The sequence below is a fragment of the Blastococcus sp. KM273128 genome (assembly GCF_021698975.1).
Classification (GTDB): Bacteria; Actinomycetota; Actinomycetes; order Mycobacteriales; family Geodermatophilaceae; genus Blastococcus.
In genome coordinates this window covers 1-104,945 of the sequence record NZ_SSXA01000026.1, presented here as the reverse complement: position 1 = coordinate 104,945, position 104,945 = coordinate 1, and the positions used below count along the sequence as shown (strand labels likewise).

92 protein-coding genes and 2 pseudogenes are annotated in these 104,945 nt (G+C 75.0%); 59 read left to right on the top strand and 35 right to left on the bottom strand.

Going from position 1 to position 104,945, the window contains the following annotated elements; genetic code table 11:
- From E9529_RS10160 to E9529_RS10150, 3 genes and pseudogenes are all read left to right on the top strand, one after another.
- Nucleotides 1-190, top strand: a pseudogene (locus E9529_RS10160) (endonuclease); the annotation flags it as partial.
- A gap of 124 nt (nt 191-314) precedes the next feature.
- Nucleotides 315-938, top strand: coding sequence for a uracil phosphoribosyltransferase (upp, locus tag E9529_RS10155; protein WP_236831035.1), 624 nt, complete (start codon nt 315-317; stop codon nt 936-938).
- A gap of 2 nt (nt 939-940) precedes the next feature.
- Nucleotides 941-1,831 (top strand): Gfo/Idh/MocA family protein, encoded by an 891-nt coding sequence (locus E9529_RS10150; protein ID WP_236831034.1) that lies wholly within the window; start codon nt 941-943, stop codon nt 1,829-1,831.
- A gap of 46 nt (nt 1,832-1,877) precedes the next feature.
- Here the strand turns inward: E9529_RS10150 and E9529_RS10145 are convergent, their stop codons facing one another.
- The 6 genes from E9529_RS10145 to E9529_RS10120 form a co-directional block, all read right to left on the bottom strand.
- A complete protein-coding gene (locus E9529_RS10145) occupies nt 1,878-3,950 on the bottom strand; it encodes an acyltransferase family protein (RefSeq protein WP_236831033.1) in 2,073 nt (690 codons plus the stop codon).
- A 152-nt stretch (nt 3,951-4,102) separates the two neighbouring features.
- Nucleotides 4,103-4,675: a dihydrofolate reductase family protein gene (locus E9529_RS10140; RefSeq protein ID WP_236831032.1), complete on the bottom strand. Its 573-nt coding sequence runs from the start codon at nt 4,673-4,675 to the stop codon at nt 4,103-4,105.
- Nucleotides 4,676-4,779: 104 nt separating this feature from the next.
- A complete protein-coding gene (gene tatC, locus E9529_RS10135; RefSeq protein WP_236831031.1) occupies nt 4,780-5,562 on the bottom strand; it encodes a twin-arginine translocase subunit TatC in 783 nt (260 codons plus the stop codon).
- Nucleotides 5,563-5,841: 279 nt separating this feature from the next.
- Nucleotides 5,842-7,473, bottom strand: coding sequence for a phospho-sugar mutase (locus tag E9529_RS10130; protein ID WP_236831030.1), 1,632 nt, complete (start codon nt 7,471-7,473; stop codon nt 5,842-5,844).
- Entirely contained in the window at nt 7,470-8,288 is an 819-nt protein-coding gene (locus E9529_RS10125) for an NAD(P)-dependent oxidoreductase (RefSeq protein WP_236831029.1), read from the bottom strand. Before E9529_RS10125 ends, E9529_RS10130 begins: the two co-directional genes overlap by 4 nt.
- Complete coding sequence (locus E9529_RS10120) at nt 8,285-9,094, bottom strand: purine-nucleoside phosphorylase (protein WP_236831028.1); 810 nt, start codon at nt 9,092-9,094, stop codon at nt 8,285-8,287. Before E9529_RS10120 ends, E9529_RS10125 begins: the two co-directional genes overlap by 4 nt.
- A 73-nt stretch (nt 9,095-9,167) precedes the next feature.
- Here E9529_RS10120 and E9529_RS10115 point away from each other — a divergent pair, with 73 nt between their 5' ends.
- From E9529_RS10115 to E9529_RS10085, 7 genes are all read left to right on the top strand, one after another.
- Nucleotides 9,168-9,725 (top strand): GNAT family N-acetyltransferase, encoded by a 558-nt coding sequence (locus E9529_RS10115; RefSeq protein WP_236831027.1) that lies wholly within the window; start codon nt 9,168-9,170, stop codon nt 9,723-9,725.
- Nucleotides 9,726-9,775: 50 nt separating this feature from the next.
- The gene (locus tag E9529_RS10110; RefSeq protein WP_236831026.1) at nt 9,776-10,981 is read left to right on the top strand and encodes a glutamate--cysteine ligase; all 1,206 of its coding nucleotides are present in this window, start codon (nt 9,776-9,778) and stop codon (nt 10,979-10,981) included.
- Nucleotides 10,978-12,315 carry an amidohydrolase gene (locus E9529_RS10105; RefSeq protein WP_236831025.1) on the top strand — a complete coding sequence of 446 codons (1,338 nt, stop codon included), beginning with the start codon at nt 10,978-10,980 and terminating at the stop codon, nt 12,313-12,315. Before E9529_RS10110 ends, E9529_RS10105 begins: the two co-directional genes overlap by 4 nt.
- Complete coding sequence (locus tag E9529_RS10100) at nt 12,269-14,212, top strand: methylmalonyl-CoA mutase subunit beta (protein ID WP_236831024.1); 1,944 nt, start codon at nt 12,269-12,271, stop codon at nt 14,210-14,212. The genes E9529_RS10105 and E9529_RS10100 overlap by 47 nt, the downstream gene beginning before the upstream one ends.
- Nucleotides 14,209-16,392 carry a methylmalonyl-CoA mutase gene (gene scpA, locus E9529_RS10095; RefSeq protein ID WP_236831023.1) on the top strand — a complete coding sequence of 728 codons (2,184 nt, stop codon included), beginning with the start codon at nt 14,209-14,211 and terminating at the stop codon, nt 16,390-16,392. The genes E9529_RS10100 and scpA overlap by 4 nt, the downstream gene beginning before the upstream one ends.
- Nucleotides 16,392-17,396: a methylmalonyl Co-A mutase-associated GTPase MeaB gene (gene meaB / locus E9529_RS10090; RefSeq protein ID WP_236831022.1), complete on the top strand. Its 1,005-nt coding sequence runs from the start codon at nt 16,392-16,394 to the stop codon at nt 17,394-17,396. The genes scpA and meaB overlap by 1 nt, the downstream gene beginning before the upstream one ends.
- A gap of 124 nt (nt 17,397-17,520) precedes the next feature.
- Nucleotides 17,521-18,765, top strand: coding sequence for an acyltransferase (locus E9529_RS10085; protein WP_236831021.1), 1,245 nt, complete (start codon nt 17,521-17,523; stop codon nt 18,763-18,765).
- A 16-nt stretch (nt 18,766-18,781) separates the two neighbouring features.
- Here E9529_RS10085 and E9529_RS10080 read toward each other — a convergent pair whose 3' ends face one another.
- From E9529_RS10080 to E9529_RS10070, 3 genes are all read right to left on the bottom strand, one after another.
- Complete coding sequence (locus E9529_RS10080; RefSeq protein ID WP_236831020.1) at nt 18,782-19,489, bottom strand: SDR family NAD(P)-dependent oxidoreductase; 708 nt, start codon at nt 19,487-19,489, stop codon at nt 18,782-18,784.
- The gene (locus tag E9529_RS10075) at nt 19,482-20,165 is read right to left on the bottom strand and encodes a 2-C-methyl-D-erythritol 4-phosphate cytidylyltransferase (RefSeq protein WP_236831019.1); all 684 of its coding nucleotides are present in this window, start codon (nt 20,163-20,165) and stop codon (nt 19,482-19,484) included. Before E9529_RS10075 ends, E9529_RS10080 begins: the two co-directional genes overlap by 8 nt.
- A 114-nt stretch (nt 20,166-20,279) precedes the next feature.
- Nucleotides 20,280-20,735, bottom strand: a complete 456-nt coding sequence (locus tag E9529_RS10070) for a gamma-glutamylcyclotransferase family protein (RefSeq protein ID WP_236831018.1) — start codon at nt 20,733-20,735, stop codon at nt 20,280-20,282.
- Nucleotides 20,736-20,848: 113 nt separating this feature from the next.
- Here E9529_RS10070 and E9529_RS10065 point away from each other — a divergent pair, with 113 nt between their 5' ends.
- The 4 genes from E9529_RS10065 to E9529_RS10045 all read left to right on the top strand — a co-directional run bounded on the left by E9529_RS10065 (nt 20,849) and on the right by E9529_RS10045 (nt 26,177).
- Nucleotides 20,849-22,252: an NAD(P)H-quinone dehydrogenase gene (locus tag E9529_RS10065; RefSeq protein ID WP_236831017.1), complete on the top strand. Its 1,404-nt coding sequence runs from the start codon at nt 20,849-20,851 to the stop codon at nt 22,250-22,252.
- Between the two features lie 105 nt (nt 22,253-22,357).
- The gene (locus E9529_RS10060; protein ID WP_236831016.1) at nt 22,358-24,079 is read left to right on the top strand and encodes a reprolysin-like metallopeptidase; all 1,722 of its coding nucleotides are present in this window, start codon (nt 22,358-22,360) and stop codon (nt 24,077-24,079) included.
- 77 nt (nt 24,080-24,156) lie between these two features.
- Nucleotides 24,157-25,641, top strand: a complete 1,485-nt coding sequence (locus E9529_RS10055) for a reprolysin-like metallopeptidase (protein WP_236831015.1) — start codon at nt 24,157-24,159, stop codon at nt 25,639-25,641.
- The gene (locus tag E9529_RS10045; protein ID WP_308195273.1) at nt 25,626-26,177 is read left to right on the top strand and encodes a hypothetical protein; all 552 of its coding nucleotides are present in this window, start codon (nt 25,626-25,628) and stop codon (nt 26,175-26,177) included. The genes E9529_RS10055 and E9529_RS10045 overlap by 16 nt, the downstream gene beginning before the upstream one ends.
- A 67-nt stretch (nt 26,178-26,244) precedes the next feature.
- Here E9529_RS10045 and E9529_RS10040 read toward each other — a convergent pair whose 3' ends face one another.
- The 4 genes from E9529_RS10040 to E9529_RS10025 form a co-directional block, all read right to left on the bottom strand.
- Nucleotides 26,245-28,008 (bottom strand): acetyl/propionyl/methylcrotonyl-CoA carboxylase subunit alpha, encoded by a 1,764-nt coding sequence (locus E9529_RS10040; protein WP_236831014.1) that lies wholly within the window; start codon nt 28,006-28,008, stop codon nt 26,245-26,247.
- An 80-nt stretch (nt 28,009-28,088) separates the two neighbouring features.
- The gene (locus tag E9529_RS10035; protein ID WP_236831013.1) at nt 28,089-28,697 is read right to left on the bottom strand and encodes a nucleoside triphosphate pyrophosphatase; all 609 of its coding nucleotides are present in this window, start codon (nt 28,695-28,697) and stop codon (nt 28,089-28,091) included.
- Entirely contained in the window at nt 28,694-28,879 is a 186-nt protein-coding gene (locus E9529_RS10030) for an acyl-CoA carboxylase subunit epsilon (protein WP_236831012.1), read from the bottom strand. The genes E9529_RS10035 and E9529_RS10030 overlap by 4 nt, the downstream gene beginning before the upstream one ends.
- A gap of 137 nt (nt 28,880-29,016) precedes the next feature.
- Complete coding sequence (locus E9529_RS10025; RefSeq protein ID WP_236831011.1) at nt 29,017-30,645, bottom strand: acyl-CoA carboxylase subunit beta; 1,629 nt, start codon at nt 30,643-30,645, stop codon at nt 29,017-29,019.
- A 98-nt stretch (nt 30,646-30,743) separates the two neighbouring features.
- On the opposite strand from E9529_RS10025, the gene E9529_RS10020 reads away from it, so the two are divergent.
- The 6 genes from E9529_RS10020 to E9529_RS09995 all read left to right on the top strand — a co-directional run bounded on the left by E9529_RS10020 (nt 30,744) and on the right by E9529_RS09995 (nt 39,301).
- Nucleotides 30,744-31,586 carry a biotin--[acetyl-CoA-carboxylase] ligase gene (locus E9529_RS10020; RefSeq protein ID WP_236831010.1) on the top strand — a complete coding sequence of 281 codons (843 nt, stop codon included), beginning with the start codon at nt 30,744-30,746 and terminating at the stop codon, nt 31,584-31,586.
- A 124-nt stretch (nt 31,587-31,710) separates the two neighbouring features.
- Nucleotides 31,711-32,958, top strand: coding sequence for an acyltransferase (locus tag E9529_RS10015; RefSeq protein WP_236831009.1), 1,248 nt, complete (start codon nt 31,711-31,713; stop codon nt 32,956-32,958).
- A 55-nt stretch (nt 32,959-33,013) separates the two neighbouring features.
- Entirely contained in the window at nt 33,014-33,589 is a 576-nt protein-coding gene (locus tag E9529_RS10010) for a PH domain-containing protein (protein ID WP_236831008.1), read from the top strand.
- A 79-nt stretch (nt 33,590-33,668) separates the two neighbouring features.
- A complete protein-coding gene (locus tag E9529_RS10005; protein WP_236831007.1) occupies nt 33,669-34,817 on the top strand; it encodes an exonuclease SbcCD subunit D in 1,149 nt (382 codons plus the stop codon).
- The gene (locus E9529_RS10000) at nt 34,814-37,774 is read left to right on the top strand and encodes an AAA family ATPase (RefSeq protein ID WP_236831006.1); all 2,961 of its coding nucleotides are present in this window, start codon (nt 34,814-34,816) and stop codon (nt 37,772-37,774) included. The genes E9529_RS10005 and E9529_RS10000 overlap by 4 nt, the downstream gene beginning before the upstream one ends.
- Before the next feature lie 198 nt (nt 37,775-37,972).
- Entirely contained in the window at nt 37,973-39,301 is a 1,329-nt protein-coding gene (locus tag E9529_RS09995) for a polysaccharide pyruvyl transferase family protein (protein WP_236831005.1), read from the top strand.
- Between the two features lie 64 nt (nt 39,302-39,365).
- Here the strand turns inward: E9529_RS09995 and E9529_RS09990 are convergent, their stop codons facing one another.
- Nucleotides 39,366-39,857: a GtrA family protein gene (locus E9529_RS09990; RefSeq protein ID WP_236831004.1), complete on the bottom strand. Its 492-nt coding sequence runs from the start codon at nt 39,855-39,857 to the stop codon at nt 39,366-39,368.
- Between the two features lie 76 nt (nt 39,858-39,933).
- Here E9529_RS09990 and E9529_RS09985 point away from each other — a divergent pair, with 76 nt between their 5' ends.
- The 5 genes from E9529_RS09985 to E9529_RS09965 are packed head-to-tail and all read left to right on the top strand — an operon-like array spanning nt 39,934 to nt 44,889.
- Nucleotides 39,934-41,148: a 5-(carboxyamino)imidazole ribonucleotide synthase gene (locus E9529_RS09985; protein ID WP_236831003.1), complete on the top strand. Its 1,215-nt coding sequence runs from the start codon at nt 39,934-39,936 to the stop codon at nt 41,146-41,148.
- Nucleotides 41,149-41,158: 10 nt separating this feature from the next.
- Nucleotides 41,159-41,665 carry a 5-(carboxyamino)imidazole ribonucleotide mutase gene (gene purE, locus E9529_RS09980; RefSeq protein ID WP_236831002.1) on the top strand — a complete coding sequence of 169 codons (507 nt, stop codon included), beginning with the start codon at nt 41,159-41,161 and terminating at the stop codon, nt 41,663-41,665.
- Nucleotides 41,666-41,688: 23 nt separating this feature from the next.
- Nucleotides 41,689-42,843: an acyl-CoA dehydrogenase family protein gene (locus tag E9529_RS09975; RefSeq protein WP_236831001.1), complete on the top strand. Its 1,155-nt coding sequence runs from the start codon at nt 41,689-41,691 to the stop codon at nt 42,841-42,843.
- 43 nt (nt 42,844-42,886) lie between these two features.
- Nucleotides 42,887-44,479, top strand: a complete 1,593-nt coding sequence (locus E9529_RS09970; protein WP_236831000.1) for a bifunctional 2-polyprenyl-6-hydroxyphenol methylase/3-demethylubiquinol 3-O-methyltransferase UbiG — start codon at nt 42,887-42,889, stop codon at nt 44,477-44,479.
- The gene (locus E9529_RS09965; protein WP_236830999.1) at nt 44,476-44,889 is read left to right on the top strand and encodes a DUF6752 domain-containing protein; all 414 of its coding nucleotides are present in this window, start codon (nt 44,476-44,478) and stop codon (nt 44,887-44,889) included. The genes E9529_RS09970 and E9529_RS09965 overlap by 4 nt, the downstream gene beginning before the upstream one ends.
- Before the next feature lie 33 nt (nt 44,890-44,922).
- On the opposite strand, the gene E9529_RS09960 is transcribed toward E9529_RS09965, so the two are convergent.
- A complete protein-coding gene (locus E9529_RS09960) occupies nt 44,923-45,720 on the bottom strand; it encodes a TIGR03089 family protein (protein ID WP_236830998.1) in 798 nt (265 codons plus the stop codon).
- A complete protein-coding gene (locus tag E9529_RS09955) occupies nt 45,720-47,258 on the bottom strand; it encodes an LCP family protein (protein WP_236830997.1) in 1,539 nt (512 codons plus the stop codon). Before E9529_RS09955 ends, E9529_RS09960 begins: the two co-directional genes overlap by 1 nt.
- A 957-nt stretch (nt 47,259-48,215) precedes the next feature.
- Here E9529_RS09955 and E9529_RS09950 point away from each other — a divergent pair.
- The 7 genes and pseudogenes from E9529_RS09950 to E9529_RS09920 form a co-directional block, all read left to right on the top strand.
- Nucleotides 48,216-49,118 (top strand): annotated as a pseudogene (locus E9529_RS09950) (N-acetylmuramoyl-L-alanine amidase); the annotation flags it as partial.
- Nucleotides 49,119-49,200: 82 nt separating this feature from the next.
- Nucleotides 49,201-49,596 carry an LGFP repeat-containing protein gene (locus E9529_RS09945; RefSeq protein ID WP_236831037.1) on the top strand — a complete coding sequence of 132 codons (396 nt, stop codon included), beginning with the start codon at nt 49,201-49,203 and terminating at the stop codon, nt 49,594-49,596.
- 268 nt (nt 49,597-49,864) lie between these two features.
- Nucleotides 49,865-50,092: a hypothetical protein gene (locus E9529_RS09940; RefSeq protein WP_236830996.1), complete on the top strand. Its 228-nt coding sequence runs from the start codon at nt 49,865-49,867 to the stop codon at nt 50,090-50,092.
- Nucleotides 50,089-52,512, top strand: coding sequence for an LGFP repeat-containing protein (locus tag E9529_RS09935; protein WP_236830995.1), 2,424 nt, complete (start codon nt 50,089-50,091; stop codon nt 52,510-52,512). Before E9529_RS09940 ends, E9529_RS09935 begins: the two co-directional genes overlap by 4 nt.
- 71 nt (nt 52,513-52,583) lie before the next feature.
- On the top strand, nt 52,584-53,420 hold the full coding sequence (locus tag E9529_RS09930; protein WP_236830994.1) for an ABC transporter permease: 837 nt from the start codon (nt 52,584-52,586) through the stop codon (nt 53,418-53,420).
- A gap of 34 nt (nt 53,421-53,454) precedes the next feature.
- The gene (locus E9529_RS09925) at nt 53,455-54,225 is read left to right on the top strand and encodes an ABC transporter ATP-binding protein (RefSeq protein WP_236830993.1); all 771 of its coding nucleotides are present in this window, start codon (nt 53,455-53,457) and stop codon (nt 54,223-54,225) included.
- Nucleotides 54,222-55,139, top strand: a complete 918-nt coding sequence (locus E9529_RS09920; protein ID WP_308195272.1) for a glycosyltransferase family 2 protein — start codon at nt 54,222-54,224, stop codon at nt 55,137-55,139. The genes E9529_RS09925 and E9529_RS09920 overlap by 4 nt, the downstream gene beginning before the upstream one ends.
- Nucleotides 55,140-55,241: 102 nt before the next feature.
- Here the strand turns inward: E9529_RS09920 and E9529_RS09915 are convergent, their stop codons facing one another.
- Genes E9529_RS09915 through glf form a run of 3 tightly spaced genes read right to left on the bottom strand, consistent with a single transcriptional unit; the run spans nt 55,242 to nt 59,007 of the window.
- Nucleotides 55,242-56,147, bottom strand: coding sequence for a glycosyltransferase family 2 protein (locus E9529_RS09915; protein WP_236830992.1), 906 nt, complete (start codon nt 56,145-56,147; stop codon nt 55,242-55,244).
- Nucleotides 56,144-57,763 (bottom strand): glycosyltransferase, encoded by a 1,620-nt coding sequence (locus tag E9529_RS22695; protein ID WP_236830991.1) that lies wholly within the window; start codon nt 57,761-57,763, stop codon nt 56,144-56,146. The genes E9529_RS09915 and E9529_RS22695 overlap by 4 nt, the downstream gene beginning before the upstream one ends.
- A gap of 56 nt (nt 57,764-57,819) precedes the next feature.
- Nucleotides 57,820-59,007 carry a UDP-galactopyranose mutase gene (glf, locus tag E9529_RS09905; RefSeq protein WP_236830990.1) on the bottom strand — a complete coding sequence of 396 codons (1,188 nt, stop codon included), beginning with the start codon at nt 59,005-59,007 and terminating at the stop codon, nt 57,820-57,822.
- A 164-nt stretch (nt 59,008-59,171) separates the two neighbouring features.
- Here glf and E9529_RS09900 point away from each other — a divergent pair, with 164 nt between their 5' ends.
- The 4 genes from E9529_RS09900 to E9529_RS09885 all read left to right on the top strand — a co-directional run bounded on the left by E9529_RS09900 (nt 59,172) and on the right by E9529_RS09885 (nt 63,099).
- Nucleotides 59,172-60,116 carry a glycosyltransferase family 2 protein gene (locus E9529_RS09900; RefSeq protein ID WP_236830989.1) on the top strand — a complete coding sequence of 315 codons (945 nt, stop codon included), beginning with the start codon at nt 59,172-59,174 and terminating at the stop codon, nt 60,114-60,116.
- A gap of 19 nt (nt 60,117-60,135) precedes the next feature.
- On the top strand, nt 60,136-61,218 hold the full coding sequence (locus E9529_RS09895) for a mannose-1-phosphate guanylyltransferase (RefSeq protein WP_236830988.1): 1,083 nt from the start codon (nt 60,136-60,138) through the stop codon (nt 61,216-61,218).
- A 143-nt stretch (nt 61,219-61,361) separates the two neighbouring features.
- Nucleotides 61,362-62,132, top strand: a complete 771-nt coding sequence (locus tag E9529_RS09890; protein ID WP_236830987.1) for an SDR family NAD(P)-dependent oxidoreductase — start codon at nt 61,362-61,364, stop codon at nt 62,130-62,132.
- A 73-nt stretch (nt 62,133-62,205) separates the two neighbouring features.
- Nucleotides 62,206-63,099, top strand: coding sequence for a DNA-3-methyladenine glycosylase (locus E9529_RS09885; RefSeq protein ID WP_236830986.1), 894 nt, complete (start codon nt 62,206-62,208; stop codon nt 63,097-63,099).
- Here E9529_RS09885 and rfbA read toward each other — a convergent pair.
- From rfbA to cofD, 3 genes are all read right to left on the bottom strand, one after another.
- Entirely contained in the window at nt 63,084-63,968 is an 885-nt protein-coding gene (gene rfbA / locus E9529_RS09880; RefSeq protein ID WP_236830985.1) for a glucose-1-phosphate thymidylyltransferase RfbA, read from the bottom strand. The genes E9529_RS09885 and rfbA overlap by 16 nt on opposite strands.
- A gap of 27 nt (nt 63,969-63,995) precedes the next feature.
- Entirely contained in the window at nt 63,996-65,030 is a 1,035-nt protein-coding gene (locus tag E9529_RS09875) for a coenzyme F420-0:L-glutamate ligase (protein WP_236830984.1), read from the bottom strand.
- Between the two features lie 77 nt (nt 65,031-65,107).
- The gene (gene cofD / locus E9529_RS09870; protein ID WP_236830983.1) at nt 65,108-66,058 is read right to left on the bottom strand and encodes a 2-phospho-L-lactate transferase; all 951 of its coding nucleotides are present in this window, start codon (nt 66,056-66,058) and stop codon (nt 65,108-65,110) included.
- A gap of 382 nt (nt 66,059-66,440) precedes the next feature.
- Here cofD and E9529_RS09865 point away from each other — a divergent pair, with 382 nt between their 5' ends.
- Both E9529_RS09865 and E9529_RS09860 read left to right on the top strand, forming a co-directional pair.
- The gene (locus E9529_RS09865; protein WP_170852167.1) at nt 66,441-66,671 is read left to right on the top strand and encodes a WhiB family transcriptional regulator; all 231 of its coding nucleotides are present in this window, start codon (nt 66,441-66,443) and stop codon (nt 66,669-66,671) included.
- Between the two features lie 117 nt (nt 66,672-66,788).
- Nucleotides 66,789-67,604: a hypothetical protein gene (locus E9529_RS09860; RefSeq protein WP_236830982.1), complete on the top strand. Its 816-nt coding sequence runs from the start codon at nt 66,789-66,791 to the stop codon at nt 67,602-67,604.
- Nucleotides 67,605-67,607: 3 nt separating this feature from the next.
- Here E9529_RS09860 and E9529_RS09855 read toward each other — a convergent pair whose 3' ends face one another.
- Nucleotides 67,608-68,459, bottom strand: coding sequence for a hypothetical protein (locus E9529_RS09855; RefSeq protein WP_236830981.1), 852 nt, complete (start codon nt 68,457-68,459; stop codon nt 67,608-67,610).
- Nucleotides 68,460-68,567: 108 nt separating this feature from the next.
- A complete protein-coding gene (locus E9529_RS09850) occupies nt 68,568-69,032 on the bottom strand; it encodes a metallopeptidase family protein (RefSeq protein WP_236830980.1) in 465 nt (154 codons plus the stop codon).
- A gap of 220 nt (nt 69,033-69,252) precedes the next feature.
- On the opposite strand from E9529_RS09850, the gene E9529_RS09845 reads away from it, so the two are divergent.
- The 18 genes from E9529_RS09845 to hpf all read left to right on the top strand — a co-directional run bounded on the left by E9529_RS09845 (nt 69,253) and on the right by hpf (nt 90,557).
- Entirely contained in the window at nt 69,253-69,603 is a 351-nt protein-coding gene (locus tag E9529_RS09845; protein WP_236830979.1) for a DUF3499 domain-containing protein, read from the top strand.
- 97 nt (nt 69,604-69,700) lie between these two features.
- Nucleotides 69,701-71,080: a phosphomannomutase/phosphoglucomutase gene (locus tag E9529_RS09840; protein WP_236830978.1), complete on the top strand. Its 1,380-nt coding sequence runs from the start codon at nt 69,701-69,703 to the stop codon at nt 71,078-71,080.
- Nucleotides 71,077-71,286, top strand: coding sequence for a Trm112 family protein (locus E9529_RS09835; RefSeq protein ID WP_236830977.1), 210 nt, complete (start codon nt 71,077-71,079; stop codon nt 71,284-71,286). The genes E9529_RS09840 and E9529_RS09835 overlap by 4 nt, the downstream gene beginning before the upstream one ends.
- 13 nt (nt 71,287-71,299) lie before the next feature.
- Entirely contained in the window at nt 71,300-72,445 is a 1,146-nt protein-coding gene (locus E9529_RS09830; RefSeq protein WP_236830976.1) for an SIS domain-containing protein, read from the top strand.
- 76 nt (nt 72,446-72,521) lie between these two features.
- Complete coding sequence (locus tag E9529_RS09825; protein ID WP_236830975.1) at nt 72,522-73,466, top strand: DUF808 domain-containing protein; 945 nt, start codon at nt 72,522-72,524, stop codon at nt 73,464-73,466.
- 170 nt (nt 73,467-73,636) lie between these two features.
- Nucleotides 73,637-74,812 carry a mannose-6-phosphate isomerase, class I gene (gene manA / locus E9529_RS09820; RefSeq protein WP_236830974.1) on the top strand — a complete coding sequence of 392 codons (1,176 nt, stop codon included), beginning with the start codon at nt 73,637-73,639 and terminating at the stop codon, nt 74,810-74,812.
- Between the two features lie 143 nt (nt 74,813-74,955).
- Nucleotides 74,956-76,023: a glycosyltransferase family 2 protein gene (locus E9529_RS09815; protein WP_236830973.1), complete on the top strand. Its 1,068-nt coding sequence runs from the start codon at nt 74,956-74,958 to the stop codon at nt 76,021-76,023.
- Nucleotides 76,020-76,469, top strand: coding sequence for a GtrA family protein (locus tag E9529_RS09810; protein WP_236830972.1), 450 nt, complete (start codon nt 76,020-76,022; stop codon nt 76,467-76,469). The genes E9529_RS09815 and E9529_RS09810 overlap by 4 nt, the downstream gene beginning before the upstream one ends.
- The gene (locus E9529_RS09805) at nt 76,466-78,757 is read left to right on the top strand and encodes a hypothetical protein (RefSeq protein WP_236830971.1); all 2,292 of its coding nucleotides are present in this window, start codon (nt 76,466-76,468) and stop codon (nt 78,755-78,757) included. The genes E9529_RS09810 and E9529_RS09805 overlap by 4 nt, the downstream gene beginning before the upstream one ends.
- A 58-nt stretch (nt 78,758-78,815) precedes the next feature.
- Nucleotides 78,816-79,613 carry a class I SAM-dependent methyltransferase gene (locus tag E9529_RS09800; RefSeq protein ID WP_236830970.1) on the top strand — a complete coding sequence of 266 codons (798 nt, stop codon included), beginning with the start codon at nt 78,816-78,818 and terminating at the stop codon, nt 79,611-79,613.
- Nucleotides 79,614-79,758: 145 nt separating this feature from the next.
- Entirely contained in the window at nt 79,759-81,675 is a 1,917-nt protein-coding gene (locus tag E9529_RS09795) for a glycosyltransferase (protein WP_236830969.1), read from the top strand.
- 100 nt (nt 81,676-81,775) lie between these two features.
- Nucleotides 81,776-82,669 (top strand): DUF1524 domain-containing protein, encoded by an 894-nt coding sequence (locus tag E9529_RS09790; protein ID WP_236830968.1) that lies wholly within the window; start codon nt 81,776-81,778, stop codon nt 82,667-82,669.
- Between the two features lie 171 nt (nt 82,670-82,840).
- On the top strand, nt 82,841-84,325 hold the full coding sequence (gene ahcY, locus E9529_RS09785) for an adenosylhomocysteinase (RefSeq protein WP_236830967.1): 1,485 nt from the start codon (nt 82,841-82,843) through the stop codon (nt 84,323-84,325).
- A 238-nt stretch (nt 84,326-84,563) separates the two neighbouring features.
- Nucleotides 84,564-85,280: an MtrAB system response regulator MtrA gene (gene mtrA, locus E9529_RS09780; protein WP_236825851.1), complete on the top strand. Its 717-nt coding sequence runs from the start codon at nt 84,564-84,566 to the stop codon at nt 85,278-85,280.
- 64 nt (nt 85,281-85,344) lie between these two features.
- On the top strand, nt 85,345-87,072 hold the full coding sequence (mtrB, locus tag E9529_RS09775; protein ID WP_236830966.1) for an MtrAB system histidine kinase MtrB: 1,728 nt from the start codon (nt 85,345-85,347) through the stop codon (nt 87,070-87,072).
- Nucleotides 87,069-88,796, top strand: coding sequence for an LpqB family beta-propeller domain-containing protein (locus E9529_RS09770; RefSeq protein ID WP_236830965.1), 1,728 nt, complete (start codon nt 87,069-87,071; stop codon nt 88,794-88,796). Before mtrB ends, E9529_RS09770 begins: the two co-directional genes overlap by 4 nt.
- A gap of 266 nt (nt 88,797-89,062) precedes the next feature.
- Nucleotides 89,063-89,824 carry a ComF family protein gene (locus E9529_RS09765; protein WP_236830964.1) on the top strand — a complete coding sequence of 254 codons (762 nt, stop codon included), beginning with the start codon at nt 89,063-89,065 and terminating at the stop codon, nt 89,822-89,824.
- Between the two features lie 40 nt (nt 89,825-89,864).
- Nucleotides 89,865-90,557, top strand: coding sequence for a ribosome hibernation-promoting factor, HPF/YfiA family (hpf, locus tag E9529_RS09760; RefSeq protein WP_236830963.1), 693 nt, complete (start codon nt 89,865-89,867; stop codon nt 90,555-90,557).
- An 18-nt stretch (nt 90,558-90,575) separates the two neighbouring features.
- Here the strand turns inward: hpf and E9529_RS09755 are convergent, their stop codons facing one another.
- Entirely contained in the window at nt 90,576-90,968 is a 393-nt protein-coding gene (locus E9529_RS09755) for a TIGR03618 family F420-dependent PPOX class oxidoreductase (RefSeq protein ID WP_236830962.1), read from the bottom strand.
- A gap of 83 nt (nt 90,969-91,051) precedes the next feature.
- Here E9529_RS09755 and secA point away from each other — a divergent pair, with 83 nt between their 5' ends.
- Complete coding sequence (gene secA / locus E9529_RS09750) at nt 91,052-94,057, top strand: preprotein translocase subunit SecA (RefSeq protein WP_236830961.1); 3,006 nt, start codon at nt 91,052-91,054, stop codon at nt 94,055-94,057.
- A gap of 66 nt (nt 94,058-94,123) precedes the next feature.
- Here secA and ribA read toward each other — a convergent pair whose 3' ends face one another.
- The 9 genes from ribA to E9529_RS09700 all read right to left on the bottom strand — a co-directional run bounded on the left by ribA (nt 94,124) and on the right by E9529_RS09700 (nt 102,919).
- Nucleotides 94,124-94,639: a GTP cyclohydrolase II RibA gene (ribA, locus tag E9529_RS09745; RefSeq protein ID WP_308195270.1), complete on the bottom strand. Its 516-nt coding sequence runs from the start codon at nt 94,637-94,639 to the stop codon at nt 94,124-94,126.
- Nucleotides 94,636-95,355, bottom strand: coding sequence for a RibD family protein (locus E9529_RS09740; RefSeq protein ID WP_236830960.1), 720 nt, complete (start codon nt 95,353-95,355; stop codon nt 94,636-94,638). Before E9529_RS09740 ends, ribA begins: the two co-directional genes overlap by 4 nt.
- Nucleotides 95,348-96,346, bottom strand: coding sequence for a lysylphosphatidylglycerol synthase transmembrane domain-containing protein (locus E9529_RS09735; protein ID WP_236830959.1), 999 nt, complete (start codon nt 96,344-96,346; stop codon nt 95,348-95,350). The genes E9529_RS09740 and E9529_RS09735 overlap by 8 nt, the downstream gene beginning before the upstream one ends.
- Before the next feature lie 18 nt (nt 96,347-96,364).
- A complete protein-coding gene (locus E9529_RS09730; protein ID WP_236830958.1) occupies nt 96,365-97,444 on the bottom strand; it encodes a glycosyltransferase family 4 protein in 1,080 nt (359 codons plus the stop codon).
- The gene (locus E9529_RS09725; RefSeq protein WP_236830957.1) at nt 97,441-97,839 is read right to left on the bottom strand and encodes a 6-carboxytetrahydropterin synthase; all 399 of its coding nucleotides are present in this window, start codon (nt 97,837-97,839) and stop codon (nt 97,441-97,443) included. Before E9529_RS09725 ends, E9529_RS09730 begins: the two co-directional genes overlap by 4 nt.
- Before the next feature lie 4 nt (nt 97,840-97,843).
- The gene (locus tag E9529_RS09720; protein ID WP_236830956.1) at nt 97,844-98,827 is read right to left on the bottom strand and encodes a zinc-binding alcohol dehydrogenase; all 984 of its coding nucleotides are present in this window, start codon (nt 98,825-98,827) and stop codon (nt 97,844-97,846) included.
- Nucleotides 98,824-101,163, bottom strand: a complete 2,340-nt coding sequence (locus E9529_RS22425; protein WP_304505610.1) for a CDP-alcohol phosphatidyltransferase family protein — start codon at nt 101,161-101,163, stop codon at nt 98,824-98,826. The genes E9529_RS09720 and E9529_RS22425 overlap by 4 nt, the downstream gene beginning before the upstream one ends.
- 62 nt (nt 101,164-101,225) lie before the next feature.
- Complete coding sequence (locus E9529_RS09705) at nt 101,226-102,125, bottom strand: class I SAM-dependent methyltransferase (protein ID WP_236830955.1); 900 nt, start codon at nt 102,123-102,125, stop codon at nt 101,226-101,228.
- A complete protein-coding gene (locus E9529_RS09700) occupies nt 102,122-102,919 on the bottom strand; it encodes a class I SAM-dependent methyltransferase (RefSeq protein WP_236830954.1) in 798 nt (265 codons plus the stop codon). Before E9529_RS09700 ends, E9529_RS09705 begins: the two co-directional genes overlap by 4 nt.
- Before the next feature lie 278 nt (nt 102,920-103,197).
- Here E9529_RS09700 and E9529_RS09695 point away from each other — a divergent pair, with 278 nt between their 5' ends.
- Together E9529_RS09695 and E9529_RS09690 are read left to right on the top strand one after the other, a co-directional pair.
- Nucleotides 103,198-103,728 carry a sigma-70 family RNA polymerase sigma factor gene (locus tag E9529_RS09695; protein WP_236830953.1) on the top strand — a complete coding sequence of 177 codons (531 nt, stop codon included), beginning with the start codon at nt 103,198-103,200 and terminating at the stop codon, nt 103,726-103,728.
- A complete protein-coding gene (locus tag E9529_RS09690; RefSeq protein WP_236830952.1) occupies nt 103,725-104,360 on the top strand; it encodes a zf-HC2 domain-containing protein in 636 nt (211 codons plus the stop codon). Before E9529_RS09695 ends, E9529_RS09690 begins: the two co-directional genes overlap by 4 nt.
- 22 nt (nt 104,361-104,382) lie before the next feature.
- On the opposite strand, the gene E9529_RS09685 is transcribed toward E9529_RS09690, so the two are convergent.
- Entirely contained in the window at nt 104,383-104,922 is a 540-nt protein-coding gene (locus tag E9529_RS09685; RefSeq protein ID WP_236830951.1) for an Rv3235 family protein, read from the bottom strand.
- Between the last annotated feature and the right edge of the window lie 23 nt (nt 104,923-104,945).

The window sequence follows — 104,945 nt, the reverse complement described above, 5'->3', positions numbered from 1 at the left end:
GGCCGACGGCGGGGAGACCTCGCTGGAGAACTCAGGGCTGCTGTGCGAGCGGCACCACACGAAGGTGCACCACGGGTTCACCATCGTCCGCGACGCCGACGGCCGATGGCACACCTACCGGCCCGACGGCACCGAGATCCTCATCCTCCCCCGCCTCACCGCAGACCCGGCCAACTCCCGAGCCGGCTGACCGGTCACGTTCGCTCGACCTGCACCTGACCGCTCTCCGACCGGGGCCGAGGCACGCCGTCAGGATGCGCCGGCTGCGAGGACGCCACCCAGCCCCGGCCGCCCCGGCCGATACGGTGTCCGGCGTGCAGCTCACCGTCGTCGACCACCCGCTGGCCCGTGCCCGTCTGTCCCGGATGCGCGACGAGCGCACGGACAACGCCATGTTCCGCGCCGCCCTGCGCGAGCTGACGCAGATGCTGGTCTACGAGGCCACCCGTGACCTCGCCATCGCCGAGGAGCCGATCACCACCCCGGTCACCACGACCACCGGGTACCGGCTGGCCGCCCCGCCGCTGATCGTCCCCGTGCTTCGGGCGGGCCTGGGCATGGCCGACACCGCGCACGGGATGCTGCCGGAGTCGCAGATGGGCTTCGTCGGGCTCGCCCGCAACGAGGAGACCTTCCAGCCCGAGGCCTACATGGCCTCGCTGCCCGAGACCCTCGTCGGCCGCGACGTCTTCGTGCTCGACCCGATGCTCGCCACCGGCGGCTCGCTGGTGCACTGCTGCGAGCTGCTCACCGCCCGCGGCACGACGTCGATCACCGTGCTCTGCGCCCTCGCCGCGCCCGACGGCCTCCGCCGGCTCGAGGAGAGCGGCCTGCCGCTGCGGGTCTTCACCGCCAGCGTCGACGAGGGGCTCAACGACAAGGCGTACATCGTCCCGGGCCTCGGCGACGCCGGCGACCGCCAGTTCGGCTCGGTCTGACCGTGCGCTTCGGGGTCCTCGGCACCGGTCACTGGGCCAGGGCGGTGCACGCCACGGCTCTGGCCGCCCACCCGACGGCGGAGCTGGTCGGGGTGTGGGGGCGTGACGCCGGGCGCGCCGACGCGCTGGCGGCCGAGTTCGAGGTCCCCGGGTACGGCGACGTCGACGCGCTGCTGGCCGACGTCGACGCCGTCGCCGTCGCGCTGCCGCCGCACGTGCAGGCGCCGCTCGCGGTCCGCGCCGCGGAGGCGGGCAGGCACCTGCTCCTCGAGAAGCCGATCGCGCTCGACGTCGCCGCGGCCGACCGGGTGGTCGACGCGGTGCGGGCGGCCGGCGTCGCCTCCGTCGTCTTCTTCACCTTCCGCTTCCAGACGGCGACCTCCACCTGGCTCACCCAGGCCGCGCGCACCCGTCTCGCCGGGGGAGCGGGCTCCTGGCTCTCCTCGCTCGCCGGCACCCCGTTCGCCGCCTCGCCCTGGCGCCAGGAGCACGGGGCGCTGTGGGACATCGGCCCGCACGCCCTGTCGGTGCTGGTGCCCGCGCTCGGCCCGGTCGTCGCCGTGCAGGCCGGCGCCGGGCTGCTCGACACCGTCCACCTGGTGCTCACCCACGAGTCGGGGACGGCCTCGACGGTGACGCTGTCGCACACGGTGGCGCCGATGTCGGCCGGGATCGAGTTCTACGTGCACGGCGACGCCGGCCGGCTGGTCCTGCTGCCCGACGTCGAGGCCCCGGTGGAGGCGTTCACCGTCGCCGTCGACGAGCTGACCGCCGCCGCCGTCGCCGGGGGCACCCACCCCTGCGACGTGGGCTTCGGCCGCGACGTCGTCGCCGTGCTGGCGACAGCCGCCCGTGCGCTGGACTCCGGTCGCCGGGAGCCCGTCGCGGCCTGACCGCAGCCCGGCGGGCCGGCCGCCACGGGACGACCCGGCCCGCCGGTCACCAGCCGACGTGCGCCAGGAGGTCGGCCTCGAACAGGGGTCTGACGGTGCGCATGTAGGTCGCCGTGACGTGGCCTGCGTCCATGTACACCCGCACGTTGCCGATGAGGGCAGGGCACACGTCGTCGACGCAGAAGTAGCGGCTGGTGTCGAGCAGGCTGACGCCCTCGGGTAGCTCGACCGGCGGCGACTCGAGCAGGTCGTCCTGGTAGACGGATGACCTCGGCGCCTGGCAGCGGGCCGATGTGTCGCCCCACTCGGCCATGCAGTCGGGGACGTCCACGGTGTGCCGCGGGTTGTCGCGCAGACCGACCACCCGGATCCCCTCGTCCGTCAGCCGCTGCCACGCGGCCACGTGGCCCGGGGGCAGCCACTCCTCGTCCTCGCCCGCGACCGTGCGGGTGCCGAGGGCGAGGACCAGGTCCGGCTCCAGCGCGAGGATCTGGTCGGTGAGCCGGGATCGCCACGCGGCGCACGCCTCGAACTCCGGCCAGCCCTCCTGGATGAACTCCGACTCGGTCGACAGGTTGCAGCCGCCACGGAAGATCGAGACGACCTGCCACCCCCGGTCCTCGGCGATGTCGCTCAGCGGGGGGAGCCAGTGCAGGACGTGCGAGTCACCCACGGCGACCACCCGGCGCGCCGCGTCGTCGTCCCCGATCACGCACATGCCCACCTCGGTGGCACCGGGATCGCTCTCGAAGACGTCCTCGGTGCAGGAGGCGTGGGCCGGTGCGCTGGGCCAGTCGTCGCGGATGAGGGTCATCGGCGGCAGCGGGTCGGCGCCCCCGGCCGGCCCGGTCTCCCAGAACCTGCTGCCCAGCGCCGCGGCCCCCGGGTACGCCGGGTCGTCCACCAGGGCTGCGACGCGGGCGGCCTCCCGGTCCACCCAGGCGATGGTGCCCGCGCCGACGAGCAGGAGGGGGGCGGTCAGCGCCGCGACCGCGACCACCGCCGTCGTGGGCCGCCAGGTCCGGAGCCGCGCCCCCGCCGGTCGCTCTACCAGGCGGTACGTCGCCTCGGTGAGGAGGAGCGACAGCGCGATCACCGCTGCGGCGCCCTTGGCGGACGGGGTCTCGCGCCCGCTCTCCACGAGGTGGAGCACCAGGATCGGCCAGTGCCACAGGTACAGCGCATAGGACCGGGAGCCCAGCCAGCGCGCCACGGACGAGGACAGGACCCGGTGGGCGCCCGCCCTCCCGGCGGCATCGGCGGCGACGATGACCGCGACGGCGGACACCACGGGCCACGCGGCCTGCCACCCGGGGAACTCGTGCGCCCCGTCGAGGACCGCGCCGCACGCCACGAGTGCCGCGACGCCACCCCAGCCGAGCGCGGTCGCGACGTGCCGGTGCGGGCGCCACCGGGCGAGCAGCAGTGCCACCAGCGCCCCCACCCCGAGCTCCCACAGGCGCGGCAGGGTGGAGAAGTACGCGGCCTGCTGGTTCGCCGCCGTCGCGATCACCGAGTACGCGAGAGACGCGCCGGTGGCCACGACGACGGCGGCGACGGCGATGCCGCGGCCGTACCGCGACCACGGCGTCCTCCGCAGGACCAGCACCGCTCCCGCCACGAGGAACGGGACCGCGACCAGCACCTGGACCTGGATGGAGAGGGACCAGAACTGCTGCATCGGGCTGGCCAGCACGTTGCTGGCCGAGTAGTCGACGGCCTCGGCGACCAGGCGGCGGTTCTCGGTGAACGTCGCGGCCGCGAGGAGGTGGTCGGCGACCTCCCGCCACCGGTCACTGGGGATGACCACGGCGCTGGCCAGGACCGTCCCGGCGAGCACGAGCGCCGCCGGGGGGACCAGCCGCCCGAGGGTGCGGCTCACCGCCCGCAACGGGCGCACGGTCCCGGACCGCCCGAGCTGGCTGGTCAGGGTGTGCACGAGGAAGAACCCGGTGAGGACGAGGAAGACGTCGACGCCGCCGGACACCCGACCGCTGAAGACGTGGTAGCCGACCACGAGCGAGACCGCCAGGGCGCGGAGGCCGTCGATCTCGGTCCGGTACCGGCGTGGCTCCGCGGACGTCCCGACCCGGGCGGGCGCGATGCTCGGTGCGGACATGCGGTGCGTCAGATCCCCGGGGTGGACGGCATCGGTGGGTGCAACAGGGCCGGCTCGATCCTGCCGGTGGCCGGTCAGGACCGGCGTCGCCGCGATCCCGGACGACCGGCCTCATGGTACGGACCGGTACGGCGACAGCCGTGACAGCCGTGTCAGGAGTGCGGCCGGAGCACCCCGTGGCGGAGCATGACGGTCCCGTTTCCGAACCGGTGGGTCTCCAGCAGCTCCAGCCGGGTCAGGTCGTCCGCGTCGCCGAAGAGCCGTCGGCCGCGGCCGAGCAGGACGGGCGCCACGTAGAGCCGGTACTCGTCGACGAGGTCCAGCCGGCGGAAGGTCGCGGTCAGGTCCGGGCCGCCGAGCACCATGTCACCGCCGGGGAGCTGCTTCAGCGCCCGGATCCCGTCCGGGTCGACCTCGTGCCGCACCTCGGTGGCCCACGGCACCTCGTCGCGGGTGCGGGAGAACACGATCTTCGGCATGGCCCGCCAGATGCCGGCGAACTCCTTCTCCGGGGCGGAGGCGGCCGGGTCCTCGTCGGCCGTCGGCCAGTACGCGGCCATCAGCTCCTGGGTGACCCGGCCCTCGAGGAAGGCGCTCGCCGCCGCCAGCTGGGTGTTCATGTAGCTGTGCAGCTCCTCGTCGACGAGGTGCCAGCTGATGTCGTGGTCGGGGCCCTCGAAGAACCCGTCGAGGGACACCGACAGGTGGACGACGATCTTCCGCATGCTTCCTCCGCTCGGAGATGTTCCTGGCACGAGGGGAGACCGCGCTCGGAGCGGGAACTGAGCGGTGCCCGGGGCCGAGGGCGTCCACGTCCCCGGCGTCCGGCTCAGGGCCGGGCCGGCTCCGACGGTTCGTCGAGGGGGGCCGCTGCCGCGCGTCTGGCGCGCCGCCGGTCCACGATCCGCGCGAACTGGATCGCCCCCTCGAACAGCACGCACATGGGCAGGGCGAGCACCACCATCGTCATCGGGTCCGGCGGCGTGGCCAGCGCCGCGAACACGAGGGAGAGGAAGAAGATCCAGTGCCGTGCGCCCGCCATCGCCCGGTGGGACAGCGCGCCCACCAGGTTCAGGCACACCGCGAGCAGGGGGAGCTGCAGGGCCATCGAGAAGGCCAGCAGCAGGGTGGTGACGTAACGCAGGTAGTCCTGCGCGGTCAGGGCGACGACGACGTCGGCGCCGGCCAGGGTCAGCAGGAACCGCAACCCCGTCTCGAGCACCAGGTAGGCGAGCGTGGTGCCGGCCGCCAGGAGCGTGGACGCCGCCAGCACGAAGCCCGCCGTCCAGCGCCGCTCGTGACGGCGCAGGCCGGGGGCGAGGAAGCCCCACAGCTGGCCCAGCCACACCGGTCCGGAGAGGACCACCCCGGCGACGAGGCTGACCTTGAGGCGGACGAGCGCACCGCCGAAGACGTCGGTCACCAGCAGACCGCACCCTCCCGACGCATCCGTGTACCGCAGGTCCGGCGGCAGGGAGCAGTACGGGGCGCGGATCAGCTCGCCCAGCCCGTGCTCATACCACCAGAACGCCGCCGCCGACGCGACGGCCACGGCCACCAGTGACCACGCCACCCGACGGCGCAGCTCCCGCAGGTGCGCAGTGAGAGGCATGGTCGCGGACGCGTTCGGACGCCCGGCGGTCGTGCTCCTCACCGGGCGCCGCCCGTGCGGGGGAACGTCCGCAATCCGACCTGTGCGAGATCCACCGACCGGTCGGATCCGACGGGCAGGACAACCATCGGTCCGGCGATAGGCGGCCGGCCGCCCGTGATCCGCAGGAGGTCCCGCCGGGGTCGGGCGCAGGCCGCTCCACGAGGAGGCAGCCGGCCGCCTCCTTCCGCCGTCGGCGACCACCGGCACCGCCACGAGGGCGAGGACGACGAGGAGACGCTAGAGCCCCAGGGCCGCCGACATCTCCGCGCGCAGCTGGTCCAGCTCGTCGGCGCCGCGGCCGCGGGCGGCGATCAGCCCGGCGTCGTCGTGCACCGGGACCACCGTCTCCAGGTAGGCCTTGAGCTTGGGCTCGGTGCCGCTGGGCCGGACGATCACGCGCACGCCGTCGCCGAGGAGCCGCACGGCGTCCACCGGCGGCGTCCCGAGCGCGAGGTCGGCGGACTCCACCGGCCGGCCGAGCAGGGTGGCCGGCGGCGCCGCGCGCAGCCGGGCCATCGCGTCCGAGATGAGCGAGAGGTCCTCGACCCGCACCGAGAGCTGGCCGGTGGCGAACAGCCCGTGCTCCCGGGCCAGCTCGTCGAGCCGGTCCAGCAGCGTCCGGCCGTCGGCCCGGAGCTCCGCGGCGAGCAGCGCGACGGCGAGCGCCGCGGAGATGCCGTCCTTGTCCCGCACCACCGAGGGCGCCACGGAGTAGCCCAGCGCCTCCTCGTAGCCGTACACCAGGGGCGCGGCGTCCGACCCGGCCCGCATGATCCACTTGAAGCCGGTCGGCGTCTCCTCCGACGGCACCCCGTGCGCCTCGGCGACGACGTGCATCAGCGAGCCGCTGACCAGCGACGACGCGAACGTCCCGCGCACGCCGCGGCGCAGCAGCCAATCGGCGAGCAGCGCCCCCACCTCGTCACCGGTGAGCTGGCGCCCGCCCACCACCACCGAGCAGCGGTCGGCGTCGGGGTCCTGCGCGATCGCGACGTCGGCGCCCGAACGCCCGGCCAGCGCGGTGAGCAGGTCCACCGCCCCCGGCTCCTCCGGGTTCGGGAAGGTGACCGTCGGGAACGCGGGGTCGGGGCTGTCCTGCTCGGCCACGCCGGCCGGCTCCGCGAACCCCGCCGCGGCGAACACCAGCCGGGTCGTCGACGCCCCCACCCCGTGCATCGCGGTGTAGGCCACCCGCAGCGCCGCCCGGTCGGCGGCCGGGACGCGCTCGGGGTCCAGCGCCCGCACGACCGCGGCCACGTACCCGGTGACGACGTCGTCGCCCAGCACCTCGTGCCCGCCGGCCAGCGGGATCTCCCGCGCCGGGCCGACGGCAGCGATCGCGGCCTCGATCTCCCGGTCGGCCGGTGGCACGAGCTGGGCACCGCCCTCGAGGTAGAGCTTGTAGCCGTTGTCCTCGGGCGGGTTGTGGCTGGCGGTGACCATCACGCCGGCCACCGCGCCCAGGTGCCGGACGGCGAAGGCCAGCACCGGGGTGGGCAGCGGGCGCGGCATCAGCCGCACCCGGAAGCCCAGCGCCGAGAAGACCCGGGCGGAGAGGTCGGCGAACTCGTCCGACCGGCGCCGGGCGTCGAACCCGATCACGACCGTCCCGCCGCCGGGCCCGGTGTCCAGCAGGTACCGGCCCACCCCGGCCGCGGCGCGCAGCACCACGGCCGCGTTCATGCCGGCCGGCCCGGCCCGCAGGGGCCCGCGCAGCCCCGCCGTCCCGAAGGTCAGCGGGCCGGCGAACCGGCGGGCGAGCTCCGCGGTGTCCCCGGCCTCCACCAGCGCCAGGACCTCCGCGCGGTCGCCGTCGTGGGGGTCCGCGGCGGCCCAGGCGCGGGCGGTGTCGAGCAGGTCCTGCGTCATGCCGTGAAGTTCTCCGCGTCGAAGTCGGCGGTCGTGTACTCGCCCCCGACGCGGCGGTGCACCGGGTCGGCGAGGTCGGGCTCCCCGTGGGCGGCGACCAGCGCGGCGGCGTGGCCCTCGGCGTCGTCGGTGGAGCGGTAGCCCAGCGCCTCGGCGGCGGAGAGGTCCCACCAGCGGCGGGTGTTGTCCGACACCCCCCACACCACGCGGAAGCCCGGCGACGGCGCCCGCAGCGCGGCGTCGACCAGCGCGACGGTGTCGGCGGGGGAGAGCCAGGTGGAGAGCTGGCGGGTGGTGGTCGGCTCCGCGAAGGCGCTGCCGATGCGCAGGCAGACGACGTCCAGGCCGTAGCGGTCGGCGTACAGCGAGCCCAGCGCCTCCATCGCGACCTTGGAGACCCCGTAGTAGGTGTCCGGACGCGGCGGCGCGTCGGCCTCGCGGAGCAGGCCGTCGGCCGGACGCTCGGTGTACCCCGAGGCGTGGTTGCTGCTGGCCAGCACCACGCGCCCGACGCCGGCCCGCCGGGCGGCCTCCAGCGCGCAGTAGGTGCCCTCGATGTTGGCGTGCGAGATGGCCGCCCACGTCGACTCCCCGGAGATGCCGGCGAGGTGGACGACGGCGGACGCGCCGCGGGCGGCGTCGGTCATCGCGGCCAGGTCGGTGACGTCGGCGACGAGGTGCTCCTCGCCGGTCCGGGGCTCGGGCACCGCGACGACGTCCAGGCTGCGCACCGCCCAGCCGCGCTCCGGCAGCCCGCCGCGCAGGACCGTGCCGATCCGCCCGGCCGCGCCGGTGACCAGGACCGGCCCGGTCACGGGAGCCGCTCGATCAGCTGCACCAGGAGGGTGCCCAGCCGCCCGGCGGCCTCCTTGCCCGCCGCCAGCACCTCCTGGTGGTCCAGTGCCTCCCCGGTGATCCCGGCCGCGGCGTTGGTGACCATCGAGAGGCCGAACACCTCGGCGCCGGCGGCGCGGGCGGCGATCGCCTCGAGCGCGGTGGACATGCCGACCAGGTCCGCGCCGAGCGTGCGCAGCATGCGGATCTCCGCCGGCGTCTCGAAGTGCGGGCCGGGGAGCTGCGCGTAGACGCCCTCGGCCAGCGACGGGTCGAGCTCCCGCGCGATCGCGCGCAGCCGCGAGGAGTAGAGGTCGGTGAGGTCGACGAAGTTCGCGCCCACCAACGGGGAGCGCGCGGTCAGGTTCAGGTGGTCGGAGATGACCACGGCCTGGCCCACCCGGTGGTCGGGGGCCAGCCCGCCGGCGGCGTTGGTCAGCACGACGGTGCGCACGCCCGCGGCGACCGCCGTCCGGATGCCGTGGACGACGGGCTCCACGCCGCGGCCCTCGTAGTAGTGGGTGCGGCCGAGGAAGAGCAGCACCTTGCGCCCGCCGACCAGCACCGAGCGGATCTCACCGCCGTGCCCGACGACGGTGGGCGCGGCGAAGCCGGGCAGGTCGCCGATCGCCACCGACCCCACGGCCTCGCCGAACGCGTCGGCCGCGGGCGCCCAGCCGGAACCCATGACGACGGCGACGTCGTGGGGGCCGCCGAGCGCGGTGGTCAGGGCGTCGGCCGCCTGCGCGGCCAGGGCGGTGGGGTCGGTCCCGGGGAGCTCGCTCACGCAGGGACGCTAACGCAGCCGCCGGGAAGGGGTGCACCGCCGCCGCAGCCCGCCGTCGGCCAGGATCGGTGCCGTGGCGACGACGAGGCCGGCCGAGCAGCCCGTGCTGGACGGCCGGCGGGTCCGGTTGCGCCCCTGGCGGACGCAGGACGCCCCGGCGGTGCTGGCGGCCTGCCAGGACCCGGAGATCCAGCGGTGGACGCAGGTGCCGGTGCCCTACGGTCCGGCGGACGCCGAGGAGTTCGTCACCGGCATCGCACCGCGGACCTGGGCCGAGGGCGGCGCGCTGTTCGCCGTCGTCCGCCCCGGCGACGACGCCCTGGTCGGCAGCACGGGGCTCTTCCCGCCGGTGGACGGCGTCGGCGAGCTCGGCTACTGGACCGTCCCCGGGCAGCGCGGGCAGGGGCTCACCGCCGAGGCGCTGCGGCTGCTGGCGGACTGGTCGCTCGACGTGGTCGGCCTGCACCGGGTGGAGCTGCTCGTCGACCCCGCCAACACGGCGTCCCGCCGCGTCGCCGAGCGGGCCGGGTTCGTCGCGGAGGGCACCGTCCGGCAGCGGTTCCTGCACCGCGGGCGGCCGTCCGACGTGGTGCTGCACGCCCGGCTGGCCGGGGATGCGCCGGACGGGTGAGCGCACGCCGTCACCGGGTGGGGGCGCGTGGTCGTCCCTAGACTGCCGGAGTGGAGATCCCTTTCCGTAGTTCCGGCCGCGCCAGCCTCGGCGTGGAGTGGGAGCTGCAGCTCGTCGACCGGGAGACCCGCGAGCTCGCCCCGGGCGCGGTCGAGATCCTCGAGGCGATCCGCCCCGAGGGGGCCGAGGAGCACCCGAAGGCCAAGCACGAGCTGCTGCAGTCGACGGTGGAGATCATCACCGGTGTCTGCACCACGGTGCGCGAGGCGAAGGCCGACCTCGCGGGCACCCTCGCCGAGGTCGTCGCCCAGGCCGACCGGCGGGGCCTCGGCCTGCTGTGCGCGGGCACGCACCCGTTCACCGACTGGCAGACGCAGGAGATCTCGCCCAAGGAGCGCTACCAGGAGCTGGTCGAGCGCATGCAGTGGCTGGCCCGCCGCCTGCAGATCTTCGGGGTGCACGTGCACGTGGGCGTCCGCGCGCCGGAGAAGGTCATCCCGATCGTCAACGCGCTGTGCCAGTACGTGCCGCACCTGCTGGCGCTCTCCTCGTCGTCCCCGTTCTGGGTCGGCTGCGACACCGGGCTGGCCTCGGCCCGCACCAAGATCTTCGAGGGGATGCCGACCGCGGGGCTGCCCTTCCGGCTCGACGACTGGCACGAGTTCGAGGAGTACATGGAGACGCTGATCTCCACCGGGAGCATCGAGAGCGTCCGCGAGGTGTGGTGGGACATCCGCCCGCATCCCGACTTCGGCACCGTCGAGCTGCGCATCTGCGACGGGCTGCCGACCCTCGACGAGGTGGGCGCCGTCGCGGCGCTGGCCCAGTGCCTGGTCGAGCAGTTCGACACCCAGCTCGACCGCGGTTACACGCTGCCCCGCCCCGAGGAGTGGGTCGTGCGGGAGAACAAGTGGCGGGCGTCCCGCTACGGCCTGGACGCCGAGATCATCGTCGACGAGCACTACGCCGTCCGGCCGGTGCGGGAGGCGATCACCGAGCTGGTCGAGGAGCTGATGCCGACGGCCAAGCGGCTGGACTGCCAGGCCGAGCTCTCCGACGTGCTGCGCATCCTCGAGGTCGGCGCCTCCTACGAGCGGCAGCGGGCGGTGGCCCTGGCGCACGACGGCGGCCTGGCGCCGGTCGTGGACGGCCTGCTGGCCGAGCTGCGCGACGGCCTGCCCACCTCCGGCCCGGCGGGCCGGCCCGACGGCCCGGTCCCCGGCCCGGCCGAGTGCGCGGGCGGTCACGCGGCATGACCCCGGTCGTCGAGAAGCTGGCATCGGCGGTCGACGAGTGGGTCACCGCGAACGGGCCCGCGCTGTCGGCCACCCGCCGGCACCTGCACGCCCACCCCGAGCTCGGCTACGCGGAGTTCGAGACGACCTCCTTCCTCGAGGAGCGGCTGCGCCACCACGGGCTGGCCCCGCGCCGGCTGCCCACCGGCACCGGCCTGACCGTCGACGTCGGGACCGGCGGAGGGCCGGTGGTCGTGCTGCGCGCGGACATCGACGCGCTGCCCCTGAAGGACCTCAAGGACGTGCCGTACGCCTCCACCCGCGAGGGCCTGGCCCACGCCTGCGGCCACGACGTGCACACGACGGTGGTGCTCGGCGTCGCCGTCGCGCTCGCCTCCCTCGACGGGTTGCCCGGGACGGTGCGCTGCGTCTTCCAGCCCGCGGAGGAGACGGTGCCGGGCGGGGCCACCGAGGTGGTCGCCTCCGGCGTGCTCGACGGGGCGTCGCGGGCGTTCGCGCTGCACTGCGACCCGTCGATCCCGGCGGGGAGCGTCGGGCTGCGGACCGGCGCCATCACCGCGGCCTGCGACCGGATGGACGTGACGCTCACCGGGCCCGGCGGGCACACCGCCCGGCCGCAGCTCACGGTCGACCTCGTCGACGCCCTCGGCCGGCTGATCACCGAGGTGCCGGGGCTGCTCTCCCGCCAGATCGACCCGCGGTCGGGCATGTCGGTCGTCTGGGGGGCCGTCAACGCCGGCGTCGCGGCCAACGCCATCCCGCAGCGGGGGACGCTGCGGGGCACCGTCCGGGTGCTGGACCGGGAGGCGTGGAAGGGCGCCGAGGAGCTGCTGCGCTCGCTGGTGACGCGGGTCGCCGCGTCCACCGGGGCCGAGGTCGACGTCGACTACATCCGCGGGGTGCCGCCGGTGGTCAACGACCCGCGCGCCGTGGCGCTGCTGCGCACGGCCGCGCTGGGCACCGTCGGGCCGGAGAACCTGGTGCTGTCCCCGCAGAGCATGGGCGGGGAGGACTTCGGCTGGTTCGCCGACGTCATGCCGATCGCGCTGGCCCGCCTGGGCACCCACGGCGGCGGCGCGCCGCTGGACCTGCACCGCGGCACGTTCGACGTCGACGAGCGTGCCATCGGCGTCGGCGTGCGGCTGCTCGCCCGCGCCGCGTTGCTCGCGCTCGAGGCCGACGCCGAGCCGTCCCCGGGCAGCGCAGGTGCACCCCCTCGCACGCGGAGACCGGCCCCCGGAGACACTTCTGCCCGACGAGCCCTCGACGAGAGGCGGGAACCGCAGGATGAGCACGACCGACGAGACGACCGGCCAGGGGCCGGCGGCAGCTGACGCCGAGGTGCCGGCCGAGCACGCGGTCCCCGAGGACCTCGTGCTCGCGGGCGAGTTCGACGCGGTGACCCGCGACCAGTGGCGCGAGCTGGTCGCGGGGGTGCTGCGCAAGGCCGGGCGCGAGGAGCTCCCCGACCCGGTCGAGGACGCGCTGCGCCGGCCGGTCGCGCCGGGCGTGACGGTGGCGCCCCTCTACACCGCCGAGGACGCCGGGGACCTCCCCGCGGGCGCGGGCGTGCCCGGCCTCCCGCCGTTCGTGCGCGGCGCCCGCCCCGCAGGTGGGCCGGCCGGCTCGGCCGAGGTGACCGCCTCCGGTGGCGCCGAGGGCGGCGCGTCCGGCGGGTGGGACATCCGCCAGCGGCACGCCCACCCCGACGTCGCCACCACCAAGGAGGCGATCGCGGCCGACCTGGAGAACGGTGTCACCTCGCTGTGGCTGGTCCTCGGCGAGGGGGCGGTCCCCGTCGATGCGCTGGGCGAGGTGCTCACCGACGTCTACCTCGACCTCGCGCCGGTGGCGGTGCAGGGCGGGCAGGCGGCCGCGGAGGCGTTCCTCGACCTGGTCGAGGGGCGCACCGACCTGGCCTCCGGCGGCTCGCTCGGGCTCGACCCGCTGGGCGTCGAGGCGGCCTCGGGGGAGCGTCAGGACCTCTCCGGGCTCGCCGGCCTCGCCCGCCGCGCCGCCGCGCACGCCGGTCTGCGCTCCGTCGTCGTCGACGGCACCGTCTTCCACGACGCCGGCGCCTCGGTGGTCGAGGAGCTGGGCTGCTCGCTGGCCGCGGGCGTGGCCTACCTGCGGGCCCTGACCGACGGCGGGCTCACCCTCGACGAGGCGGCCGCCCAGCTGGAGTTCCGCTACGCCGCCTCGGCCGACCAGTTCACGACCATCGCCGCGCTGCGCGCCGCCCGCCGGCTGTGGGACCGCGTCGGCGAGGTCAGCGGGGCCTCGCCCGAGGCCCGGGCCCAGCGGCAGCACGCCGTCACCTCGTCGGTGATGACGACGAAGCGGGACCCGTGGGTCAACATGCTGCGCACCACGGTGGCCTGCTTCGCCGCCGGTGTGGGCGGTGCCGACGCGGTGACCGTGCAGCCGTTCGACGCCGCGCTGGGCCTGCCCGACGCGTTCTCCCGCCGCATCGCGCGCAACACCCAGAACCTCCTCGTGGAGGAGGGGCACCTGGGCCGCGTGCTCGACCCCGCGGGCGGCTCCTGGTACGTCGAGTCGCTGACCGACGAGCTCGCCCGCGCCGCGTGGGAGTGGTTCACCGAGATCGAGCGGGCCGGCGGGCTCTCCGCGGCGCTGGCCTCGGGCCTCGTGCGCGACCGGATCGCGCAGGCGTGGGACGCGCGGGCGCAGCGCCTGGCCACCCGCGCCGACGCGATCACCGGCGTCAGCGAGTTCCCGCACCTCACCGAGAAGCTGCCCGCCCGGCAGCCGGCCGCCGAGGTGCTCCCGGCCACCGGCGGGCTGCCGCGGGTGCGCGCCGCGCAGGAGTTCGAGGCGCTGCGCGACGCCGCCGACGCCGCCGAGCAGTCGACGGGGACCCGCCCGGCGGTGTACCTCGCCACGCTCGGCCCGATCGCCCGGCACACCGCGCGGGCGACCTTCGCGGCCAACCTGTTCCAGGCCGGTGGCCTGGCCACCCCGTCCGGGGACGGCCCCGGCGGGCTGGCCGGCGCGGGCACGACCGTGGCCTGCATCTGCGGCACCGACAAGGACTACGCCGAGCACGCCGCCGCGCTGGCGGCGGAGCTGGAGGCGGCCGGCGCCACGCAGGTGTGGCTGGCCGGCAAGCCCGACCTCGCCGTCGACGGGGTCGACGGGTACGTATTCGCCGGGTGCGACGCCCTCGCGGCGCTGCGCACGGTGCACGAGCAGCTGGGAGTGAGGGCATGAGCGGCATCCCCGACTTCGGCGACGTCGAGCTGGGCACCCCCTCGACGGCGGCCTCGGCCGCTGAGTGGGCCAAGGCCTTCGAGGAGGCGGCCTGGGAGACCCCGGAGGGCATCTCCGTCCCGCCGCTGTACACGCACGAGCACCTCGAGGGCCTGGACTTCCTGGAGACCCTGCCGGGGCTGCCGCCGTTCCTGCGCGGCCCCTACCCGACGATGTACACGACGCAGCCGTGGACGGTCCGCCAGTACGCGGGCTTCTCCACCGCCGCGGAGTCCAACGCCTTCTACCGGCGGAACCTCGCCGCCGGGCAGAAGGGCCTGTCGATCGCCTTCGACCTGCCCACCCACCGCGGCTACGACTCCGACCACCCCCGCGTGCCCGGCGACGTCGGCATGGCGGGGGTGGCGATCGACTCGATCCTGGACATGCGGCAGCTGTTCGACGGCATCCCGCTGGACCGGATGAGCGTGTCGATGACGATGAACGGCGCCGTGCTCCCGGTGCTGGCGCTCTACATCGTGGCCGCCGAGGAGCAGGGGGTGGAGCCGGGTCAGCTGACCGGCACCATCCAGAACGACATCCTCAAAGAGTTCATGGTGCGGAACACCTACATCTACCCGCCCAAGCCCTCGATGCAGATCATCAGCGACATCTTCGCGTTCACCTCGCAGCGGATGCCGAAGTTCAACTCGATCTCGATCTCGGGCTACCACATCCAGGAGGCCGGGGCGACGGCCGACCTGGAGCTGGCCTACACGCTGGCCGACGGCGTGGAGTACCTGAAGGCCGGCAAGGCCGCCGGGATGGACGTCGACGCGTTCGCGCCCCGGCTGTCCTTCTTCTGGGCGATCGGCATGAACTTCTTCATGGAGGTCGCCAAGCTGCGGGCCGGGCGGCTGCTGTGGGCGAAGCTGGTGAAGGAGGCCGGGGCGCAGAACCCGAAGTCGCTGTCGCTGCGCACCCACTCGCAGACCTCGGGCTGGTCGCTCACCGCGCAGGACGTCTACAACAACGTCGTCCGCACCTGCCTGGAGGCCATGGCCGCCACCCAGGGGCACACCCAGTCGCTGCACACCAACGCCCTCGACGAGGCGCTCGCGCTGCCGACCGACTTCTCCGCCCGCATCGCCCGCAACACCCAGCTGCTGCTGCAGCAGGAGTCGGGCACCACGCGGGTGGTCGACCCGTGGGGTGGCTCGGCGTACGTCGAGAAGCTCACCTACGACCTCGCCCGCCGCGCCTGGGCGCACATCGAGGAGGTCGCCGAGCACGGCGGCATGGCGCAGGCCATCGACGACGGCATCCCCAAGCTGCGCATCGAGGAGGCGGCGGCCCGCACCCAGGCGCGCATCGACTCCGGGCGCCAGCCGGTGATCGGCGTGAACAAGTACCGGGTCGACGCCGACGAGGCGATCGAGGTGCTCAAGGTCGACAACGCCGACGTGCTGGCCCAGCAGAAGGCCAAGCTGGAGAAGCTGCGCGCCGACCGCGACGGCCGGGCCGTGACCGAGGCGCTCGGCCGGCTGACCGACGCCGCCCGCGCCGCCGCCGAGGGCCGCCGCGGCAACGACCTCGACGCCAACCTGCTCAAGCTCGCCGTCGACGCCGCGCGGGCCAAGGCCACCGTCGGGGAGATCTCCGACGCGCTCGAGGAGGTCTACGGCCGGCACGCCGGGCAGGTGCGCACCATCTCCGGCGTCTACCGCGACGAGGCAGGAGCATCCGGGCCGATGGAGGAGACCCGCCGGATGGCCGAGGAGTTCGCCGAGGCCGAGGGCCGCCGGCCGCGCATCCTCGTGGCCAAGATGGGCCAGGACGGGCACGACCGCGGCCAGAAGGTCATCGCCACCGCCTTCGCCGACCTCGGCTTCGACGTCGACGTGGGCCCGCTCTTCCAGACCCCCGACGAGGTCGCGCGGCAGGCGGTCGAGGCGGACGTGCACGTCGTCGGCGTCTCCTCGCTCGCCGCCGGCCACCTCACGCTGGTGCCGGCGCTGCGCGACGCGCTGGCCGAGCTGGGGGCCGACGACGTGCTCATCGTCGTCGGCGGCGTCATCCCGCCCGACGACGTGCCGACGCTCAAGGAGATGGGCGCCGCCGCGGTCTTCCCGCCCGGCACCGTCATCGCCGAGGCGGCGCAGGAGCTGCTGCGGACGCTGTCCTCGCGTCTCGGCCACTGATGCCGCGGGAGATCGACGTCCCGGCGCTCGCCGAGGGGGTGCTCGCGGGGGACCGCCGGGTGGTGGCGCGCGCCATCACGCTGGTGGAGTCCCGGCGGGCCGACCACCGCGAGAAGGCGCAGGAGCTGCTGGTCGAGCTGCTGCCGCACGCCGGGGGAGCACGCCGCGTCGGGATCAGCGGCGTGCCCGGCGTGGGCAAGTCGACCTTCATCGACCAGCTCGGCGTGGACCTCACGGCGGCGGGCTCGAAGGTCGCGGTGCTGGCCGTCGACCCGTCGTCGGCCCGCTCGGGCGGCTCGATCCTCGGGGACAAGACGCGGATGGCGCGGCTGGCGGTCGACCCGCAGGCGTTCATCCGGCCCTCGCCGACCTCGGGCACCCTCGGCGGGGTGGCGCAGGCGACGCGCGAGTCGATGGTCGTCGTCGAGGCGGCGGGCTACGACGTCGTGCTGGTGGAGACCGTCGGCGTCGGGCAGTCGGAGATCACCGTCGCGGAGATGGTGGACTCGTTCCTGTTCCTGACCATCGCCCGCACCGGGGACCAGCTGCAGGGCATCAAGCGCGGCATCCTCGAGATCGCCGACGTCATCGCCGTCAACAAGGCCGACGGCCCCGCGGCCGCCGACGCCCGCAAGGCGGCGAGGGAGCTCTCCCAGGCGATCCGGCTGCTGCGCGGGCGCGGCACCGGCTGGGACGTCCCGGTGCTCACCTGCGCCGGGCTCACCGGTGACGGGCTCGACGAGGTCTGGGCCAAGCTGGTCGAGCACCAGGAGCGGGCCAAGGTCTCGGGGGAGTTCGACGAGCGGCGGCGGGCCCAGCAGGTGCGCTGGACCTGGCAGCTGGTGCGCGACGGGCTGGAGCACCAGCTGCGGTCGCACCCGGGCGTGCGGGCCGCCGTCCCCGGCCTGGAGCAGGCGGTGCTGACCGGGGAGCTCACCCCGGCGCTGGCCGCGCGGCAGGTGCTGGAGCTCTTCCAGGGGGGCGCCGGCGCCGGGCGGGCCTGACCACACCCGCCCCGTGCGCCCGTCGTCCCGCACCCACCCCCACGGTCCCGTGTCGGACGGCTCCGTCACCCGGCGTCAGCTCCGGCTCCTCTAGCGTCACCTCGTCACCGAGCGAGGGAGAGGCGTGTCCGAATACCGCGAGCAGGGGCCGGCGACGGGCGAGCGCCTGCGGGCCGTCGACGGCCTGCGCTTCCTCGCCGCGCTGGCCGTCGTCATGTTCCACTTCACCGGCCGCGACAGCGTGGCGTGGGCCGAGAGCGTCCGCGACGTGTTCCCGTTCCTCAGCCGCTTCACCATCTACGGCGGTTTCGGCCCCTACCTGTTCTTCATGATCAGCGGGTTCGTCATCCTGATGAGCACCTGGGACCGCTCGGTGCCCTCGTTCATCGGCTCCCGTGTCGGCCGGCTCTACCCCGCCTACTGGTTCGCCGTCGTGTTCACCGGCATCGTGCTGGTGACCAACCGCTCGATCCTCCCCGACTGGGACGCCGTGGGCCTCCCGGGCGCGGCGCTGAACCTGACGATGTTCCAGTCGGCAGTCGGGGTCCCGAACCTCGACGGGGTCTACTGGACGCTGTGGGTGGAGATGAAGTTCTACGTCCTCCTCCTCGGCATGTCGCTCATCGGCATCACCCGGGAGCGGGTGCTCGCGCTGTGCCTCCTCTGGCCGGTGCTGGGAGCGCTGGCGGCCCGCGCGGAGTCGGCGGTCCTCACCGAGATCCTGATGCCGGACTACGCGCCGTTCTTCTGCCTCGGCATCCTGGTCCACCTCGTGCACCGCGAGGGGTGGAGCGCCGGCGCGGGGCTGCTGCTGGCACTGAACCACCTCTTCGCGCTGTGGGTCTGCGCGGCGTACTACATCCCCTGGTCGGCCCAGGTGGCCGGCGCGCCGGTGTCCTTCCGCGCGCTCGCCGTGCTGCTCACCCTGTGCGTCCTCGCCCTCGCCGTCGCGACCCTGACCCGGGTGAGCCGGGTGGACTGGCGGTGGCTGACCTTCCTGGGCGCCCTGACCTACCCGCTGTACCTCACCCACCAGGTGGCCGGCTGGGTGCTGCTGCACCGGCTCGGCCCGGTGCTGCCGGCCTACGTCGCCCTGGCCGTGGTGGTGGCGCTCGTGCTGGTGCTCGCCTACCTGGTGCACCGGTACGTCGAGCGGCCCTTCGGGGGGCGGCTGCGGCGCGCGGTGGAGCGCGACCTGGACCGGGCGGCGACCCGGCGGGAGCCGGCCGCCGGTGGTCACGACGGCACGCTGGACCCCAGCGGTGGTGGCCGGTCGCGCCCGCTGCCCCCGCTGCCGTCGTCGCGGGTGCCGGCGGAGCGGGGCGCTAGCCTGCTGGAGACCGTCACCCCGGGGGCCGGGCGGCGCTGACGCGGCCCGGCACCGGTCACTGGCGGACGACCAGGTTGGTGCTGTCGACGAACCGGCCGACGTCGGTGCTCAGCATCTCGATGACCTGGGCCACGTGCTCCGGCTGCATGATCGTCGACGGGTCCTCGTCGGGCGCCAGCGTCCGGCGGAGGTCCGTCGCGGTCCGGCCGGGGGAGATGCACACCACCCGGGTGCCGTAGATGGCGAGCTCCTCGCGCATGACCTCGCTCATGTTGATGACAGCGGCCTTCGACGCCGAGTACGTCAGCCACCCCGAGCGGCCCTGGATGCCCGCGGTCGAGGCGACGTTGACGACCACCTCGAACCTGTTCCCCAGGCGCAGCAGCTCCTGGACGATCGTGAACGGGGCGTAGAGGTTGACCGCCATGGTCCGCTCGAACTCCTCGAAGCGGATCTGGTGGATGGGCTGCGGGTTGGTGTAACCGGCGTTGTTGACGAGCACGTCGACGTTGCCGTGGGCCGCGTGCACGTCGCGCACCAGGCCGCGGATGCCGGGCCGGTCGGCCAGGTCGAAGGGGCGCGCGGAGACCGCGACGGCCGGGTTCAGCGCGGAGACCCTCGCGACGGCGTCCTCGAACGCCCGGGAGCTGCGGGCCACCAGCACCAGCTGCGTCACGTCGTCCCGCGCTGCGAAGCGCTCGGCGGTTCGGAGCCCGATCCCCTTCGACGCCCCGGTGACCAGGACGGTGCGGCCCTCAGTCACCCTCGGTCTCCCCGTGCAGCAGGGACACCGCGAGGTGGATGTCGGTGGGCGTGGTCACCTTGATGTTCGTGTCCTGGCCGTCGATGTAGTGCACCGGGATGCCGGCGGCGGCGAGCATGGAGGCGTCCTCGGTGAAGCCGTGCCCCTGGGTCGCGGCGAACGCGTGCGCCGCGGCGAGGTCGGCGAGGGCGAACTTCTGCGGCAGCTGCACGTTGCGCAGCCGGGCCCGGTCCAGGTAGCCGGTGACCGCGCGCGTCGCCGGGTCCACCGGGGCCACGGTGAACGGGATCGGGACCATGTAGCTCACGTTCCGCTCCGGCGAGCGGATGAGCCGGCTGAAGTCGGCGGAACGCACCAGCGGCCGGGCCGCCTCGTGCAGGACGACGTCGTCGTTCCGGCACAGCTCCAGGGCGGCGGCGACCGAGTCCTGGCGGGTGGCACCGGCCGCGACGTAGTCCACAGGGGTGCGGATGGCGTAGTCGCGGACGATGCCCTCGACCTCCTCGCGCCAGCCCTCCGGGTAGTTGAGGACGATCTGGTCCAGCTCCGGGACCGCGTCCGCGGCGACGAGCGAGTACACGAGGATCGGGAGGCCGTTGACCGTCAGGAACTGCTTCGGCCGGTCCGCGCGCATCCGGGTGCCGCTGCCGCCGTTGAGCAGAACGAGTGAGTACACGTGCGATCCGTCCTCGTCCGGGTGGGGCCGGGAGGTCCGGGGACCACCCGGGCCGTCCGGCGGAGCCGGGCCATCCTCGCAGACCTGCTGGGCGGCCGATCGCGTGCAGGCCGGTCAGAAGGCGCTGCGGCAGTCCCGGGAGCGCAGCTCGCGCACGTAGTCGTCCGGGGCCCCGGCAGCCTCCGCGGCGTCGGCCACGGCGCCCAGGTGCCGGGCCGAGGGCAGCCCGCCCTCGAAGGCGTCCAGCACGTAGACGTAGGCGACGACGTCCCCGCCCAGCGCGTGCACCCGCAGGTGCACCCGGCGGTAGAGGCCGGAGTCGGCGCCCTCCCAGGCGTCGAGGGCCCGCTCGTCGGCCTCGGTGAGGTCGTAGAGCGCGACGAACACGCCCGGCGGCGCCTCCTCCTCCGGGACGAGGGTCGCCAGCGCACCCTCCCAGCCGAGCTCCTCGCCCCCGAACGTCAGCCGCCAGCCGCGGATCCACCCGGTCCCGGTGTGCGGGGACGACGGGCACCGGCGCAGCATCTGAGCCGGGTCCATGTTCGACCCGTACGCGGCGTAGAGGCCCATCCCCGCGAGCCTAACCAGGGACACCGGGCGGCCGGGAGCGGGCGGTGGCGCCGATCCCGGCCGCGGCGGGGACAATGGCGGGGACGGACCGATCGGCAACGGAAGATGGAGCCATGACCCGCATCGTCATCATCGGTGGTGGCCCGGCCGGCTACGAGGCCGCGCTGGTCGCCGCGCAGCTCGGTGCGCAGGTCACCGTCATCGAGCGCGACGGCATCGGCGGCGCCAGCGTGCTCACCGACTGCGTCCCCTCCAAGGCCCTGATCGCCGCGGCCGGGGCCATGACCTCGGTGCGCGACTCCGCCGTCCTCGGCGTGCACGGCGCCGAGCTCGCGACCGTGAGCCTCGACCTGCCGGCGGCCAACCAGCGGGTGAAGAACCTGTCGATGGCGCAGTCGGCCGACATCCACGCCCGCCTGGTCGCCGAGGGGGTGCGGATCGTCCGCGGTCAGGCCCGGCTCGCGGACGAGGAGCCGGGCCTGGCCGCGCACGCGGTGGAGGTCCTCGACGACGACGGCACGGTCACCGAGGAGATCGCGGGCGACGTCGTCCTCATCGCCACCGGCGCCGACCCGCGGGTGCTGCCGGGCGCCGAGCCCGACGGCGAGCGGATCCTCGACTGGCGTGACGTCTACGACCTCCAGGAGCCGCCGGAGCACCTGGTGGTCGTGGGCTCGGGCGTCACGGGTGCGGAGTTCGCCTCCGGCTACCTCGAGGCCGGCGTCCCGGTCACCCTCGTCTCCTCCCGCGACCGGGTGCTGCCCGGGGAGGACTCCGACGCCGCCGAGGTCCTCGAGCAGGTCTTCCAGTCCCGCGGTGGCCGGCTGGAGCGCGGCCGGGCCGCCGGCGTGACGCGCACCGAGAAGGGCATCGCCGTCGAGCTCACCGACGGGCGCTGCGTCGAGGGCTCGCACGCCCTCATGACCGTCGGCACGGTGCCCAACACCTCCGAGCTGGGCCTGGAGCGGGCCGGCGTGCAGCTGACGGAGTCCGGCCACGTCGTCGTCGACCGCGTCTCCCGCACCTCGGTGCCGGGCGTCTACGCCGCCGGTGACGTCACCGGCGTCTTCCAGCTGGCGTCCGTGGCCGCGATGCAGGGCCGGATCGCCATGTGGCACGCCCTCGGCGAGGCGGTCGCGCCGATCAAGCTCAAGACGGTGGCCGCGAACGTCTTCACCCATCCCGAGATCGCCACCGTCGGCGTGCAGGAGAAGTCGCTCGCCGAGAACGCCGACGTCGAGGCGGTGCGGCTGCCGCTGGCGACCAACGCCCGCGCCAAGATGAGCGACCTGCACGACGGGTTCGTGAAGCTGTTCGCGCGGCGCTCGACCGGCGTCATCGTGGGCGGCGTCGTCGTCTCACCAGGGGCCTCCGAGCTGGTGCTGCCGATCGCGCTCGCCGTCACCAAGGGGCTCACGGTGGACGACCTCGCGCAGACCTTCGCGATCTACCCGTCGCTGTCGGGGTCGATCACCGAGGCCGGGCGCCGCCTCATGGGGGCCGACGACCTGGCCTGACGACAGCCGGGGGAGCCGGGGCGCCTGCGGCGGGTGTGACGGGAGTTCGGCTCAACATCGCCGGCCCGGTGCCGATGCGGCCCCGGCCTGCCGAGTCAGGAGTCGATGTCTCCTGACCACGACCTCCGTCGTCCCCGCGGCCGCCGTCGTCCCGCCCGCCCGCTCGGGCTGGCCGGTGCCGTGCTGGCCGCCGCGCTCGGCGTCGTCGCGACGCCCGCGGTGGCCGTCGCGGACAGCGGGACGACGGCGACGGTGCGGGGCGAGCTCGTGCACGTCTGGGCGGAGGGCGCCGAGGGGCACCACGCCGAGGGGGCCGACGACGCCACCCGGCTGAGCTGGGTCGCCACGGCCGCGGGTGCGGTGCGGGTCCCGGCCGAGCAGGTGGCCGACGTCCCCTCCGGTGCCACCGTCGAGCTGACCGTCGGGCGCCCGGTCGAGGACGAGGCCAGCGCCGACGGCATCGACCCGGCCCGCACGGTGCTGGAGAGCGACGTCCTGGCCCCGCCGCCGGCCCCGGACGTGGAGCCGCAGCCCGCGCCGCGCGGCGGCCTCACCAACGAGGTCACCGTCGTCCTGGTGGCGCCGGCGGGGACCGACCCGGACGGCACGCAGCTGCGCGACGTCGTCGCGACGGTCGACGGCCCGGTCGCCCGGTACTGGTCCGAGCAGAGCGGCGGGGCGATCACCCTCGGCGTGACCGCCCGGCACGGCTGGGTGCGCACCACCGCCGGCTGCGCGGACCCGCAGGCCCTCTGGGACGAGGTCGCCGCCTCGGTCGGGTTCACCGCCGGCCCCGGCAGGCACCTGGTGCTCCGGCTGAGCGGCGAGGCCGCCGGCCTGCCGGCGTGCTCGTACGCCCTGGCCCAGGTCGGCACCTCGCCGGCGTCGGGCGGGCGGGTCTACGTCCGCGACGGCGGCGCCTCGGTGCTCGCCCACGAGCTCGGCCACAACTTCGGTCTCGGCCACTCGTCGGGGGAGCAGTGCGACGGCGCCGTGGAGGGCGGCACCTGCCGCACCGCCGGCTACCGCGACTACTACGACGTGATGGGCGCCTCCTGGGCCCAGCTCGGCTCGCTGAACGCCGTCCAGGCCGCCGCGCTCGGGGTCCTGCCCGGCGAGGCGCAGCGCACCGTCTCGGTGGGGGAGGGCGCCACGGGCGTCACCCTGGCGCCGCTCGCCGGTGGCACCGGTCTGCGGGCGCTCCGGCTGGTGGACGCCGAGGGCGTCGCCTACTGGCTCGAGTTCCGCGCCGCGACCGGCCGCGACGCCTGGCTCGGCACGCGGGACAACGTCTACCGCCTCGACGCCGGGGTGCTGCTGCGCCGGGCGGGCCAGTTCCCCGACACCTCGCTGCTGCTGGACGGGACCCCCGGCCCGGCCGGCCGCTGGGAGTCCGACCTCCAGTTCGCGCTGCCGGCCGGGATCCCGGTCCCGCTGTCCGAGGGCGACTTCACGGTCACCGTGCGCAGCGTCGACGGCAGCGGGGCGGTGCTGGAGGTGGTCCCGGCGGCCCGGCCCGCGACGGCTGCCGCGGCGGTGGACACCGGCTCCGGCGGCGGGAGCGCCCCCGGGCGCGGTGCGCCGGTCGCGCCGGCCGCGGACGCCCCCCAGGGGAACGGCGTGGCAGCGGAGGCCGCGGACGAGCCGGAGCCGGCGCCGGCCCCGGTGGTCCACATCGCGGTACCCCGGGCCACCCTCTCCCTGGAGCCGGTCGCCGACACCTCCAGCTCGGCCGGCGGCCTGCTGCTGCCGGTCGCCGGGACGGTGCTCGGCGGGTCGGCCCTGCTGCTGGTGCGGGTGCTGCGCCGGCACCGCCTCCGCGGGTGACGGGGTCGGCCGACGGGTTCAGTTCCGCCCGGCTCCGGCCGATGCACTGGGGTAGTCCCCTCGGCCCAGGAGAGCACGTGCGCCTCACCCCCCGTTCCCGACCCCTGCGGGCGTCCGTCCTGGTCGCCGCGGGGGCGGTGACCCTCACCGTGCTCGCCGCACCGGCGTCGCAGGCGCAGGACGACGTCGCACCCGCCGGCTCGACGATCGTCGGCGAGCTCGTCCAGGCCTACACGGACCCGGGGCCGCACGACGCGCACGGGGACGGCGACGAGCACGCGACCGAGGGGCCGGGGCTGCTGAGCTGGATCGACGTCCCCGACGGCGAGGCGGTCCGCGTACCCACCGAGGACGTGGGCGGCATCGAGACGGGCGCCACCGTCGAGGTGACCGTCGGTGGCGAGGTCCGGGACGAGGCCACCGTGGAGCAGGGGCTCGAGCCGGCCCGCGAGGTGGTCACCGCCGAGGTCGTCGCCCCGGCGGAGCCCGCCGCGACCACCGTGCCGCACACCAACGGGGTGACCGTGGTGATGGTGCAGCCCGGCGGTGCGCCGCGCGACGGCCGGGTGCTGGCCGACGTCGTCGCCGCCGTCGACGGCCCGGTGCGGCAGTTCTGGCAGGAGCAGAGCGACGGCGCGGTCACCGTGGCGGTCACCGGCAGCCACGACTGGATCGCCACGACGGCCGGCTGCGCCACCCCCTTCGAGCTGTGGAAGGAGGCGGGCAACGCGGTCGGCTGGACGGCCGGGACGGGCAAGCACCTGGTGCTCTACGTGCCGTCCGGTACCCCCGGCTGCGGTTACGGCCTGGGCACGATCGGGTCGGGCATCGGCAGCGGCGGCAGGGTGTACGTGCAGGACACCACCACCTCGGTGCTCGCCCACGAGCTGGGGCACAACTTCGGTCTCGGGCACTCGTCGGCGGTCCAGTGCGACGGCACGCCCGAGACCGCGCCGTGCCGGATCGTCGAGTACGACGACATGTACGACGTCATGGGCATCTCCTGGCACCAGGTCGGCACGCTGAACGCCACGAACGCCGCCCGCCTGGGCCTGCTGCCGTCGGCGGCGCAGCGCTCGGTCTCCGCCACCGGCACCGGCGGCACCGTCACGCTGGCCCCGATGGGCGGCCGCAGCGGGCTGCGCGTGCTCGCGCTGACCACGAGCACCACCCGGTACTGGGTCGAGTACCGGACCGCCACGGGCCGCGACACCTGGCTGTCCGACCCCGGGGCCAACTACGGCCTGCAGCCGGGGGTCCTCGTGCGCCGCGACGGTCCCGGGCCGAACAGCGACACCTCGCAGCTGCTGGACGGCACCCCCTCGGCGCAGGCCGGGTGGGGCACCGACCAGGGGACGGTCCTGCCGGTCGGCGGCCGGATGCACCTCGGCGAGGGGCTCGTCGTCGACGTCACCGGCGCCTCCTCGACGGGGGCGACCGTCACCGTGCGCACGGCGGCCGACGGGCCGGCCGCTGACAGCCCGATCGCGATGCGGTACGCGGCGCTGGGCGGCGAGGGTGGCCGGCTCGGAGCCGCCCTCTCCGAGTGCGCTGCGGGCTGAAGGACGGCGGCTGCTACCAGGTGTTCCAGGGTGGGGCGCTGTACTGGTCGCCGGCGACCGGGGCGAAGGCGGTCAGCGGCTTCTTGTGGTCGCGGTGGGCGTCGCTGGGCTACGAGGGCGGGTGGCTGGGCTACCCGGCCGGTGACGTGCGCTGCGGGCTGAAGGACGGCGGCTGCTACCAGCTCTACCAGGGTGGCGCGCTGTACTGGTCGCCGGCCACCGGGGCGAAGGCGGTCAGCGGCTACCTCTGGGACCGCTGGGCGGCGATGGGGTACGAGGGCGGCCGGCTGGGCTACCCGACCACCGACGTGACCTGCGGGTTGCGCGGTGGCGGCTGCTACCAGATCTACCAGGGCGGGGGCGTCTACTGGTCCGGCGCCAGCGGCGCCTGGATCGTCGAGGGATCGCTGTGGGGGAGGTGGGCGGCCCTGGGGTACGAGGCGGGCTCGCTGGGCTACCCGGTCTCCGACGTCGTGTGCCTGCGGGACCGCCCCGGGTGCTACCAGCGGTTCCAGGGTGGGACGCTGCACACCTGATCCGGGACGGCGCGAGGGCCCGTCCCCCGGAGACCGGGGGACGGGCCCTCGCGCCGTGCGGCTGGGGCTACTCCGCGGCGTCGGCGATGGTGCAGATCACCGCGCCGCTGGTGACCGAGGCGCCGACCTCCGCCGACAGCCCGGTGACCGTGCCGCCCTTGTGCGCGGTGATCGGCTGCTCCATCTTCATCGCCTCGAGCACGACGACCAGGTCACCGGCCTCGACGGTCGCGCCCTCCTCGACGGCGACCTTGACGATGGTGCCCTGCATCGGCGAGGTGAGGGAGTCGCCGGACGCAGCCGAGCCACCGTGACCGGAACCCCGCTTGCGCGGCTTGGCCGCGGCGCCGGGTGCCGCGGCACCCCCACCGGCGGCGAGGCCCGCGGGCAGCGAGACCTCCAGCCGGCGGCCGCCGACCTCGACGACGACCGTCTGCCGCGGCGTCTCCTCGTCCTGGCCGGCCGCGGCGGCGGTGTGGGGCTGGACCTGGTTGTCCCACTCGGTCTCGATCCAGCGGGTGTGCACGGTGAACGGCTCGCTGGTGAAGGCCTCGTCGCGGACGACGGCGCGGTGGAAGGGGATGACCGTGGGCATGCCCTCGACGACGAGCTCGTCCAGGGCGCGGCGGGCGCGCTGCAGCGCCTCCTCGCGGGTGGCCCCGGTGACGATGAGCTTGGCCAGCATCGAGTCGAACGCACCGGCCACCTCGCCGCCGGTCTCGACGCCGGAGTCCCAGCGCACGCCGGGCCCCTGCGGGATCTCCAGCCGCTCCACCGGGCCGGGCGCGGGCATGAAGTTCCGCCCGGCGTCCTCGGCGTTGATGCGGAACTCGATGCTGTGCCCGCGGGGCGCCGGGTCCTCGGTGATCTCCAGCGGGAGGCCCTCGGCGATGCGGAACTGCTGGCGGACCAGGTCGATGCCGCTGGTCTCCTCCGACACCGGGTGCTCGACCTGGAGGCGGGTGTTGACCTCGAGGAAGGAGATCGAGCCGTCGGTGCCGACGAGGTACTCGACGGTGCCGGCGCCGTGGTAGCCGGCCTCCTTGCAGATCGCCTTGGCCGACTCGTGGATGCGGGCCCGCTGCTCGTCGGTGAGGAAGGGCGCCGGCGCCTCCTCGACCAGCTTCTGGTTGCGCCGCTGGAGCGAGCAGTCGCGGGTGCCGACGACGATCACGTTGCCGTGGGTGTCGGCGAGCACCTGGGCCTCGACGTGCCGGGGCTTGTCCAGGAACCGCTCGACGAAGCACTCGCCGCGGCCGAAGGCGGCGACGGCCTCGCGGACGGCGGAGTCGAACAGCTCGGGGATCTCCTCCATGGTGCGGGCGACCTTGAGGCCGCGACCGCCACCACCGAAGGCGGCCTTGATCGCCACCGGCAGCCCGTGCTCCTCGGCGAAGGCCACGACCTCGTCGGCGCCACCGACCGGGTCCTTGGTGCCGGGGACCAGGGGGGCGCCGGCCTTGGTGGCGATGTGCCGCGCGGCGACCTTGTCGCCGAGGTCGATGATCGCCTGCGGGGAGGGGCCGATCCAGGTCAGCCCGGCGTCGATCACCGCCTGGGCGAAGTCGGCGTTCTCCGACAGGAAGCCGTAGCCGGGGTGGATGGCGTCGGCGCCGGACTGCTTCGCCGCGTCGAGGATCTTGTCGATCACCAGGTAGGAGTCACCGGGCGTCGTGCCGCCCAGGGCGAACGCCTCGTCGGCGACGCGCACGTGCAGCGCGTCCCGGTCGGGTTCGGCGTAGACCGCCACGCTGGTCAGACCCGCGTCCTTGCAGGCGCGGGCAACGCGGACCGCGATCTCGCCGCGGTTGGCGATGAGGACCTTCTGCACCGGTGCTCTCCCTCTTCTGTGGGCCGGTCGAACTCTTGTCGGGTTCCGCGCCGGGCGCGGCGGTGGATCGGGCGGGGCGCTCAGCGGCGCCAGAGGTCGGTGATCGTCAGGCCGCGCTTGCCCAGCTGGGTCCGCAGGACCGTCAGGGACAGCCCCACCACGGCGGCCGGGTCGCCCTCGACGCGGCGCACGAAGGGTGCACCGAGCCCGTCGAGGGTGAACGCGCCCGCCACCGCCAGCGGCTCCCCGGTCGCGAGGTACGCCTCGACCTCCGCCGGCGTCGGCTCGGCGAAGTAGACGACGGTGGAGGCCACTGCGATGTCCCGGCTGACGACCGCGCCGTCCCGGACGTCGAACAGCGCCTGGCCGGTGTGCAGGACGCCCGAGCGCCCGGCCATCCGGCGCCAGCGGTCGCGGGCCTCGGCCGCGTCCGCGGGCTTGCCCTGCGGCTTGCCGCCGAACTCCAGCAGGGAGTCCGCGCCGATGACGAGCGCGTCGGTCTCGCGCTTGGCGACCGCGGCGGCCTTGGCGGCCGCCAGGACGGCGACCTGCTCGGCCACGCGCGGGGCCGGGTGCGCCGACTCGTCGACGTCGCTGACCACGACCTCGGGGGACAGCCCGGCCTGCCGGAGGAGGGAGAGGCGGGCCGGTGACGCCGAGGCGAGGACCAGCCGGCGTTCCGCGGTCACGCGAACCGCCCCGCGGCCCGCCAGCCACCGGGGCCGGCGCGGAGCCCGCCGCGGTGCGCGTCGCCGTAGGACGCCCAGGCGCCGACCGGGGTGGCCCGGCGGCGGGTGCGGGGCTGCGACAGGGCGGCGACGACCACGGTGAGCGCCGCCAGCTCCTCCGCCGTCGGCTCGCCCCTGACCACCCGCAGCAGGGGAGGTCTGTCGTCGTAGTCCGGTCGCGCCGAGTGGGACCCGGAGGGGTCCGCGGAGGCGTGACGATCGCGCTCGTCGCCGTCGGGGGACGGCAATTGGCCGCGGTGCGGCCCGGAGGGTCGCGATGTCACAGCGGGATGTTCCCGTGCTTCTTGGGCGGCAGGGTCTGCCGCTTGTTGGCCAGCACCCGCAGCGCCTTGGTCACCTGCACGCGGGTGTGCGACGGCGGGATCACCGCGTCGACGTACCCGCGGTCAGCGGCGATGTAGGGGTTGGCGAGGGTGTCCTCGTACTCCGCGATGAGCTCGGCGCGCCTGGCGTCGGGGTCCTCGGCCGCGGCCAGCTCCTTGCGGTAGAGGATGCCCACCGCGCCCTGCGCACCCACCACGGCGATCTGCGCGGTCGGCCAGGCCAGGTTGACGTCGGCCCCGAGGTGCTTGGAACCCATCACGTCGTAGGCGCCGCCGTAGGCCTTGCGGGTGATGACGGTGACCTTCGGGACGGTGGCCTCGGCGTAGGCGTAGATGAGCTTGGCGCCGCGCCGGATGATCCCCTCCCACTCCTGCGACGTGCCGGGCAGGAAGCCGGGGACGTCGACGAAGGTGAGCACCGGGATGTTGAACGCGTCGCAGGTGCGCACGAAACGGGCAGCCTTCTCGCTGGCGTCGATGTCCAGCGTGCCGGCGAACTGGGTGGGCTGGTTGGCCACGACGCCGACCGGCCGGCCCTCGACCCGGCCGAAGCCGATGAGGATGTTCGGTGCGAACAGCGGCTGCACCTCGAGGAACTCGCCGTCGTCGAGGACGTGCTCGATGACGGTGTGCATGTCGTAGGGGGTGTTCGCCGAATCGGGGACGAACGTGTCGAGCTCGCGGTCCTCGTCGGTCAGCGCGTCCGGCAGCACGGTCTCGACCGGCGCCATCTCGACGGCCGGCAGCGGGTCGAGGTTGTTGCTCGGCAGGTAGGAGAGCAGCGCCTTCACGTAGTCGAGCGCGTCGTCCTCGTCCTCGGCCAGGTAGTGCGCGACGCCGGACTTGGTGTTGTGCGTCCGCGCGCCGCCCAGTTCCTCGAGCGTGACGTCCTCACCGGTGACGGTCTTCACGACGTCCGGGCCGGTGATGAACATCTGGCTGGTCTTGTCGACCATGACGATGAAGTCGGTGAGCGCGGGGGAGTACACGTGCCCACCGGCGGCCGGCCCCATGACCAGCGAGATCTGCGGGATGACGCCGGAGGCGTGCACGTTGCGCTGGAAGATCTCGCCGTAGAGGCCGAGGGAGACCACGCCCTCCTGGATGCGCGCGCCGCCGCCCTCGTTGATGCCGATGACGGGGCAGCCGTTCTTGATGGCGAAGTCCTGGACCTTGACGATCTTCTCGCCGTAGACCTCGCCCAGGCTGCCGCCGAAGACGGTGACGTCCTGGGAGAAGATCGCCACCGGCCGGCCGTCGACGGTGCCGTAGCCGGTGACGACGCCGTCGCCGAAGGGCCGCTTGTCGGCCATGCCGAAGTTGGTCGAGCGGTGCCGGGCGAACTCGTCGAACTCGGTGAACGAGCCCGGGTCCAGCAGCGCCTCGATCCGCTCGCGGGCGGTCATCTTGCCCGCGGCGTGCTGCTTCTCGACGGCGCGCTCGGAGCCCGCGTGGACGGCCTCCTGCACCCGCCGCTCGAAGTCGGCGAGCTTCCCTGCGGTCGTGTGGATGTCGACGTCGTCGGGGACGTGCTCCCCGGCGCTCTCCAGTTCGGCGGCACTCACGCGGTCTCGATCTCCTCGCTGGCGCTCGACGGCCGCGGTGGCGGCACGGTGCTCGGGCGTGATCCGGCGGTCCCGATCACGGGCCGTAGCGTAAGGGAGTGCCCGACACGCCTTCATCCCGATGGTCGGATCTCACACGCCCCGGGCTCGACGCGGCGGCCCTGGGGTCGGCGCTGACCAGCGGCAGCGCGCTGTGGCGGTCGCTCGAGGTGGTCGAGGAGATCGGGTCGACCAACGCGGCCCTCGCCGCGGCCGCGGCGGCCGACGACGCCCCCGAGGGCACCGTCCTGGTCGCCGAGCACCAGGTCACCGGCCGCGGCCGGCTGGACCGGTCGTGGGCCTCCCCGCCGCGGGCGGGCCTGACCGTGTCCTTCCTGCTGCACCCCGACGTGCCGGCGGCGCGGCGCGGCTGGTTGCCGCTCCTGACCGGCGTGGCCCTGGCCGAGTCGGTGCGCGAGGTGGCCGGCGTGCTGGCCACCGTCAAGTGGCCCAACGACCTGCTCGCGCGCGACGGGCGGAAGCTCGCCGGCATCCTCGCCGAGGCGGTGACCCGGCCGGGCGGCCCGGCCGTCGTCGTCGGGGTCGGCCTCAACGTCTCGACCTCCGCCGCGGAGCTCCCGGAGACCGGGACGTCCCTCTCCGTCGTCACCGGGGGGACCGTCGACCGCGGCCCGGTGCTCCTGGGCTTCCTGCGCGCCTTCGAGCGGCGCTACCGCGGCTGGGTCGAGGCGCTGGGCGATCCGGTCGTCTCGGGCCTGGCGCGCGACTACCTGGCGTGGTCCTCGACGGTGGGCAGCACCGTGGAGGTGACGATGCCGGACGGCTCGGCGCTCGTGGGCACCGCGCGGGCGATCGACTGGGACGGCCGGCTGGTCGTCGACTCGGCCGACGGCACGGTCGAGCTGGCGAGCGGTGACGTGCGACACGTGCGCATGCGCTGATCGTGCGCAAATCGTTACAGACAGGTACCTTCATCCGGGTGTGAGGACTCCGGCCGCTCCTGAGCAGGCCGCGCGCGGCACGTCATGCACCACCTGACGCCCCCACGAACGGACACCCATCGGCATGCCCCGACTCGACATCCCCGACCTCGGCCGGGAGCCGACGTCACCGCTCAAGGGTGAGATCCGAGCGCTCACCGGGTTGCGCTTCGTCGCCTCGATCGTCGTCGTGGCGCTGCACCTGAGCTACGCCCCGGGCCCGACCTTCACCGGGCTGCTGGAGCCGCTGTCACCGCTGGTGCGGGCGGGGTGGCTCGGGGTCGACCTCTTCTTCGTGCTCAGCGGGTTCGTCATCGCGCTGAACTACACCGCGCACATGGGGCGGGGCTTCGGGCTGCGGAAGTCCTACGTCTTCCTCTGGGCCCGCATCACGCGGATCTGGCCGACCTTCGCCTTCGTGACGGTCCTGTTCGGGGCCTGGCTGTGGGTCCGCGCCTGGTTCGACGACAACCCCTCCTTCCAGTCGGTGCAGCCGCAGCTGTCCGTCCCGCACCTGGTCGAGCAGCTGCTGATGGTCCAGCAGTGGCACCGGCCCTACTTCCCCGGCGCCTCCTACGTGGGCCCGGGCTGGTCGGTCAGCGCCGAGTGGCTGGCCTACTGCGCCTTCCCGCTGCTCGCCCTGGTCCTGTGGCGCATGCGGCGGCTGCCGGCGGTCGTCACCGGTTCCCTCGCCCTGCTGTGCATGACGCCCTTCGTCGTGCACAACCTCGTGGCCGGGACCGCAGGCTTCCCCTACCAGTGGCTCGCGCGCATCGCGGCCGGGTTCCTCGCCGGCGCCCTCACCTGCCTGGCCGTCCAGCGGCTGGGCCGCAACCCCCGGTCGGGCCCGGTGGCGGCACGCGCCGCGGCGGTGATCGGCGGCCTCGTCGTGGTCGGCATCTACGTCGCCGACCGCTACGGCCTCGCGACCGGAGGGGACTTCCAGGGCGTGGTGGTCATCCTCTTCCCACCGCTGGTCGGGGCCCTGGCCCTGGCCCGGGGGCGGGGCGCCGATCTCCTCGGCAATCGCGTCCTGGTGCACGGCGGGCGGATCTCCTACGCGCTGTACCTCGTGCACTACTGCGTCTTCGAGGTGGTGTGGACCGTGATGCTCTCCGTCCCCGCGCTGGGTCCCGAGCGCATCGGCGGGTCGGTCCTGAACGTGCTCTCCGTGCCGCTGGCGCTGGTCCTGGCGCACCTGCTGTACACGCGGGTCGAGGAACCCGCGCGCCGGCGGCTGCGGGCGCTCGGCCCGCGGGCGGCCGAGGACGCCGCGACGGGGGCCCGCCGGCCGGCCGGCGACCAGCGCCGCCACGCCCACGCGGCAGGCTGATCCGGGGGCCGCGCCGCACCCCGGCAACCGGGCCGTGGTGCGTCATCCTGGTCCTGTGCCGTACCCGGACAAGCTGCTCGCCGACGACGAAGAGGTCGTCCGTCACCTGCACCCGCACTGGCTGACGGTCTTCTGGCCGGTCGTGTTCTTCCTGCTCGTCGTCGGGGCGGCGTCCTTCGGCGCCGCCCTGGTCCCCGCGGGGCGGCAGCAGGGGGTCTACCGGCTGGCGATCGTGTGCGCCGCCGCCGTCCTGCTGCTGTTCCTCGTCGTGGTCCCCCTGCTCCGCTGGCGGACGACGCACTACGTGGTGACGACGCACCGGTTGCTGTTCCGCGCGGGGATCCTGGCCCGCCGCGGGCGCGACATCGGGCTGTCCCGCATCACCGACGTCTCCTACACCCAGTCGCTGTGGGAGCGGATCATCAACTCGGGCACGCTGACCATCGAGACCGCCGGCGACGGCGGCCCCACGGTGCTGCACCAGATCCCCGACAGCGACGGCGTGCAGCAGCTCCTCAACGTCATGGTCGAGGAGGACGCCGAGCGGCGGGCGCGGGAGAACGCCGGGTACATCCGCGGTGACGACGGCCGGCCCCCGCAGGACGGCTGGCGCTCCACCGAGGTCTTCTGACCCGGGCGACCCGACGTGACGGGTCCGTCACGGCGCGCCTCGGCGGTTCTGTCGGACCCCCTCTCTACCTTCTGCGCCCATGCGGCTGCTGCACACCTCCGACTGGCACATCGGCCGCACCCTGCACGGCACCGACCTGCTCGCTGAGCAGGAGGAGGTGCTGGGCGGGCTGGCCGCCGTCGTCGCGAGCGAGCGGGTGGACGTCGTCGTCGTCGCCGGTGACGTGTACGACCGGGCCGTGCCCTCCGCCGACGCCACGGCGGTGCTCGACCGGGTCGTCGGCCGGCTCCTGGGCACCGGCGCGCGGGTCGTGCTCACCCCCGGAAACCACGACTCGGCCCGGCGGCTGGGCACCTTCTCGGGCCTGCTGAGCGCGGCCGGCCTGCACGTGCGCGCGGCCACGGCACGGCTGGACGAGCCGGTCCTGCTGGCCGACGAGCACGGCGAGGTGGCCGTCTACGGCATCCCGTACCTGGAGCCCGAGGTGGCGCGGCACGAGCTCGGGGTACCCGGGGCGCGCGGGCACGAGGCGGTGCTGCGCGAGGCGATGGACCGGGTGCGCGCCGACCTGTTCCTCCGGCCGGGCGCGCGCTCGGTGGTGCTCGCGCACGCCTTCGTCGGGGGCGGGGTGGCCAGCGACAGCGAGCGGGACATCTGCGTCGGCGGCGTGGACCTGGTGCCCGGTGCGGTGTTCGACGGCGTGGACTACGTGGCGCTCGGGCACCTGCACCGCCCGCAGACCCTCTCCCCGCGCATGCGCTACAGCGGCTCACCGCTGGCCTACTCCTTCGGCGAGGCCGGGCAGGAGAAGCAGGCCTGGTTGGTCGACCTCGACGCCACCGGGCTCGCCGGCGTGCGCCCGGTCCCGCTGCCCACCCCGCGGCCGCTGAGCGTGCTGACCGGCACGCTGGACGAGCTGCTCGCCGACCCGGCTCACGAGGCGGCCGAGCAGCACTTCGTCTCCGCCCGGCTCACCGACCCGGCGCGGCCGGCCGACCCCATGCGCCGGCTGCAGACCCGCTTCCCGCACTGCGTGCACCTGGACTGGACGGGCGCGGGGGCCGCGACCGCGGGCGGCAGCTACCAGGAGCGGATGCGGGGGCGCAGCGCCCTGGAGATCGCCGGCGAGTTCGTCGACGCGGTGCGCGGTGTCCCGGCCAGCGCGGCCGAGCGGGAGCTGCTGGCCCGGGCGCTGGGCGCGGCCGACCGCGAGGAGGCGGCCCGATGAGGCTGCACCGGCTGTCCCTGACCGCATTCGGCCCCTTCGCCGGCACGGTGGAGGTCGACCTCGACGAGGTGGGCCGCGACGGGCTCTTCCTGCTGTGGGGGCCGACCGGCGCGGGCAAGACCACGCTGCTGGACGGGGTCGTCTTCGCCCTCTACGGGCGGGTTCCCGGTGCCCGCGGTGAGGAGAAGCGGCTGCGCAGCGACCACGCCGACGCCGCCACCCGCACCGAGGTCACCTGCGAGCTCACCCTCGGGGAGGAGCGGCTGCGGGTCGTGCGGCGGCCCGAGCAGCAGCGGCCGAAGAAGCGCGGCGAGGGGTTCGCCACCGAGCAGGCCAAGCTGGTGGTCTCCCGGCTCACCGACGGCGGGTGGGAGCCGGTCAGCACGCGCATCGACGAGGGCTCCGAGCACCTGCGCAGCCGGCTCGGGCTGGACGTGCACCAGTTCTGCCAGGTGGTGCTGCTGCCGCAGGGCGACTTCGCGCGGTTCCTGCGGGCCGAGCCGGAGCACCGCACGGAGCTGCTCCGCACGCTGTTCGACGTCGACCGCTTCGCCCGCGCCGAGGAGTGGCTCGCCGAGGAGCGGGCGGCGGTCCGGGCGAGCACCGAGGACGCCCGCCACCAGCTCGCCGGCCTGCTGGACCGCGTCGCCCAGGCCGCCGACGTCGAGGTCCCCGAGGAGCTGGCCCCCGAGCTGGTCGGCGCGGGTGGCGGCGGTGGCGTGCTCCGCTGGGTGACCGAGGTCCGGACGACCGCGCAGGCGCGGCTGGCGTCGGCCGCCGCGCGCGCCGACTCGGCCGCCGCCGAGGTGGCCGTCGCCGACGCCGAGCTGGCCGGGGCCCGCGCGCTGGCCGCGCGGCACGCCCGGCGGGCCCAGGCGGCGGCGGAGCTCGCCGACCTCGACCAGCGCGAGCCGGCGCTCGCCCCGCTGCGGGCCGAGCGCGACGCCGGTCGCCGGGCCGAGCCCCTGCGCGACGTGCTGGACGCCGCGCACGCGGCCGGTCGTGCGGCGGGCCGCGCCGCGGCAGGCCTGGCCGACGCCCTCGCCGCGTGGCAGCCGGTCTCCGGCGGCCGCCCGGCCGACGGGCTGGTGGCGCGCGAGCTGCGCGACGGGGCCGCCGGGGCCCGGGCCCTGCTCCCGGAGGTGGAGCGCGCCCGCACCCTGGAGCGGTCCGTCGCCGCGCTCGCCCGCCAGGTCGATGAGCTGGCCGGGCGGTGCCGGGCGGGGGAGCGGGACGTCGCCGCGCTCCCCGAGCAGCTGGCCGGGCAGGAGCAGGAGGTGGCCCGGGCGCGGGCGGCCGCCGCGGAGCTGCCCGGTCTGCGCGCGTCGCTGGAGTCGGCCGAGGCGGCGCTCGTCGCCGGCCGGGGGGCGGCGGAGCTGGACGAGGAGCTCCGCGCGCTGCGCGAGAGCGCCGCGTCGGCGCGGGACGCCCGCGCCGACGCCCGCGAGCGGTGGCTGGACCTGCGCGCCCGGCGGCTGGACGGCATGGCCGCCGAGCTCGCCGCGGGGCTCACCGACGGCGCCGACTGCCCCGTCTGCGGCGCCGTCGAGCACCCGCGCCCGGCCGCACCCGGCGGCGAGCGGGTCACGGCCGCCGACGAGGACGCGGCCCGGGCCCTCGCCGATGCCGCGGAGACGGCGCTCACCGCGGCGACGGGCCGGCTGGAGGCCGCGGAGCGCGAGCTCGCCGGCCTGCGGGCGCGCGCCGGCGAGCTGCCGCCCGAGGAGCAGGCGGTCCGCGTGGCGGAGCTGACCGCTGCGGTGCGCGCCGCGAGCGGCCTGGCGGCGGGGCTCGCCCCGGCCGAGGCCCGCCTGCGCGAGCTGGTCGGCCGGCGGGAGGAGGCGGTCACCCGCCTGGGCGCCGACCGTGAGGAGCTGCGCGCCCGGACGGCCGAGCACGACGCGCTGACCACCGGCCTCGCGGAGCTCACCGCGCGGCTCGCGGAGGCGCGGGGGGAGGACGCCGACCTCGCCACCCGGGTCACCCGGCTCTCGGCGGCCGCGGCCGCCTGCGAGGCGGTGGTCGCCGCCGAGGCCGAGGAGCTGCGGGCCCGCGCCGAGGCGGACGCGGCCCGCCGGGCGGCAGAGGAACGGGCCGTGGCCGCCGGGTTCGAGGACGTCCACGCCGCAGGGTCGGCGCTGCCCGGCCCGGGCCGCCTGGTCGAGCTGGACCGCCGGCTCGACGGGCACGACCAGCGGGTGGTCGTCGTGCGCGCCCAGCTGGCCGACCCGGAGCTCGCCGGCCTCCCCGCGCCGCCGGACCTGTCGGCGCTCGAGGCGCGCTGCGCCGGTGGCACCCGCCGGCGGGAGGCGGCGGTCGCCGAGCTGGAGCAGGCGCGCCGCTGCACGGGGTCGCTGGAGGAGCTCGTGGGCCGGGTCAGCGCCGCCGAGCTCACCCTGGCCGAGCTGCGCGCCTGGAGCGACCAGGTCACCGCGCTGGCCGACCTCGCGCACGGCCGGGGGGCCAACGCGCGCCGCATGCGGCTGCAGTCGTTCGTGCTGGCCGCACGCCTGGAGCAGGTCGCCGAGGTGGCCAGCCGGCGGCTGCTGGACATGTCGGGCGGCCGCTACACCTTCCTGCACAGCGACGCGCAGGGCCGGCACGGCGCCCGCGGCGGCCTGGGGCTGGACGTCTTCGACGAGTACACCGGGTCGCGCCGGCCCACCAAGACGCTGTCGGGCGGGGAGAGCTTCATGGCCTCGCTCGCCCTGGCCCTGGGGCTCGCCGACGTGGTCACCGCCGAGACCGGCGGCGTCCGCATCGACACCCTGTTCGTGGACGAGGGGTTCGGCACCCTCGACGCCCAGGCGCTCGACGCGGTGATGACGGTGCTGGACGAGCTCCGCCGCGGCGGTCGGACGGTCGGTGTCATCAGCCACCTCGAGGAGCTGCGCACCCGCATCCCCACGCGGCTGGAGGTGGTCGCCGGGCGCAACGGCTCACGGCTGGCCGGCTGAGCGCGTGCTGCGCAGCGCCCGGCGGCGTCGCGGAGAGCCGCAGCGAGCTGAGCCACCTCGGGTACGGTCGGCCTTCGGCACGTCTTTCGAGTTCCTCAGCGGTGTGATCCCGCGGGCTCCACCGTCCTCGGCGGGACCGGTACCGCAGTCGCGACTAGACCTGGAGTAGCCATCTTTGACCACCGTCTGGGCCAGAGCATGAGGCGCCGCATCGTGCCGTCCCTCCGCCGGGGGGCGACCGAGGAGCAGGAGCCCGGCATCACCGTCGACGAGTCGTCCGCCGCTGGCCCCGACGCGGCCGCGGACCCGGCGGAGCACCCAGGCGGTGGCACGGATCGGGAGGTCCGTTACCTGATCAGCGTGGCCGGCGCTCCCAACTACGGCGACGAGATCCTCACCCGGACCTGGCTTCGCCAGATGGCGGCCCGGTTCCCCGACGCTGATGTCGTGCTCGACACGCCTCACCCCTCCGGGGCGCAGGCGCTGCTCTGGAACGAGCACCCCCGCCTGCGCTGCGTCGACACCGTGTGGCGGCTGTGCTGGGAGGCGCCCAACGAGGACATGTGGGACACGGTCGGGTTCGTCACCTCGGCGCTCACGGACCATGGTCGCGCCCCGAACTGGATCCCCGGCCTGCAACTGCTGAACCGCGCCGCGTCCGTGCACGTCCTGGGTGGCGGGTACGTCAACGATCTGTGGCCCCGTCGGGTCGGGGTCCTGGCGGCGCTCGCCTGGCTGTCCCGCCGGGGAACGCCGGTCGCGCTGACCGGCGCCGGACTGATGCCGCTGTCCCCGTCGAGCAGGACGCTGGTCTCGTCCCTGCTCCGGGACGTCGAGTTCGTCGACTTCCGGGACGGCGAGAGCGCGGCAGCCGCCGGCCGGCCGGACGCGGTGAGCGGGGACGACCTGTGGTTGGCCGACATCGCCGACCTCGTCGACGAGGAGCGGGCTGCCGCGTTCGACGGGCTCTTGTGCCTGCAGAACGACATCGCGGAGCTGTCGGTCGAGGCCATGTCGCTGCGGGCTCTCGAGGCGATCCGGTCCTGGGAGGTCGACCCGTCGCGCATCGCAGTCGTCGAGTGCGTGCCCCGTGCCGACCGCGCGGTCTTCGATCGCCTGTACGCGCTCGTGCCCGAGATGGCCTTCGTCTCGTGGACGGAGGTCGTGGATCGGGGGCTGCCGGCCCGGCCCGGTCAGCAGTGGCTGTCCTCCCGGTTCCACCCGCACATGGTGGCGGCGCGGGCCGGTGCCGACGGGGTGGCGCTGGACGTCCTCCCGGACTTCTACTCCGTGAAGCACGCCTCCCTGCTCGCGGCCGGCAGCCCGTGGGTGCTCGAGTCCGCCGACGGCGTCCAGCAGGCGGACGAGGCCGGGCACGAGCTGTTCCGCCGGAACGGGGCCGCGGTCGCCGCCCGCAAGGGCGCGTTCATCGACCGCTTCTACGGCGCGGCCGGCTCGCGGGGAGCCGGACAGGCCGGTGAGCGGCAGGCCGACCCGGATGCCGGGACCGACGGCCGGCGGGAGTGACCGCACTCCCTCCCGGAGTCGTCTCGTCGGACGGGCAGGCGCCGGCCTGCGCCCGGCCGGGTGGTCAGCGCCGCGCGGGGGCGGCGTCCAGCACCGGGCCGGGGGCAGCTGGCGTCGCGGCGGGGAAGATCCAGCGCCGGTAGACGAGCCAGCGGAGCAGCGTCCCCGCGGCGATCGCCGCGACGTTGGCCAGCTGGAGCACCAGCGCCGAGTCCTGGCCCAGCGGGTACCGGACGATCCCCACGACCGCCAGGCTGAGCAGCATCGTCGTCGCGTTGACCAGGACGAACCGCACGTACTCGCGCCGGAGACCGGTGCGCGCTCGGGCGGAGAACGACCAGAACCGGTGCCCGAGGAAGGCCAGCGTCGTCGCCACGAGGCCGGCGACGAGCTTCGAGGTGACCGCCCCCAGGCCGACGGCGGCGTAGAGCAACTGGAACAGGCCGAGGTCGACGGCGAAGCAGGCCGCCCCCACGAGGCCGAACGCGCTGAGCTCGCGGACCAGCAACCGCCCACCGTCGCCCAGGCGCCGGCGCAACCGCATGACGAGGCCCACACGAGCACTGTACGAACGGCCCGACCCCCCCTGCGCCCGACGCGCGGCAGGCGGGCGCCGCTAACCTGCGGGCATCATGCCTGCGCCCCTGCACCCGCACACCGGACTCCCCGTGGTGGCCATGGTCGGCGGCGGCCAGCTGGCCCGAATGACGCAGCAGGCCGCCATCGCGCTCGGGCAGTCGCTGCGGGTGCTCGCCGCAGGACCGGAGGAGTCGGCAGCCCTGGTCAGCGCCGACGTCCGGATCGGCGACCACCGCGACCTGGGTGACCTGCGCGCCCTGGCCGACGGCGCCACGGTGGTCACCTTCGACCACGAGCACGTGCCCACCGAGCACCTGCGCACCCTGGTTGCGGAGGGCACCCGGGTCGCGCCCGGCCCGGAGGCGCTCGTCCACGCGCAGGACAAGCTGGTGCTGCGCCGCGCGCTCGCGGAGGCGGGGGAGCCGCAGCCGGCGTGGGTGGAGGCGCGGACCGTCCACGACGTCACCGCCTTCGCCGACGAGGTGGGCTGGCCGGTCGTGCTCAAGACACCGCGGGGCGGCTACGACGGCAAGGGCGTCTTCGTGGTGCACGGGCCGGACGCGGTCGCCGAGCTGCTCGAGCGGCACGGCACCCTGCTGGCCGAGGAACGCGTCCGCATGGTGCGCGAGCTGTCGGCGCAGGTCGCGCGGTCGCCGTTCGGCCAGGTGGCGGTGTGGCCGGTGGTCGAGACCGTGCAGCGCGACGGCGTCTGCGCCGAGGTGTACGCCCCCGCCCCCGGGCTCCCCGACGAGCTCGCCACGGCGGCGCAGGAGCTGGCGGTGCGCATCGCCGACTCCCTCGGCGTCGTCGGCATGCTCGCCGTCGAGCTCTTCGAGACCCCGGAGGGGGTGCTGGTCAACGAGCTGGCGATGCGCCCGCACAACTCCGGGCACTGGACCATCGAGGGGGCGCGCACCAGCCAGTTCGAGCAGCACCTGCGCGCCGTCCTGGACTACCCGCTGGGCGCCACGGAGATGGTCGCCCCGGTCGTGGTGATGGCCAACGTGCTCGGCGGTGCAGCGGCGCAGGAGGACTGGTCCGGGCCGGCGCTCGACGAGCGGATCCACCACCTGATGGCGCACTGGCCCGACGTGAAGCTGCACTGGTACGGCAAGACCCAGCGCCCGGGGCGCAAGCTCGGCCACGTGACGGCGCTCGGCGCCGACCTCCCCGAGGTGCGGGCGCGGGCGGTCGCGGCGGCCCGCTACCTCGCCGACGGCGTCGTCGACCCGGCCTTCGCCTTCCCCCCGCACGACCCCGAGCACTGAGGAGCAGGGCATGAGCGACCCGGTCGTCGGCATCGTGATGGGCAGCGACTCGGACTGGCCGGTGATGCAGCCCGCCGCCGAGGCCCTGGCGGAGTTCGGCGTGCCCTGGGAGGCGCACGTGCTCTCGGCGCACCGCACCCCCCGCCGGATGCTCGACTACGCCGAGGCCGCCGCCGGCCGCGGGCTGCGGGTGATCGTCGCCGGCGCCGGTGGGGCGGCCCACCTGCCGGGCATGGTCGCCGCGGCCACGCCGCTGCCGGTGATCGGCGTACCGCGCCCGCTGGACCGGCTGGACGGGCTGGACAGCCTGCTCTCCATCGTGCAGATGCCCGCCGGCGTGCCGGTGGCGACGGTGGGCATCGGCGGTGGCCGGAACGCCGGGCTCCTGGCGGTGCGCATCCTCGCCGCGGGGGACGCGGAGCTGCTGGGCCGGGTGGAGCGGTTCCAGGCCGACCTCGCCGAGAGCGTCGTCGCGCGCGACCTCACCCTTCAGGAGCGCCTCGCGACCGGCAGGTAGTCGGACGTCCTACGATCGACGACGTGGGTACGAACAGCGGGCTGTACGCCTTGACCGAGGAGCACGAGGCCATCCGGGAGGCGGTGCGCGACATCGCCGAGCGGGAGATCGCCCCGTACGCCGCCGAGGTGGACGCCGAGTCGCGCTACCCCATCGAGGCGCAGAAGGCGCTCACCGCCGCCGGCTTCCACGCCACCCACATCCCCGAGGAGTACGGCGGCGAGGGCGCGGACGCGATCGCGACCTGCATCGTCATCGAGGAGGTCGCGCGGGTCGACGTCAGCGCCTCGCTGATCCCCGCGGTGAACAAGCTCGGCTCGATGCCGGTGATCCTCTCCGCCGACGAGGCCCTCAAGCAGCAGGTGCTCGCACCGATCGCCGCAGGCGAGGCGATGATCAGCTACGGCCTCTCCGAGCGCGAGGCGGGCTCCGACGCCGCCGCCATGAAGACCCGGGCCCGGCTCGAGGGCGACACCTGGGTGCTCAACGGCACCAAGGCCTGGATCACCAACTCCGGGGTCTCCGAGTGGTACACGGTCATGGCCGTCACCGACCCGGAGAAGGGGGCCAACGGCATCTCCGCGTTCGCGGTGCACCGCGACGACCCGGGCTTCGCCGTGGGCCCCAAGGAGCGGAAGATGGGCATCAAGGGCTCGCCCACCTGCGAGCTCTACTTCACCGACTGCACCATCCCGGCCGACCGGGTCATCGGCGCGCCGGGCACCGGCTTCAAGACGGCGCTCCGCACGCTCGACTTCACCCGGCCCACCATCGGCGCGCAGGCGGTCGGGGTCGCGCAGGGGGCGCTGGACGCCTCGGTGGCCTACGTCAAGGAGCGGAAGCAGTTCGGCAAGGCCGTCGGTGAGTTCCAGGGCGTGCAGTTCATGCTCGCCGACATGGAGATGAAGATCCAGGCGGCCCGCCACCTGGTCTACGTCGCCGCAGCCGCGGGGGAGCAGGGCCGCCCCGACGTCACCCGGGTCTCGGCCGCGGCCAAGGCGTTCGCCTCCGACACCGCGATGCAGGTGACCACCGACGCCGTCCAGCTGTTCGGCGGGGCCGGCTACACCCAGGACTTCCCGGTCGAGCGGATGATGCGCGACGCCAAGATCACCCAGATCTACGAGGGCACCAACCAGGTGCAGCGCATGGTCATCGCGCGCTCGCTGCTGCGCTGACCTCGGACCGGGCACCGGCGCGCGGCTGTTAGCGTCTGACCGCATGTCCGCGATCAGCAGGGTCTCCGCGTCGGAGCGGGGGCTGGTGTTCGCCGTGCACCGGCCGGCCGGTCAGACCGTCGACGTCCTGGTGGACGGTCGCCGGATCTGGTCCTTCCGCGTGCCGGAGGAGGCCGCCCCGTCCGACGTCGTGCCCGAGGGGGCCGACCACGAGCCGCTCCGCTTCGAACCCTGGCCCGGGGCGCTCCGGAGCCGCCTGCGCGGCCGGTTCCACGTCGAGCTGCGCCCGGTGGGCGACGAGGTGGGGAGCGGCACGACCGTCGTGCTGGGTGACCCCGGCGAGGAACCCGACCTGAGCGACATCCACGGCCGCCCTCTCGTGGTGAACAAGTGGGGACGCCTCGGGCACACCCTGGCCGACGCAGGGCCCGGCATGGTCGAGCGGCTCCTCGACCACACCGACGAGATCCGCGACCTGTTGCGGGAACGACTCGGCCCGGTGGTCTTCGTGACCGGCGGGACGCTGCTCGGGCCGGTCCGCGACGGTGGCCGGCTGATACCCCACGACGACGACACCGACCTGGCCTACCTCAGCTCGCGGACGCACCCGGCCGACGTCGCGCTCGAGCACTTCGAGCTCGGCCGCCTGCTCCGGGAGCGGGGGTACGAGCCGGTCCGCCACTCGGCCGCGCACGTGCAGGTGCACTTCTCCCACGCAGGCGTACCCGACCACTACGTCGACGTCTTCGCCGGCTTCTACGTCGGCGACTGGTGGTACCAGCACTTCGTCATCCGCGCGAAGGTCCCGCCGTCGGAGGTCGTGCCGCCGTCGGAGATCAGGGTGGTCGGCCGACCGGAACCGGCCCCGCGGAACCCCGAGACCATGCTCAGGGAGCTCTACGGTCCCGGCTGGCGGACCCCGGACCCCGCGTTCGCGTTCGAGCTCCCGGAGAGCACGTCGGCCCGCTTCGCGCACTGGTTCGGCGACTACCTCGCCGAGCGGGAGACGTGGGACGACGTCGTGCTCGTGTCCACGGGCGCGCTCCTGCCCGCGGAGGACCACCTCAGCACCTTCGGTGCGGAGGTGGACGCCCTCGCGCCTGCCGACCACGCGATCCTGGAGCTCGGCTGCGGGCTGGGCGTGGAGGCGCGCGCCTTTGCGGGCCGGGGGCGGCGGGTGCTCGCGGTCGATTTCTCGCGGGCCGCCCTGGAGGTGGCCAGGTCGCGGGAGGCGGGGCCGGGCGCCGACGTGGAGTTCTCGCCGGTCAACCTGCTCGACGTCCGGGCCGCCATCCGGCTGGGCGCCCGCTGCGCCGCAGAGGGGAGGCCGTGGACCGTCTACGGGCGGCGGCTGCTCAACGCGCTGGACCCCATCCCCCGGGAGAACCTCTTCCGGCTGTGCGACATGGTCCTCCGGCGCGGTGGGACGGCGCACTTCGACCTGGCCGATCCCGGCTACCCGGGGGTGCCCCCGCACCTGCGGCTGACGGTGGACCAGGTCGTCCGCGAGGCCGGCGACAGGGGGCTCGTCCTCGAGCGGGCCGACCGCCGCACCGAGCCGCTGACCTGGCCCGGCGCCCCCGAGGAGCAGTTGGTGGAGATGACCCGCATGACGTTCAGACGGAGGGCGAGATGACCGATCAGGCCGGGACGACGTGGGACCGCGGGCGTCGGGTGGTCGTGCAGCGGCTGGCCTACCCGCTCCGCCGCGCCCTCGCGCCCGCCGCCCTCGAGCTGCGCGGCGAGGTGGAGGCGCTGGCGGCGCAGAGCCAGGGCCAGCGGGACGGCGTCACGGAGCTCCACCGGGAGCTCGCCGAGACCAGGACCGAGGTCGGCTCCCTGCGGGAGCGCGTGGACGAGCTGCAGCGGCGCCTCGACGCGGCCGAGGCCTACAACGTCGTGCTGCGCGACGGTCTCGAGGAGTCGCGGCGGCTCAACCTCCGGGTGGCCGAGCTGGTGGACGTGGTGACCGAGCTCGTCATCCCGCTCCACGACCGGGAGATCGACCCCGCAGCCCTCGGGCGGCTGCGCCCCGACACCCTGTAGCGCCCGCCCGGGCGCGGTGGAGGAGTGACCGGATCAGCCGGCGCGGCCCAGCTCGCGGACGCCCTCGACCCGGACACCCATGGTGGCCGTCACGCGCTCCGCGGCCGCCCGGCGGGGCAGTGTCTGCGGGTCGGGGGAGCGGAGCAGGACGATCGACGCCCCGGCGGCCAGCGGGGCGAGCAGCCACGCCGCCGGCCCGGCCTCGGCGGCCACGTCGGCGTCGACGAGCAGCCGGTCGCCCGCGGTGATGCCGAGGCGGTCCGCGAGCCGGCCGGCGGTCGTCACGAGGTCGCCGAGGGAGAGCTCGAGACCGCCGGTCACCAGACCGGCGTCCGCGGGCTGCGGCGGGGACCACGGCGCGAAGACGTCGCCGTGCACCCGCACCTCCAGCGCGAAGTCGCGGGCGGGGCCCGAGTAGCCGCTCATGCCCATGCCCAGCGGGTGCAGGGAGAGACCCAGCAGCTCCTCGACGCCCTGCTCCTCCAGCGGGGCGAGGCGCTCCTGCGCGGCGAGCACGACGTCGGCCCCGTCGAGGGCGTGGTCCTCCTCGGCGGCGGTGTCCAGCACGGCCGCGCCGCAGCTCCACACCGCCAGCAGGACGGCGGCGGTCTGCCAGTGCACGGGGAGCGCCACCACGACCCAGCTGCCGGGCGCCACGTCGAACTCCTCCTGCAGGAGGTTCGCCGTCTTCGCCACCCAGTTCGCCAGGGTCGTCGCGGAGAGCTCCACCCGCTCCCCGCCGGCGTCGTCGTACCAGGTCACCAGCGGGGTGGCGGGGGACCGGCGCAGGGCCTGCGCGAGCAGGTCCGCCGGGGTGGCTGCGGCGTCCATCAGTTGATGCAGGTGGTGTCCGCGGCGGTGCGCGCGTCCTCGCCGGTGACCTCCTCGGCGGGCGCCTGCGGGGTCACCGCCTGACCGACCCCGTTGAAGTCGCTGCCCAGCACGAGCTGGACGGTACCGCTGACCGCGTCCGCGCTCTCCGCGGGGACCGCGCCGGGGATCGCCCCGGCGACGGTCGCGGCCAGGTCCTCGTCCCCGGGGGCGTGGCGTATCTCGGTCTGCTCGTGGTCCATGGAGGAGGCGTTCCCGGTGCTGCCGACCGCGAAGCCGGCCCCGGTCAGCGCGGTGGCGGCCTCCGCGGCCAGGCCGGGGGTCCCCGAACCGTTGTAGACGTCGACGGTCACCGCCGAGGGGTCCACGGTCCGCGGCGGCTCGGTCGTGGCCGGGGCCTCGGGCTCAGGCTCGGCAGACAGCTGCGCGAAGAAGTCGTGCAGCGTGTCCTCGTCCTCCAGCCGGATGATCGAGCGGTTCTGGGCGTCCCGGTCGGTCCCGACGTAGGGGATGGTCTGGAACTCGATGCTCCCGGCGGTGACCGACTGCATCTGCTCGGCCAGCCGCAGCAGGTCCAGGTTCTCGTCCACGGTCAGGGACTCGGCCGCGGCCTGGACGAGCTCGCGCTGCTTGCCGAGGTCCAGCAGCACCTCGTCGGAGAGCATCTTGCGCAGCACGCCGGCGATGAAGACCTGCTGGCGGATGATGCGGTCGAAGTCGCCGCGCAGCAGGCCGTGGCGCTGCCGGACGAACTTCAGCGCATCGGCACCGCTGATCGTCTGCGGGCCGGCGGGGAACACCGCGCCGGAGTAGAAGGAGTCGTCGACCGCCTCGCAGAGGTTGACCTCCACGCCGCCCACGACCGAGGCGAGGTTGAAGAAGCCGAGCAGGTCGACCTCGGCGTAGTGGTCGATCTTCAGGCCGGTGAGCCGGCTGATCGTCTGGACCAGCAGCTGGGCGCCGCCCGCCTGGCGGGCGCTCTCGCCGGCGCTCTCGTCGACCTCCTGGTAGCCGTAGGCGTAGGCGGCGTTGAGCTTGTCCTTGCCGTAGCCGGGGATCTGGACGTAGGAGTCCCGCGGGAAGGAGACGAACGACGCCCGCGACCCGTCCGCCGGCACGTGCACCAGGATCATCGTGTCGGTGTTCACGCCGGAGTCGGTGCCGGCGTTGAGCTCGGCGAGCTGGTCGTCGCTCAGCGCGCTCCGGCTGTCGTTGCCGACCAGCAGCAGGTTCATGGCCTCGCCGGCCCGCCCGGAGCCCTCGTTGCCCTCCGCGGGGATCGCGTCGGTGCGGTTGACCGTGGCGGCGGCCACCTGGCCGAGGTACCAGCCCCACCCGGACCCCGTGAGCAGGACGACCGCGAGCAGCCCGGCGACGACGCGCGCGGCGACGGCGAGGCCACCGGTGCGCCGGCGGGACGTGGGCTCACCGCTCGGGGCGCCGGCCCGGGCGCGGGGCGGGCGACCCGCCCGGGGGTCGAGGCGCGGGGGGAGCGGTCGCCCGGCCGGGCGGTCGTGCTCGTGCCGGTCTCGGCTCACGTGGTCCTCACCTCGGGGCGTGGTCGACGTCCGCCGTCGGCCCGAGGGCGACCGGTGGACGGGGTGTGACGATTTCCTGCTGGACGCGGCAAACACTAGACACGCGCAGGAGCCGGGCAGCCTCTCCGACACAGGGCCGTCTCGTCCCCCGAGCCGCCCCCGCCCAGCGCGCCCCGGGCGTGCGCAGCAGGCCCACCAGTCACACGCCACCCCGGGGCCGGGGCGGCCACCACGACCGGCGCCCCCGCGCGTGGCAACTTGCCCGATGGGCTCAAGGGCCGGCTGCTCCCTGACGAAGGAACTAGCAGACGTCCGTTCCTCCCCCCACCGGAGGAGCTCCGCCCGTTGACCACGAGAGGGAACCGCTTCGTGCGCCGATTCACCACGGGCCTCATCGCCTTCACGGCCTTCACGGGGGTCGTCCTCGTCGGCCCGGTCTACGCGGAGGACGGCCCCGAGGCCGCGCCGGTCACCACCGCGACGGAGGAGGTGGCCCTGGGTTCGGTCGACGCGCCGGCGCCGGAGGCCGACGTGCAGACCGGCACGACCGTGCCGGTGGAGGGCGTCCCGGACACGGCGCCGGCCCTGACCGTGAGCCGCACCGACGTCGCGCCGTTCTCGCTCGTCGGCGTCACCTGGGCCTACGACCCCGCGGTGACCGACGTGCTCGTGCAGGTCCGCGTGCAGGTCTCGGACGGCGGGTGGGGCGCGTGGACCGAGGTCGGCACGGAGGACGCCGGGGCGGATGCCGGGCACGACGGCGGGGCAGGGGAGCGGCGCGGGGGGACGTCGCCGCTGTGGACCGGCCCCAGCACCGGTGTCGAGGTCGAGCTCGTCACGCGGTCCGGCGCCGCGCCCGTCGACGTCCAGCTGGACCTCGTCGACCCGGGCACCAGCGAGGCCGACGGCTCGCTCACCGCGCCGGCGATCCAGGACACCGCGCACGCAGCGGCGGCCATGCCGCACGTCTACTCGCGCGCCCAGTGGGGGGCCGACGAGGGGTTCCGCACCTGGGACCCGGAGTACGCGCCCACCATCCAGGCGGCGACGCTGCACCACACGGCGGACACCAACAACTACACCGCCGAGCAGGTGCCCGCGATGATGCGGTCGATCTACCGCTACCACGCGGTCAGCCTCGGCTGGGGCGACATCGGCTACAACGTCATCGTCGACAAGTTCGGCCGGCTGTGGGAGGGCCGGGCCGGCGGCCTGGCGAGCACGGTCATCGGCGCCCACGCCGGGGGCTTCAACACCGGCACCTTCGGCGTCTCGATGCTCGGCAACTACGAGACGGCCCCGACGACGCGGCCGATGGTCGACGCGGTCGCCGCGATCGTGGCGTGGAAGTTCTCCCTCTACGGCATCGACCCCGCCGGCACGACGCGGCTGACGTCGCGAGGCGGCGGCACGTCCAAGTACAGCGCCGGGACGGCGGTCACGCTGCCCACGCTCTTCGGGCACCGGGACGTCGGCAGCACGGCCTGCCCCGGCCGGTACGGCTACGCCGAGCTGCCGGGCATCCGGGCGCAGGTCGTCGACCGCATGCCCAACCTGGCCGACGACATGGCCGAGCGGCTCGCCGCGGCGGGTGGGACGGCGTCCCTGGGGTCGCCCGTGGGGCAGCTGCAGTCCTCCGGAGACGTCTCCTGGCAGGTGTACGCGAAGGGCCGCATCTACTGGAGCCCCTCCACCGGCGCGACCGTCCTGCTGAACGGCCCGCTGCTGGACAAGTACCTGGCGTGGGGCGGTCCCGCGGCCGTGGGTGCCCCCTCGAGCGACGAGCGGTCGACCTGGCGCAACCAGGGCAAGTACGTGAGCTTCAGCGGCGGGGGCATCTACTGGTCCCCGGCCACCGGGGCGCACGTGGTGAAGGGCGCGATCTTCGACACCTGGGCCCGCAACGGCTGGGAGACCGGGATGCTCGGCTACCCCGACCAACGTGCGCGGCGGCAGCTTCAGCCTGTTCACCGGTGGGGCGATCTACTGGTCGCCGTCCACCGGCGCGCACTTCGTGAAGGGCGCCATCTACGAGCGGTGGGCGCGCAGCGGCTACGAGAGCGGGCTGCTTGGCTTCCCGACCCAGGACGAGATCAACACCACCGGCGGCGCGGTCGGCCGCTTCACGGGTGGGGCGATCTACTGGTCGCCGTCCACCGGTGCCCGGGTGGTGGCCGGAGCGGTCTACGAGACCTACCTGCAGGTGGGGGCCGAGCGCGGGGCGCTCGGCTTCCCGACGGCCGAGGCGACGGCCTACTCCGGCGGCAGCCGGGTCGAGTTCCAGCGGGGCTCCATCACCGTCGACGTCCTCGGCAGGGCCACGGTCACCACGAACTGACGCCCGGGACCGGACCCGGCAGGACGACCACGAGGAGCGGAGACCCATGGGCAGCACCGCAACCGGCCGCACGCGCGCACGCACCACCGTCCTGGTGCTCGCGGGTGCCGCGCTGCTCGGGATCGCGGCGGTCGTGGTCGTCACGGCGACGCGGGAGGCGGACACGCCGGTCGCCTTCGGGGACGCGGAGCCGCTGCCCGCGCCGGTCGAGGTCGTCGTCACCGCGGCCGAGTGGTCGCCGGGGACCGGTGCGGAGGTCGCCGGCTACGTGAGCGGCATCGTGGAGGACGGCGGGGAGTGCACCCTCACCCTCGAGAAGGGGGGCGTGCGCCTCGAGGCCTCCCGTCCCGCCACCGCCGACGCGACGACGACGGCCTGCGGTTGGCTCCAGATCGACGATCCGCAGGTAACCTCCGGTACATGGGCGGCAACTCTGCGTTATCAGTCGGCCACGACCGCGGTCACGTCGCCGGAGACCGCCCTGGACGTCCGGTGACCCGCGCCGCCCGTCTCGTCGCGGCGCTGGTCGCCGCGGTCGTCCTCTGCCCGGTGCTGGTCGTGGCGGCGCCCGCGGCCTCGGCGGCCGACGCCCGGGCCTACCCGGCCGGCAACATCATCTCCGACGCGCTGTTCTTCGACGGCGGCAGCATGGACGTCGGGCAGGTGCAGACCTTCCTCGACCAGAAGGGCGCCGGCTGCACCCCGGCGCCGGACGGCACGCCGTGCCTCAAGGACTACCGCCAGGACACCGGCACCCGGGCGGCGGACGCCTACTGCGCCGCGTACCAGGGCGCCCGCGCGGAGACCGCGGCGCAGATCCTGGTGAAGGCGGGCCGGGCCTGCGGCGTGAACCCGCGCGTGCTGCTGGTGATGCTCCAGAAGGAGCAGTCGCTGGTCACCATGCGGGGCGGCACGACCAAGCTGCCCGACGGCCGGTACAGCCTCAACCCGCGGCGGTACGAGGAGGCCCTCGGCTACGGCTGCCCGGACACCGCGCCGTGCGACCCCTCGTACAAGGGGCTGGCCCTCCAGGTGTACAGCGCCGCCCGCAAGTTCCGGGTCTACGCCGCCAACCCGAACAGCTACAACCACAAGGCCGGCCGCACCCAGGCCGTGCGCTACCACCCGGACGCCGCCTGCGGGTCCGGGCAGGTCTACATCCAGAACGTGGCGACGGCCGGCCTCTACAACTACACGCCGTACCAGCCCAACGCCGCGGCGCTCGCCGCCGGCTACCGGGCGGGCGACGACTGCTCGGCGTACGGCAACCGCAACTTCTGGCTGTACTACACCGACTGGTTCGGCTCCACGCAGAGCCCGGGTGGCGCGGCGATCGCCGACAAGTGGGCCTCCCTGGGCGGGGCCACCGGCGTCCTCGGCGACGCGACCTCGACGGCGAACTGCACCCTGCCCCGCAACGGCTGCTACCAGCTCTTCACCAAGGGGGCCCTGTACTGGTCCCCTGGCACGGGCGCGCACTTCGTGAAGGGCGACATCTGGACGCAGTGGGCGCGGCTCGGCTACGAGGGCGGCTTCATGGGCTACCCGGTCCGGGACGAGACCAACGTGCCCGGCGGGACCTACAGCGTCTTCGAGGGCGGCGCCTTCTACTGGTCCCCGAGCACGGGCACCCACTACGTCAAGGGCGACATCTGGACGGCCTGGGGGCGGCAGGGCTACGAGTCGGGGCCGCTCGGCTTCCCGACGACCGACGAGGTGCACGTCCCCGGTGGGGCGTACAGCGAGTTCACCGGGGGACGCATCTACTGGTCGCCGCGCGGCGGGGCGCACGCCGTCACCGGCGCCTTCCACGACCGGTGGAGCCAGCTGGGCGGGTACGCCGGGATCCTGGGCTTCCCCCACTCCGGGGAGCGGGCCACCGCCACCGGCAGCTACGTCGCGTTCGCCGGCGGGGCGCTCTACCGGTCCGCCGGCACGGGGCTGCACTTCGTCAAGGGCGCCATCCAGGAGCGCTGGGCCCGGTCCGGGTACGAGACCGGCGCGCTCGGCTACCCGGTGGCCGACGAGCAGGCCGTCCCCGGCGGCACCTTCAGCCTGTTCGAGCGGGGTGGCATCTACTGGTCGCCGGGTACGGGCGCCCGCGCGCTGACGGGTGAGCTCGCCCGCGAGTACGCCGCGCGCGGCGGCCCCACGGGGCCGCTCGGCTTCCCGGCCACGGACCAGGCGACGACGGCGACCCGCGGGGCGGTCGCGCACTTCCGGGGCGGCTCCCTCTACTGGTCGGCGGCGACCGGTGCGCACGCGGTGTCCGGGCCGACCTACGCCGCCTTCGCGGCGAGCGGGTGGGAGAACGGGCCGCTGGGGTACCCGACCGCCGACGCCACGCCGCTGCCCGGCGGCACCGGGACCGTCACCACCTTCGAGCACGGTGCCGTCTACTGGTCCCGGGCCACCGGCGCGCACGCGGTGACCGGCGCCATCGAGACGGCGTGGAACCGGTGGGGTGGGACGGAGGGGGACCTCGGCCTCCCCGGGACCGGCGTCCTGGCGCTGGCGCGCGGCACCGACGGCAGGGTCCAGCACTTCCAGGGCGGGTCGGTCTACTCCTCCCGGGAGACCGGCGCGCGCGTGGTCAAGGGCGCCGTCTACCGCGCGTGGGCCGCGACCGGCTGGGAGCAGGGCTTCCTCGGCTACCCCGTGTCCGACGAGACCCACGTTCCCGGCGGCGCCTACAACCTGTTCCAGGGTGGCGCGGTGTACTGGTCGCCCGCGACCGGCGCCCACGCCATCCGCGGGAAGTTCTACGACGCCTGGGCGCGGTCGGGGTACGAGGGCGGGACCCTCGGCTTCCCGGCCAGCGGCGAGTACGACACCCGCCGCGGCCGGCAGATGGACTTCCAGCGCGGCACCGTCCTCGTGACGACGGCTGGGCAGGTTGAGGTCACCGTGCACTGAGTGGTGACGGGGTCCTCCGTCACACCCGAGCCTGCGGGCCCGGCGCGGGGGACGCAGGTAGCGTCGTCGCCGTGACTGCAGCAAGCACCGTGCCCGACTCCGCCGGGCGCAAGACGCTGGCGGACCTCACGGGGGGCTGGCGGCAGCGCGAGCTCTGGGGGCACCTGGGCTGGCAGGACATCCGCCAGCGGTACCGGCGCTCGGTGCTCGGGCCGGTCTGGATCACGATCAGCATGGCCGTCACCGCGGTCGCCCTCGGCATCCTCTACGCCGGGCTGTTCGGCGTGCCGCTGGAGACGCTGCTGCCGCACGTCCTCGTCGGCTTCATCGTCTGGGCCTTCATCAGCGGGTGCATCAACGAGGGCGCCGAGGTCTTCATCGCCAACGAGGGCCTGATCAAGCACCTGCCCTCACCGATCAGCGTGCACGTCTACCGGCTGGTCTGGCGGCAGGCACTCTTCTTCGCGCACAACCTGATCGTCTACGCCGTCATGCTCTTCGTGTTCCCGCAGCCGCTGAAGTGGACGGCGCTGGCGGTGATCCCCGCGATCCTGCTGCTGGTGGTGAACGGCGTCTGGGTCGCCCTGCTCTTCGGGATCGTCAGCACCCGCTTCCGCGACCTGACGCCCATCACGCAGAGCATCGTGCAGCTCATGTTCTTCCTGACGCCGATCGTCTGGATCTACGACGACCTGATCAACAGCCCCAACCCGTCGGTCGCGGAGCGGGCCCGGCTCGCCGAGTTCAACCCGTTCCTGCACTTCCTGGAGATCGTCCGTGCACCGATGCTCGGCCAGGACCAGCTGCTGCGGCACTGGATCGTCGTCCTGGCGATCACCGTCGTGGGCTGGGCCCTGACCCTGTTCGTGATGCGCCGGTACCGGGCGCGCGTCGCCTACTGGGTCTGACCGGGCCGGACGAGAGAAAGAGGCACAGCTCCCCATGGTCAGCATCACCACGCGCGACGCGTCGGTCGACTTCCCGATCTTCGACGCGAAGAGCCGGTCGCTGAAGAAGACGGTGCTCGGCGTCGTCGGCGGCAACATCAGCAACGACACCAAGGTGCCGATCATCGAGGCGCTCCACGACATCAACGTCGACCTGCAGCACGGCGCGCGCGTCGGTCTGGTCGGGCACAACGGTGCGGGCAAGTCCACGCTGCTGCGGCTGCTCGCCGGCATCTACGAGCCCACCCGGGGCACGGCCGTCGTCGAGGGGCGCGTCGCCCCGGTGTTCGACCTCGGCGTCGGGATGGACCCGGAGATCTCCGGCTACGAGAACATCATGATCCGCGGGCTCTTCCTCGGCATGACGCGGAAGCAGATGGAGAAGCGGGTCGACGACATCGCCGACTTCACCGAGCTCGGTGACTTCCTCTCCATGCCGCTGCGCACCTACTCCACCGGTATGCGCGTCCGGTTGGCCCTCGGCGTCGTGACCAGCATCGACCCGGAGATCCTCCTGCTCGACGAGGGCATCGGGGCCGTCGACGCCGCCTTCCTCGAGAAGGCCCGCGACCGGCTCAGCGACCTGGTCGACCGCGCGGGCCTCCTGGTGTTCGCCTCGCACTCCGACGAGTTCCTCAAGCGGCTGTGCACCAGCGCCATCTGGATGGAGCACGGGCAGATCAAGCAGCAGGGTCCGCTGAAGGACGTGCTGCGCGCCTACAAGGGGCCGGAGGCCTACCCGGACAAGGGGCACGGTGCCGCGTGAGCGCGGTGCCGCCGGCCGCTGACGAGCTCGTCGTCGCGGTCATCGTCACCCGGCAGCGTGCCGAGCTGCTCCGCCAGAGCCTGCGGGCGATCACGGCCCAGACCCGGCCGGTCGGTGCCGTCGTCGTCGTGGACAACGGCGCCGACGCCGAGACCCAGGCGGTCGTGGAGGCGTGCGAGGCGCGCACCGTCTACCTGCCCTCCCGGACCAACCTGGGGGGTGCGGGCGGGTTCGCCCTCGGGCTGCTGACCGCGCTGTCCCTCGGGGCGGACTGGGTCTGGTGCGCGGACGACGACGGCCGCCCCGGAGGCGACGACGTGCTGGCCGTCCTCCTGGAGGAGGCGCGGGCGCGCGACCTCGCCGAGGTCTCACCGGCCGTGGTGGACGAGGCCGACCCGCGCCGGCTCGCCTTCCCGCTGCGCCGCGGGCTGCGCTGGTGGGGCACCCTGGACGCCTTCGAGCCGGGGGAGTTCCTGCCGTCGTACGCGTCGTTGTTCAACGGCGCCCTCTTCCGCGCCTCGGCGTTCCAGGCGATCGGCGTCCCCGACCTGCGGCTGTTCCTGCGCGGCGACGAGACGGAGATCCACCGCCGCCTCCAGCGTTCCGGGCTGCGGTTCGGCACCACCCTGCGGGCCGCGTACCTGCACCCGCAGGGGGGCGACGAGTTCGTCCCGATCCTGGGCGGGCGGCTGTCCGCCCAGTACCCGGGCGACGAGGTCAAGCGCTTCTTCACCTACCGCAACCGCGGCTACCTCATGGCCCAGCCGGGCATGCGCTGGCTGTTCCCGCTCGAGCTGGTCCGGTTCGGCTACTTCTTCCTCAGCCGCCGGGACGTGCGCGGCCTGCGCGACTGGCTGGCGCTCACCCGCGCCGGGCGCCGGGAGCGGTTCTCGATGCCCGGCCGCGGTCGCTGAACCGCGGTCTCCCGGGCGCCGACGGCGCACCCCCACGCACGAACGGAGCCCCTCCCCGGCCGGGGAGGGGCTCCGTTCGTGCGTGCGGCCGGTCGCGCCGGCTCAGAGCACCGTGCGCGGGAAGGCAGGCTTCGGGTCGAAGCGGATCCCCTCGAGCCACTTCTTCGCCAGCTGGCGGCGCAGCCGCCACGGCACGTTGCCGCCCTTGAGGCCGGAGTAGAGCCGCTGCGCGAAGCGCAGCGCGGCGAACGGGTCCTCGTGGTGCCACCGGTAGGAGGCCTCGTTGCGGACGCCGTAGGTGAACTTCCACAGGTTGGCGTCGTTCACGTCGCCGAAGTTCACGCCGCGGTTGACCGCCAGGTCGTGCGTGACCGTGCTGGTCAGCACCTGGACGCCGGGGCCCGCGGCGGTGATCCGGCGGGTGTACTCCTGGTCGTCGAACCAGATGAAGTACTCCGACAGCGGCAGGCCGAACTGCGTCAGCACCCAGCGGGGGAACATCACCGAGACGAACGAGCACGAGTTCACCAGGACGGACTGCTCGCCCCGGGCCAGCAGCTTGCCCCAGTCCCACGTCGGCTCGGGGTTGTTCATCTCGCAGACGTCGCCGTTGGTCCACTTGACGACGGAGCAGGAGAACGGCAGCCGCATCCCCATGCTCGCCTCGGCCGCCGCCTGCCCGTCCAGCAGGTTCCGCAGGGCGTCGGTGTCGGCGTAGCAGTCGTCGTCCATGATCCAGATGTGGTCGGCGCCGCGCTCGTAGGCGACCGACATCCCGTGCGCGAACCCACCGGCGCCGCCGGTGTTCTCGGTCAGGCGCTCGATGTGGACGGTGGGACGGTCCTGGTAGGCGTCCAGCACGGAGGCGGTGTCGTCGGTGGAGGCGTTGTCCACGACGACGATCTGGTCGGCCGGCCGGTCCTGGCCCAGGACCTGCTCGATCACCTTGCCGAGCTTGTCGGCCCGGTTGTAGGTGACGATCACGGCGGCCACGTTGGTCTGGGTCACGAAGCCCACCTTTCGTAGAGTTCCCGGGTCCAGTCCCGGGCGCGGGGGAGAGCGGCGAAGGCGGCGACCTGCTGGCGCTGCCGGGCCAGCAGTGCGGCGGCCCGGTCCGGGTCCTCCAGCAAGCTGGTGATGGTCTTCTCGGCCTCCTGCAGGAAGGCCAGGGGGGCGCGGGGCAGCAGCAGCTCGGGCGCCACCACGGATGCCTGCGAGCCGACGTCGGCGCTGATCACCAGCGCACCGTGCGCATCGGCCTCGAAGGAGGTCAGCGTGACTCCCTCGTTGTCCGAGCTGATCACCAGGAGGTCGGCCTCGTCGAGCGTCCGGGAGACCGGGCGGTCGGCGCCGCGGAGCTCGACGACGCCGCCCAGCCGGAGGCGGGAGAGGTCGGCCCGCACCTCGGCGGCGAGCTCCCCGTCGCCGTGGACGACGAAGCGGACGCGGTCGCCCAGGTGCTCGCGCAGCCGGGCGGCCAGCCGCAGGAACAGGTAGGGGCGCTTCTGCTGGGTGAACCGGCCGACGAAGGCGACGGTGAGCGGGTCACCGGGCTTCCGCGTGGGTGCGGCGGCCGGTGCCTCGGACGGGTCGACGGTCAGGTCGGCCAGGGTGGCCAGCTGGACCTTCTCCCGCGGCAGCCCCTGCCGGTCGACGAGGTAGTCCCGCAGCTGCGGCGAGATCACGTGGTGGGCGTCCATCACGTTCGACAGCCGCAGCGCGATGTCGACGAAGCCGCCGGTGCGCCACTCCAGCACGTGCAGGGAGTCGACGAGCTCGGTGCCGGGGTACTGGGCCTTGATCCACGGGAGCCGCTGGTAGAGCCAGCTGCAGTGGTGGATGTGCACCCCGCGGACGTCGAACCGCTCGAACAGCTGGCTCAGCACCCGGGACTCCTGGGGCCCGCTCATGGGGTGGGTGAGCGGGATGACCAGGGCGTCGTCGAACGTCGGGCGCACGATGTCCGGGTGGCCCGAGGGGCGGTCGCTGAGCACGATCGGCAGCAGCCCGGCCTCGCGCGCCAGGCCGATCGTCTCGGCCGCCCACTTCTCGGCACCGCCGAGCTCCAGCCAGTGCAGCCCGAACAGGACAGCCTTGGTGGAGCCCCGCGAGGAACCGACGTGCGAGTCGTGGAGCCGGCCCACCCGCGGGATCGGCTGGGACAGCCGGCGGTTCTCCAGGCGGTCGGTGCGGTGCTGGCGCAGGGCGTCGAACACGACCGGCGCACGGCGGCGCGCCGCGTTGCGGGCCGCGTGGACGCGACCGGGCGGCTGCTCGTTGCGCATCAGCGCCTGCGGGGAGCCACCGAGGTCGAGCACGACGTCGACGACGCCCGTGGTCGACACCGGGTGCCCCGTCGCCTGCGCCTCGATCGTCCCCACCACGGTGCGGTCGTCGGGCCACTCGATGGTGGAGGTCCGGTGGTCGGTCAGCGAGGGGAAGTGCGGGCCCTCGGTGCGCAGGACGGTCGCGCGGATGCGCTCACCCGGGCGCGCCAGGCAGTGGAACGCCAGCGCCCCGTCGAGCAGGCGCGCCTCGCGCTTGGAGAGACCCGAGAACCAGTCCGGTTCGTGGAGGATCTCGAAGACCCGGTGGGCCCCGGTCTGGTCGTGCGGGTCGGTCACCGGTCGAGCTCCCTGGTGGGTAGGCCGTCCGCGGCGTGGACGGTCGGGGTGGTCATTCAGTCGTCGAGGCGGCCGTCGAGCGACCCGCCCTCGTCGAAGAAGGGGCGGATGCGGTTGTCGAACATGGTCAGCGCCGAGCCGATGGCCATGTGCATGTCGAGGTACTTGTAGGTCCCGAGCCGCCCACCGAAGAGCACGCGCTTCTCCGCGGCCTCCTTGGCCGCCAGCTCGCGGTACCGCTCCAGCTTGGCGCGGTCCTCCGGGGTGTTGATCGGGTAGTAGGGCTCGTCACCGGTCTGCGCGAACCGCGAGAACTCCCGCACGACGACGGTCTTGTCGCTGGGGTAGTCCCGCTCGGGGTGGAAGTGCCGGAACTCGTGGATCCGCGTGAACGGGACGTCCTCGTCGGCGTAGTTCATGACGGAGGTGCCCTGGAAGTCGCCGATCGGCAGGACCTCGGTCTCGAAGTCCAGCGTGCGCCAGCCGAGCTCCCCGGCCTCGTAGCCGAAGTACTTGTCGATCGGGCCGGTGAAGACCGTCGGGACGTCGGCCGGCAGCTCGTCGCGGACGTCGAAGAAGTCGGTGCTCAGCCGGACCTCGATGTTCGGGTGGTCGGCCATGCGCTGCAGCCAGGCGGTGTACCCGTCCTTGGGCAGGCCCTCGTAGGTGTCGTTGAAGTACCGGTTGTCGAACGTGTAGCGCACCGGGAGGCGGGCGATGACGGCGGCGGGCAGCTCGGTCGGGTCGGTCTGCCACTGCTTCTTCGTGTAGCCGCGGATGAACGCCTCGTAGAGCGGTCGGCCGATCAGCGAGATGGCCTTCTCCTCCAGGTTCGCCGCCTCAGCGGTGTCGAACTCGCCGGCCTGCTCGGCGACCAGCGCCCGGGCCTCGTCGGGGGAGAAGCTCTTCCCGAAGTACTGGCAGATGGTGGCCAGGTTCATCGGCAGCGAGTAGGTCTGCCCCTGGTAGATCGAGTAGACCTTGTGCTGGTAGTTCGTGAACTCGGTGAACTGGTTGACGTACTGCCAGACCCGCTCGTTCGACGTGTGGAACAGGTGCGCGCCGTAGACGTGCACCTCGATGCCGGTCTCGGGCTCCGGGGCGGAGTAGGCGTTCCCGCCGATGTGGTCGCGGCGGTCGATGACCAGCACGCGCTTGTCCAGCTGGCTGGCCACCCGCTCGGCGACGGTGAGCCCGAAGAATCCGGAGCCGACGACGACGAGGTCAGGTCCTGTGGTGGTCACGGGATTCGACGGTACCTGTCGGTCCGGCACCGCACGACCACGGAGAGGCGGTGTCGCGGACGTGGCGACCCGTTCCGTCACACCGGCCCCAGGGACCCCGCCCGACCGTCCCGGGGCCGTCGATCCGGGCCCTCCCGGGGTGTCGGTGCCTAGGGTGTGCCCCCGTGTCCTCTCCCTCCGGCCCGCCGCCCCTGCGCGTCGTCGCCGTCACCTACTCGCCGGGTGCGGCGCTCGAGCAGTTCGTCGACTCGCTGGCCCGCGCCACCACCCGTCCGGTGGAGGTGGTCCTCGCCGACAACGGCTCGACCGACGGCGCCCCGGAGCGCGCCGCCGCGCGCCACCCGCACGTCCGGGTCCTGCGCACCGGCGGGAACATCGGCTACGGCGCGGCCGCGAACGCCGGGCTCGCCGACGTGCGCACCGGCCGCGCCCTCATCGCCAACCCCGACCTGCGCTTCTCGCCCGGCTCGGTCGACGAGCTCCTCGCCGCCGCCGACCGCTGGCCGCGGGCGGCCACGCTGGGCCCGGCGATCATGACCCCCGACGGCGAGCTGTACCCGTCGGCGCGGGACCTGCCACGGCTGTCCACCGGCGCCGGGCACGCGCTGCTCGGCTGGGCCTGGCCCGGCAACCCGTGGACCGCGCGCTACCGGCGCGAGCGCGAGGCCCCGCGGGAGCGCCCCGCGGGCTGGCTGAGCGGCTCGTGCCTGCTGGTGGACCTGGAGGCCTACTGGTCGGTCGGCGGCTTCGACCCGGGCTACTTCATGTACTTCGAGGACGTCGACCTCGCCGAGCGGCTCACCCGCGCGGGCTGGCTGCACGTCTACGTGCCCAGCGCCGTCGTCGAGCACGAGGGCGGGCACGCGACCCGGCGCGAGCCGCACCGGATGCAGCGGGTGCACCACACCAGCGCGCTGCGGTACCTCTCCGGGCAGTACCCCCGCCGGCGGCACGCCCCGCTGCGCGCCGCGCTCCGCGCCGGTCTCGGGGGCCGGATGCTGGTCTCCTACGTCAGCGGGCGGGTCGCCGCGGGTGCCCCGTTCCAGCGCCGCGCCCGGGAGCTGGCGGCCGTGCCGCGCCCCCGCCGCCGCGGGGCGGGGGCGCGCTGACGTGCGCCACGCGGTGATCATGGCGGGCGGTTCGGGCACGCGGCTGTGGCCGCTGTCGCGGGGGAACCGCCCCAAGCAGCTGCTCGACGTCGTCGCCGGCCCCGGCGGGGTGCCGTACAGCCTCCTGGCCGAGGCCTGGGAGCGGCTGCGCGCGGTGCTGCCCGCCGAGAACGTCTGGGTGTGCACGGCGGCCCGCTACGCCGACCAGGTGCGGGCGGCGCTGCCGGAGCTGCGCGCCGACCGCCTGGTGCTCGAGCCGGTCGCCCGCGACACCGCGAACGCCGTCGGGCTGACCGCCGCGCTGGTCGCCGACGTCGACCCGGACGCCGAGCTCGCCGTGGTCAGCGCCGACCACGTCATCCGGCCGGTGGAGCGGTTCGCCGACGCGCTGCGCACCGCCTTCGACGCGCTCGCGGACCGCCCCCGCTCGCTGGTCACGCTGGGCATCCGGCCGACAGCGCCGGCCACGGGCTTCGGCTACGTGCAGCGCGGCGCGCCCACCGGGCAGCCGGGGGTGGCCGAGGCGGCCTCGTTCCGCGAGAAGCCCGACCGAGCCACCGCCGAGCAGTACCTGGCGTCGGGCCGGTACCTGTGGAACTCGGGCATGTTCGTCTGGCGGGCACGCACGGTGCTCGACGCCCTGGCCGACCACCTCCCGGCGTCGGCCGAGGGGCTGGCCCGCGTCGTCGCCGCGCCGGCCGGGCCGGTCCGGGACGCGGTCCTCGCCGAGGTCTTCCCTACCCTGCCGCGGATCAGCGTCGACTACGCGGTCCTCGAGCCGGCCGCGGCCGAGCCCGGGCGGGTGCTGGTCGTCGACCTCGACGTCGACTGGCTGGACGTCGGCTCCTGGCCCGCGCTGGCGCACACCCTCGACGACGACGGCGCGGGCAACGCCGTGCAGGGGCTCGCCGTGGTGCTCGACGGGGCCGGGAACATCGTCCTGAGCGACGACCCGGGGCACCTGGTCGCGCTGGTCGGCGTCCGCGACAGCGTCGTCGTGCACACCGCCGACGTCACCATGGTCTGCCCGGTCGCCGACGCGGAGCGGGTGAAGCAGCTGCTCGGTGCCGTGCAGGAGCGCTACGGCGACCGCTTCTCCTGAGGAAGGACCTCCCTGCCCCCCTTGAAGGACCCCCCCTGCCCCCCGTCACTCGCAGGCTCGTGGCGGGACCCTGCAGGGGGGCCGGTCGAGGCTCGCGCCGGGACCATGCGGGGAGGCCGGTCCTTCGCGTTACGTTCCGGGGCATGAAGAACTTCGACGTCGCAGCCGTGGTCAGCGGGGGAGCCTCCGGTCTCGGGGAGGCGACCACCCGGGCGCTCGCCGCCCGGGGGGCCGCGGTCACGATCATGGACCTCAACGAGGAGCGCGGGCAGGCGCTCGCCGCCGAGCTGGGCGGGCACACCACCTTCGTCCGCACGGACGTCACCGACGAGGCGTCGGTGGAGGCCGCCGTCGCCGAGGCGACCGGCAAGGACCGGCCGCTGCGGATCGCGGTCAGCTGCGCCGGCATCGGGCTGGCCCAGCGCACCGTCGGCCGCGACGGCACCCCGCACGAGCTGGGCGGCTTCACCCGCGTGCTGGGCGTCAACCTGGTCGGCACGTTCAACGTCCTGCGCCTCGCCGCGGCCGCGATGGCGCGGACCGAGCCCGGCGAGGAGGGGGAGCGCGGCGTCGTCGTCAACACCGCCTCCATCGCCGCGTACGACGGCCAGATCGGGCAGCTGGCGTACTCGGCGTCCAAGGGCGGTGTCGTCGGCATGACCCTGCCCGCGGCCCGCGACCTCTCCAGCGTGGGCGTGCGCGTCTGCACCATCGCCCCGGGACTGGTGGACACCCCGCTCCTGGGCTCCCTGCCCGAGGAGGCGCGAGCCGCCCTCTCGGCGGGCATACCCTTCCCCAAGCGGCTCGGCCGACCGTCGGACTTCGCCGAGCTCGCGCTCGCGATCGTCGAGAACGGCTACCTCAACGGCGAGGTGGTCCGGATGGACGGCGCGCTGCGCATGGCACCCCGCTGACCTCTTCCCGGAGCACCCGCTGAGCACGAGCACCACCGCTGGCACCCAGGCCGCCGACCACACCGCGGCCTGGGTGCCCGACTGGCCGCTGGACCTCCTCCGGACGCTGTCCCCGCACCGGCGTGGGGCGGCCGACCCGACGATGCAGGTCGCCGAGGGGGGCCTCTGGCGGACGACCAGCACCCCGGAGGGCGCGGCGACGGTGCGCATCTCCCGTGTGGCCGCGGAGGTGCGGATCGAGGCGTGGGGGCGGGGGGCCCGCTGGGCCGCGGCGGCGGTGCCCGGGTGGCTCGGGGCCGACGACCGGCCCGAGGAGTTCCGCCCGGGGGACGCCCACCCGCTCGTGACCGAGCTGCACCGCACGCACCCGCACCTGCGGCTGGGGCGCACCGGCCGGACGTGGGACGCGCTGCTCCCCGCGGTCCTCGAGCAGAAGGTCACGACCGCGGAGGCCTACCGGGTGTTCCGCGAGCTCTGCCGGCTGGCCGGTGAGGCCGCGCCCGGGCCCACGCCCGAGGGCATGCGCGTCGTCCCCCCTGCCCGCCGGCTGCTGGAGGTGACCGACTGGGAGTGGCACCGCTGCGGCCTGGACGGCGCCCGCCGCCGCGCCCTGCGGGCGGTCGCCGGGGTGGCGCACCGGATGGAACCGGAGGCGGGGTGCGACGACTCGGCGGAGCTCCAGCGCCGGCTGCGGACGGTGCCCGGCATCGGCGTCTGGACGGCGGCGGAGGTGGTGCAGCGCGCGCTCGGCTGCCCGGACACCGTCAGCGTCGGCGACTACCACCTGAAGAACCAGGTGGGCTTCGCGCTGACCGGGCGCCGGAACACCGACGACGAGGAGATGGTCGCCCTGCTGGAGCCGTGGCGGGGGCAGCGCCAGCGGGTGGTCCGCCTGCTGCTGGCCGGCGGACCCCGGCGGCCGCGGCGCGGCCCCCGGTTCGCGCCCACCGACTACCGCCGGCGCTGAGGCCCCGGTTCGTCGAGCAGGCCCAGCAGGTAGTCGCCGTAGCCGCTCCTGCCCAGCGGCTCGGCGATCGCGCGCAGGCCCCGGTCGTCCAGCCAGCCGTTGCGCCAGGCGACCTCCTCGATGCAGCCGATCTTCAGGCCCTGGCGCTCCTCGACGACGGAGACGAACTCGGTGGCCTGGCGCAGCGAGGCGAAGGTGCCCGTGTCCAGCCAGGCCGTGCCCCGGTCGAGCGCGGTGACGGTGAGCCGGCCCTCGCGCAGGTAGTGCTCGTTGACCGCGGTGATCTCCAGCTCGCCGCGCGCGCTGGGGGTGATGCCGCGCGCGACCTCGACGACGTCGCCGGCGTAGAAGTACAGCCCGGGGACGGCGTAGGAGCTCTTCGGGTGGCCCGGTTTCTCCTCGATCGACAGCACCCGGCCGGCGTCGTCGAACTCCACGACGCCGTAGTCCCCCGGGTTGGCCACGTGGTAGGCGAAGACGTGCCCGCCGGCCGGCTCGGGCAGGCGCGAGAGCGCCGTCCCCAGGCCCGCGCCGTAGAAGATGTTGTCCCCCAGCACCAGGGCCGCGGCCTCGCCGTCGAGGAACTCAGCCCCGATGAGGAAGGCCTGGGCCAGGCCCTCCGGCCGCGGCTGCGCGGCGTACTCGATCCGCATGCCCAGCCGGCTGCCGTCGCCGAGCAGGTGGCGGAACGCCTCCTGGTCGTCCGGGGTGGTGATGACCAGCACCTCGCGGATCCCCGCCATCATCAGCGTGGAGAGGGGGTAGTAGATCATCGGCTTGTCGTAGACCGGCATGAGCTGCTTGCTCACGGCCTGGGTGATGGGGAACAGACGGCTCCCCGTGCCACCGGCCAGGATGATCCCGCGCATGGGGAAGGACCGTACCCAGCGGGAGGATCAGAGCGCCGGGCCGCCGAGCCACAGCCTCCCGACGAGCGAGGTGCCGCCGGCGCCGGGCGCGGGCTCCCAGCGGGTCGCCCAGCCCTCCGCGTGCAGCTGCACGATCGCGGCGCCGACCAGCGCGCCGGCGTTGAGCGCGCTCGTCGTCGTCACCGCGTCGGGCAGGTGGACGTCGACGGCGCCGTCGCCCTCGCCGCCGTGCCGCAGCACCACCGGGAACTCCGGCAGCGCGGCGCTGGCCACCCGGAAGGCGGCGGCCGCCGCCTCCCGGTCGCCGGGGCGGGGCACCAGGTCGGCCGCGGGTGCCCGCGAGCCCACCAGGTCGCGCGAGCCGTAGGGGAACAGGTCGTCGGCGGGCAGGCGGACCAGCGGCCGGGTGCCCTCGTCGGCGCCGTCGGCGGGGCGGGCCACCGGCAGGCCGCGCACCACGGCCACCGGGACGCCGGCGAGCTTGCCCTTCACCAGGTCCGCGGCCGAGGCGAGCTCGTCCACCACGGCGACCCGGGTGGTCTCCAGCCGGTTGCCGTGCGCGTCGACGGCGCCGCGGTGGTCGTCCAGCGCGGTGATGCCCGCCGAGCCGACCGCGACGTCGGTGAGCCCCTCCCGCCAGGTGCGGCCGAAGGTGTCGCTGACGACGACGGCGACGTCGACCCCGGCGAGCTCGCGCAACCGGGCCCGCAGCCGGCGCGCCGAGGCGTCGGCGTCCTCCGGCAGGAGGACGAGCGTGTCGGCGGCGACGTTGGACGCGTCGATGCCGGCTGCCGCGACGACCCAGCCCTGCCGGGTCTGCACGATCTTCAGCGGCCCCCGGCGGGCGAGCAGCCGCACGGTCTCGGCGTCGATCGCCCGCTGCCGGGTGGCCTCGCGGTCGGCGCCGGGCTCGACCCGGACCAGCCGCCCCTCGACCTTCGAGACGACCTTCGAGGTGACGACGACGACGTCGCCGTCGGCCAGCCAGGGCGCGGCGGCGGCCAGCGCCGCGGCGAGGTCGTCACCCGGGCCGAACTCCGGCAACCCGGTGATCGGCAGCACCGACACACCCGTTGGAACGGCGCCGTCCAGAGGCTCGCGGGGAGCCTGCGAACCGTGAGGAGGACGGGGTCCTTCCATCACCGGGCGCAGGCGTCGAGCGCGGCCCGGGCCAGCGCCGTCGTCGCCTCGGGGGAGGACATGAGCAGCGGCACCCGGCGCACGTCGACGCCCGGGACCTCCGCGGGGTCGTCCTCGGCGACCAGCCAGGCGTCGAGCAGGCCGCCGTCGGCGCGGGCGCCGTAGTGGCGGCCGACGCCCTCGGCGCTCACCTCGATGCCCAGCGCCGGCAGGCAGCGGTCGGCCATGCCGCGGACGACGGCGCCGCCGACGATCGGGGAGACGCCGGCGATGCGCGCCGGGGAGGCCAGCAGCGCGTCGCGGAGGCCCGGGACGCCCAGGACGGTGCCGATGGAGACGACCGGGTTCGACGGCGCGAGCAGGACGGCGTCGGCGGCGGCGAGCGCCTCGGCGACCCCGGGGGCCGGCCGCGCCGCCTCCACGCCGATCTGCACGAAGGCGGCGGGGTCGAGGGCCGCGCGGTGGCGCACCCACCACTCCTGGAAGTGGATCGCCCGCTGCCGGCCGTCCTCGGGGTCGGTCACCACGACGTGGGTCTCGACCCGCTGGTCGCTCATGGGCAGCACCGTGACCCCGGGCTGCCAGCGGTCGGCCAGCGCCGCCGTCACCGCCGACAGCGGGTACCCGGCGTCGAGCATCCGGGTGCGGATGAGGTGCGTGGCCAGGTCGCGGTCGCCGAGGCCGAACCAGTCGGGGTCGGCGCCGTAGGCCGCCAGCTCCTCCTTGACCGTCCAGGACTCGCCGGCCCGCCCCCAGCCGCGCTCCTCGTCGATGCCGCCGCCGAGCGTGTAGACGACGGTGTCCAGATCGGGGCAGATCCGCAGACCGTGCAACGTGACGTCGTCACCGGTGTTGACGACGGCGGTGATCTCCGCCGCGGGGGCCGCCGCACGCACCCCGCGCAGGAAACGAGCCCCTCCGGTACCACCGGCCAGCACGACGATCTGCACGAAACGCATCGTGCCCGATGAGCACTTGTCGACTGTTCGCCGGGCGTGTCGAGGGGTGGCACGAGAAGTGACGAACACCCTGGTGCGGGTGGGGCTGGTGTGGCGTGTCGCTTACACCGGGCGAAGTTGACGGCCGGGCAACGACACGCGTGTAATTCCGGGGGTGTCGACGAGTGCTGAACGGCCCGGGAACGTCCTGCCGGCCGCGCACCGTGACGAGAGCGAGAGGGGACGCACCGTCATGGCAGAGGTGTCGTGGTTGAGCGACTACGTGAACGGCACGGACCGGCCGGCCGATCGGCTGGCGGGGACCGGGCACGGCACGGGTCAGCTCCTGGGGCAGGGCACGGGGCAGCAGTTCGTCGGCTACCTCGGGTTCGGCCTGGAGCCCGACACCCAGTCGTGGCAGGAGCGCGCGCTGTGCGCCGAGACCGACCCGGAGGCGTTCTTCCCCGAGAAGGGCGGCTCCACCCGCGAGGCGAAGAAGATCTGCACCGGCTGCGAGGTCAAGGCCGAGTGCCTGGAGTACGCGCTCGCCAACGACGAGCGGTTCGGCATCTGGGGTGGCCTCTCCGAGCGCGAGCGGCGCCGGCTGCGCCGTCGCGCCGTATAAGGACCCCGTCCTCCCCACCCTTCGCAGGCTCAGGGTGGGCCCCTGGACGGGGCCAGTTCCAGATCGTCACCTCAGCCGCCGGCGCCCCTCGCCGGCGGCTGTGGTTGTGTTCGGGGCGTGGTCGCCCGGGTCGCCGTCGGTCGAGCCCCCGTCCTCCGCGAGGTCCGGGCCGCCCAACCCCTCGCCGCGGCGCTGTCGGCGCCGCTGACCGCCCGTGCGCCGTGGCTCACCGCGGTGCTGAACGCCGGTGCCGCCCGCCCGGTGCCCGGCCGCCCCGCCGCCGTCGTCGTGGACGGGGCGCCCGGCGGCCCGCCCCGGGCGGCGGCCTTCCTCCACCTCCGGCGGCGCGGCCCCGTCACCGCGGTCACCCTGCTCGGGCAGGAGGGGGTGCCCCTGCCCGGCGGCCGCCCCCCGGCCCGGATCCCGGCACGGGACGCCGGGGCGGCGGCCCTGCTCGCCGACGGGGTGCTCGCCCTGCTCGACCGGCTGCACGGCCCGTGGTCGCTGCGGCTCGCCGGGCTCCCGCTGGGCGACCCCACCGCCCGTGCGCTGGCGGCCCGGCTGTCCACCGCCGTCCTGGCGAACGAGCGCAGCACCCGCCTGGTCGACGCGCTCGACCGCGTGGGGCCGGTCGTGCGGGGCCGGGACGGGCAGCTCCTCGAGCGGTGGCTCCCGGCACTGCTCGCCGCCGTCCGGGACCGCCGCGGGCAGGACCTGCTGCGTGCCACCGCCCGGCTGCACGCCGCCACCGGCCACCTGGAGGTCGCCGTCGTCGCCGAGGGGGACCGGCTGCGCGCCGGGCTGCTCACCCTGCTGGACGGGGACGACGACCGCTGGCCCTGGTGGGGTGTCGCCCCCGACGGCGGGCTCGGCAGCGAGATGGGCGCACCCGTCAGCACGCTCTCCGTGCCGCTGCGCCGCTGGCCGCGGTGAGCGTCAGCCGGCCGCGCGCACCCGGCTGCGCTCGGCCAGCACCGGCGCGCTCCCCGTGCCCAGCCGCAGCTCCCCGCGGGCGGCCCGGGTGCCGTCGGCGGCGGGTGGGCCGTCGGGCTCCACGGTGAGCTCCAGCGCATACGCCCGACCGGTCGCTGCGGGCGCCGAGCCGCCCGGCCGCAGGACCGTCTCGGCCGTCCCGCTGACCACCCATCCCGCGCCGTCGCGGGTGACGGCCAGGTCCTCGCCCTCGAGGACGGCGTGCTCGACCGGCGTGGCGATGCACCCGGCGGCGACCGGGTCGGCCGGGGCCTCGGCGGCCAGGCAGTTGTAGGTGGGCAGCCGCAGCTCCAACCGCGGCGCGCCGCCGCCGGTGCTGAGCCGCACCTCGGGGTAGGTCGCCGTGACGCCCACCGCCCGTGGCTCCAGCACCAGCCCACCCACGGCGAGCTCGGCGACGACGCCGCCGGCCGGCGGGGACGACACCCCGGCGGCGCGCGGCTGCGGCGCCCCCTCGGCGGTGGCCGCGGCGACGGCGGCGGCCGTGCCGACCAGCGCCAGGGCCGCGACGCAGAGCGCGGCCAGCGCCGACCCGGGTCGCTGACGGTCGCCGGCCGGCGGCACCGGCTCCGCCGGGGCCAGCGCCGTCCAGCCGGAGGCCCGCGGCGCCTGCGGCCGGGTGCCGGGCGGGTGCTCGAGGAACTCGGCCAGGTCGTCGACCGGCGCGGGCGGGCGCCCGCTGCCCGGGCCGGGGCGGTGGCGGGAGAGGGCCACGGCCGAGACCAGCGCCGTCACCGCGAGCACGCCGAGCACCACGCCCACGACGAGCCAGGCGGTGGCGGCGGGGGCGTCCATCCGGTCCAGCATCCCAGCCGGCGGTCCCGGGCCCGACCACGCGGTGCGTCCCCCGGGCGCGCGGTGCGCGGCGCGGTCGACGAGTCCCGCGCGCGGGGGAGCTGGGGCTCAGGTGGGGTCGATCTCCTCCGGGTCGCGGCCCAGGAGGGTGGCCACCTGGTCGACGACGACGTCGCGCACCAGGTCGGCGAGGTCCTCGCGGTCGTGGGCGCGGAGCTCCAGCGGGCGCCGGTAGACCACGATCCGCGGCGGCACGTCCTCGCCCTGCTCGCGGCGGGCCGGCAGCAGGCGGGACAGCGGGACGCCGGCGTCGTCGAGCACGTCGGAGTCCAGCAGCGCCTCATCGGGGTCGGTGTGCTCGACCCACGGCACGTCCTCGACGGCGAACTCGACGTCGGCCAGCTCCCGCTCCCAGCGGCGCTCGAGGTCCTCGACGGCGTCCAGCACCAGGTCGTCGAACTGCTCGGCGCGGCTGCGGGACAGCGGCACCTGCGCCGGCACCAGGCGTCCCCGCAGGCCGCGACCGTGGCGGTCGCGGCGGGAGCGGTGGCGGCGGCGCGGGGGGTGGCTCATGACTGCACGCAGGGTACGGCGGCCCGCGACACGCCGGGCCCGGGGACGGTCCGCCGGGGGTCCGCCCGCGTCGGGCCCTGCGGGGCCGCATCCCGCGCCCGACCGGTGCCGATGCCCACGGGGTCATCGTGCAGGATGGTGCGTCCGGGCCGCTTTCCCGGTGCGCCTGCTGTCGCGCACCGCCGGGCGGGATTACTGTGCCTTGCGTGAGGAACCGGTGGTGAGGCAGTCACGGCGCTGCTCGCGCAGCGGCTGCGCGCAACCGGCAGCGGCGACCCTGACCTACGTCTACGCGGAGTCGACCGCTGTCGTGGGCCCGTTGGCGACGTACTCGGAGCCGCACAGCTACGACCTGTGCGAGTTCCACGCCGAGCGGCTGACGGTGCCGCGCGGCTGGGAGGTCGTCCGGCACGAGATCGACCTCGAGGACGCCGGCATCACCGGTGACGACCTGCTGGCGCTCGCCGACGCCGTCCGCGAGGCCGCCCGGCCCGAGCCGCCGCGCAACCCCGCCGACGACGGCAGCGGCATCCGCCGCGGCCACCTGCGGGTCCTCCCCGACCTCCCCTGAAAGGACCACCCTTCCCCCCACGCCTCGCGAGCTCGGCGCGGGACCCTGAAGGGTGGCCGTTCCAGCACGTCGTCGGGCCCGCCGATAGTCTCGCCGGGTGCGTGATCTCTCGGCCCTCGTCAAGGCCTACGACGTCCGCGGGGTGGTCCCCGACCAGTGGGACGAGGACGTCGCCCGCGCGCTCGGTGCGGCCTTCGCCGAGTTCGTCCTCGCCGAGAGCGGCGCCACGGCCGTGGTCACCGCGCACGACATGCGCGAGTCCTCGGTCCCGCTGTCCCGCGCCTTCGCCGAGGGCGTGATCGCCCGCGGGGTCGACGTCGTCGAGGCGGGCCTCGGCTCCACCGACCTGCTGTACTTCGCCGCCGGCTCGCTCGACCTGCCCGGGGCGATGTTCACCGCCAGCCACAACCCGGCGCAGTACAACGGCATCAAGCTGTGCCGCGCCGGTGCGGCGCCCATCGGGCAGGACTCCGGTCTGGTCACCATCCGCGAGTGGGCCGAGCGGGACAGCTACGAGCGCGTGCCCGAGCGGCTCGGCGAGGTCTCGGTGCGCGACGTCCTCCACGAGTACGCCGCGCACCTGCGCTCGCTGGTCGACCTGTCGGCCATCCGGCCGCTCACGGTCGTCGTCGACGCCGGCAACGGCATGGGTGGGCACACCGTGCCGGTGGTCCTCGCCGACCTGCCGCTGGAGGTCGTCCCGCTCTACTTCGAGCTCGACGGCTCCTTCCCCAACCACGAGGCCAACCCGCTGGACCCGGCGAACCTGGTCGACCTGCAGCGCGCCGTCGTCGAGCACGGCGCCGACATCGGCCTGGCCTTCGACGGCGACGCCGACCGCGTGTTCGTCGTCGACGAGCGCGGCGAGCCGGTGAGCCCCTCGGCGATCACCGCGCTGGTCGCGGTGCGGGAGCTGGCCAAGGGCCGCGGGACCACGATCATCCACAACCTGATCACCTCCCGCGCCGTGCCCGAGATCGTGCGCGAGCACGGCGGGCAGCCGGTGCGCACCCGCGTGGGCCACTCCTTCATCAAGGCCGAGATGGCCCGCACCGACGCCGTCTTCGGGGGCGAGCACTCGGCGCACTACTACTTCCGCGACTTCTGGCGGGCCGACACGGGCATGCTGGCCGCCATGCACGTCCTGGCGGCCCTCGGCGAGCAGGGCCGGCCGCTCTCCGGGCTGACCGCCGCCTACGCCCGCTACGCGGCCTCCGGCGAGATCAACTCGACGGTGGCCGACGCGGCGGAGCGGATGGCCGCGGTGCGCGAGCTCTACGAGGGGGAGGACGGCGTGGCGGTCGACGAGCTCGACGGCCTGACCGTCGAGCTGCCCGACGGCGCGTGGTTCAACCTGCGGGCCAGCAACACCGAGCCGCTGCTGCGGCTGAACGTCGAGGCGCCGGACGAGGCGCGGATGACCGAGCTGCGCGACCGGGTGCTGCGCACCGTGCGCGCGGAGGAGGAGCAGGAGTGACCGGTTCCCAGAGCAGCCCCGCCGCCGGCCCGCTGGGGCTGGACCCCGAGCTGCTGGCGATCCTCGCCTGCCCCGACACCCACCACACGCCGCTGACCGTCGACGAGGCGGCCTCCGAGCTGGTCTGCGGCACCTGCGACCGGGGCTTCCCCGTCCGCGACGGCATCCCGGTGCTGCTGCTGGACGAGGCGCGGCAGCGCGGCTGAGGACGGGCGCGCCGTGATCCCGCCGGAGCTGGCCGAGGAGGTCCTCGACGACCTCGCGCTGCTGCGGGCCCGTGACCCCCGCGGCCTGCTGCCGGCCGTCGCCGGCGCGGGCGCGCAGGTGCGGGAGACGACCCGGCTGACCGAGGAGGCCGGCCTGGAGCGGGTCACCAGCGGTGGCCGGCCCCGCGGGCTGGTCGTCGTCGCCCGCCGGGAGGGGGCCGTCGCCGCCTCCGTGCTGCGGGCCCTCCTCGGGCCCTCCAGCCCGGTCACCGTCGACGTCGTCCCGGGCCCGGCGCTGCCGGTCTGGACCGGCCCGAGCGACATCGCGGTCGTGGCCACCCGCACCGGCGCCGGCGCCTACGCGGTGGGGCCGGCCTACGAGGCCGCCCGCCGGGGGGTGTCCCTGGTCGGCATCGGTGCCGACGACGCGCCGTTGCGCGGCGTCTGCGCTTCCGCCCGCGCGCCCTACGTCGCCCTGCCGCGCTCCCGCGTCCGGCACGCGACCCTGTGGTCGCTGCTCACCCCCATGCTGCGCCTGGCCACCGACCTGGGGCTGCTGGCGCCCGGCGTGGCCGACCCGGAGGCGGTCGCGGCCGCGCTCGACGAGGTGGCCGAGGAGTGCGGCCCGGCGCGGGAGACGTTCGTCAACCCGGCCAAGAGCCTGGCGCTGGAGCTGCTGGACGCGCTCCCGGTGATCGCCTCGGAGGGGCCGCTCGCGGGCGCCGCGGCGACCCGCTTCGCCGACCAGCTCGCCACCCTCGCCGGGCTGCCGGCGACCGACTTCCGGCTGCCCGACCAGCGGGTGGCCGCCTGCGCCGTCCTCGGGGGGCCGCTGGCGCCCCAGGACGCCGCCGACGACTTCTTCCGCGACCGCGCCGACGACGCGGGCCGGCGGCTGCGGCTGCTGACCGTCCGCGACCCCGGCGCCGGCGGGCACGACGGCGCGGGGGAGCGGGAGCCGCGCTCGGCGGCGGAGGCGATGCAGCAGGTGCTGGGCACCGCCGCCGCGCGCAGCGTGCCGGTGAGCGGCCTGGCCGAGCACGGGGACCCCGACCGGTTCGGCCGGCTGCCGCGTGCGGCCCGGCAGCTCGCGGTCGCCGACTTCAGCGCCGTCTACTTGGCGCTGGCGCTCGACCTGGAACGGGCGCCGCGTCCCTGAGGGCGCGCGCGGCCCGCGGACGGTCCACCATCATCTGCGACAGCACACCGGTGCTGACCGACCGGAAGGAACTCCCTTGGCGGGTGGACTCGTAGCCCTGCTCGACGACGTCTCGGTGCTGGCCCGCGCGGCGGCCGCCTCCATCGACGACATCGGCGCCGCCGCCGGGCGGGCCAGCCTCAAGGCCGCCGGGGTCGTGGTCGACGACACGGCGGTGACCCCGCAGTACGTGCACGGGCTGAACGCCGACCGCGAGCTGCCGATCATCCGGAAGATCGCCCTCGGCTCGCTCCGGAACAAGCTGCTGATCATCCTCCCGGCGATCCTGCTGCTCAGCCAGTTCCTGCCGTTCCTCCTCACGCCGATCCTGATGGTCGGCGGCGCCTACCTCTGCTACGAGGGCGCGGAGAAGATCTGGCACCGGTTCAGCGGCCACGCCGAGTCGCACGCCACGGTGGAGGACGCGCTGCCGGACGAGAAGACCATCGTCAGCGGGGCCGTGCGCACGGACTTCATCCTGTCGGCCGAGATCATGGTTATCTCGCTCAACGAGGTGGCCGGGGAGGGCTTCTGGTCGCGGGCGGCGATCCTGGCCGTCGTCGCGGTCGGCATCACCGTCCTCGTCTACGGCGTGGTCGGCGTGATCGTGAAGATGGACGACGTCGGGCTCAGCCTCTCGCAGCGGGCCGGGAAGCGGGTGGCCGCGTTCGGCCGGGCCCTGGTCAAGGGCATGCCCAAGCTGCTCTCCGCCCTCACCGTCGTCGGCACCGCCGCCATGCTCTGGGTCGGCGGGCACATCATCCTGGTGGGCACCGACGAGCTCGGGTGGCACGGCCTCTACGACGTCGTCCACCACCTGGAGGAGGCCGCGCACGACGCGACCGGCGCCCTCGGCGGGGTCGTGGGCTGGCTGGTCAACACGCTGGCCAGCGCGCTGCTCGGGCTGGTCGTCGGGGCGCTGGTCGTGCTCGTCATGAACCTGACGGTGCACCGCGACGAGGCCGGTGCGGGCGCCCACTGACGCGGGACGACGGCGCCCCCCGCCGACGCGGGAGCCCGGCGCCCCTCCACCGCGGGCCCGCCCGGCGCGCGGGCGTCCGTACCGGGCCCGCGGACCCCGCCGCGGCGGACGGCCCGTTGGGGTGAGGTCGCGTTCCGCGAGGCGGGAGCGGGCCGTAACCTGCCTGCACGATGTGGCAGCTGAGCAACGGTGTCCGGTACTACCCCTGGGGTAGCCGCACCGTGATCCCCGACCTGCTGGGTGAGCCCGTGCCCGCGGACCGCCCGCACGCGGAGCTGTGGGTCGGCGCGCACCCGGACGAGCCCAGCACCCTCTCCGACGGGCGGCCGCTGGACAAGGCGATCGCCGAGGAGCCCGACCGGCTGCTCGGCCCCGCGGTGGTGGAGCGGTTCGGCGCACGGCTGCCGTTCCTGCTCAAGGTGCTGGCCGCCGAGACGCCGCTGTCGCTGCAGGCGCACCCGACCACGGCGCAGGCGGAGGTGGGGTACGCGGCCGAGGAGGCCGCCGGCATCCCGCACGACGACCCGACCCGCACCTTCAAGGACCCCTTCCACAAGCCCGAGCTCCTGCTGGCGCTCACCACGTTCGAGGCCCTGTGCGGCTTCCGGCCGGTGGAGGAGTCGCTGCACTGCCTGGCCAAGCTGCAGGTGCCCGAGCTCAAGCCGACCATCGCCGCCCTGGCGCGCGGTGGCCTGCGGGCGGCCGTCCCGCAGCTGCTCGCGCTCTCCGGCAGACGGCGCACCCAGCTGGTCGAGGCGGTGGCGGCCAAGGCGGCCACCTTCGTCGCCGCGCACGACCCCGAGTTCATCAACACCTACCGCTGGGCGGCCACCCTCGCCGAGTCCTACCCCGGCGACCCGGGCGTGGTCATCTCGCTGATGTGCAACCACCTCAAGCTCGCCCCGGGCGAGGCGGTCTTCATGCCGGCGGGGAACCTGCACGCCTACCTCTCCGGCGCCGGCGTCGAGGTCATGGCCAGCTCGGACAACGTGCTGCGCGGCGGGCTGACGGCCAAGCACGTCGACCTGGCGGCGCTGATCGAGGTCCTCGACTTCACCGACGGCAAGGTGCCGGTGATCCACCCGGTGCTGGGGCCGGGCGGGCTGCGCTACCCGGTGCCGGTGCAGGACTTCGACCTCACCCGCGTGCACCTCGACGAGCAGTCCGGCGCGCTCACCACGCGCGGGCCGCAGCTGCTGCTGTGCACGGAGGGCACCGCGGTGCTCGCCTCGGTCGACGGCGAGCTCACGCTGGAGAAGGGGCGCGCCGCGTTCCTCCCCGCGGGCGAGCCAGTCACCGCCCGCGGCCCGGCCGTCCTCTACCGGGCGACGACTAACCTGGGCTGAGAGCCGCGCCCTCCTGGCCCTGGCCGCGGCCGGCGGTGCTGCGGCCGGGCGGGCCGTCCGTCAGGATGGCGGGGCGTGCACGACGACGTGCCACCCCGAGTCGGACCGCCCGGGGCGGCGGCCGGACCGGAGGAGGCGCCTGCATGCTGTTGTCCGTGGTGGTCCCGTGCCACAACGAGGAGCGGGTGCTGCCCGAGCTCGTCGCCCAGGTCTCGGCCGTGATGGCCGACGTCCCGGCCGAGCTCGAGTTCGTCCTGGTCGACGACGGCAGCCGCGACCGGACGACCGCGGTGATGCAGGAGCTCCACGCTCGCGACCCGCGCGTCCGGTACGTCTCGCTGAGCCGCAACTTCGGCAAGGAGTCGGCGATGCTGGCCGGCCTGGCCTACGCGCGCGGGGACGCCGTCGTCATCATGGACGCCGACCTCCAGCACCCGCCGCGGCTCATCCGGCAGATGCTCGAACTGCTCGAGCAGGGGAACGACCAGGTCGTCGCCCGGCGCACCCGGGACGGTGACGCGTTCGGCCGCAGCGTGCTCGCCCGGCTGTACTACCGGCTGGTCAACTCGCTCGTCGAGGTCCGCATCGAGGACGGCGTGGGCGACTTCCGCCTGCTGAGCCGGCGCGCGGTCGACGCGCTGCTGCAGCTCGGCGAGTACAACCGCTTCTCCAAGGGGCTCTTCGCCTGGATCGGTTTCCCGACCGCCACCATCGACTACCGCAACGAGGCCCGCTTCGGCGGCGACGCCAGCCGCTGGACGCTGCGCCGGCTGCTCAACTACGGCATCGACGGCGTCATGTCGTTCAACAACGCGCCCCTGCGGCTGGCCATCTACGTCGGGCTCGTGGTCACCACGCTGGCCTTCGGTTACGCCGCCTACCTCGTGGTGGCGGCGGTCGTGGGGGGCATCGTGGTGCCCGGCTACGTCACGCTCGTGGCGGCGGTCATCGGGCTCGGGGGGCTGCAGCTGCTGTTCCTCGGCGTCATCGGCGAGTACGTCGGCCGGATCTACTACGAGGCCAAGCACCGGCCGCACTTCCTGGTGGCCGCGGCCAGCGACGAGCTGCCGCCGGCGCGCCCGGCACCGGCCCGGCGGAGCACCGTGATGGTCGGCAACTGGGTGGCGCCCGACGTCCAGACCGACGCCGACGGCGGGTACGCCCGGCCCCCGGTCCCCGCGGACGCCGCGGACGGCCGGCCCTCCAGGTGAGGATCGACCGGACGACGCTGCACCACGCCTCGCGGTTCTTCGTCGTCGGTGTCGTCAACACCGGGGTCTACTACGGCACCTACCTGCTGCTGGGCCTGGTGGCGCACTACCTCGTGGCGCACCTCGGCGCGATCCTCGTCGCGATGGTGGGGTCCTTCCTGCTCAACTGCTACTGGACCTTCCGCACCCGCCCCACCTGGCGGAAGCTGGCGCTGTTCCCGCTGACGAACGCGACCAACTACGTGATGACCACGGCCGGCGTCGTCGTCCTCGTCGAATGGCTCGGCGTGGACGAGCGCCTGGCCCCGCTGGTCGCCGCTGTGGCGGCGATCCCGGTGACCTTCCTGCTCTCCCGCCGGCTGCTCATCGGGCGGTCCGCCGCACCCGCGGCCCCGGCGGCGCCCCCGGGCGCGGACCTCCCCGAGCGGCGGGAGGTGCCGCGGTGAGGCGGCCGGTCCCCGCCGGCCCGGTCGCCCGCAGCACCACCTCGCCGCCGAGGGCCGCCGCAGGCCGCCCCGCGGCCGTCCCGGCGGTGGCGGCGGGGGCGACGTCGCCGGCGCGGCCCCGGTGGCGGCTGCCCGAGTGGGTGGTGACCCTCGGTGTCGGCGTCACCGCCTGGGTCGTCGGCGCCGTCCCGTTCTGGCGCGAGCGGTTGTTCTACTACGTGGGCGACCAGTACGAGCAGTTCGCCCCGCTGTGGCACGTCTTCGGCCAGCGGCTGCGGGCCGGCGAGTGGGTCACGATGGACCCGGCGAGCTGGATGGGCGGGAACTACGCCGCCGAGGGCCTGAACGGCATCTGGAACCCGGTCAGCCTGGCCAACTTCGTGCTGGTCTCGTACTTCGACGACCTCGCGCTGGCCGCGGCCGTGGTGATGGTCGAGTTCCTAGGGGTGCTCGCGATGGGCACCTACCTGCTGGCCCGCGAGCACGGTGCGCGCCGCTGGCCGGCCGCGGTCGTCGCCCTCGCCGTCCCGTTCTCCGGGTTCACGCTCTGGTACGAGGCCGCAGGGTGGCCGGCCGGCCTGATGGCGTTCACCTGGGTGACCTGGTTCTGGTGGGCGGCCCGCCGGCACGCGCGGGGCCGCCTCAACCCCGTCGTCCCCTTCCTGGCCGGTGCCCTGGTCATGACGACCGGCAACCCCTACGGGGCGCTGGGCATGCTCGTCGTCCTGGTGGCGCTCGGTGCCGAGCTGCTCGTGCGGCGCCGGTTCAGCCGGTTGCTGCACCTGGTGGTGGTGGGCGCCTGCGCCGGCCTGGTGGCCCTGCCGGTCTACCTGCCGCTGCTCGGTGCCGGCGAGGTGTCGCTGCGCCAGGACCTCGCCGTGCTGGCGAACGACACCTTCCTGGTCCCGGACCTCGGGGACCTCGCGGCGGCCAGCGCGCCGACCTACCTCCCCTCCATCACCAACTGGGGCGGCGCGCTGCTGGAGACCCAGCCGTCGACCTACCTCGCCTGGTTCCTGCTCCCGCTGCTGCCCTGGCTGCGGTGGTCCAGGCTGCGGCGGCGGGCGCGGTCGCTGGCCGGGCTCCTGGGCATCGCCGGCTTCTACCTGCTCGCCACGCTGGCGCCCTCGAACCTGTGGCTGTTCCGCTGGCCGGTCCGCCTGGTGGAGTACCTCTACCTGGCGGTGGCCGTCCTGTTCGCCGTCGTCCTCTCCGCCGGGCTGGCGACCGACCGGCCGCGCCGGCGGGCCCTCGCCAGCGGTGCGATCGTGCTCTTCGGCACCTACCTGGCGTGGGCGGTCCGCCCGGTCGGCCTCCTCCAGGAGCACGGGGCCGCGCTGCTGCTGGTCGGCGCCGGCACCGCGCTCGCGGTGCTGGCGCACCGGCGGTGGGGGCTGCGGGGTCTCGGCGCGGTCCTGGTCGCCGGCACCGTCGCCGTGGTCGCCTTCCAGACCACCGTCCTGCCGTTCCGGCCGGGCGGGTTCGGCCTCCGGCCGGCCTCGGACCTGTCCGCGCTGGCGGAGGGGACGACCTCCTACGAGGGCACGGTCCTGCAGCTGGCCAGGCACGACACGATCACGACCGGGCAGATGCGCGACGGCGAGATCACCTTCGGCAACCTGGTCCGGCCGACCGGCACCCCGACGGTGGCCAGCTACAGCGGGATCGGCTTCCAGGAGTTCGCCGAGGAGCTCTGCCTCGACTACCGCGGGGCCACCTGCCCGGAGGCCTTCGAGCGGCTGTGGCAGCCCGCCGGGCCCGGGTACCCGGTGCCGCTCGTCGACGCCCTCCGCGTGTCGACGCTGGTGCTGCAGCGGGACCTGCTCGGTGACGAGGTGGTCGACGACCGGGAGCCGCCGCCCGGCTGGTCGGTGGCCGAGCGGGGCCCGGTGCGCGCCGTGTGGGTGCGCGACCAGCCCTACGCCGACGGGTCCCGGGTGTCGTGGACCTCGCCCGGCGTCGAGGTGGTGGGTGGCTCCGCCGAGGAGGAGCGGGAGGTCGTCCGGTACCGCGCGGACGACGCCGGCCGGGTGCTCTTCGCCCGGCTGGCGTGGCCGGGGTACTCGGCCACCGTCGACGGCGAGGAGGTCCCCGTGGTCGACGGCCCCGCCGGGCTGCTCGCGGTGACCGTCCCGGCGGGCGAGCGCACGCTGGTCCTCGACTACGCCCCGCCCGGTCTGCGGGCGGGAGCGCTGGCCGCCGCCGGCGCGGCGCTGGTCGTGCTCGTGCAGGCGGGGCTGTGGTGGTGGCAGCAGCGGCGTGCGCGGGGGCGACTGCGGGCCCGGTAGCCGCTACGGTCGCCCTCTGCCCGGCGCCTCCGCTGCGCCGGCGGGAGGGAGCGGTCTGATGGCGCGCGACGGGTGGGGCGGCACGGCTCGGGACCGGGTGGTGCGCGCGCTGGCCGCGCCGATGAGGCACGTGCTGGCGCCGCTGGTCAGGGACGCCGTCGCCGCCGAGGCGGACCGGGTGATCCGCGCGCTGCACGAGGTGGAGTTCCGCTCGCGCCGGGACCTGCTCGCCGCCGGTGAGCGGGATGCCGCCGTCGGGTCGGCGCGGTTCGCCGCGCGCGAGATGCCGACGGCCCGCGCCTTCCACGACCGGACGAGCACCCTGCGGCACGGGCTGGAGCTCGCCCCGCGCGGCGGGATGGCCCTGGAGTTCGGCGTGTTCGAGGGCCGCTCGCTCGAGGTGATCGCCGGGCAGCGGGAGCGCCGCGACGTCTACGGCTTCGACTCCTTCGAGGGGCTGCCGGAGGACTACCGGCCGCACGTCCGCACCGGCGCGTTCGCGGTGGGTGCGCTCCCCGACGTGGAGGGCGCCGAGCTGGTCGTCGGCTGGTTCGAGGAGACCCTGCCCGGCTTCCTGGCCACCCACCCGGGGCCGGTGGACTTCGTGCACGTCGACGGCGACCTGTACTCCTCGGCGGTGACGGTCCTCGAGCTGGTGGGCCCCCGGCTGGCCGCCGGATCGGTGCTGGTGTTCGACGAGTTCTTCAACTTCCCTGGCTGGGAGGAGCACGAGTTCCGGGCGTGGCGGGAGTGGTCGGCCCGCACCGGCGCGCGCGGGGAGTTCGTGGCCTACACGTCCAACGACGAGCAGGTGGTCGTGCGCATCACGGAGCCGGTGCGGCCGCCGGCCGGGTGAGCCCGGGGTGGTGCTCGTCGGCGGGCCGCTGGCCGCAGCGCTGCGCACCGGGACGCTCACCCAGCGTCGCGACTGCAGCGGGGTGGTCGCACGGACGGGTACGTCGCCGGGCTGGCGCCCAGGAAGGCCGGTTACGTTCCTCGTCATGCGCCGGCGTCCGAACGGAGAAGACACCTTGGTGATGGCCGTCCAGCCGCAGCGGACCCAGGTCCCCTCCGCGACGTCGGAACCGGCGTCCCGCTCCGGGCGCCTGCTCGCGCAGCGCACGCTGTTCGCGGGACCCGGCGCGGACGTCCCCGCCGAGCTCTACTGCACGACCGTCACCGGGGTCGCGGTGCGCGACCGCACGCGGCTGGCCCTCGAGGGGCACGCCGCGGTGTCGACCGACACCTACTTCGGCAGGTTCGCCGCGTCCTACTGGCAGCGGTGGACGTCGGCCCGCTCGGTCGACCTGCACGCGACCGTCAGCGGAGCCGGCCTGCTCCGGGTCATGGCCTCCGACAGCGAGGGCAACTCCCGGACGGTGGCCGCCGAGCAGGTCCGGGAGGCCCAGGACCGGCCGCTGACCCTCACGCTCGCCCTCGACCGGTTCGTCGACGGCGGGGCGTTCTGGCTGGAGCTGGAGGCCGGCGCCGACGGGCTCGTCGTGGACGACGTGCAGTGGTCGGTGGCCGCCACCCGGCCGCGGCGGGCGACCGCGGTGGTCATCTGCACCTACAACCGGGCCGACGACTGCCTGGCCACGCTCCGCACGCTGGCGGCCGACCACGCCGTGGCCGGGGAGCTCGCGGCGGTCTACGTCGTCGACCAGGGCACCGACACCGTGGAGAGCCGCCCGGGGTTCGCCGACGTCCGCGAGGCGCTCGGGTCGGCCCTGCGCTACGTGCGGCAGCCCAACCTCGGCGGGGCCGGCGGGTTCACCCGGGGCATCTACGAGGCGGTGCGGAACGAGACCGTCGAGCGGGTCAACCTCCTCCTCATGGACGACGACATCCGGCTCGAGCCCGACACGGTCGTGCGGCTGCGGGCCTTCGCCGACCGCGCGGACGAGCCGGTGCTCGTGGGCGGCCAGATGCTCAACCTGCTCCACCCCGACCGGCTGCACGTCGGGGCCGAGTCGGCGGACCTGTCGATCCTGCGGGCGGGCCAGCCGGTACCCGACGCCCTCACCAACGCCGACCTGACCGAGCGGCGGCAGGACCGGCGGATCGACGGCGACTACAACGCCTGGTGGACCTGCCTCATCCCGTCGGAGGTCGTCTCGGCGGTCGGCTACCCGCTGCCGATCTTCTTCCAGTGGGACGACATCGAGTTCGGGCTGCGGGCCCGGGCGGCCGGCTTCCCGACGGTGACGCTGCCCGGGGCCGGCGTCTGGCACGCCGACTTCTCCTGGAAGAACTGGGACGACTGGTCGCGCTACTTCAGCTACCGCAACTCGCTCATCACCAGCGCCCTGCACAGCGACTTCGACCGGCGGAGCATCGCCGAGCACCTCGCCAAGCAGCTCGTGGACGCTCTGGTCTCGATGCGCTACGGCCTGGCGGCGCTGCTGATCCGCGCGGTCGAGGACTTCCTCCGCGGGCCGGAGGTGCTGGCCGACGGCGGGGCGGAGACGGCGGCGCAGGTCCGCAAGCTGTGGGGCAGCCACCCCGAGACCAAGAACCACCCGGCGTCCGCGGTGCCGGGGGTCGCCGCCGTCGACATGCGGCGGACCGCGCCGGCCGGTGCGCCCTCGATGCTCGGCATGGTCCTGGTCAAGCGCATCCTCTGGCAGCTGCGCAGGCGCAACCACGGCACGGCGGCGATCGCCGCCGCCGATGCCCACTGGTGGCACGTCTCCCTCTTCGACACCGCGGTGGTCACCGACCCCTCGCAGGAGGGGGTGCGCCTGCGGCGGTTCGACCGCGAGCTGATGATCGGCTCCGCCCGGCGGGGCGCGTCCGTGCTGGTGCGCCTGGTGCGGGAGGGGAGCGACGCCCGGGATCGCTGGCGCGCCGCGCTGCCCGAGCTCTCCGACCGGCAGACGTGGGCGCGGCTGTTCGGGGAGGAGCCTGGCCGCTGACCTCCCGGCCCCCTCACGGCTGCCCGGCGTTGCGCCGCCGGGCCCGGGGCGGACCGGCCTAGCGTCGGGACGACCGCCGTCCGGCTGCTGGGGGAGTTCCGTGCACGTCCGACCCGGGTCCCGCGCCCGCCGGCTCGCCGGTGCGGTCCTCGCGGTCGGGCTGCTGACCGGCTGCGAGCCGCTCGACGTCGCCGCGAGCGGCGAGGGCAGCGGGACGACGGCGGAGGCGCCCGCGCCCGTCGCCGGCTCCGCCCGGGCGGCGCTGGAGGGGCTCGACGTCAAGGGCCGCGCACCGCGGACCGGCTACGACCGGGACCGGTTCGGCGACGGCTGGGTCGACACCGACCGCAACGGCTGCGACACCCGCAACGACGTGCTGGCCCGCGACCTGACGGGGGAGGAGTTCGTGCCGGGCACGCGGGACTGCGTCGTCCGCACCGGCACCCTCGCCGACCCGTACTCGGGCACCACGATCGACTTCCGGCGCGGCCAGGACACCAGCGACGACGTGCAGGTCGACCACGTCGTCGCGCTGTCGGACGCCTGGCAGAAGGGCGCGCAGGGCTGGGACGAGCAGCGCCGCGTCCGGTTCGCCAACGACCCGCTCAACCTGCTCGCCGTCGACGGGGCGCTCAACATGCAGAAGGGCGACGGCGACGCCGCGACCTGGCTGCCGCCCGCGACCGGCTACCGCTGCGCCTACGTGGCGCGGCAGGTCGCGGTCAAGGCCGCGTACGGGTTGTGGGTGACGCAGGCCGAGCGGGACGCCATGGCCGGGGTGCTCGCGCGCTGCCCCGACGAGCCCCTGCCCTCGGGCGCCAACCCACCCGCCGCCGCACCGCCCGCCGCCGGGCCGGCGCCGGACGCGCCGGTGACGGGCTACGCCGACTGCACCGCGGTCCGCGCGGCGGGCGCGGCCCCCATCCACCGCGGCGCCCCGGGGTTCTCGGAGCGGTTCGACGGCGACGGCGACGGGATCGGCTGCGAGGGCTGACCCGCGCGGGTGGTCGACGGGCGACGGGGAGGCGGCAGCCGCCTATCCTGGGGAACGGCACGAGCCCCGCCGAAGCCTCGGCATGCTCGCTCTCCCCGGTCACGGGGATCGAAGCGACCCTGCATCCGACTGCATCGCCCGGCCAGCTGCCGGGCACCACCTGGAGCCTCCATGACCGCCAGTAACGGCACCCGCACGCTGACCGACGGCGACTTCAAGGTCGCCGACCTCTCCCTCGCCGGCTTCGGCCGCAAGGAGATCCAGCTCGCCGAGCACGAGATGCCCGGCCTCATGGCGCTGCGCGCCGAGTACGGCGACGAGCAGCCGCTGGCCGGCGCCCGCATCGCCGGTTCGCTGCACATGACGGTGCAGACCGCCGTCCTCATCGAGACCCTGGTGGCGCTCGGCGCCGACGTCCGCTGGGTCAGCTGCAACATCTTCTCCACCCAGGACCACGCCGCCGCCGCGATCGTCGTCGGCGACGGCACGCCCGAGCAGCCGGCCGGCGTGCCGGTCTTCGCCTGGAAGGGCGAGACGCTCGAGGAGTACTGGTGGTGCACCCAGCGCCTGTTCGAGTTCCGTGACGGGAGCGGCGAGGTCGTCGGCCCGAACATGCTGCTCGACGACGGCGGTGACGCCACCCTGCTCGTCCACCTCGGCACCCGGTTCGAGGCCGACGGCGTCGTCCCCGACACCACCGAGGCCGACTCCGAGGAGTACGGGGTCATCCTCGACGTCCTCCGCGGCACGCTCGCCCAGGACCAGGGCTACTGGACCCGCATCGGCCAGGGCATCAAGGGCGTCACCGAGGAGACCACCACCGGCGTCATGCGCCTGTACGAGCTCGCCCGCGACAGCCGGCTGCTCTTCCCGGCGATCAACGTCAACGACTCGGTCACCAAGAGCAAGTTCGACAACCTCTACGGCTGCCGGCACTCGCTCATCGACGGCATCAACCGCGCCACCGACGTGATGATCGGTGGCAAGGTCGCGGTCGTCTGCGGCTACGGCGACGTCGGCAAGGGCTGCGCGGAGTCGCTGCGCGGCCAGGGCGCCCGGGTCATCGTCACCGAGATCGACCCGATCAACGCGCTGCAGGCGGCGATGCACGGCTACGAGGTGACCACGCTCGACGAGGTCATCGGCAAGGCCGACATCATCATCACGGCCACCGGCAACAAGGACATCATCACCGCCGACCAGCTCGGCCGGACCAAGCACCAGGCGATCATCGGCAACATCGGGCACTTCGACAACGAGATCGACGTGGCCGGTCTGGCCCGCACCCCGGGCATCGAGCGCACGACGATCAAGCCGCAGGTGGACGAGTGGCGGTTCGCCGACGGCCACACGATCATCCTGCTGTCCGAGGGCCGGCTGCTGAACCTGGGCAACGCCACCGGGCACCCCAGCTTCGTCATGAGCGCCTCGTTCTCCAACCAGGTGCTCGCCCAGATCGAGCTGTGGACCAACCGGGCCGCCTACGAGGGGCAGACCCCCGGCGTCACCGTGCTGCCGAAGAAGCTCGACGAGCACGTGGCGCGGCTGCACCTCGACGCTCTCGGCGTGAAGCTGACCGAGCTGACCAAGGTGCAGGCCGACTACATCGGCGTCCCGGTCGAGGGTCCGTACAAGAGCGACCACTACCGCTACTGAAAGGACCCCGCTGCCCCCCACGGCACGCTTCGCGCACCGCGGGGCCCTGCAGCGGGGCCGTTCCAGTTCCTCACCTGGGCCGTTCCAGGGCGTCACCGGCGGGGGATAGGAAGCTCCACCTGCGTCTTCGGGGTCCGATGCGCAGGGATTGCTTCCTATGCCCCGTGGGGTCCCACGCGTCCCGGCAGCCACCCGCGCGGGTGGGGCGGGACTCCCTCAACGCCCTGAACAGCGCAGAATGGTCGCCGTGCCACCTTCCGCTCCCCAGAACGGGCCCAGCCGCGGCCGTGTCCTCGTCGTCGACGACGACGCCGCCCTCGCCGAGATGCTCGGCATCGTGCTGCGGCGCGAGGGGTACGAACCCGCCTTCGTCTCCGACGGCAACCGGGCGGTCGGCGTCTTCCAGCAGACCCGGCCCGACCTGGTGCTGCTGGACCTGATGCTGCCCGGGCGCAACGGGCTGCAGATCTGCCAGGACATCCGCACCCAGTCGACGGTGCCGATCGTGATGCTCACCGCCAAGGGCGACACGATCGACGTCGTCCAGGGGCTCGAGGCCGGCGCCGACGACTACGTCACCAAGCCGTTCAAGCCCGTCGAGCTGGTCGCCCGCGTCCGGGCGCAGCTGCGGCGGGGGGAGACCGGGCAGGCGGAGAACCTGAGCATCGGTGACGTGCAGATCGACGTCCCGGCCCACCAGGTCAGCCGGGACGGCGTCCCCATCGCGCTGACCCCGCTGGAGTTCGACCTGCTGGTGGCGCTGGCCCGCAAGCCGCGCCAGGTGTTCACCCGGGAACTGCTGCTCGAGCAGGTGTGGGGCTACCGGCACGCCGCCGACACCCGCCTGGTCAACGTGCACGTGCAGCGGCTGCGGGCCAAGGTCGAGAAGGACCCCGAGAAGCCCGAGGTCGTGCTCACCGTGCGCGGCGTCGGCTACAAGGCCGGTCCGCCGTGACCGAGGCGGGCCGCAGCGCGCGCGGCCTCCCCGCGCCCACCCCCGGCCGGGTGACACTGGAGCGGTGACCGCCACCCGGACCCCCGAGACGGGCACGGACGCCGGCCGGCCCGGACCAGGGGGTGGCGGCAGGCCGGGGACCCGCGAGGAGCTGGCCCGGCTGGGGCGCGGGCTCCGCCGCCGGGCCGGGCGGGCACGCCGCCGCACCCAGCGGACCCTGCGCGAGCTCGCCGCCCGGACGGCGCAGGCCTGGCGCTCGTCGCTGCAGGTGCGCATCGGCGCCATCGCGATGCTGCTCGCCGGCACCGTGGTCGTGATCGTCAGCCTGGTGCTGTTCAGCCAGATCAAGGACCAGCTGCTCGACGTCAAGCGGCAGGCCGCCATCGACCAGGTGCAGGCCGGCGTGGTCTACGCGCAGAGCGAGGTGGCCGGCATCGCGACCGGCGACGCCGCCAGCGTCCGCGCCACCCTCGCCCGCACGGTGAACCAGCTGCTCGACCGCGGCGGGGCGGCCGGCGACTTCGACGTCGTCATGCTCTACCGCCCCTCCGGCGGCACCGAGATCCCCGCCACCAACCAGCGACCGCTCACCGCCGCGCTGCCCCAGGAGCTCCGGGCCGCGGTGGACGCCGGCAACCAGGCGTCGAAGTACGACATGGTCCCCGGCGACGCGGGGGACCCCCGCCCCAGCCTCGTGGTGGGCGCGCCGGTCACCGGGGACGCGCAGGGCCCGGACCGGATCGAGCTCTACTACGTCTTCCCGCTGCAGCAGGAGCAGGAGAGCCTCGGCCTGATCCGCACCACGGTGGCCATCAGCGGCGTCGCGCTGACCCTGCTCGTGGTCGGCATCGGCGTCCTGGTCACCCGGCTGGTGGTCGACCCGGTGCGGCAGGCGGCCGGGACCGCGCAGCGGCTCGCCGAGGGCCAGCTCGAGGAGCGGATGGTGGTCCGCGGCGAGGACGACCTGGCGCGGCTGGCCACCAGCTTCAACGCGATGGCCGACAGCCTGCAGCGGCAGATCACCCAGCTGGAGGGGTTGTCCCAGCTGCAGCAGCGCTTCACCTCCGACGTGTCGCACGAGCTGCGGACCCCGCTGACCACCGTGCAGATGGCCGCGGACGTGCTGCACGAGGCCCGGGAGGACTTCCCCGCGCACGTGGCCCGCTCCGCCGAGCTGCTGCGCGCCGAGCTCGACCGGTTCGAGGCCCTGCTCACCGACCTGCTGGAGATCAGCCGGTACGACGCCGGCGCCGCCGTCCTCGACTCCGCCCCGGCCGACATGGGGGCGCTGGTCGGCCGGGTCGTCGACGGGATGGGCGCGCTCGCCGAGCGGCACGCCTGCGAGCTGGTGGTCACCCGGCCCGACGAGAGCGTCCTCGCCGAGGTCGACGTCCGCCGGGTCGAGCGGATCCTGCGCAACCTCGTCGGCAACGCCATCGAGCACGGGGCCGGGCACCCGGTGGAGATCACCCTCGCGGCCAACCGGTCGGCGGCCGCGGTCACCGTGCGCGACCACGGCGTCGGGCTGAGCCCCGGGGAGGCCCAGCACGTGTTCGACCGGTTCTGGCGGGCCGACCCCTCGCGGGTGCGCACCGTCGGCGGCAGCGGGCTCGGCCTGTCGATCAGCCTCGAGGACGCCCGCCTGCACGGCGGCTGGCTGCAGGTGTGGGGCCAGCCCGGCGCGGGCGCCCAGTTCCGGCTCACCCTGCCGCTGCTGGCCGGCACCGACCTGACCAGCTCGCCGCTGCCGCTGCGCCCGGTGAAGCTCCGCCGCCCGGGGGCGCTGCGGTGACCCGGCGTGCCACGGTCGTCCTGGCGCTGCTGACGGCGGTGCTGACCCTGGCCTCCTGCTCCACCGTGCCGACCGACTCGGCCACGGTGCTGATCACCCAGGCGCCGGCCCGGGTGCCCGAGGCCGTCGGCATCGAGCCGGTCGCCCCGGTGCCGGGAGCCAGCGCCGAGGAGATCGTGCGCCAGTTCATCGACGCCGCGGCCAGCACCGTCCGGCGCCACCCGGTGGCCCGGCAGTACCTCGCGCCCGGCCCGGCCGAGACCTGGCAGGACGACAGCGGGATCAGCGTCATCGGCAGCGACTACGCCGTGGTGACGACGGACGACGGCGCGGTCACCGTGACCGCCAACCTGATCGGCACCGTCGACCCCCGCGGGGTGTTCACGGTCGCCGACCGCGGCGTCTTCACGCGGGACTTCACGCTGGAGCAGGTCGACGGGGAGTGGCGGATCACCAACCCGCCCGACGGGCTGATCATGCTCGAGCCGGACTTCCGGCGGCTCTACGACCCGGTGGACGCCTACTTCCTCGACCCGACCTACTCGCGCGTGGTGCCCGACCCGCGCTACCTCATCCGCGGCGAGTCCCAGCCCACCGCGCTGGTGGAGCGGCTGATCACCGGGCCGTCCGCGGCGCTGGCCGCCGGCGTCGTCAACCCGCTGAGCGGCGTGGAGCTGACCTCCTCGGTCACCGTCGAGGGGCAGACCGCCACGGTGGAGCTCAGCGGCCTGCCGGCGGAGCCCGCCCCGCTGCTCGCCGAGGTCTCCGCGCAGCTGGTCTGGAGCCTGCAGCAGCTGGTGCGGCCGCGGATCGTCAACGTCGTCGTCCTGCTCGACGGGGAGCCGGTCACCCCCAACGGCGTGCCGCGGCAGCAGACCATCGAGGACTGGGCCTCCTTCGACCCGGACGCGGTCCCGGTCGACGGGGTCGGCCACTACGTCGACGCCGGGGCCGTGGAGACCGTCCCGCGCGGCGACCCGGTGCCCGGCCCGGCCGGTGACGGCCGCTACCAGCTGGACAGCGCCGCCGTCGCGGCGGCCGGTGGGCAGCTGTCCTTCCTCGTCGGCGTCCGCACGGACGAGACGGGGGCCACCCTGCTCGCCGGTCCCTACGACGGGGAGCTGGCCCCCGTGCTCAGCGGGGGCTCGATCAGCGCGCCCACCGTCGCGGCCACCCGCACCGAGGCGTGGGTGGTGCGGGACGGCGCCGAGGTCGTGCGGGTCCCGGCCGGGGGGCCGCCGCAGCCGGTGGCCGCCCCCACCCTCCCGGGGCTGGGGCGCGCCGAGGTGCTGCAGCTCTCGCCCGACGGCGTCCGCGCCGCCGTGGTGGTCGACGGCTCCCTGGGCCGCCGGGTGCACGTCGGCACCGTGGTCCGGGCCGCGGACGACGGCGCGGTCGTGCTGCGCGACCTGCGCGACGTGGCGCCCACCCTGTCCGGGGTGATCGACGTCGGCTGGCGCGACAGCGGCAGCCTCATGGTGCTCGCGGGCGACGCCGGGGAGGAACGGATCGTCCCGTACACGGTCGGCGTCGACGGGTGGGGGCTGGCCCCGGTCTCCACGTCCGGCCTGCCCAGCCAGCCGACCGCGCTGGCGGTCGCCCCGTCGCGGCAGGCGCTGGTGAGCGCCGGCGCCACCATCTGGCAGCTCTCCGGCGGCCGGTGGGTGACCCTCGTCCGCGGCGCCGAGCCGCTGCCCGGGACGGCGCCCTTCTACCCGAGCTGAGGTCGGCAGCCAGAGGGCTCCGAGAGGGCTCCGATGACATCGAGCGCACCACGCTGGAGACCGCGTCGGGGTCGGCCGGTGCGCACGGTGGCGAGGTCGAGCCGCTCCACCGACCGACAGGCCGCACCAGGGCGCGGCTCGACGGTCGGTCGAGCGGGTCGACCCGCAGGCACCTGGGCCGGGCGCCGTCCACAGGAGGAGGCCCCGTCCTCCTCAGGCCTCGCGAGCTCGGCCCGAGCCTCTGGACGGGGCCATAAGCTGCCGTGATGCTCAGCGCGATCGCCGGGGTGCCGTCGGCGCTGGCCGACCTGGTGCTGCCGCGCTGCTGCGCCGGGTGCGGGGAGCCCCAGGTGGTGCTGTGCCCCCGCTGCGCCCGGCTGCTGGCGACGCCGCACCTCGCGTCGCCCCGGCGGTTCCCGGCGGGCTTCCCGCCGACGGTCGCCGCCGCGGCCTACGCCGGCCCGGTGCGCCCCGTGGTCAACGCCTTCAAGGAGCAGGGGCGGGCGGAGCTCGCCGCGCCGCTGGGCACCGCGCTGGCACTCGCCGTCGCCGCCGTCCGGCTGGGCGTCGACGGGGAGCCGCCGCTGCTGCTCGTGCCGGTCCCCGCGTCCCGGGCCGCCCTCCGGTCCCGCGGCCGGGACCACGTGCGGGAGCTGACCCGGCACGCGGTGGCCGAGCTGCGGGCGGCCGGGGTGGTCGCCGCCGAGGGGCGGGTGCTGCGCCGCCGGGGCCGCGTCCGCGACTCCTCCGGGCTGTCCGCCGGCGAGCGGCGGGCCAACCTGACCGGCACGTTCGAGGTCGCCGGCCCCGTCCGGCCCGCCGGCGCCCTGGTCGTGCTGGTCGACGACGTCGTCACCACCGGGGCCACGCTGACCGAGGCGGCGCGGGTGCTCCAAGCCCTCCCCGGGGCGGCCGGTCCGGTGGTCGCGGCGGTCGTCGCGGCCACCCCGCGGGCGCCGGCCGGACCGCCCCTGGCGCCCCTCCACGGCGACCTCGATCGACTGTCGCCGACCCGGGGGAGCGACTAGCGTCGAAGCGACCGAAACCCGTCCCCAACCGGGAGGTCTCATGGAGATCGTGGTCCGTGGTCGCAACGTCGAAGTCCCCGAGCACTACCGCCAGCACGTCGAGGACAAGGTCGGGCAGCTGGAGCGCTTCGACGCCAAGCTGTCCCGCATCGACGTCGAGCTCTTCCACGAGAAGAACCCCCGCCAGTCGGCCAGCTGCCAGCGCGTGGAGATCACCCTGCGCGGCAAGGGTCCGGTGGTCCGCGCCGAGGCCGCGGGCCCGGACTTCTACGCGGCGCTCGACCTGGCCAGCGGGAAGCTGGACAACCGGCTGCGCCGGGCGGCGGACCGCCGCCGGGTGCACCACGGCCGCCGGACACCCGACAGCGTGCGCCTGACCGGTGCCGCGCTGGACCCCGGCCGCCCCGAGCTGACCATCGAGCAGCAGCTCGAGCTCGACCGCGAGCTGGCCTCGGGGCCGCACGTCACCGACCTCGACGAGCACCTGCCCGGGCAGATCGTCCGGGAGAAGCACCACCCGGCGACGCCGATGACCGTCGACCAGGCGCTCCACGAGATGGAGCTGGTCGGCCACGACTTCTTCCTGTTCCAGTGCGCCGACACCGGCCAGCCGACGGTGGTCTACCGCCGGCACGCCTACGACTACGGCCTCATCCGGCTCGCTCCCGTGTCGCAGGACGGCAGCGCCCCGGCGTCCGCGCCGGCCGCGGCCGCGCAACCGGCGAACGCCTGACCCGGGCGGGGCGTCCGCTCAGGCGTTGCCGAGGATGCGGTCCACCGAGATCTCGATGACCACGCGGGCCGGGTTCTGCCGCGGCTGGCGGTACCGCTGCGCGTACCGATCGACGGCGTCGGCCACCGCCGCGGCGTCGTCGCGCACCACCGCCGCCCCCTCCAGCGTGGCCCAGCGCCGCCCGTCGACCTGGCAGACGGCGACCCGCGCCTGCCCCGCGCGGACGTGCCGGACCTTGGCGGAGGTGCCCGAGGTGATCACCCGGGCGGTGCGCGTGGCCGCGTCGTAGGTGACGCCGACCGGCACGACGTGCGGCGTGCCGTCGGGACGCAGCGTGGTCAGCGTCGCGAGGTGCCGCTCGGTGAGGAACTCCAGCAGTCCGGCGCCCGGGTCGGACGGATCGCGAGCCATCGCTGCAGCGTACGGATGCGACGCGTGGTGCCCCGGGCGGTCGCCACGTCCGCACCCGTGGCCGGGCCGCCTACGCTGGGGGCGTGCTGTTCTCGAAGATCCTCCGTGCCGGTGAGGGCAAGCTCGTCCGACGCCTCGGCAGAATCGCTGACGCGGTGGAGTCGCTCGCCGACGACTACACCGACCTCTCCGACGCGGAGCTGCGGGCGAAGACCGACGAGTTCAGGGAGCGCCACGCCGACGGCGAGTCCCTCGACTCGCTGCTGCCCGAGGCGTTCGCCGTCGTCCGCGAGGCGGCCACCCGCACCCTGGGGCAGCGGCACTTCCGCGTGCAGCTCATGGGTGGCGCGGCGCTGCACCTGGGCAACATCGCCGAGATGCGCACCGGTGAGGGCAAGACGCTCACCGGCGTCCTCCCGGCCTACCTCAACGCGCTGACCGGCAAGGGCGTCCACGTCGTCACGGTCAACGACTACCTGGCCAAGCGCGACGCCGAGTGGATGGGGCGGGTGCACCGCTTCCTGGGGCTGTCGGTCGGCAGCATCCTGTCGGGCCAGACGCCCGCCCAGCGGCGCGAGCTGTACGCCTGCGACATCACCTACGGCACGAACAACGAGTTCGGCTTCGACTACCTGCGCGACAACATGGCCTGGAGCAAGGCCGACCTGGTGCAGCGCGGCCACCACTTCGCGATCGTCGACGAGGTCGACTCCATCCTCATCGACGAGGCGCGCACCCCGCTGATCATCAGCGGCCCGGCGGAGACCAGCGCCAAGTGGTACGGCGAGTTCGCCCGCCTGGTCCCGATGATGAAGCGCGACGTCCACTACGAGGTGGAGGAGGACAAGCGCACCGTCGCCGTCACCGAGGAGGGCGTCGAGTTCGTCGAGGACCAGCTCGGCATCGACAACCTGTACGAGGCGGCCAACACCCCGCTGATCAGCTACCTGAACAACGCCCTCAAGGCCAAGGAGCTGTTCAAGAAGGACCAGCAGTACATCGTCAGCAACGGCGAGGTGCTCATCGTCGACGAGTTCACCGGCCGCGTGCTGGCCGGCCGCCGCTACAACGAGGGCATGCACCAGGCCATCGAGGCCAAGGAGAAGGTGAAGATCAAGGACGAGAACCAGACGCTCGCCACGATCACCCTCCAGAACTACTTCCGGCTCTACGAGAAGCTCTCCGGGATGACCGGCACGGCGCAGACCGAGGCCGCCGAGCTGCACCAGACCTACAAGCTGGGCGTCGTCCCGATCCCGACCAACCGGCCGATGGTCCGGCAGGACCGCTCCGACGTCATCTACAAGACGGAGAAGGCCAAGTTCGACGCCGTCGTCGACGACATCGCCGAGCGGCACGAGGCGGGGCAGCCGGTGCTGGTCGGCACCGCGAGCGTCGAGAAGTCCGAGGTCCTCTCGAAGTTCCTGCTGCGGCGCGGCATCCCGCACGAGGTGCTGAACGCGAAGAACCACGCGCGCGAGGCGGCGATCGTCGCCCAGGCCGGCCGTCCCGGGGCGGTCACCGTGGCCACCAACATGGCCGGTCGCGGCACCGACATCCAGCTCGGCGGCAACGCCGAGTTCATCGCCGACGAGGCGCTGCGCGCCCGCGGGCTCTCCCCGGCGGAGACCCCGGAGGAGTACGAGGCGGCCTGGGACGAGGCGCTGGACGCCGCCAGGGCGCAGGTCAAGGCCGAGCACGAGGAGGTCACCGAGGCCGGGGGCCTCTACGTCCTCGGCACCGAGCGGCACGAGAGCCGGCGCATCGACAACCAGCTGCGCGGCCGGTCGGGCCGCCAGGGCGACCCGGGCGAGTCGCGGTTCTACCTCTCGCTGGGCGACGACCTCATGCGCCGGTTCAACGGCCCGATGCTCGAGTCGATGATGAACACCCTGCGGGTGCCCGACGACCAGCCGATCGAGTCCAAGATGGTCAGCCGGGCGATCCTCTCGGCGCAGACCCAGGTGGAGCAGCAGAACTTCGAGGTCCGCAAGAACGTCCTCAAGTACGACGAGGTCCTCAACCGCCAGCGCACCGTCATCTACGACGAGCGGCGCAAGGTGCTCGAGGGTGCCGACCTGCACGAGCAGGTGCGCTCCATGGTCGACGACGTCGTCTCCGCCTACGTGGACGGCGCCACCGAGACCGGGTACGCGGAGGACTGGGACCTCGACCAGCTGTGGACCGGCCTCAAGGCGCTGTACCCGGTCGGGTTCACCGTCGACGAGCTGATCGCGGACAAGGCCGGCGGCGAGCAGTCCGACCTCTCCGCCGAGGACCTCAAGACCGCGATGCTCGACGACGTCCACCGCGCCTACGAGGAGCGGGAGACCACGCTCGGGTCGGAGGTCATGCGCGAGCTGGAGCGGCGGGTGCTGCTCAGCGTGCTCGACCGCAAGTGGCGCGAGCACCTCTACGAGATGGACTACCTGCGGGCCGGCATCCATCTGCGCGCCATGGCCAACCGCGACCCCGTCGTGGAGTACCAGCGCGAGGGCTACGACATGTTCGTGGCGATGCTCGACGGCATCAAGGAGGAGTCCGTCGGCTTCCTGTTCAACCTCGAGGTGAAGACCAAGGAGCAGCAGGACGCCGAGGCGCAGGCCGAGCAGGCCGAGGCCGAGGCGAAGGCGCTGGCCGCCGCGCAGGAGGGCACCGCCCGGGTGCTCGCCCGCCAGGCCGCCGCGGCGCGCGCGGCGGCCGGGACGGCGGCGGCCGCCACGGCCCGCCGGTCCGCGCCCGTCCCGGAGGCGCCGGCGGCGCCCGTGACCGAGGCGGCACCCGCGGCCGAGGCGCCCGCGGCTGGGGCGCCCGCGGCTGAGGCGCCCGCTCCCGAGGCACCCGCGGAGCCGGTGGTCGAGAAGGCCGCCCCGGAGCTCACGGTGAAGGGCCTGGAGGAGCCGCGCCGCGCGCCGGAGAACCTCACGTACTCCGCGCCCAGCCTCGACGCCTCCCCGGCCGAGAGCGGCCGCGCCAAGGCGGCGAAGACGGCGACGGTCACCGGCACCAAGGAGACCCCGCGGAACGCGCCCTGCCCGTGCGGCTCGGGCCGGAAGTACAAGCAGTGCCACGGGGCTGCCGGCGCCTGAGCAGGCCCCGCGCCGCTGACGACGCCCCGCCGACCGATCGGTCGGCGGGGCGTCGTCGCATCCCGGTCAGCCGGCCGGCACCTCGGGCGCGCCGTCGGCCAGCAGCGCGGCCCGGTGCAGGCCGTCGTGGCCGCGCCGGGCCTTGGCGGACAGGTAGGTGACGTTCGCGGGGGAGACGTGCACGCCGGTGGGGACCCGCTCCGCCACGGTGAGCCCGAGCCGGGACAGCTGGGCCGCCTTGTCCGGGTTGTTGGTGAGGAGCGACAACGTGGGCACGCCGAGGGCGTGCAGCATCTGGGCGGCGGCCGTGTAGTCCCGCTCGTCCGGCTCGTGCCCGAGCGCGACGTTGGCCTCGTAGGTGTCCAGGCCGGTGTCCTGCAGCGCGTAGGCGTCCAGCTTGTCGTAGAGGCCGATGCCCCGCCCCTCCTGCCGGAGGTAGAGGAGGTGGCCACCGGTCACCGTGATCCGCTCCACCGCCTCGCGCAGCTGGGGCCCGCAGTCGCAGCGCTGGCTGCCGAAGACGTCCCCCGTCAGGCACTCGCTCCGGGTGCGGATCTGCGCGGCCGGCGGCGGCGCCGTCACCGGTCCCCACCGGTCACGTGCTCGGCGCAGAAGCGGTCGGAGAGCGCGTAGCGGAGCAGCGCCACGTCGCCGATCTGCTGCACGCCGGCCAGGGCCGCCCGGTGGTGCGCGCGCCACGGGAAGCAGCCGTCACCGACCAGCCGCGGCGCGCGGGAGTCGCCGACGAACAGGGGCGCCACCACCAGGTGCAGCTCGTCGGCCAGGTCGGCGGTCAGGAACTGGGTGAGGACGGTCCCGCCGCCCTCGACCATCACCCGGTCGACGCCGCGGGCGGAGAGGTCCTCGAGCACGGCAGCCGGGTCGACGTCCGCTGCCGGCCCCGTGTCGACGACGGTCGCGAGCGCGCCGAGCCGGAGCCGGACGTCGCCGGCCGCGCCGGTGGGGCAGTAGACGATCTTCTCCGCGTCCCCCGTGGTGAAGAAGGCGGCCGAGGGCGTGAGCTCCCCCCGACGGGTGAGCGTCACCTTGGCCGGGGACGCGGGGAGCCCGCGCGCCACCCGCTCGGCCCGGCGGGCGGCCGACCGGACCAGCAGGCGGGGGTTGTCGTTCCGGACCGTGGCGGCGCCGACCAGGATCGCGTCGCAGCGGGCACGTTCCGCGTCGACCCGGTCGAAGTCGGCGTCGTTGGACAGCAGCAGCCGGGCGGCGTCCGTGCCGTCCAGGTAGCCGTCGATCGACATGCCGCAGCTGAGCAGGGTGTAGGGCCGGTCAGCCATGCAGTGCTCCGTCCTCTCGAACCTCGTCCTGCACGCGGTCGCTCCCCGGCCCGCGCGCCGCCGTCGGGGTGGGGCGCGGCCGCGACGGGTGCCTCCGGTCGGCGACCAGGACGGCGACGCCGGGGAGCACCGACACCAGGACCAGCACGCCGAAGGCGGTGGCGACGCTCGCGCCGGCAGCGGCGCCCCAGCCCGCGGTCGCGAAGACCCACGCCGCCACGCCCTCCCGCGGTCCCCAGCCACCGACGTTGACCGGGATGGCGGCGGCCAGCAGGACGACGAGGGCCAGCGGGAGCAGCTGCGAGGGCGGGCCGTCCACGCCCGCCGCGCGCGCGGCGATCAGGAAGGTGCCGAGGTAGCCGAGCACCGCGAGGACGGACGCGACCAGCACGGGCGGCCAGGTCGAGGGCTGCAGCAGCGCCGTCCGGACCTCGGCCGCGACCGCGCGTGCCACCCGCGCCGGGCGGGCCGGACCGCGCCGCACCAGGCCGCGGCCGGTGAGCAGCAGCACGCCGGCGGCCACGGCTCCGACGGCGGCCACCGCGAGCGCCCACCCCCGCAGCGGCGAGGGGAAGGTCGTGAGCACCGCCAGCGCCATCGTCGCCTGGACCACCTGGCCGGCGACCCGCTCCCAGACCACGGCGCGCAGTGCCCGGCCGAGGTCGCCGACGTCGGCCCCGTGCCGCACGCCGCGGTAGACGTCCCCGACCACGCCCCCGGGGAGCAGGCTGTTGAGCAGCTGCCCCCGGTAGTAGGCGGCGACCGCCGCGCGCATCGGCAGTCCGACCCCGAGCGCCGCGGCCACGGCACGCCAGCGCCAGGCCGAGCAGACCGTCGTCCCGGCGCCGATGGCCGCCGCGGCCACCAGCGCCCCCGGACCGAGCCCGCGGATGCCGTCCAGGAACGGCTCCGCACCCAGCCGCCAGACCAGCACGGCCAGGACGAGGACGCCGCCGAGGACGCGTGCCCTCGCCCACACGCGTCCGCTCACGCCCGGCCTCCGTCCGTCTCACCGGTCGACACGGATCGCGGGCGCGGGCGGTTCAGCGCCGACCGCGGACAGGACCTTGCGGATGCGCGTCCCCGTGGCCGGCCAGCCCGGCAGCTCCGCCCTCCGGAGCAGGGCGGCGTCCCGCAGGCGGCCGCGGAGCGCGCGGTCGGTGAGCCAGGCGGCGAGGGCGGCCCGGAGGGCCGCGTCGTCGTCCGGCGGCACGAGGAACCCCGGGAGGCCCGCCGCGGTGCCGCCGAGCGACTCCGGGAGACCGCCGACCCGGGTGGCGAGCACGGGCAGGCCGGCGGCCAGCGCCTCGGCGACCACCATGCCGTAGGTCTCGGCCCGGGAGGGGACGACGAGCAGGTCGGCCTCCTGGAACGTGCGACGCAGCGCCTCCCCGGTGCGGACGCCGGTGATCCGGACCCGGTCGCCGAGCCCGGCGGCCGCGACCCGGCGCTCCAGTGCGGCGGTGAACCGCGGGCACCGGTCCCTCGAGCCGACCAGCGTGCACCACCAGGGGAGCCCGGCGAGGCCACCGAGGGCGGCGACCAGCAGGTCCTGGCCCTTGACCGGCGCCAGCGTCCCGACGCACAGCAGCCGTCCGCCGCCGGCCGACGGGGGGCTCACGGGCGCCGGCCGGGTGCCGGGGTGGGCGACGTGCACCGCGGCCGCGGGCAGGTCGTACCGGTCCAGCAGGCGGCGCCGGGTCCAGTCGCTGGTGGTGACCACGGCCCGGGCGGCCCCGAGCACGGCAGCTTCGTCGCCGGCCCCGACGGCGTCGCCGCCGAAGACCATGTGCACCAGCACCACGAGCCGCAGCCGGCGCGAGCGGGGCTCGAGCACGGCCCGGGCGGCCGAGGCGACCAGCCCGTCGGCGAGGACCAGTGCGCCGTCCGCCACTCCGTCCAGCGCGCGCGCCAGGGCGGCCAGCGCCGGCGGGTCCGGTCCCGGCCACGCCCCGTCCGCGGCGATCTCGGTGACCTGCCACCCGGCCCGGCGCAGGTCGTCGCAGACCTCGCGGTCGTACCGGTTGCCGCCGCTGACCCGGGCGGGCTCGTCGATGCCCGCCGGGACGACGACGTGGACGTGTCTCACAGCGGCCGGTCGTAGGTCGCCCACGCGATGTGCGACTCGTGCAGCGTGACGGCCAGGTCGGCCGCCGCCTGCCCGCCGGGGCCGAGGGCACCCCGGTGGATCCGGTCCGCCAGCCGGTCGGCGACCACGCGGGCCAGGGCCTCGGTCGTGGTGTTCGTGCCGGCCAAGGCGGGGTCGTCGTCGAGGTTCCGGTACGTCAGCTCGCCCAGCACCTCGTGCAGCAGACCGGCGAACGCGCCGATGTCCACGACCACGCCGTCGGCGTCGAGCTCCGCGCGGCGCAGGGTCGCGTCGACGACGTACGTGGCACCGTGGAGCTGCTGGGCCGGGCCGAACACCTCGCCGGTGAAGCTGTGGGCGATCATCATGTGGTCGCGGACCGTCACAGCGAACACGTGCTCACTCCTCGTCGTAGGCGATCGTGTGGCAGAGGGCCGGGAGCCGGCCGTCGGCGAGGCGGGCCAACACCCCGGGCAGGTCGTCGAAGCGCGACTCCCCGGTGAGCAGCGCGTCGAAGGCGTCGTCCCGCAGCAGGGCGAGCGCCAGGGCGAGCCGGTCCCGGGTGGTCCGCGAGCTCCGGCGCGCCGGTGCCACGGTCCCGACCTGGCTGGCCCGCAGCTGCAGCCGCCGGGCGTGGAACGCGCCGCCGAGCGACAGCGTGACCTCCCGGTCGCCGTACCAGCTGAGCTCCAGGACGGTGCCCTCGGCCCGGAGCAGGTCGATCGACAGCTGGAGACCCGCCGCGGTCGCGCTCGCGTGCACCACGAGGTCGCGCCCGGCGGAGGCGCTGCCCGGCGCGGCGAAGGAGGCGCCGAGCCGCTCCGCCACCGGTGCACGCGCGCCGTCGACGTCGACCAGTTCGACGTCGGTGGCCGGGAAGCGCGCCAGCAGCCGCGCGACGCAGCAGCCGACCATCCCGGCGCCCACCACGGTGACCCGGTCACCGAGCAGCGGGGGAGCGTCCCAGAGCGCGTTCACCGCGGTCTCGACCGTGCCGGCCAGCACGGCCCGCCGGGGCGGGACGCCGTCGGGCACCGGGACCACCGCGTCGGCCGGGACCACGTAGACCGTCTGGTGCGGGTGCAGGCAGAACACGGTGCGGCCGAGCAGCGCGGCGGGGCCGTGCTCCACGACGCCCACGCTGAGGTACCCGTACTGCACCGGCCCGGGGAGGTCGCCGACCTGGAAGGGCGCCCGCATGGCCTCGCGCTGGTGCTCGGGGACCTCGCCGCGGAAGACGAGGGTCTCCGTGCCCCGGCTGATCCCCGAGTGGAGCGCCCGGACGACGACGTCGTCCGGTCCCGGCTCGCGGAGCCGGACGGACCGGATCTCCCCGGCGCCCGGTGCGCGCAGCCAGAAGGCCCGCGCCGCCGGGGCGCTCACCGCACCGGTCCCTCGGCGCGGACGGCCGGGTCGGTGCCGAAGGCGTCCAGGAACCGGTCGCGGAAGGCGTCCATGCGCCACACCGGCGCGGTCGGCCCGGGCAGCAGCCCGGCCTGCCAGTCCCAGGCGGCGACGGCGTCCAGCACGGCTGGGTCCGAGGTCACCAGCGAGACGGGGACCTCGCGGCCGGCGTCGGGCGCGCTGATCGCCGTGGGGGGCTGGTGGTCACCGACCAGGACGAGGACGAGGTCGGCGTCGTCCAAGTGGGCCACCCAGGAGACGAGCGCCTCCAGGGAGTACTGGATCGACCGGGCGTACAGCTCGCGGACCGTCCCGGGGTCGCGCCAGGCCTCCTCCGGCGACAGGCCCTGCTCGGCCATGCCGTGGAAGACCGACCCGTCGCCGAGCTCCTCCCAGGGGACCATGGAGGGTAGCGGCGTCCACGGCTGGTGCGAGGAGACCAGGTCGATCTGGGCCATCACCGGGGGGTGCCCCGGCCAGAGCTCGAGCCGCTCGAAGGCGGCCAGGGTGTACTGGTCGGGCACCCGGGACCAGCTGAACCCCGGACCCTCGTAGCCGAGGCCGGGCTGGTCGTAGACGCGGTCGTAGCCGTAGAACGACGCGCCCTCCGGCCACGGCCCGTCGTGGGCGGGGTTGACGCCGACGGTCCGCCAGCCCGCCGCGCCGAAGGCGCTGCTGAGCGTTCGCCGGTCGCTGGCCATGAGCCGGTCGTAGCGCGGCTGGCCGTCGATCCACAGCCCCGACTGCAGGGTCGCGTGGGCCAGCCAGCTGTAGCCGCCGTAGGTCGGCGAGTCGAGGAACGCGCTGCGCGCCTCGAACCCGGCGCGCTCCAGGCGGGTCGTGCCGGTGCGCAGCACGGAGGTGACGCCGGGGGCGATCCCCGGGTCCTCGAGGGCGATGCGGCCGTAGCTCTCGACGAACGCGATGACGACGTCCTTCCCGCGGAGCGCGGCGAGCGGCCCCGGTCCGCTCGACGGCGCGGTGCGCGGGTCGGCGGAGCGCACCTCCGCGTCGAAGCGCTGCTGGTCCGCCAGGGCGCTGCTGACCTCCCGGCCGTGGGCCAGCGCCAGGCCGGCGGCGCTGGTCGAGGCCACGGGGCCGGCCGGGGTGAGCTGCAGCGACAGCGCGGCGCAGACCGTCCACACCAGGCCGAGGACGGCCAGGCCCCGGACCGATCGGCGCGGGTGCCGGGCGGCGCCGCTGGTGAGGCGCACGGTCGACGCGACGACCAGGGCGACCACGAGGACGAGGGCGAGCGCGGCCAGGCCGAGGACGACCAGGGTCGCCGACTCCCCGACCGAGTCCTGCACCACCTCGATCGCCGGGACGAACGCGCCGTGGTCGAGCACCGGGTTGAACGGCCGGCCGAGCTGGGCGGTGAAGCCGGTGTCGAGCAGCTTGACGACCGCGAGCACCGCGAGGACGACGCCCGCCACCGCTGCCACGACCCGCCGGGGGCGCGGCGGCAGCACAAGCGCGAGCGCGACCAGGGCCAGCCCCTCCAGCGGGACGCGGGCGAAGGCGGTCGGGGAGAGCTGGTCGAGCCGGGGAGGTGCGACGAGGACGGCCCACACCACCCCTGCCGCGACGAGGGCGGTGGTGAGCCGCAACGCCCGGCGGGTGCGCGGTCCGGCGCCGGTCCGGTACAGCCAGACGACGCTGTGGCCGAACGACTCCACGACGAGCAGGAGCGCCACCCCGACCGCCACCGCGCCGGCCGGGCGGGGCAGCACACCGGAGACCGCGACGGTGAGCGCGACGCCCGAGAACGCGGCGACGACCTTGCCCCAGTACCGGGGCGGCAGCGGCGCGGCCAGCCAGGGGAGGAGCCACCCGGCGGCCAGGAACACGTACCGGGCGGCGCCGATCGCCAGCACCCACGCGCCGTGGTCCCGGGCGACCGCGACGCTCAGGACCAGGATCAGGAAGGCGTCGACCTCACCGTCGCACCGGGCCCCGAAGGGCGTGGCGGTCCGGGTGCGACGGGCGACCCGGCCGTCCACGTTGTCCAGCGCCAGCGCCACGGAGGAGAGGACGACGACCGCCGTGACCGGCAGCGGACGGTCGGCGGAGCTCGCGACGAGCCCGGCGACCCCGGCGGTCAGCACCGCCCGCCCGAGGGTCACCCGGTCCGGCGGGAGGACGGGCTCGCCGCGGCGGGCCCGGCCGGCGACCACCAGCGCGGTCGCGGCCCAGCCGGAGGCGAGCCCCACCGACCAGCCCACGGCGTCGAGGCCGGCGGTCAGCGACAGGACGCCGAGGAGGGCGGCGGTGCCGAGAGCGCCGAGGACCGCCTCGAGCCGGAGAGCGCGCATCGCACCTCCGTCCCGTCCGTGGCGGCCTCTGCCCGGGAGCACGGACGCCGGCGGGCGCCGGTTCAGGAGGGGGTGGACCGCCGGCCGGGGACCCGCCCGGCGAGGTCGAGCTGGTGGGCCAGGTAGACCAGCTCGCCCCCGGCGAGCTGACCGCGGCGGACCGCCAGCCAGCCGGCGAGCCCGGGCGGTGCGGCGGGACCGGTCAGGGCGTCCTCCACCGTCTGCAGGATGGCCTCGAGGAACCAGGCCTCGTCGTCCGGGTAGGCGCCGTCCGGGCCGGGGTGCACGACCCAGTCGGAGGCCCCCACCGAGGAGGCCGGCGCGCCGGCGGACCGGAGGTGGTGGAAGAGGTGGCGACCGGTCCGGCTCTCCCCGGCGGGGCGGCCGAAGCGGACCCGCTGGTCCATGGTGCGGTGGTAGGCCGTGAGGACGTCGTCGTCGGCCGGGTGGTCGGGCTGGAAGATGCTCTCGCCGTCGAAGTTGACCGTGAACCAGTAGGCGCCCCCGGGCACCACCAGCCGGAGCAGCCCGGGCAGGACGGCGGGCACGTCGACCAGGTCGAGGAAGGCGTTGGCGATCAGCAGGTCGGCCGGTTCCCCGCCGCCGGAGGCCAGGTGGTCGCCGACCTCCGCCTCCACCAGCCGCACCCGCAGCTCGCCGAGCCGCACCCCGTCGGGCAGGAGCTCGGTGGCGACCCCCCGCTCGCCCGCCCAGCCGCAGAGCCAGCCGCGGGAGTCCCGCAGCAGCTGCCGGTCGACGTCCAGGAGGACGTACTCGCCCGAGTCGAGGACCTCCCACTCGAGGAGGCGGGCCACCATCGTGCCGAGCCCGGCCCCGATCTCCACGACCCGGCGGGCGCCCGGCGGCAGCAGACCGCGGAGGTCGGCGAGCACCCGGGAGTTGAGGGCGCGGTCGTCCACGGTCCTCTTGGCCGCCAGGAAGCGGGTGTAGGGGTAGGTCACCGCTTCTCCGCCACCAGTGCGAACTTGCGCACCCGCCCGGACCCGAGCCAGTCGGCCCACGTCCGGTGGGCGCGGAGCAGGTCGGCCAGGGCGGGGCCGCCGATGGCCGCCGAGATGCCGGCCGCGTCCGCCTCGTACGAGCGCAGCAGCGCCGACGCCGTCGCCGCGTGGGCCGCCGTCCACTCCTCCTGCCAGGTGACGGCCAGGCCGGCCGCCCGCAGCAGGCCGGTCAGCTCGGCGAGGCCGATCGGCCACACGGTGTCGGCATCCGGCATGAGGGCACGCTCGCCGGGCGTGAGCGGGGAGCCCTCCTCGACGGTGCAGGCGAAGCGGCCCGCCGTCGGCAGGACGCCGGCGACCGCCTCGACGAGGACCGCCTTGTCGCGGAAGGCCAGCATCGTCTCCAGGAGCAGCACGACGTCGAAGCGGCCGTCGGGCAGCGGGGGGACGTGCGCCTGCTCGAACCGGCACGGCAATCCGCCGGCCAGGCCGCGGGCGGTCTGCACGGCGCTCGCGGAGCCGTCCACGCCCAGGTAGCGGCACCCGGACTCCGCGGTGATCATCCGGCCCGGCCCGGCGACCCCGCAGCAGAGGTCGAGCACCGAGACGCCGGGGCCGATGCCGGCGCGGGCGGCCAGCGCCCGGATCTCGCCGGCCCGCATGAAGCTCTCCTGGCCCACGTACTCCCCGCGGGCGTGCGCGGCTTCGCCGGCCCGCCACAACGCCGTCCGGGACGGCGCCCGCTCGTCCTGACGCACCACCGGGGTGCTCACCACCCCGCGGGCGGCGGGCACGGCGTGGGCGTCCGTCGTCTGCTCTGCACGTGGCCTCCGCTCCGGGTTCACCGGGGAGCACGCAGCGGCGGCGGGGACGGTTCACCTGGCCGGGGCGCACGCTGAACCACCGGCCCCGGACGCACGTTCACGAGGACGTGACCACCACGCGGACGACGACCGGGGCCGACCGCGGCGCCGGCCCGTCCGGGAGCGCCGGGCTCCGTGCGACCCACCGGATCGGGCAGCCGCGAGCCGGGGTATCGACAGCGACGGCGGTGAGCCGGATGCTGCTCGGGGTGAGCCGATCCCGGGTGCCGGAGGCGGCCGACGAGGCGCTGCTGCGCAGGCTCTGGGACGAGCACGCCGGACCGCTGCTGGGATTCGTCATGAGGCTCAACGGCGGTGACCGCGGTGCCGCGGAGGACGTGGTGCAGGAGACCCTGCTGCAGGCCTGGCGGCACCCAGAGGTGATGGACCCGGCGCGTGGGTCGCTGCGCCCGTGGCTGTTCACGGTCGCCCGCCGGCTCGTCATCGACCGCCACCGGGCGCGCCTGGCCCGTCCCGCCGAGGTCGACGACGCGGCCCTCCCGTACCTGGCGGCGGACGACGGCGTGGACACCGCCCTGGACCGCTGGCTGGTCGCCGACGCGCTGTCCGCGCTGACCCCGGCGCACCGCGAGGTGCTGCTCCACACCTATTACGCCGGGCGTACCGTCGCCGAGGCGGCCGTCGTCCTGGGTGTGCCGCCCGGGACGGTGAAGTCGCGCGTCTTCTACGCCCTCAAGGCGCTGAAGCTCGTCCTCGAGGAGCGGGGTGTCACGACGTGAGCTGCCCGCGGGAGGTCGACGTCGGCGCCTACCTGCTCGACGCCCTGGAGCCGGACGACCGGATGGGCATGGCGGCCCACCTGCGCGGCTGCCCCGTGTGCAGCCGGACCCTCGACGAGCTCAGCGGCCTGCCGCCGCTGCTGGCCGCGGTGCGGCCGGGGGACGTGCGCGCGGAGGACCCGGTCCCCAGTGAGGTCTCCTTCCAGCGGCTGCGCCGCTCGGCGGTGCCCGTGCGCCCGGTCCGCCTGCGCCACCGCAGGCTCCTCGCCGGGGCCGTCGCGGCGGTGGTGGTGGTCGGCGGGGGCATCGGCGCCGGTGTGGTGCTGAGCCCGGGGCCCGCCGAACCGGCGACGATGCAGGGCAGCGCGGGGGACGTGCACGCCTGGGCGACGGTCGCCGCCGAGGGCGACGGATCGAGCGTCTCGCTGACCATGGAGGGCCTCCCGCGCGGGACGACGTGCTGGCTGGTGGCGGTGGCCCGGGACGGCGAGCGGCACCGCACCCGCAGCTGGACCACCGACCGGGAGGGCGAGCTCTCCTGGAACGGCACGATCGCGCTCGCACCCGAGCAGCTGGCCCGCCTGGAGGTCGTGGGCGGCGACGGACGCACGCTGGTCACCCTGCCCGCCTGACCGCGAGCCGCCCGCAGGCCGGTCAGCCGATCTGCAGGGCGGTGCAGCGCCACCGGCCGTCCATGCCCTCCAGCCGCGCCGCCACGGCGTGCGCGCGCCCGCCGCGGTGGGCGACGGCGCTGATCTCCGCGACGCCGTCCACCGGCTCGCAGACGCGGACCGGGCCGACCACGACGGGCGCGCTGCCCCCGGCGCACCACCGCGGACGGCGCCCGGCCGCGAGCGCGGCGTAGACGCCGGTCGAGGTCAGCGGCTGCAGCTGCGCCAGCGGGCGCCGCCCGGCGAACGCCTCGAGCGCGGTGGTCACCAGCCGCCGGGCCGCCGCGCCCGCGGGCGGCAGCCCCGCCCGTCCGGTGAGCACCGGCCCGAACTCGTCGGAGCTGCGCGCGGGGGACACGGCGCCCGGCCGGGGCCCCGGGGGCAGCTGCGGCAGCGGGAGCGCCCGCTCCGGGTGGACCAGGCGCAGCGCCGGGCGCAGCCCACCGGGCGGCTGCGGGGTCGGGACCACGGCGAGCTGCAGGGCCGGCGCGGCGGCGGGGGCGGTGCGGGACGGTGCGGTCATCGGGGACTCCCGGGTTTCGGCGG

Bases quoted from the DNA above. Each gene is read 5' to 3' on its own strand.
- E9529_RS10145 (WP_236831033.1), bottom strand. From the start codon at position 3,950: ATGTCCGCACCGAGCATCGCGCCCGCCCGGGTCGGGACGTCCGCGGAG.
- E9529_RS10140 (WP_236831032.1), bottom strand. From the start codon at position 4,675: ATGCGGAAGATCGTCGTCCACCTGTCGGTGTCCCTCGACGGGTTCTTC.
- tatC (WP_236831031.1), bottom strand. From the start codon at position 5,562: ATGCCTCTCACTGCGCACCTGCGGGAGCTGCGCCGTCGGGTGGCGTGG.
- E9529_RS10130 (WP_236831030.1), bottom strand. From the start codon at position 7,473: ATGACGCAGGACCTGCTCGACACCGCCCGCGCCTGGGCCGCCGCGGAC.
- E9529_RS10105 (WP_236831025.1), top strand. From the start codon at position 10,978: ATGACCCCGGTCGTCGAGAAGCTGGCATCGGCGGTCGACGAGTGGGTC.
- E9529_RS10100 (WP_236831024.1), top strand. From the start codon at position 12,269: ATGAGCACGACCGACGAGACGACCGGCCAGGGGCCGGCGGCAGCTGAC.
- scpA (WP_236831023.1), top strand. From the start codon at position 14,209: ATGAGCGGCATCCCCGACTTCGGCGACGTCGAGCTGGGCACCCCCTCG.
- meaB (WP_236831022.1), top strand. From the start codon at position 16,392: ATGCCGCGGGAGATCGACGTCCCGGCGCTCGCCGAGGGGGTGCTCGCG.
- E9529_RS10070 (WP_236831018.1), bottom strand. From the start codon at position 20,735: ATGGGCCTCTACGCCGCGTACGGGTCGAACATGGACCCGGCTCAGATG.
- E9529_RS10065 (WP_236831017.1), top strand. From the start codon at position 20,849: ATGACCCGCATCGTCATCATCGGTGGTGGCCCGGCCGGCTACGAGGCC.
- E9529_RS10060 (WP_236831016.1), top strand. From the start codon at position 22,358: ATGTCTCCTGACCACGACCTCCGTCGTCCCCGCGGCCGCCGTCGTCCC.
- E9529_RS10015 (WP_236831009.1), top strand. From the start codon at position 31,711: ATGCCCCGACTCGACATCCCCGACCTCGGCCGGGAGCCGACGTCACCG.
- E9529_RS10005 (WP_236831007.1), top strand. From the start codon at position 33,669: ATGCGGCTGCTGCACACCTCCGACTGGCACATCGGCCGCACCCTGCAC.
- E9529_RS10000 (WP_236831006.1), top strand. From the start codon at position 34,814: ATGAGGCTGCACCGGCTGTCCCTGACCGCATTCGGCCCCTTCGCCGGC.
- E9529_RS09995 (WP_236831005.1), top strand. From the start codon at position 37,973: ATGAGGCGCCGCATCGTGCCGTCCCTCCGCCGGGGGGCGACCGAGGAG.
- E9529_RS09985 (WP_236831003.1), top strand. From the start codon at position 39,934: ATGCCTGCGCCCCTGCACCCGCACACCGGACTCCCCGTGGTGGCCATG.
- purE (WP_236831002.1), top strand. From the start codon at position 41,159: ATGAGCGACCCGGTCGTCGGCATCGTGATGGGCAGCGACTCGGACTGG.
- E9529_RS09970 (WP_236831000.1), top strand. From the start codon at position 42,887: ATGTCCGCGATCAGCAGGGTCTCCGCGTCGGAGCGGGGGCTGGTGTTC.
- E9529_RS09965 (WP_236830999.1), top strand. From the start codon at position 44,476: ATGACCGATCAGGCCGGGACGACGTGGGACCGCGGGCGTCGGGTGGTC.
- E9529_RS09960 (WP_236830998.1), bottom strand. From the start codon at position 45,720: ATGGACGCCGCAGCCACCCCGGCGGACCTGCTCGCGCAGGCCCTGCGC.
- E9529_RS09925 (WP_236830993.1), top strand. From the start codon at position 53,455: ATGGTCAGCATCACCACGCGCGACGCGTCGGTCGACTTCCCGATCTTC.
- E9529_RS09895 (WP_236830988.1), top strand. From the start codon at position 60,136: ATGGCGGGCGGTTCGGGCACGCGGCTGTGGCCGCTGTCGCGGGGGAAC.
- E9529_RS09890 (WP_236830987.1), top strand. From the start codon at position 61,362: ATGAAGAACTTCGACGTCGCAGCCGTGGTCAGCGGGGGAGCCTCCGGT.
- rfbA (WP_236830985.1), bottom strand. From the start codon at position 63,968: ATGCGCGGGATCATCCTGGCCGGTGGCACGGGGAGCCGTCTGTTCCCC.
- E9529_RS09855 (WP_236830981.1), bottom strand. From the start codon at position 68,459: ATGGACGCCCCCGCCGCCACCGCCTGGCTCGTCGTGGGCGTGGTGCTC.
- E9529_RS09850 (WP_236830980.1), bottom strand. From the start codon at position 69,032: ATGAGCCACCCCCCGCGCCGCCGCCACCGCTCCCGCCGCGACCGCCAC.
- manA (WP_236830974.1), top strand. From the start codon at position 73,637: ATGTGGCAGCTGAGCAACGGTGTCCGGTACTACCCCTGGGGTAGCCGC.
- E9529_RS09815 (WP_236830973.1), top strand. From the start codon at position 74,956: ATGCTGTTGTCCGTGGTGGTCCCGTGCCACAACGAGGAGCGGGTGCTG.
- E9529_RS09800 (WP_236830970.1), top strand. From the start codon at position 78,816: ATGGCGCGCGACGGGTGGGGCGGCACGGCTCGGGACCGGGTGGTGCGC.
- E9529_RS09795 (WP_236830969.1), top strand. From the start codon at position 79,759: ATGCGCCGGCGTCCGAACGGAGAAGACACCTTGGTGATGGCCGTCCAG.
- ahcY (WP_236830967.1), top strand. From the start codon at position 82,841: ATGACCGCCAGTAACGGCACCCGCACGCTGACCGACGGCGACTTCAAG.
- mtrA (WP_236825851.1), top strand. From the start codon at position 84,564: ATGGTCGCCGTGCCACCTTCCGCTCCCCAGAACGGGCCCAGCCGCGGC.
- E9529_RS09765 (WP_236830964.1), top strand. From the start codon at position 89,063: ATGCTCAGCGCGATCGCCGGGGTGCCGTCGGCGCTGGCCGACCTGGTG.
- hpf (WP_236830963.1), top strand. From the start codon at position 89,865: ATGGAGATCGTGGTCCGTGGTCGCAACGTCGAAGTCCCCGAGCACTAC.
- E9529_RS09755 (WP_236830962.1), bottom strand. From the start codon at position 90,968: ATGGCTCGCGATCCGTCCGACCCGGGCGCCGGACTGCTGGAGTTCCTC.
- E9529_RS09740 (WP_236830960.1), bottom strand. From the start codon at position 95,355: ATGGCTGACCGGCCCTACACCCTGCTCAGCTGCGGCATGTCGATCGAC.
- E9529_RS22425 (WP_304505610.1), bottom strand. From the start codon at position 101,163: ATGCGCGCTCTCCGGCTCGAGGCGGTCCTCGGCGCTCTCGGCACCGCC.
- E9529_RS09685 (WP_236830951.1), bottom strand. From the start codon at position 104,922: ATGACCGCACCGTCCCGCACCGCCCCCGCCGCCGCGCCGGCCCTGCAG.